The sequence below is a fragment of the Kutzneria sp. CA-103260 genome (genome assembly GCF_018263855.1).
Lineage (GTDB): Bacteria > Actinomycetota > Actinomycetes > Mycobacteriales > Pseudonocardiaceae > Kutzneria.
In genome coordinates this window covers 11,325,887-11,441,229 of sequence record NZ_CP073318.1, presented here as the reverse complement: position 1 = coordinate 11,441,229, position 115,343 = coordinate 11,325,887, and the positions used below count along the sequence as shown (strand labels likewise).

The following is a 115,343-nucleotide window of genomic DNA, read 5'->3' as shown; positions in this document are numbered from 1 at the left end:
TCGACCTGGTCGGAGTGCTCGACGCCGTCGACGACCCCAGCCGGCCGGTCACCGTCCGGGTCCGGCCGACGGGGCTGGAGTTCGAGGTCCGGGCCCGCCTGGACACGCCGTTGGAGGCGACTCACTATCGGCACGGCGGCGTCCTGCCGTACATACTGAGCCGGTTCGGAAAGGATGTCTCGCTATGAGCACCTTCACCGAACCGGCGCCGGACTTCGGCCCGGACGCCCTGCGCGCCGCCCTCCGCCACTGGCGGCTGATCGACCCCGAGCTCCGCCGCCTCGACAGCGAGCGCGACCTGAACGTGCTGGTCGACGGCCGGTACGTGCTCAAGATCGCCAACCCGGCCGAGGACGCCGCCGTGCTCGACATGGAGGTCAGGGCGCTGGCGCACGTCCGCGCGGCGGATCCCACGCTGCCGGTGCCGGACGCTGTGGGGGACGTCGTCAAGATCAAGGACGACGCCGGCCGGGAGTGCCTGGCCCGGTTGATCACGGTGCTGCCCGGCACGCAGCTGGAGGGTCGGCCGGTCGACGCCGGTCTCGCGGCTCAGGTCGGGGCGATTGCCGCCCGGGTTTCCGTTGCCCTGCAGGGGTTCTTCCATCCAGCGGCCGGCCGTAGGCTGATCTGGGACGTCCGCCGGATGCCGGAGGTGCTGGCGGCCTCCGGCATCGGTCGGGCCGACCTGGCCGAGCGGGTGCGCCCGGCCGTCGCGGCGATCGACACGCTGCCGGCCGGTATCCAGCACGCCGACGTCACCCTGACCAACGTGCTGGCCGACGCCGGCCGGGTCACCGGGTTGATCGACTTCGGCGACATGCACCACACCAGCGCGGTGGCCGACCTGGCCGCCACGCTGACGTCCGTGCTGCGCCGCACCGAGCCGGAAATGCTGTGGCAGAACACGGAAGCGGTGCTCAGCGGCTACCAGCGGCACCGGCCGCTGACCGGGCCCGAGGTCGCCGTGCTCGGCGAGCTGGTGATCGCCCGGCTGCTGACGACGCTGGCCGTGTCCGCGACGCGCCGCGGCCCGCACGCCGACAACGCCCAGTACATCACACAATACGACGGCACCAGCGAACGGCTGGTCAACGTCCTCAGCGGGATCGAACCTGACGAGCTGAGGGACCGGTTCGACCGCCTCGCCGGCACGCGGGACCTGTCTTCCGCCGTGCCGGCGTCGCAGCTGCCGGGGCGGCGGGCCGCAGCGATGGGTGGGCCGCTGTCGCCGCTGTTCTACCTGCGGCCGCTGGAACTCGTCCGCGGCGAAGGCCCCTGGCTGTACGCACGCGACGGCGGCCGCTACCTCGACGCGTACAACAACGTTGCCGTGGTTGGACATGCGCATCCGGCCGTGGCCCGGGCCGTCTCGCAACAGCTGGCGGAGCTGAACACGCATTCCCGCTACCTGCACGCCGGCATCGTGACCCTCGCGGAGCGGATTCTCGCCACCATGCCGCCGGGGTTGGACACCTGCCTGTTCACCACCTCCGGCACCGAGGCCAACGAGCTGGCCTGGCGCCTGGCGACCGAGTTCACCGGCGGTGACGGCGCCATCATCGCCGAGCACGCGTACCACGGGGCGTCGAAGTGGATGGCCGACCTGAGCTCGAACGAATGGCCGCCGGGGTATCGGCCCGACCGCGTCGGCACGTTCGCCGCGCCGCGTGGCCAATCTGTTGCCGCGCATGAGATCCAGGCGGCGGTGGCGAATCCGGCGCTGTTGCTCGTCGACTCGCAGTTCACGTCCGGGGGCATCCTCGACACGCCGGACGGCTTCCTTGCCGATCTGGTTGATGGCGCCCACAAGGCCGGCGCGCTCTTTCTGGCCGACGAGGTGCAGTCCGGCTACGGCCGCAGCGGGCCGCAGCTGTGGCGGTTCGCACGGGCGGGGATCACGCCGGATCTAGTGACGTTGGGCAAGCCGATGGGCGCGGGCTATCCGATCGGCGCGGTGGTGACGCGGCGCGAGATCGCGGATGTGCTGGCCGGCCGGTACGAGTACTTCTCCACGTTCGCGGCGACGCCGGCCGCGGCGGCCGCCGGGCATGCGGTGCTGGACATCCTGGAATTGACCGAGCTGCCGGCGCGGGCGGTCGAGACCGGCTCCCGCCTGCGCCGGCTCCTGACGTCGCTGGCTTCGGAAACGCCGCTGTTGGGCGAGGTTCGCGGCACCGGGTTGCTGGCGGGCGTCGACGTCCTGCCCGGCCGCGAGGCGGCCCGGGACCTGTTGCAGCGCCTGGTCGACAACGGCGTGCTGGCCGGCCTCACCGGCCCGCGTGGGGACGTGCTGAAGGTCCGGCCGCCGCTGGTGTGGGAAGACCGGCATGTCGACGAGTTCGTGGAAAGGCTGCACGCCGCATGCCAGTGACCGAGTACCGGCATCTGCTCCGGGGCCACGCCGAGCTGGTCGACGGCGTCCCCCGGCGCCTGCCGTCGACGCCGTTGCACCCGTTGTTGGAAGACGTGGCGTTGATGCCGGCCGGGGTACGGTTGGAGTACTCGACGTCGGCGACCGCTTTCGCCTGGGAGGTCGAGACTTCCGGCGATGTGGACGTTGTCGTCGATGGCGAGCTCGTCAGCCGGTCGCCGACGGTTCGGCTTGGCGGCCTGTCGGGCACGCGCAAAGACGTCCGGATTTGGTTGCCACAGTCGCACCATGTTCGCCTTGGTGATTTTTCCGCCGATTCAGAGCTCGTGCCGTCGGTTGAAGGTCCTAAGTGGATCGTGTACGGCAGCTCCATCACCCAGTGCCGGCTGGCCGTCGGGCCGTCGGAGACGTGGCCGGCTCTAGTCGCAACGGAGCTGGGATGGTCGTTGCGGTGCCTGGGATTCGCTGGTGAATGCCACCTGGACCAGGCCGTCGCCCGGTACATTCGGGACACTGAGGCCGACGTGATCAGCCTGTGTGTCGGGGTGAACATCCACGGCCGGGCGTCGTTCTCCTCGCGCACCCTCGGGCCGGCCCTGGACGGCTTCGTGCGGACGATTCGCGACGGCCACCCCGACACGCCGATCCTGCTCACCACTCCCCTGCACGCCCCCGAACGCGAACATCAGCGCAACGCGGTCGGGCTCACGCTGGCGGACATCCGGGCCGAAGTCGCGAACGCCCCGCACGGGCTACCAGTGCTGGACGGTCCGTCGGTGTTCGGGCCGGACGACGCTCCTTTGCTGGCCGACGGCCTGCATCCCAACGCCGACGGCTACCGCCTGATCGCCGAGCGGATGCGGCCGCACCTGGCTGCGCTGCTCCCGACGGAAGGACCCCGCCCGTGAAGATCCTCGTCCTGCCGGGCGACGGCATCGGCCCCGAGATCACCGCCGCCACCCTCGACGTGCTCACCGCCACCGACCAGATGCTGGGTCTCGGACTGGACTTCGAGGTCCGGGCCATCGGCCTGGCGTCGCTGGCCGAGACCGGCACCACCCTTCCCGACGACGTGCTCAAGCGCGTGCCGGAGGTGGACGGCGTGCTGCTCGGGCCGGTGTCGCACTACGACTACCCGTCACGAGCCGAAGGCGGCATCAATCCGTCGGCCGAACTGCGGACGGTCTTCGAACTGTTCGCCAACATTCGGCCCTGCCGCTCACGCGCCGGCCTCAGCCCGCTGCGGCGGCCAATGGACCTCGTGATCGTCCGCGAGAACACCGAAGGCTTCTACGCCGACCGCTCGATGCACGCCGGTACCGGCGAGTTCATGCCCGACCGGGATTTGGCGCTGTCGGTGCGGAAGGTCAGCGCCAAGGCGTGTGAGCGCGTGGCGGTCGCGGCGTTCGAACTGGCCCTCGGTCGTCGGCGCAAGGTGACCGCCGTACACAAGGCCAACGTCCTCAAGCTGACCGACGGTTTGTTCCTCCGCGAGGTCCGAGCCGTCGCCTCGCGCTACCCGGACGTGGAGTTGGAGGAAGTCATCGTCGACGCCGCCGCCGCTCTACTCGTGCGCACCCCCGACCGCTTCGACGTTCTCGTCACCACCAACATGTTCGGCGACATCCTCTCCGACGAGGCATCCGAACTGTCCGGCGGCCTCGGCCTCGGCGGCTCCATCAACACCGGCCACCACCTCTGCGTCGCCCAAGCCCAGCACGGCTCCGCCCCCGACATCGCCAGCCGCGGCGTCGCCAATCCGACCTCGCTGATCCTCTCCGCCGCCATGCTCCTCGACTGGCGCGGCCAACGTGACGGCGACCCCGCCCTGGTGACGGCTGGCGCGGCAATCGGTCGGGCCGTCGATGCCGTGCTGGCCAGCCCAGCGACCCGGACCCGTGACGTGGGCGGTGAACTCGGCACCGCTGCGTTCGCTGCTGCTGTCTCGGACGCGTTGGCCGTTGGCGCGACTGCTTAGATCAACTTGGTCGCGGGCTTCTTCACATCTGTGTCAAGTTTCAGGCCGCTGGGCTCAGCCGGGCGCGGTCGGTGATGTCTCGGATGAAGTTGTCCGTGCCGAGAAATACGTCCGTGCAGGTCAGTAGGGGTGTCGGAGTACGACCGGTCACCATCCGGCATGATCGCGGCTCGTGCTCGTCCGCTTCACCTACCTCGCCGTCACCCACGCCTTCGCCGCGCTACGGCTGTTGCGCATGACCGACCGTGAGTAGGACGTCGAGATCCTTGCGTTACGCCATCAACTCACGGTCCTGCGGAGACAACTCGGCGATCAGCGCCCACGACTGCGGCCCGAGGACAGGGCCTTGCTCGCGGCCCTGCTCGCGCCCCTGGCCCGCGCGACGCTGCGCCGGATCCGACTGCTGGTCAGCCCAGACACGGGGATCTGGGCCAAGTTGCGTGATCAAGTTGTTGCTCGCGACGGGCGATCCAGTCCGGTGTGTGATCATCTTCCGGGTGCGATGATCATGGTCTTGACGTGGTGCTTCCGCATCTGGCCGGTGTTGTGATCGAGCGGATCGAGCAGGCGGCCGCTGGCCTGCTGATCTGGGTGAGCTCGACGGCATCAGTGGTGGCCTGCCACACCTGTGGCCACCCCGCGGGCCGGGTGCACAGCCACTACAACCGACAACTTGCCGACGCCGCGATCGCCGGCCAGACCGTGGCTCTGCGCTTGCGGGTACGACGATTCTTCTGCGACACCACGGAATGCGCCGTGCGTACCTTCACCGAGCAACCCGCCGGGGTGGCCACCCGGCACGCGCGCAGAACCCCATTGTCGCGGGCGATGCTGACCGCGATCAGCGCAGCGCTGGCCGGCCGTGCCGGCGCGCGGTTGGCCGCCGTGCTGGGATTGCCGGCCAGCCGGAACACACTGTTACGGCTGCTGCGGGCTCTGCCAGAAGCGCCGATCGGTGAGGTGACGGCTCTGGGCGTCGACGACTTCGCGATCCGGAAAGGACAAACTTACGCCACCATCCTGATCAATCTCGCGACACACCAGCCCATCGACGTGCTCCCGGACCGCGAGGCCGACACACTCGCCGAGTGGCTGACGGCCCACCCCGAGATCCAGGTCATCGCGAGGGATCGAGCCAGCGCCTACGCCGAGGCCAGCACACGAGGCGCGCCCCAGGCAACGCAGTGCGCGGACCGTTGGCATGTCTGGAAGAACCTGGGCGAGGCCGTCGAGAAAACCGTCATCGCGCACCGCAAATGCCTGTCCGAGCCCCTCGCGCCGGACCATCCTGGCGAAGATATCGCTGACAACACGACCGCGACAGTCCAGACGGAGGCGCCGCCGGCCCTCGACATCGAGCCGGCCGACCCTGTTTTCCTGTCGGAGTCGTCGTTCGTGACACGGATCCGCGAGCGGTACGACGCCGTGCGGGCTTTACATGCCGAGGGCATGGGGACCTGGCTTCACGTCATGGCGAGCTGTGCCCACGTCTGACTCGGCGAGTACTCCGTACAGGTGAGGCGTGGCCGTGAGCCACGGGCTCTTATCCTGTTAGGACGATCCTCGGTGACCGTACCGCAGGGGACCAGCGGGTGTCGACCGTGGGGTCGGTGGCACCATGTTCAGGGTCCAAACCTAGACAATAGGATCATAACCATGTCGAAATCGGTTGACCTGCCGGCACTTCCGGAGACCGAGCGCCCGCTGCTGCTCCGCACCGGCTTCGGCGCGGAGGACGCGTGGGCCGCGTTGGTGGCCGACTTCCACCGGGCCACCATGGATTTCGGGGACGAGGAACCGAGCGACTTCGTGGCGATCGTCGACGACCCGGTGTATCGGGATCTGTCCGCGGCGGAGATTATCGCCCTGATGCCGGCGGACGGACCGCACGGATACCTCGTGGTCGCCGACGAGACCGCGATCAAAGACGCGGAACACCCGCTGCTCCTGATCGACCTGCTCGACGACCCCGGTCGTGAGTTCCGCAGCGTCCCGGACGGGCTCTGCCTGATCGTCGCGAACCTCGACGTGGGCAACCGGGACCTGGTGGAGTACGCGGACTCGGTGGATGACGATGGGGTCTACCGCAACGGTGGCTAGCGCGCTCGTCGTGGTCCAGCCGCAAGGCCCGGGCCCAGCGCCGCCACCACCTGATCCAACGGATTGCGGCCGCGACCCTGCTCCAGCTCGATGTAGTCGACGGAGATCTGCGCCATTTCTTCGACCTCATTGCGACACAGCCACAAGGTCTACTGCGCGGTGGTGCTCGATGTCCACTCTCGCTGTGTGGTGGGGTGGTCCATCGACTCCTCTCCCACGGCGGCGTTGGTGACCAACGCGCTCGGCATGGCCATCGACAGTCGCCGTCCCGGCCGGGGAGCGATCATTCACTCCGATCACGGCGTGCAGTTCGGATCATGGGCTTTTACCAAGCGTGCCACGGACTCTGGGTTTGTGCCGTCGATGGGGTCGGGACTTGCTGCGGCCGCACTGGCGACAGTTATCAATCTGGCCATATCGGGGCCGACCCGGTGGAGTTGGGTACTCGCCGCTGCGCTACTGGCGGTTCTCACAATCGGGCTGAGCATGTGGGGCCTCGCGCCGTACTTCTCCTTCCGCCGCTCCTGCAGCTTCACGAAGAGAGCGGCCTGCGCCTGATGTCTTTCCGCTTCGCCGGGCGAAATATTTTCGACCCACTTGTCGCTCACCATTGACACTTTCCCCTTGATGCCACTCGGTCACACCCTGAAACGGGGGTTTGCCATGCCGAGACTAAAGGTTTCAATCCGATACGCAAGCCGAAAGTTCTTACAGAACGGTGAACGGACGCTTTGCCGAGGGCAGCCCACCATCCGAGAGTGCTCTCGCGGAAAGTTACATTTGTTTCATGTGACGACATACGTGCCTCATGTCAGCGCAGCGGCCAGCACAGATGTCGCGGGACGTCCCGCCCGTCGAATGATCGAACAATTTATTGCTTCTGTAAGAAACTCGTGGTCGCCGCCGAACGGCGCACAAGCATCGCGCTACACAGTCATGCCACCGTCGATGGTGAGAACCGAACCGGTCAGGTACGCCGGGCTGGGACCGGCCAGATACGCGACCAGGTTGGCGACCTCGTCGGGCTGTCCCATTCGGCCCAGCGCGGTCAGCGCGATCATCGCTCGCCCGCCGTCGCTGTCGACGTCTGGGCTCATGTCGGTGTCGACCACACCGGGCTGCACGACGTTGACCGCGATGCCCCGGCCGCCGAGGTCGCGCGCCCACGCCCGGGCGTAGGCCGCCACCGCGGCCTTCGAGGCGACATAGTCGCCGATGCCCGGGAACGGGGTCCGCGCCGCGCCGGAACTGCCGACCAGCACGATCCGGCCGCCGTCGGTCATCGTGGCGGTAGCCGCGGACACCAGCGCCACGACACCTTCGACGTTCACCGCGAACTGGTGCGCGAACGTCGTCTCGTGATCGCGGCCGGCGTCGTCGATCACGCCCGCATGCAACACTCCCGCGTTGCTGACCAGAACGTCGATCCCGCCGAACCGGGCCACCACATCGGCAACCAACGCGGACGCACTCCGCACGTCGGCCAGGTCGTAACCGAACTCGGCGGCGTCGACGCCGAACGCGCGCAGGTCCTCCACGACCAGCTTCGCCTTGTCGGCGCTGCTGGAATACGTGATCGCGACGTGCGCGCCGTCAGCGGCGAGCCGACGGGCGGTCGCCGCACCGATCCCCCGCGTGCCACCGGTGACCAGTGCGACCTTGCCACGCAACACATCAGACACGTCAAACCGCCTGCTCAGTCGTCGTCGCCCAAACCCACCGCGTACGAAGTTGCCGGATACTACTTGCGCCACGCCATACTGACCTACACCTGCCCGAACTCCCTCTCAACCAGCAGGGCCGCGCCCTGGTCGCCGTGCTGCACGACCGCAACCAGGCCACCCGCTACGCCACGCACCTCATCGCCATGAAGGCCGGCGAGGTGGTCCGCGCAGGCGAGCCCTCGATCGTCACTGCCGACCTCGTCGCCGAGGTCTACGGGCTCGCCTGCGAGAGGTCATCGCCGACCCGCAGACCGGCACGCCGCCGGTGGTGCCTATCCGTCGCGCCGGGAGAGCACGAACACCGGGATGACCCGATCGGTCAGGGTCTTGTACACGTCATAGTCGGGCCACGTCTCGACCGCCCGCTTCCACCACAGCTCGCGCTCGTCACCCTCGGTCTCCCGCGCGGTGTAGTCGTGCTGCTCGACGCCGTCCTGCAGCTCGACGTGCGGTTGCTTGCGCAGGTTGTGGACCCAGACGGGGTGCTTGGGCGCACCGCCCATCGATCCGAGGACCGCGTACTCCCCGTCGTGCTCGACCCGCATCAACGCGGACTTGCGCAGCTTGCCGGTCTTGGCTCCGACCGACGTGAGGACAATGATCGGCCGGCCGCGGAGCTCGGTCGCCTCGGTGCCGCCACTCGCCACGAACTCCCTTACCTGCTTATGTGCCCAGTGGTCGGACATGACGGGCTCGTAGTCGCCGGTCAGGGGCATGAGGGGCCTTCCTTTCGGGGTTGCCGGTTTCCGCTGGCGCTTCGACAGTTGCTAGCCAGCCGCCTGGTGCGGTCGCCGGAGATTGCGCCGAGCGTCACTTGACCGCGGCGAGGTGGCGGCCGAGGCCGCGGTTGGCGCCGGTGAATAGGGCAATGCTGGTTGTGATGTCCATGGGGACCTCCAGAGAGGGCTGAGTTTGGTACACAAATCTAGCTCAATCTGGATAGGGTTTGTCAACTCAGCTACCGTGTGGCGACATCACGCCCCGGCCAGGCCGGTCTGATCTGCTCGGTCGCGCGCAGCCTGGAAGTGGTCGGTGCGCGCTAGTGGCTCGACTCGGAACCTCGACCCAGTAATTGATCTTCGCCGCCGGTAGGCGAGGCTGGTCCCGCAGGCCGACTGTGGGAGGTGGTTGTGGCTCGTCGACCCGAGGTGTTCGTCCGGGCACTGTCGATGGAGGAAGGCCGCAAGCTGCAGCGGGTGACCCGGACCGCGAAGGACCCGGTGAAGATGCGGCGGGCGATCGTGGTGTTGATGTCCGGTCAGGGCCAGGCCGTCCGGGACATCACCTCGTTGCTGCAGGTCAGCCCTGACTACGTGCGCGATGTGATCCACGCGTTCAACGAGCGGGGGTTCGACGCGCTGGACCCAAAATGGACACCGTTGGCGAACTCGAGTCTGCCGACGTCAGCCGGTGGGGCGCAGGGCGGCGAAGTGTGATGTTCGGGTAGCAGCGAACGGGATGTCCTGCCACCACGCGTTGAGTCGGTGCAGGTTGATCCCGGCCGCGGTCAGCAGGTGCTGCAAACCAGTCTTGGCCAGGCCGTGATAGCGGGAGCGCCGCAGGCCGAAGCTGCGGACGGCTTGGGCGACCGTGCCTTCGACGCCAGCGCGGTGCTGGTAGCGCTGCTGCCACTGCTCGGTCTGCTGCATAGTGCGCGCCTGTTGCAGCACATCGTGTTGAGCGCGATGCCGCAAGGTCAGCCGACGGCCGGCACTGGAGCGGGTGCATCGGTCACGGACCGGACAGGGTCGGCAAGCCGAGACCGGAAACCGCACCCGGACAACGGGAACACCGTCCTGGGACTGGTCGGCGTTCCACGATGTCGCGGTCTTGCCAGTCGGGCAGGTCACCCGTTGGCTGTCCCAGTCGACGCTGAACTGGTCCAGGGTGAATCCATTCTCGACGCCGACCTGCCAGGCGCTGTCGGGCTTGGCCGGTCCCAGCAGTTCGATGTCGTACTTCTCCCGCGCGGTGACCAGGTGTTCGGCGTCGATGTAGCCGGCGTCGACCAGATGCACCTGCGGCAACAGCTCCCGTTCGGCCAGCCTGGTGTGGATCGCCTCGGTGACGGCCATGTCCGGGACCGGGGCGGGCGTGGTGGTCACGTGGGTGATCAGGTGTGGGGCGTCAGGCTCGCAGGTCTCGGTGAGATGGATCTTGTAGCCGTTCCACGAGGCGGCGCGTTTGGTGCCGGTTCGGGCCTGCGGGTCATACGGCGAGCAGTAGCGGATCCCCGCTGGTGGCAGGTCTTTCTTGTCCCGCCAACGAATCTGTCCGTCGACGACGTGATACTGCTGCACCCAGACTTGGCGCAGCAACTCCACCGCCGCAAGCTCCCGCAACCACACAGGAGCTGTGGGCGCGGCGACCGCCGATAGCACCACCATGCCGTCGGTGCCGACCTGGTCGGCGTGGGCCGTGCGGGCTGCCCATCGGCTGGGAAACCGGGTGTCTTCCGAGCGGGCGCTGTAGCGGTCGAACCACTCCGGTTCGGCCAAGCTAGCCAGCCAGTGCGGTGCGGCAGCGGCGAGCGCGTTCAACGCCGAGCGCAGCGTCTCGGTGACGAATTGCAGCCGGTTGAGGTCCCGCACCACCGCAAGCACGTGGGTCGAGTCGGTGCGCTGGCGGCCGCCGGCAGACAGCAGCCCTGCCCGGGCAGCGGCGTCGACCACGGCGTCCAGCACCCGCTGCTGCATCCCGCCGGCAATCAAGCGGGCGCGGAACTCGCTGAGCACCGAGTAGTCGAAGCCCTGGTCAGCTAACTCCAGGCCCAGGGCGTATTTCCAGTCGATCCGGGCCCGGACCGCATGGGCGGCCTGGCGATCGGACAGACCCTCGGCGAACTGCAGCACCGACACCAGCGCCAACAGCGCTGGCGAGAGGCCTGGCTGATCGCGGCGCGGGAACGCGTCGGTGAAGTCGGTATCGGCGAAGACCGATCCCAACACGTCCCGCGCTCGCATCGCCAGACACCCCTCGGGGAACACCATCCGGGCAACGCGAGCCGTTTCATCTGGAATCACGTCCCAGCTGCGCGGACGCAACGACACCCCGACCTCCACTGACCATCATGTCCTCCGTGATGAACGTGATCATCTAGGATGCGGTAGTGCCGTCCGCATTCGCCAACGGTGTCCAAAATGGAACGGGGGACGCCCGAAGACGATCGGTGAGCAGATCCGCCAGCGGATCTGTCTGATCGCCCGGACGTCCCCCCGCCGACTGGGGCATCACCGCGTTCGCGACCTGGTCGCTCGCGAAGCTGCGCGAGCACCTGCTCGACCGGGGCACGGTGGTGGCCATCTCGAAGGAGACCCTGCGGCGGATCCTGCGCGCCGGCGGTGTGTCGTGGCAGACCACGACCACGTGGATGGCATCGGCGGACCCGGACTTCATCGCCAAGATGCACCGGATCCTGGACCTCTACGACCATCCACCCGTCGACGGGCGGGTGGTGTGCGTCGACGAGTTCGGGCCACTGAACCTGCAGCCACGCAAGGGAAAGGCGTGGCGACCGCGCCGGAAGCCGCTGCGGCAGCGCGCGACCTACAACCGCTACGAGGGCGTGAAGCACATGCTGGCCGCGCTGGACCTGGCCACCGGCAAGATCTTCTATCGGATCCGGGACCATAAACGCCACCGCGAGTTCCTCGACCTGCTCACGGCCCTGCGCGCCCGCTGGCCTGGGGAGAAGCTGTACGTCATCGCGGACAACTTCTCCCCACACCGCCACCCGAAGGTCCGTGCGTGGTGCGCCGCCAACCAGGTCGAGCTGGTGTTCCTGCCGACCTACGGGTCGTGGTTGAACTGGATCGAGGCCGAGTTCGCCGCGCTGCGCTACTTCGCCCTCAACGGGACCGACCACCGCAGCCACGCCGACCAGAACGCGGCGATCGCCGCCTACGTCCGCTGGCGCAACGCACGCGCCCAGGCCAAGACCGGGTTCGCCGCTGACTCACCGATCCGGACCTGGACGCATTACCCGACCAAGGTTGCGTGACAAGCCACTAGACCTTGCTGATCATGCGCGATGCACTGTCCGGCGTGACGCGCTTCGCCGAGTCCCGGGATTCTCTCCGCATCGCGCCGGACATGCTGTCCGATCGGCTGAGCACGCTGGTCGAGCACGGTGTGATGACCAGGCAGCCCTACCAGGAGCTCGCAGCCGGACGCGGTTCAGCTACCACGTGACCCCGGCCGGACGTGAACTGTTGATCGTGATCAGCGCGCTGCAGCAGTGACGTGACATATATCTGCCACGTGAGGACGGCCTCGCCATGCAACGGCGTAGCCGTATCGACAACAGCCCGCTGCATGTCGGGTTCATCAACGCACACGGAAACGAGGTCAACCTCGATGATGTCGACCTCGTGAAGTCCGCGGCTTATTTGGTGGACTCGATTGTTCCACCACGTTTAGTTCGCTGAACGCGTACGCATGTCAGAAGGTGTTTGAGATCCTGGCCGCTCCCAAGTGCCACTGACCTTCGGCAAAGTTGATCAGATGGCACGCCGGCGGCGGTATCCATCAGACCTGACCGACGCCGAGTGGGCAGTGGTGGAGCCCCTGTTACCGCCACCGACGGCGCATCCCCGAGGCGGACGCCGGGAGAAGCACCTGCGCCGGGACATCGTGGACGCGATCTTGTACGTGGTCCGGTCGGGCTGCTCCTGGCGGCAACTGCCGGTCGACTTCCCGCCCTGGGAGACCGTGTACTGGTACTTCACCCGGTGGGAACAGCAACGCCTGACCTTCCGCCTGCTCGACGCCCTCCGGGCGCGGGTCCGCACCGACGCCGGCCGCGATCCCGACCCGAGTGCCGGGCTGATGGACTCCCAGACCGTCAAGGGCGCCGACACCGTCGGCGCGGACACCCGTGGCTATGACGCGGGCAAGAAACTCAACGGTCGCAAGCGGTTCATCGTCACCGACACCCTCGGGCTGTTGTTGGCCGTGGTGGTGCTGCCGGCGTGGGTGCAGGACCGGGACGGCGCCAAGCGTCTGCTGCTGGAGTTGCACCACCGCCAGCACCCGCTGCTGTCGATCACCCGCCGCCGGACCCGGTACCTGTTCGCCGACGCCGGCTTCGCCGGGGCCTTGGTGGACTGGGCCCGTACCACGCTGCGCACCACCATCGAGATCGTCCGCAAACCACCTGGTCAGAGGGGGTTCTCGGTCATCCCGCGCAGGTGGGTGGTGGAACGCACGCTGGCGTGGCTGACCAGCTACCGGCGGCTGGCACGAGACTACGAACGCCATCCCGCCACGTCCGAGGCCTTCATCCGGTGGGCCTCGATCTCGACCATGACCCGCCGCCTCGCCCGCCGCGCACCAGCCACCCGCCCAGGACGCCGTCACTTCGGCATTGCTACCTGAAGATCTCAAACCTCCTTCTGAGTGGACGCTCGGCCCGCCGGAGTGGACCACGCACACCGGTCCCGTGCCGGTGACCTCGAAAGCCTGCCGCACGCCACCGATGTCGATGACGTGCTCTCCCTGTTCCAAGCTCATGGCCAGCCTTCCTGTTTGTCGTTCCGTTCAGGATTTTATGAGATCCGTCCGATGTGGACATCGTAGTTCGGAAGCGCTGTCCAGGTCGCTACGTCAAACTGCCCACTAGTGGCCGCCGCCCTCGCGACGTCCATCGCCGTTCTGCCTTTGCTGCTCGGGTGGCTGGGCGTGGGGGATTCATGGTGATCGTCGGACTGAACGGGCTATGCCAGTTGTGCTCGGTGGCCTGGCGTGAAAACCCTCGGTGATCGGCCTCGTTGGGAAGGTGGTCGAACCGGCTACTAGGTAGCCGAGGGGCACTCGGCAACAACGTGCGAAAGAACATGGAAATCACTTCGGACTTGCCTAAATTGCACCTCGGCTAGTTGTCGTCGAAATGTGGGATTTACTTTCGCCGCGAACCTTCGGGGTCATCGCAGGTGCCATTGCAGCAGCGAGCACACCAACTGCCGCCAGTGTCCACCAGGCGGGCTGAAAAACGGAGAGCGCGGCACCATAAGTGGCCGGATTGCCGACGATCGCGACGAAGATACTGATGCCCAGCACGGTGCCGAGTTGGCGACTCATATTGACGACGGCGCTTCCAGTGGCCGATTCGGCCGGCGGCAGGTCGACGGTCGCCGACGATAGGATCGCGGGTAGCGCGAGCCCAACGCCGGCGCCACCGAACAGCAGGTTCGGCAGTAGTGACGTAGTGTAGTTCGGATCGGCGGTGATGGTCAGCGAGGTGTAGAAGCAACCGATGCTAAACATCAGACTTCCCGCCGCAACTAGGTAGCCGACCGGAACTCGGCGAGTGAACCGGTGGGCGATCACAGTGAACAGCGGCACCATCGCCGGTCCAGGCGCGACGGCGAAGCCGGTTTTGATCGCCGAGTAGTGCCAGACTTGCTGCAGCCACAGGATGTTGGATAACAGAGACGCGGCGAAGGGCACCGAGAACAGCAGGGCGGTCACGTTTGACCAGGTGAATGTGCGCACCTTCAGCAGGGCTAGGTTGATCACCGGTGCCGGATGGCGGGCCGAACTGATCAGGAATCCACTGAGCGCGACAAGCGTGATCACCCAAGCGGTGTAGATCCGTGGATCGGTCCAGCCCCAGTCGGCTCCCTGCACGAGCCCCAGCGTCAGCGCCCCGACGGCGACAATCAGCAGGATCGCCCCGAGCGCGTCGGGCAGCCGCTTCGCGGATTCGTTACGTGACAGCGGCACGATCAGCGCGGTTGCGATGATCGCCGCCACCCCGACCGGAACGTTGACCAGGAACACCCATCGCCAGGACGCCTCGACGAGCAGGCCGCCGACGACCGGACCCAGCGCGGCCGCGAAAGCCCCACTCGCCGCCCAGATGCGGACCGACCGGACGCGATGTTGCGCCGGGGCGGTTTCGATGACCAATCCGAGGCTTGACGGTGTTAGTAGGGCGGCGCCGATGGATTGGATAACCCTGAAAGCCACCAGCCACCAGACGCTGTACGTTGCCGCACAGGCGGCACTGGCCGCGGTGAACAGCCCCAGGCCCACTATGAATACGACCTTGCGGCCGAGCCGGTCGGCAATCCATCCAGCAGGGACCAACAGTGCCGCGTAAATGATTGTGTACGCGTTCAGAATCCACGACAGGTCGGACAGTCGCATGCCGCCGAAGTCACGACCAATGTCCTCGAATGCCACGTTGACGATGAACACATCCAGGCTCGCCATGAACGCTGCGAGAGAGAGGACAAGAAGGACCACATGCGGGTTGCGCTTGGGACGCGAAGTCACCCCTCGGTCCTGACTTTGGAAATCCATAGCCAGCACTATACGAGCTGGGTATGTCTAACACAAGTCAGGTCGGATGTGGACGTGCGGCCGACGAACCCGTGACGCTCAAGGATCTGACCAAGTGGCGCGCCCCGGAAGTGGCGGACACGCTTGCCGGGCCGACGAAACGGTAGCCGCCGCGGCACGCGTGCGGGTGGCCTGACAGCCGCCAGGCCACTCGCACGGCGCCGCTGCCAAGAACCGGCGGACGCGCCCTGCGCGAGTGCCGCCGCAGCCAGTCACCTTCGCGCCGCGCAGGCCGGGCGCGAGTGTGGCGGTCACCGCGCCCGAACATCCATCAGGAAGTGTCAGGCGAGCTTGATGGAAATGATGCGCCCCTCACGGGCAGCCTTGCGGGGCACCTCATGAAAATCCGGGGCAGCACAAGCAAACAAGGTTCCTTCGCCCAGCACGCAGGCGAACACCCCCGTCCCCGGGCTGATCTCGTCAATGACGACGCCGTCGGTCAGGTGGAGCAGGCGGTTGCCCCCGGCGTCGGCGACCCAGAGGCCGCCCTTGGAGTCGAGGCAGGACCCGTCAGCGGCGACGACAACCTGCGTGAGGAGCTCGCCGAAATCGCGGCCCGAGGGCAACGGCCCGAAAGACGCCCAGACGCGCCGGTTGACGAGGTCCCCGGACGGGGTGAGGTCGAAGGCGGTCACACGGTTGCCGAAGGTCTCGTTGACCAGCAGCACGCCGTCCGGGGTGATCACACTGCCGTTGGGGAACCGCAGGTCGGATGCGACCTCCACCACAGTTCCGTCCGGGTCGACTCGGTGGAGCGACGTTGGGGCGAAGTCCGCGCCGGCCGTCATGTCGAAGCCGAAGTTGCCGACATAGGCACGCCCGGACGGGTCGACCACCATGTCGTTGAGGTTGCCGGTCGCATGCCGACCCAGGTCCGCGTGGACAGCCAGTGTGCCGTCGGGCTCGCGGCGGAGGATCTTCCGGTCGCGCATGGAGACGACCAAGAGCCGCCCGTCCGGAAGCCATCCCAGCCCGGACGGCTGTTGAGGCACCAAGGCCTCGACGCGGAGGTCGGCGCCGGACGGCAGGACCGAAGCCACCTGACCGCTGAAGAAGTCGGAAAACCAGAGGCGTCCATCGCGCCAGCGGGGAGCCTCGGCGAAATGCAGGCCGTCGATAACGGTGGTGGTTGTCATGTTCAACGGGTACCACGGGCAGGCGGTGGATCTCGCCAGGAAGTGAGCTACCCCTCCCTGACTTGACCAAACAGAAGTTAGCACACTACGGTACTAGGAGTGAGCTGGACGGCCGCTGCCGACCGTCGAGCCGTCCCTCACGCCGACAGCTTGAGCTCGCCGCCTTACGACTGGCCCGACGCTGGCGGCGATCACCGCGGCCGCCGCACCGGTGCTCAGTCGCGCATCGATGCAAGCTGGTTGCCGCCGCACCTCTGGCTATATTGGGAGGAAGCCAGGCGACCGGAGGCACGATGAACGACTTCTTCAGGCTGGCACCACCGCTGTCCGATCGGGATAGCTGGACGGCGGCGGACTGGTGCCCCATGGAGCGGGCGCTCGACCTGATCGGCACTCGTTCGGCGATGACGTTGCTGCGTGAGGTCTTCTACGGCGCAGCGCGGTTTGACGATCTCGCCCGCCGAGCCGGAGTGACCCCGGCGGTCGCATCTCAGCGCCTGCGCCAGCTCGTCGATAGCGGCCTGCTGGAACGCCGGCCGTATCAGGTGCCGGGCCAACGGACCCGATACGAGTACGCCGTCACAGAACGCGGACTGGAGGTTTTCCCGATCATCGCGGCGCTCACGCGCCTTGGGGACCGACTGCCGCGTGAGTCCGAGAAGATGGTTGCGCTAAGCCATGCGGGCTGCGGCGAGCGGGTCGTGACCGAGGTACGCTGCGCTGCCGGCCATGCCGTGACGCCCGCGGACACGGTGGTGTCGATCCTGCAGCCCGCTCCGGACGCTCAAGAAGGCTGATTCGTCGACATGCCTAAACCGGCGGGTTCGGCACCCGATGTTGTTGGACCGTCGAGGCAAGAACCTGCCGGCGACTGGCCGGAACCTCGAGCCAAATAGTGACGCCGGCAACCGGACAACAGGTCAATCGGCCGGTGGGCGCGCAGGAGGTGATCCCAGCGGATGCGCAGCGGTCTTGACGAAGTCGACATTATCGATGCCAACTTCGTTCCCGTGCGCGTTGATGAATCCGACGTGCAGCGGGCTGTTGTCGAGGCGGCTGCGTCGTTGCATGGAGGGCCCCTCCTTGCGTGGTAGGTGTATGTCACCCCACTGCTGCAGCGCGCCGATCACGGTCACCAGCTCGCGTCCGGCCGGGGTCGGGTGATAGCCGAATCGTGCCCGGCTGCCGTGCTCCTGATAGGGCTGCTTGGTCAAGACGCCGTGCTTGACCAGCGTGTTCAGCCGCTCGGACAGCACATCCGGGGCGATGCCGAGCACGTCGCGAAACTCCGCGAAGCGGGTTTTGCCGGACAGCGCCTCGCGCATGATCAACAGGGTCCAGCGTGGACCGACCACTTCCAGGCTGCGCGCGATCGAACAGATCAAGTTGGCCAGGTCGGTGCGTGATGTCGCCATAAGGACAGGATATCTGAGTTGACATAACCTACTCAGGCACGGTTGGGTAGGTTTTACCAATCCAGTCTTCTTGGAGGTCCGACATGGACATCGCGACCAGCACCGCCCTGGTCACCGGTGCCAACCGCGGCCTCGGCCGTGCCCTCGCCGCCGAACTGCTCAGCCGCGGCGCCAAGGTCTACGCCGCGGCGCGCAACCCAGACAGCGTCGACCTGCCCGGCGCGGTCCCGCTCGCGCTGGACATCACCGACCCGGCCTCCGTCGCAGCCGCGGCCAAGGCGACCGGCGATGTCACTCTGCTGATCAACAACGCCGGCATCTCCACCAGCACGCCGCTGCTTACCGGCGAACTGGCCAAGATCCAGCTGGAGATGAACACCCACTATTTCGGCACCCTTGACGTGATCCGTGCGTTCGTGCCGCAGATCGAGGCGCGCGGCGGTGGGGCCGTCTTCAACGTGCTGTCTGTGCTGTCGTGGTGCGCCGCTGATTCCTCCACGGGCGCCTACTCTGCGGCCAAGGGCGCGGAGTGGCAGCTGACCAACGCACTGCGGCTGGAGCTCGCGCCCCGCGGAATTCGGGTCAGCGGTCTGCATGTCGGCTACATCGACACCGAAATGGCCGCGCATGTCACCGCCCCCAAGGCGAACCCGGCCGACATCGCCAAGCTGACGGTGGAGGGCATCGCGGCTGACGACTACGAGGTCATCGCGGACGACCTCACCCGGAAGATCAGGGCCGGGCTCTCGGTCGGTGTCGGCGCGATCTACCCGAACCTGGTGTGATCGACGGACCCGGGTCGGACGGCACGTACGCGCAGGTGAAAAAGTGGGAGATGCTCGCGTTCCGGAGAGGTCACGGCGAACGGCGCGGAGTTCCCCGGCCGGACCGAGCAGACGCCCACGGAATTCCGGGCCGGCGGCGTCTGAACGACAACGACGGCTCACGGCCGCCTGCCTGGTCTGTCCATTGTGGTCCGCCACCGGACCGGGCCGGCCGTCCGCAGGAAGGGGGCGGCCGGCGGCGGTTCACAGCTGGTAGATCGACTTCGTTCGTTGGAAGGCCGCGAGTCCGTCCGGGCCCAGCTCGCGGCCGATCCCGCTGTTCTTGACGCCGCCGAAGGGCGCCCCGAGATCGGGCAGGTAGCCGTTCACGCCGACGCTGCCGGTGCGGATTCGCCGGGCGACGGACAGACCCCGGTCGGGTGATGCTGTCCAGACGGTTCCGGCGAGGCCATAGTCGGAGTCGTTGGCCAACGCCACGGCGTGGTCCTCGTCCTCGTACTCGGTGATCGTGAGCACCGGCCCGAAAACATCGTCACGAGCGATGTCCCAGCGGTTGTCGACGTCGGCGAGCACGGTCGGCTGGAAGTACCACCCCTCATCCAGCTCCGGGGGACGCCCGGCCCCAGCGACCAGGCGGGCGCCGTCCGCGATTCCCTTCGCCACCGCGGCCTCTACCTCCGCGCGATGCCGTTCCGTCACGAGCGGGCCGATCTGGGTGGCGGGGTCCAGGGGGTCGCCGACGGTGAGCGAACCCGCGAACGCGGCAATGGTGTCGATGACCTCTCGATAGCGGCTGCGCGGGGCCAGGATGCGGGTCGAGAGGAAACAGGTCTGGCCGTTGTTGATCAGCATCGCCCCGAACAGCGCCTGGCCGGCGCGGCTCAGGTCGAGGTCGGCGTCGTCGAGGATGACGGCGGCGGAGCGGCCGCCGAGCTCCAGGGTCACGGGCCGTACCAGTGGACCGCAGATCTGGGCGATCCGCTTTCCGATCGCGGTGGAGCCGGTGAAGGCCACCATGTCCACGCCGGGATGGCCGACGAGGTAGGCGCTCGTGTCGGCCTCGGCTGAGACCACGTTCAGCACACCGCGCGGAAGACCGGCCTCCAGCGACGACTCGGCCACCGCCTTGGCGTCGAGCGCCGTTTCCGGAGCGGGTTTCAGCACGACGGTGCAGCCCGCTGCGAGCGCCGGAGCGTACTTCTGGGCGGCCAGGGTCTGGGGAAAGTTCCACGGTGAGATCGCCGCGACAACGCCCGCCGGCTCGCGGTGGACCCGGGTCGTGCCGGCGAACATCCCGGGCCGGCTGGTCTCGACCGGCTGCTCGCGGACCAGGCCGGCGTAGTACCGCAGCATGGCGCCGGGAAATCCTCCCTCGATCTGGCTGGACACCGAGATCGGCATGCCGTTCTGCTCGCTCACGAGCCGCACCGTCTGCTCGGCCCGCTTCTCCAGGGCGTCGGCCAGTCGGTCGAGACACTCCGCGCGCTCCTCGGGCGCCCACGCGGACCAGCCGGTCGGATTGTCGAAGGCCCGGCGGGCGGCCGCCACTGCCCGGTCGACGTCGTCGGGTGTCGCGGAGACCGCCGAGCCGAGCGGCCGACCGGTCCGTGCCGAACGCACGGTGATCGTCGCGTCGCCGGACGGAGCCGCCCAGCGGCCGTCGATGAACAGGGATGCACTGGTCGCCATTGCCCACTCTCCCTTGCGGAACGGTTCGGTTCGTGCGGGACTATCCGGCACCGCCGCGGCCTGATCCAGGCGTCGGTCCACTGGGCGGTGTGCAATCCGAGCGGTCCACTGCGCGGACCGTCGTGCTGACTGTGTTCAGTGGAGCACCGAGTCTGACCGCATGGCACTCAGTGACGAGGACATCCGCCGGCTCGCGGGCGAGCTGTGGGACGCGGAGCGGCGGTCCGCGCCGATCCAGCCGATCAGCGGCCGGCATCCGGACGCGGACATCGACGACGCCTACCGGATCCAGCTGGAGGGAGTCCGGCTGCGAACGGGCGCCGGCGATCGGGTGCGCGGACACAAGGTCGGGCTGACCGCACGCGTGATGCAGCGGCAGTTCGGCGTCGAGCGACCCGACTTCGGGCACCTGCTGGCGTCGATGTTCCATCCCGAAGGGGAACCCCTCGCGGTCGACGAGCTCATCGCGCCGCGGGTCGAGCCCGAGTTGGCGTTCGTGCTCGACGCGCCGCTGCGTGGCCCGGGCGTGACGGTGGCCGACGTGCTCGGGGCGACCGCGTTCGTGCTGCCGGCGTTGGAGATCATCGACTCGCGGATCGAGGACTGGCGGATCGGGATCGTCGACACCGTGGCGGACAACGCCTCCTCGGCAAAGGTGGTGCTCGGCGGCACGCGGACACCGGTGTCCGATCTGGATCCCCGGCTCATCGGTGTGGTGTTGCGGCGTAACGGAGAGATCGTGGAGACCGGGGCGAGCGGCGCCGTGCTCGGCAATCCGGCGCAGGCCGTCGCCTGGCTCGCCAACACGATCGCGAGCCACGGTGGTGTGCTCAACGCCGGCGACCTGATCATGCCGGGCACCTGCACGCGCGCGGTCGGCATGGAGCCCGGCGACACCGTGCGGGCCGACTTCGAGCACCTCGGGCACGTCGGGGTCTCCTTCCGCTCCGCGAAGGTCACCGAGGGGGCTGCGGCATGAGTGAGGTGACCGCGTGGGCGGACCGGCTGGACCAGGCCGCGACCGGCTGCGCGCCGGTGAGCCCGCTGACCGGCGACGGCCTGGACAGCGTCGAAACCGCCTATCAGGTGCAGAACGAGCTCGTTCGGCTGCGTCTGGCCCGAGGTGAGCGGCTGGTCGGTGGCAAGCTGGGCCTCACCAGCAAGGCCAAGCAGCGCGCGATGGGTGTGGACAAGCCCCTCTACGGGCTGGTCACCGGCGGCATGCTGAGGCCGTCAGGCAGCCGGCTGCGACTCAAGGAGCTGATCCATCCCCGGGTCGAGCCGGAGATCGCGTTCGTGTTGGGCGAGGCCCTGGAAGGACCTGGGGTGACGGTGGCGGACGTGCTCGCCGCGACCCGGTGCGTCTGTCCCGCGCTCGACGTCATCGACAGCCGCTACGAAGGCTTCTCGTTCAAGCACCTGGACGCGATCGCCGACAACGCGTCGTCCGCGGTCTTCGCGCTGGGGGACGATTTCACCCCGCCGGCGCGGGATCTCACGCTCACCGGGTGTGTGCTCGAAGTAGACGGACAAGTCGTCGAGTCGGCGGCCGGGGCGGCGGTGATGGGGCATCCGGCGGCGGCGGTCGCGTTCATGGCCAACCAGTTGGGCCTGCGCCGGCAGCGGCTGGAGGCGGGTTGGGTCGTGCTCTCCGGCGGGCTCACCGCCCCCGTGCCGCTCCGGCCGGGCGGCACGGTCACCGCGACGATCAACGGGCTGGGCAGCGTCACTCTCGGAGCGGAGTAGGAGGAGGAATCATGCCGTTCATTCAGGTGAACCTCGGAGCCGGGCGGACCGCGGCGCAGAAGGACGCCCTCATCAGGGCCATCTCCTCGGCGGCGGCGGAGGCGATCTCCGTGCCGGAGGCGTCCGTGCGGGTGTGGATCGTGGAGGTCCCGGCGACGGAGGTCCTCGTCGGCGGCCAGACGCTGGCCGAGCGACAGGCCGGATCCTCATGACGCACTTCGTCCTGGTCCACGGCGGCTGGCACGGCGCCTGGTGCTGGGCGGACGAGATCGCCGCTCTGGAGCGGCGAGGGCACAGCGCCTCCGCCGTCCACCTGCCGTCCGACGACACACAGGCCGGTGCGCAGCGCTACGCGGAAGTGATCGCGGCGGCGGTCCGGGAACCCGGCGCCGACGTCGTCGTCGGTCACTCCCTCGCCGGCCTGGCGATTCCGCTCGTGCCACAACTGGTTCCCGTGGGGGCACTGGTCTTCCTGGCGTCGCTGCTGCCGGAGCCGGACCGCTCCTGGCGGGACCAGCTCGCCACCTCTCGTCCCATGGCCGAGTGGTTCTACGACAAAGCCCTGCCGCACCAGGGACGCGACGAACTGGGTAGGTCGACCTGGCCGCCGACGGTCGCGGCCGAGTTGTTCTACCACGACTGTCCACACGAGACGGCGGTGGCGGCCGTGAGCAGCCTGCGCCCGCAGTCATCGGCCCCGATCGCCGAAACCACGCCGCTGAAAGCCTTTCCCGACGTGCCCCTGCACTACATCGGTTGCCGGGCCGACCGTGCGGTGTCCCGGGCCTGGGCCGAACGAACCGCACGGGAGCGTCTCGGCGCCGAGGTCACATGGATCGATGGCTCGCACAGCCCTTTCCTGGCCCGGCCGGACGAACTGGCCGATGTTCTCGTCTCTGTCGAAGCCTGATACCGGAGGACCGATGACCGGCACCGTCGCCGTGTTCAGCACGGCATCCGACCTACAGCAGCAAGTGGAACAGTTCCTGTACCACGAAGCCGCACTACTGGACGCATGGCGGCTCGACGACTGGCTGGCCCTGATGCATCCCGATGTGGAGTACCGGGTGCCCGCACCCGGTTCGGACCACCTCGACCCCCGAAGCACCCTCCAGGTGATCCACGACGACCACGTCCGGTTGAGAGGTCGGGTCACGCGTCTGAAGAGCAAGCACGCGCACGCCGAAAGCCCGCATTCGCGCACCCTCCGGTTGGTCACCAACGTCAGGGTGGAAAGCGGCGACGGCGAGCTCCTCGTGCACGCCAACTTCCATGTGGTGCGCACCAGGCTCGGCCAGCTCGACCACTTCCTCGGCACATACCGGCACGTGCTGGTCCCGGCCGGGGAGAGCTTCCTGGTCCGGCAGCGTGTGGCGACCCTGGTCCACGGCATCGTCGAGGCCGGCGGCACCGTGTCCATCATCCTGTGATTGGGAGGCGGCATTGTGCTCGATCTGCACACGCACGTGGTCCCCGCCTTGACACCGTTCTTGGCGGAGCTCTCCACGGCCGACTCCCGTTGGGCGCGGCTCCACCGGGGACCGGAGACCGGTGACGTGGTGGTCGCGGGCAACGTGTTTCGCAGCGTACGGCGAGCGGCGTGGGATCTCGACCACCGCCGAGAGACGGCACTCGCGGCCGGGTACGCCGGGCAGCTGCTGTCGGCCATGCCCGAGCTGCTGGCCCCGTGGGCGCCGCCCGGGCAGGGCCTCGCGTTCGCTCGGGCGTTCAACGACTGGCTCGCAGCCGAGCTGCCGCGCCACGGCGGCTTCTTCACGGGGCTCGGTGTCGTCCCGCTGGCCGATCCGGAGGCCGCCACCGCGCTGCTCGAGGAAGTCGCCGGCGCGGGACTGTCCGGTGTGGAGCTGCCGGCCACTCCGCCGATCGCGCCACTGCACGCACCCGCCTGGTCCGGTTTCCTGGACGAAGCCGAACGCCTCGGACTGCTGCTGTTCGTGCACGCCGTCGGCGGCCCGGCGGCGGCGCACTATCCGCATCCCATGGCCGCCAACGGCGTCCTGTTCCCCCTCAGCATCGGAGCAGCCGTCGGCGGACTGATCACGACCGGCGCGCTGGCCAGGCGCCCCGGGCTCCGGGTGCTCGCCAGCCACGGGGGCGGCTCGCTGATCACAGAGCTGCCCCGGATCGACTTCCTACGGGAGACCACGCCGGAGTTGCGCGAGCTGATGCCGGAACCGGCCACAGCCTCCGCACGCCGACTCTGGTACGACCCCCTGCTGTTCGACACCGGACTGCTCAGTCACCTGGTGACCACCGTCGGCGCCGACCGTGTCGTGCTCGGCACGGACTACCCCTTCATGCCGGTCGATCCCGTCGCGTTCCTCACCGACCCGACCCTGCCCGACGGACTGGCGGACGCGGTCCGCCGCACCAACCCCGCGGCGCTGCTCGCGGCGCTCGGCCGGACACTCAGCAAAGGAGCTGAACCACGATGACTGCCGAACTCGCCGCACCGGCGACGTACGAAACCCGCCAGGGCCGGTTGGTGGACGACCGGCCCGCCGACGGCTTCTTCCGGGTCAACCGGGCCGCACTGGTCTCCGACACCGTCCTCGCCGAGGAACAGAAGGCCATCTTCAACCGGTGCTGGCTCTACGTGGGGCATGTCTCCGAGGTGCCGGCCCCGGGGGACTTCCGGGCCCGGACGGTCGCCGGCCGGCCGCTGGTCATGTGGCGCGGCAGCGACGGCGAGGTGCGGGTCTTCCTCAATGCCTGTCGGCACCGTGGCGCGCAGTTGTGCCGGGTCCCCGAGGGCAACGCCCGGGGGATGTCGTGCTTCTACCACGCGTGGACGTATTCGAACGAGGGCACGCTGACCGGCCTGCCCGACGCCGAGGGCTACGGGGAGGGCTTCGACCGGTCCCGGTTCGGCCTGAACACGCCGCCCCGGGTCGGTGAGCACCGCGGCTTCGTGTTCTGCTGCTTCGACCCCGACGCGGTGTCCCTGACCGACTATCTCGGCCGGGCCGGTGAGTATCTCGACCTCGTCGCCGACCAGTCGCCGGAGATGGAGGTGGTCGACGGCGTCCACGAGTACTCGATGGAAGCGAACTGGAAGCTGTTCGTGGAGAACAGCCTCGACGGCTACCACCTCATCCCGTTGCACCGGACCTACTTCGACTACCTGAAGTCCACCGAGGACTCCTACCTCGACCCCCGCAAGGCGACCGAGGCGCTGGATCTGGGCAACGGGCACGCGGTGATCACCGTGGAAGGACCGTGGGCCCGCCCCGTCGCCCGGTGGACGCCGGCGCTGGGCGAGGAGAACCGCGACTACGTCGCCGCGCAGCGAGCCGATCTGGAGGAGCGGTTCGGCGCCGAGCGCGCCCGGCGCATCGCCACCACGGACCGCAACCTGCTCATCTTCCCCAACCTGATCATCAACGACATCATGGGAGTGGTGATCCGCACGATCACGCCGACCGCGGCCGGGCGCACCGTCATCGCGCAGTGGACACTGGCCACGAAGGGTGAGCCGGACTCGGTGCGCGGCCGGCGACTGGACTCGTACGTGACGTTCCAGGGCCCCGGCGGGCTCGCCACCCCGGACGACATGGAAGCGTGCGAGTCGTGCCAGCTAGGTCTGGCCGTCGCCGCGGAGTCACCCTGGTCGGACATCTCCCGCGGCATCCAGAAGGAGGCCGCGGGCGGTCCGTTCGTGGCGTCGGACGAGGTGCAGCAACGAGCCTTCTGGAGGCGCTGGCGGGACCTGCTCGGATAGCCTCCCACGATGCGCATCAGTGCTGAGGAGACGGCGGAGCACCGGTCGGTCGGCGACCGGATGCTCCTCATCCTCGACACCGTCGCGGCCGCACCCGGGGAACTGGGCCTCAGCGAACTCGCCCGCCAGACCGGGCTGAAAAAGGCCACCGTCCACCGGCTCGCCGCCGACCTGGTCGCCCACCGCATGCTGGAACGCGGCGGATACGGCTACCGGCTCGGACTGCACCTGTTCGAGCTCGGCCAGCAGGTCCCGGCCTCGCGGCGGCTGCGAGCGACCGCGCTGCCCTTCATGGCCGACCTGCTGGCCGCGACCGGTGAGGTGGTGCAGCTCGGCGTTCTGGACGGGACCGAGATCGTCTACGTGGAGAAGCTCACCGGACGGCACAGCGTCCCGGTGCCGTCCTCGGTGGGCTCGCGGCTGCCCGCCTACTGCACCGGGCTGGGCAAGGCCATCCTGGCCTTCGAGGACGAGTCGGCGATCGAACTGGTGCTCGCCGCGCCGATGCCGGCCCGAACCAGCACGACCATCACCGACGGCAAGCGGTTGCTGCGTGAGCTGGAGACCATCCGGGACAGCGGCGTGGCCTACGACCGCGAGGAAGGCACCAAGGGAATCGCCTGCGTCGCGGCGCCGATCATCGTCGAGAGCTACGTCGGCCGTGGCGGACATCGCGCCGTGGCGGGACTGTCGGTTACCGGCCCCGCCCAGCGCCTGCATCCCGAGCGTCTGGCGGCGGCGGTGCGGACCGCCGCGCTGAGCATCAGCCGCCTGCTCGGCCCGCCGTCGCTACGTTGATCTCCAGCGCAGCCCGCAGCCTGCTCAAGCCGCCGGAGCCGAGGCGTCGGTGGCATGAGCAGGCCTACGGACCGAGACCGTCACATCGCGCCCGAAGCGAGCCGAGATGGTCGCGCCGGGCCGCAGCGGTGTGGCGGCGGTCAGACCACCGGTGATCACGAGTTCGCCCTTGCGCAGGAACTGCCCGCGCGCGGCGAGGGCACCCACCAGCCAGGCCAGGCTATTGAGCGGATGCCCGCCGGCGGCGGCCGAGGTGGCGGTCGCCAGAGTGGTGTCATTCACGGACAGTTCGACCGTGACCCGGTGGCAGTCGAGGGGAGACACGTCGAGCGGTGGGCCGAGGACCACGCCCGCGGCGGACGAGCCGTCGGCGGTGTTCTGCTCGGCGGTGAACCGATAGCCGTGCCACACCGAGTCGACGACCTCCAAGGATGCGTGGACGGTCTCGACGGCGTCGGCGAGTTCGGGCAGCAGCCAACCGGTCCCGGTCACGTCGTGGGCGAGGACGACGCCGATCTCCGGCTCCACCCGCGGTTGCAGAAAGTTCTCCGCCAGGGCTCCGTCGCGTAGCACCATGTCGTCGAGCAGCGGTCCGTAGTTGGGGGAGCGGACGCCCATCTGTTGACGCATCACCGCCGAGGTGTAGCCGAGCTTGTAGCCGACGTGGCAGCGTTCCTCCGCCAGCCGCAGCTTTGTCAGTCGCTCCTGGACGGTGTACGCGTCTTCCACGGACAACGTCGTGCCTGTCCTGTCGGCGTCGAGCAGCCTGCGCTCGCCTCGGGCCCGGTGCAGCTCGTCGGCGAGCTGGTCCGCCGCATCCTCGTCTGGATTGTGCTTGCTGTGCCTCACGGTTTCATCCTGACGCGCCCTCAGCGCCCCGGCGGGTCACCGGTTCACTGGGCGGTCCACGTGATGGCCGCCCCGCCGCGTGCTTCCGAGACTCGAACTGTCACCACTCGACGACGAGGAGATCAGTGATGGGTGAGGTGCTGGGACTCGGAGTTACGCACTACCCGCCCCTGAGCGGCACCGACGACAACCTGACCAGGGTCTTCCGTGGCGCCCTGGCCGATCCCAAGCTGCCGGCCGAACTGCGCGACCCGGCTTCCTGGCCCAAGCGCGCACGCCGGGAATGGGGCGACGACGAGGGCATAGCGGCCGGCAAGGCGCACCGGGAGCAGTTGCGCGAGGGGTTCCGTCGCACCCGGGAGGCGCTCGACGAGTTCCAACCCGATGTCGTGCTGATCTGGGGCGACGACCAGTACGAGAACTTCCGCGAGGACATCGTCCCGCCCTACGCCGTGCTGGCCTACGAGGACACGGTCGTGCACCCGTGGCGGCATGCGGGCGCGTCGTCCAACATGAAGGGCAAGCCGAACATCTGGGGTGAAGACGAGGACACCGAGCGCACGATCCGCGGGCACCGGCCGTTCGCCCTGCACCTGACCGAGCGACTGCTCGGCCGCGGCATCGACATGCCCTACGCCTACCGGCCGCTGCACCACCCCGGCTTCGCGCACGCCTTCCTGAACACCGTGCTGTACCTGGATTACGACCGCCGCGGATTCGACTACCCGGTCGTCGCGTTCCCGATCAACTGCTACGGCCGCAAGGTGATCAGCTTCCAGGGCAACATCAGTCCGCTGGGCGTGGAACGCGAGCTGGACCCGCCGTCGCCGACACCCGCGCGGATCATGGACGTCGGTGCCGCCGTCGCCCGGGTCTGCGCGGAAAGCCCCTACCGCGTCGCGTTGGTCGCCAGCTCCAGTTGGTCGCACAGCTTCCTGGTCGACTCTACCTTCCGGCTCTTCCCCGACTCCGCGGCCGACGTGCGGATGTACGAAGCGCTGGTGGCCGGCGACCACTCCGTGTGGGAGAACACGACCCTCGAGGACGCGGAGAAGGCCGGCCAGCAGGAGCTGCTGAACTGGTGGGCGCTGGTCGGAGCCATGCGCGAGCTGGGCCGCACCCCGAGCTGGACCAGCTTCGCCGCGTCGAACATCTTCGTGTCCAACAAGATCTTCGCGATCTACGACGAGGAATCCCGATGAGGCGCTTCGACCTCGCGGTGATCGGCGCCGGACCGGCCGGGCTCTTCGCCGCGTTCTACGCCGGCATGCGGGGACTGTCGGTCGCGCTGGTGGACGCCCTGCCTGAGCCGGGCGGGCAGATCGCCGCGCTGTACCCGGAAAAGCTCATCCGCGACGTGGCCGGCTTCGGCGCGATCCGCGGCCGGGAGCTGGTGCGAGAGCTGCTCGCGCAGGCGCGCCCGTTCGCGCCCGGGATGTTCCTCGGCCGACAGGTCACACAGCTCGACGACCTGTTGGACGGCCGGTTCCGGCTGGGACTGGCGGATGGCACGGACCTCGACGCGGGCGCGGTGGTGGTGACCGGCGGCATCGGCACCTTCACGCCACGAAAGCTGCCCTGTGGCGACGCTTTCCAGGGCCGTGGGCTGAGCTACTTCGTCCGGGATCCCCTGGAGCTGGCCGGAAAGCGGATCCTGGTGGTGGGCGGGGGCGACTCCGCGTTCGACTGGGCCGACGCGTTGCAGGACAACGCGGAGGTGACGCTGGTCCACCGGCGCGAGAGCTTCCGAGCGCACCAGCACACGGTGGACCGAGTGCTGTCCGGCGCCGCCTCGGTGCGGATCAACACCGTGGTAGAGCATCTCGGTGGCGACACACGTGTCCGTCGCGCGGTGCTCCGGGACACCGTCTCGAACGTCCGCACCGAAGTCGACTGTGACCATGTCGTCGCCGCCCTCGGCTTCGTCGCCAGCCCGGGACCGCTGCTGCGGTGGGGACTGGAGGTGCGGGACCACAAGATCGTGGTCGACCAGGCGATGCGCACGACCCGCCCCGGCGTCTTCGCCGCCGGCGATGTGTGCACCCACGACGGCCGGGTCCCGCTGATCGCGGTGGGATTCGGCGAGGCGGCGACCGCGGTCAACCACGCGGCGACCTGGTTGGACCCCGGCGCTTCCCTCTTCCCCGGGCACTCGACCGACGGCGTGCCCGCCACCGCCGAGCCGGCCACCAGCTCGGCCTGACATCGGGAGGACGCTCATGGCCTACGTCATCACCGACGCGTGCGTCGACATCCTCGACCGCTCCTGTACCGAGGAATGCCCGGTCGACTGCATCTACGAGGGCGACCGCAAGATGTACATCAACCCCGTGGAGTGCATCGACTGCGGCGCCTGCGAGCAGGCCTGCCCCACGGCTGCCGCGATTGCCGACCGCACGCTGGCCGGCACCGACGCGGCCTGGAACATCCTGGACAACACCGCCTTCTTCAACGAGCCCTTGCCAGGGCGCGACACCGCGCTCGGCGCCCCTGGCGGCGCCTCACACCTCGGCCCGGTGGGTGTCGACACTCCTGTCGTCGCCGCGCTGCCCCGCCGCTGAATCGGAGGACAACCGTGACTGCCATCCACACCTGGACGGCGGCGTACGACCCGCGTACCGGACGCGAGCTGCCCGGCGGAGAAGCCGCGAGCGACAGCGACGACATCGAGCGGGTCGTCGCCGCTGCCGCAGCGGCGGCTCCGAAGCTGGAAGCACTCGGCCGCGCCGGCCGAGCCGACCTGCTCCGCGGCCTCGCCCGAGCGCTGGACGCGCGACGGGACGAGGTCGTGACCCGTGCCGACGGCGAGACCGCACTCGGCCAGAAACGGCTCGCAGGGGAGCTCGACCGCACCGTCTACCAACTCGCCTTCTTCGCCGACGTGATCGAGGAGGGCAGCTACGTCGAGGCGACCATCGACCACACGGGACAGACCCCGATGGGCCTGCGCCCGGATCTGCGGCGCATGCTGGTGCCGCTCGGTCCGGTCGCCGTGTTCGGCGCGAGCAACTTCCCACTCGCCTTTTCCGTGCCCGGCGGTGACACCGTGTCCGCGCTCGCCGCCGGGAACCCGGTCGTGGTCAAGGCTCACGGCTCCCATCCGGGAACCTCCAGGCTGGTCTTCGACATCCTGCGCGACGCCGTCTCCGACGCGGGGGCGCCGGACGGCACGATCGGAATCCTCTTCGGCCGAGAGGCGGGGGAGCGCCTCGTCCGGCACCCGGCCGTGCGGGCCGTCGGCTTCACCGGTTCGCTGAGCGGCGGTCGTGCCCTGCTCGACGCGATCAACAGCCGCGAGGACCCCATTCCGTTCTACGGTGAACTGTCCAGTGTGAACACGCTCGTCGTCACGGAGGACGCGGCGAGTGAACGGGCGGTCGAGATCGGCACGGGAGTCGTCAACTCCGTGACGGGATCGGCCGGCCAGCTGTGCACGAAACCCGGTCTCGTCCTGGTTCCCGCCGGCGAGGACGGCGATGCCCTGGTGGCGGCGGCCGCGGCGGCGCTCGACGGCGCCGAAGTGGTGCCACTGCTCAACCAACGGATCCAGAAATCCTATGTCGAGGACACCCGGCAGCTCCGCGCCAGGCCGGGAGTGTCCACGGTGGCGGAGGGTAGCCCAGTGCGGGACGGGTTCCGGGTGCCGCCGTTGCTGGTGACCACCGACGCCGACCACGCCCCGGATGCGGCGTTCGCCGAGTACTTCGGTCCAGCCGCCGTGATCGTGCGTTACGCCACGCCCACGGAGCTCACAGCCGTGATCCGTCGGTTGCCGGCCTCGCTCACGGCGTCGGTCCACCTGGGTAAGGCGGAGGTCGCGCCGCCGTGGCTCGACGGGCTCCGACGTACCGCCGGTCGGCTCGTGTTCAACGGCTATCCGACCGGTGTCGCGGTCAGCTGGGCGCAGCACCACGGCGGGCCCTGGCCGGCGACGAACAGTGTGTTCACCTCCGTGGGCGCCACAGCGATCCGCCGCTTCCTCCGCCCCGTCACCTGGCAGGATGCGCCCGCCGAGTTCCTACCGGATGAACTCAGCGACGCGCCGGCTCATCCCGTGCCCCGCAGGGTGGACGGCGTCCTCGAACTGGCCACCTAGGGTGTCGGGCCGGCACCGACCGGATCAGCGGTGGAACTCGAGCACCGCGCGGCCGGCGTTGTAGAGCGACCGGCCGACGGTCTGCGGGTCGCCGAGATAGCCGGCGACCATCGCGCCGTCCCGCAGCATCACCAACTGGTCGGCGGCGCTGGCGGCGTCGGTGACGCCGATCTCCTCGAGCATCTCCTCGATGGTTGCCTTGAACCACCGTCGATGGGCGTCCACGACCCGCCGGACCGGGTGCTCGGCATCGGCGTACTCGGCGGCGGCGTTGATGAACGGGCATCCGCGGAACCCGGGCGAGCAGCTCTCCGCGCCGATCCCCTCGGCGATGAGGCGGAACACCTCCGAGACCTGGCCCCCGGTGGCCTGCCGGGCGGCCTCGACCGCGGTGCGTTCCCAGTGCGCGCGACGTTCGAGATAGGCCACGATCAGCTCGTCCTTGGTCGGGAAGTGGCGGTAGAAGGTCACCTTGGTGATGCCGACCTTGGCGATGATCTTCTCGGCGCTGATCGCCCGGATGCCCTGTGTGTAGAACAGCTCCGCCGCGGCCTCGATGATCCGCTCCCGCATCGGCGGCGTGCCGGTCCCGGCCGGGGTGGGCGTCATCGCCTGATTCCCTTCGTGGTCGGGCCGGCCGGCTCGGAGCGCTGGTCTGTCATGTCGTCCACCTTTGCATCCTCTCTCGGCCACGGTCCGCGGTGGGGGATTCCCGTGTCCGCGGGAGCGTGATACGGTCCAGGTAGAGTTACTAGTCAGTCTACCTCAATGGGAGGGTTCGGACATGTCCGCATCGACGCCGGTCGTCTTCATCCACGGGCTGTGGATCCACTCGGACTCGTGGCAGAACTGGGTGGATCTCTACCGACAAGCCGGCTACGACCCGATCGCCCCGGGATGGCCCGGCGACTCCGACACCGTTGCCGAGACCCGTGCCAACGCCGCCGCCCTCGCCGGTAAGGGCATCGACGACATCACCGCGAGCTACCTAAAGGTGCTCAGCGGCCTGGGCGCCAGGCCGATCGTCATCGGCCACTCCTTCGGCGGCCTGATCGCCCAGAAGCTGCTGGCCGGCGGACACGCGTCAGCCGCGGTCGCCATCGACCCGGGCCAGATCAAGGGCGTCAAGCCCGTGCCGTTCGCACAGATCCGTTCAGGCCTACCAGTGCTGTCCAAGCCGAGCAACAAGAAGAAGGCGGTCTCGCTCACCAGCAAGCAGTTCCGCTACAGCTTCGGCAACGCCATCCCACAGTCCGAATCGGACGAGCTGTTCGAACGCTGGGCCATCCCCGGCCCTGGCAAGCCACTGTTCGAGGCGAGCACCGCCAACTTCAGCAAGTCCTCGCCGGCGGCGGTGGACACCAAGAACAACGACCGCGGACCACTGCTCGTCATCGGTGGCGGCAAGGACCACACCGTCCCCGAAGTCGTTGCCAAGGCCGCGTACAAGCTCTACGCCGGATCGAGCGCCACCACCGACTACCAGTCGTTCCCCGACCGGGGCCACTCCCTGGTCTTCGACCACGGCTGGCGTGGCGTCGCCGACTTCACCCTGTCCTGGCTCCGGCATCAAGGGCTCTGACCCCCATGCCGTCCGCCGCTCCCGCGGCGCATTCCATCACCCACGAAGGGAAAAACCCATGCGTACAGCAAGCCGACCGCGCTCGCGCGGAGTCCGATTCGCCCTGGTGGGCGCGGCCATCGCCGTCGCCGCCGGGCTCATCCCGGGCGCGGCCGTGTCCGCCGCCACCAGCGAGGCATACGGCCACGGGTCCAAGCCGACGGTCGTGCTCGTCCACGGCGCGTGGGCGGACGGTTCGAGCTGGAGCAGTGTCGTCAGCCGGCTCCAACGCGACGGCTACACCGTCGACGTGCCGCCGAACCCGCTGCGCGGTGTGGCCAGCGACTCCGCCTACCTTGCCAGCTACCTCAAGACCGTCCCCGGGCCGATCGTCCTGGTCGGACACTCCTACGGCGGTTTCGTCATCACCAACGCCGCCGCCGGCAACACCAACGTAAAGGCACTGGTCTACGTCGACGCCTACATCCCCGCCCAGGGCGACACCCTGAACGGGCTGACCACCCAGTTCCCGGGCAGCCAGGTCACCCCGGACGCGCTCACCTTCGTTCCGTCGGCCGACGGCGTCGTCGACGCCTACATCAAGCCGGCGCAGTTCCGGAGCATCCTGGCCAACGACCTGTCGGCCGCACAGGCCGCCGAGCTCGCCGCCATCCAGCGCCCGATCGCGGCCTCCGCGCTCGGCGAACCGTCCGGCGCGCCGGCCTGGAGCGGCATTCCCAGTTGGGACGTCATCGGAACCACCGACCACGCCCTGCCCGCGGCGGCGCAGGAGTTCATGGCCAAGCGAGCCGGCTCCACCGTGACCGAGATCAACGCCTCCCACCTGTCGATGATCTCCCACCCCGGCACCGTGCAGTACGTCATCGAGGAAGCGGCCCACCACACCTCGTGACCACGCCGCGCGTTGTGACCGTCGAAACTCACCGCGGTCAGCACGTTCCCCATCCTTCATGGAAGGTTTTGTCATGGCGGCGCGAATACTGTCGATAATCGGTGCTCTCTTTTATATTCTATGGCCCGGGTTCCACAGATGAGGATGCTGACTAGTACGGCAGCCTCACTTTGATCTTGTCAGGTTTGTTCGATTTGTCGGCGTAGTCGGGCGCGGTGGTGGAACCAGCGGGCGCGGGCCTGGTGGCGTCGTCGCCACCAGACCCAGTGCAGGTGATGGGTTTCGGGTTGGAGCCGGCGGGTGACCAGCGTGAATAGTCGTTTGATCTCGGCGACGGTGAGGGCGATCAGGCCAGGATCCTCGGGTGGTGACTGGTCGGGTGCGGTGGGCAAGATCGGTGCTGAAGCGTGGGTTTTGACTTGGGCGGCGGTGACGGCGCAGACGGCGAGCGCGGCCAGGGTGAGCACGATGTGCCGTAGCAGTGCGGTGTAGAGGCGGACTTGGGAGTGGTCGAGCCCGAAGTGGTCTTTGCCGAACTCGAATCCTTCCTCGACTGGCCAGCGCAAGCATGCGACACGCACGAGGGTCATCAGCCTCGATTCTTCCAAGGGCTGACGGCGACGTCGTGAGCGGCTGGCTGCCCGTTATGTCCCGTGCCGTGTCGGGATTGGCCGTCGCGTGACGCTGCGGAGCGTCGGGTTCCACGGGTCCGAGGGTGGAGCGTCCTGCCCTTTCGGTGTCGTCGGGGTGGTGGCCGACCCTCAGGTGAGGGCCGGAAGCTGGGTGGCGCGCTGCCAGGCGATGGTGAATGCGTGTGCCCAGGGCCAGGTGCGGTCCAGGCGCAGGGTGCGCCCGCGGGCGTGGGCGGTGAGCCGGGCAGGTGGTACAGCTTCATCCGGATCGTCTCCGGCTCCGCGGCAGCGAGTTCGGGCTCGTCGTGCAGGAGGAGGAGCCGGGTCCACGCGTCGAGGTCGGCCGCGATCGTGGCGGCCAGTGCCCAGGCCGTGTTGAACTGCCAGGACTTCGAGGGCAGCAGCCCGAGGCCGACCCGCTTGATCGCTTTGACGCGGTCCTCGACCTCGGCGTGATCACGGTAGAGGGCGTCGACGAACCACACCTGCCCGGAGCCGGGCACCCCGGAAAGCCCCTGGTGGGCGGGGATGTTCGTAGCCACGATCTGATAGCGCCAGCCGGTGCGTTTCTCGAAGGCGGTCAGCTTCTTCGCATCCCGCCGCGACGATTTGACCCGGCGCACGATCAGCCGCATCCCCGCCGGCCAGCCGTCAGGTCGCGCAGGCCGGTCAGCTCGGCGACCTGGTAGGAGATCCACTCGCCGTCAGGTCCCTTGACCTCGTGGACCTCACCATCCTGCCGCAGCGCGGCCGTCCACACACTCTCGGGCAGCCGCGCGATCGCGGCCTCGTCCGTGTCGTTGATCGCCCAGCCAGTCACCCAGCGCACCCGGCGCCGGCTCGTGGTCAGCGACTGAAGGTGCTCGAGAACCTCGTGGCTGAAGGCCGCGCCGTCGATCCGGATCAGCAGTTTCGACCACAGCGGCAGCGGGAGCTGCCGCAGTGCGGTAGTCAGGACCGTCTTGTGGTCGGCGACGTCGTTGGGCGGCGCGTTGCCGGGCCGCAGCAGCATGGCGACACACTCACGGGTGTTGGCCACCCACGCCCCCAGCGGCATGTGCCCGTAGGTGCCCTTGAACGTCCCCGCCGCGCCCTCTTTCTTGCTGGTACAGGTGATGATGGTGGCGTCCAGATCGAGGACGTGCCAGCCGATCAGCTCCCGCCCGCACACCGCGATCCAGGGAAAGCCCGTGGGGCGCAGGGCGAGCAGCGTCCAGACCACGCGTCGTATCGCGGCACGGACGCGATCGACCCGCGCCGCCACCGGGCCATCGATCGCCTCCAGCGTGCTGTCGGAGACGGGACGCGGGAACAACTGCCGCCAGTGATGCTGGAGTTGCTCGGCCTCCAGGATGTTCGTCGCGCCGAGCACGATCGCGCAGGCCAGCTGGACCAGCGCCATGCCCCGGTCCCGCCATCCCGGCCCGCTGCCCTGTGGCAGCGCGGCAGTCAGGGCCCGGGTCAGCCCGACCCGGTCGGCGACACGGCGCAGCAGCACGACCCCCGCGTGCCCGACCAGGTTCTTCTCATCGGCCCGCACCACGAGCCGACTGTCCCAGCGGGTAGCTTTCACCCTGAGGGCGCCTCTCCCGAACGATGCTCTTGATCTTGACAGTCCAGATCATCGCAGGTGAGAGGCGCCCTTCTGCCGTCGGATCGTCAGATCGCCTTCATAGCTGAATACATGAGGCTGACACCCCCGCTGGACAGCTACACGCTGCGCCTGCTCGCCAAGCAGGACAGCCGCTGCCCACTGTGTCGGGGACCAGTGCTGACCGCCGATCAGCCGCCGCAGTCCCCCCACGAGTGGGAACGATGGTGGCTGCGTGTCGTCCGCAGGACGATCAACGCGGACTACCTCGTCCACTATGGACGGCCCAGCTCACCAGACGGTGACCACACCCGCCTTGTCCACGCGTCCTTACCCGACAGGAAGAATCCGCGCTGGCCGAACTGAAAACCGACCTACGCGGCCGCGGTGAGGTGCTGCGCTCGAAGACCCCGGACCTGGTCGAACAACAGATGTGGGGCCTGCTGCTGGCCCACTACGCCATCCGCGCCCTGCTGCACGACGCGGCCGACCCGGCCGGCTGCGACCCCGACCGGATGTCGTTCATCAAAGGCCTCCGCGTCGTGCGCCGCCAGGTCACCGACCAGGCGGCCGTTACCCCCTGAACACCTATCCGACGCCTTGACCGACGCGCTGGCCGAGATCCGCGCCCAGCCCAACCCACCCCCGCCGCGACCGGACCTGCCCCCGGGTCATCAAACGCGCCCGCCACAACTCCTACCGCGTCAAACGCCCCACCGACTGAATCACCCGCCACCCCGGCCCACCCACACCACTACTGGCTTGCCCAGACGGCCTTAACTGAACGGCATTGCATCAGGACCCCTCATCGCAGTCGCGCCAAAACTTTTCGAGCAGATCTGCGCTGGCTGAAGGGTCCTGAAGCATCCACCAGTGACCAAGCCCTTCTAGCCGACCGGTCCGTGCCCCAGCACGCGCAGCTGATCGCTCCACCTGCTCCGAAGTGCCAACAAAGCCGTCGGCGGTTGCCCTGATGGCCAGCCCCGGCCGCTTAGAGGCGTCCGGGAGCTGATTGCCTACTTCGGCCAATCTCGGCTGAGCGGACGAACGATAGAGCTGCAGAATCGCTTCCGCCATTGCGGGGCCTTGTGCTGCAGCGACCTGCGCCGCCCCGCTCGCGGGCATACCCATCGCCTGCATATTTGTGGATCGCTGTGCGGCAGAGCCTCCGAAGAGGTCAGCGAGCATCTGTTCTCCCGCGTCAGGGGTCTGCCACACCTTCGCCGCTTCGTGCCATTCATACTCCGCATTCAGCATGCCAAGAATGTCGCTTGCCCATGAACGAATGAGATCGGGCCTTTCGATAGCGACTCCGACGACGTGACCGCCCCCAAAATCATGACCGACCAGGTCTACCGGCTGGCCGAACTTCTCAAGTTCTGTGATCAGCCATGCACGGTATTGCTCGATACTGGGGATGAATCCGCTGGGCACCGCAGACCCGAAAGCGGGTGGGGCAAGTAGCCATACGTCGTCGTAGCCGCGGGTCGCCAGCTCTGCGACGAGTGGCCCCCAGACCGCTGGCGTCACGGGCACACCATTCACCAAGACCTTCGGCGAATCAGTCACGAGTACGTCTCCCTTAAGCATTGCAGTAGAGGGTGACAGCCACAGCCGCAGTTGTGAGCGGCGGGCGCCATGGACTTCGAGAACCGCATCCAGAGATGACGGTACTTGGGCTCGACGGGCCGCGCTACGTAATAGATTTCACACATCATCTAAACGATGCAGGTGGACCTGGCTGGTTCTGGACACGCTCTGGGACGGCGCCTGCACGGCGACCGCCTCGACGCACTCGCCTCCAGCGACCCGAGTGGGCGGCGAACGCCCGCACCTGAATCCGACTGTACACAATCCGCACCACAATGTCCGGAATAGTAGAGAATAAACAAGATGGGGCGAGATACCTACCCGCCTACAACGCCGACCGGCCGCGAGTAATTTAACTAAATTCAGTGAGGCGAATAATTTACCCGCACCGCGCTTCACGATCGATTGGTGCCGGTCACAGGACCCGAGGCCGCCGAACGTACGTCGACGACAATCTCCCGACTGGGTATCTTCCAGTGAATTGCTTCGCTTTGTCGATGAAATTCAGCGCTCATGCGGCCGAGCTCGGTCGGCAGCGGCAACTTACACCCATGCATCGCGGGATAGTTCAACGTCAAGTTGCAGCCTTGCTAGGCGTCACCGCTCGACGTGCGCGGCAGCGACGCGGTTGAGAGATGAGCCGCACGCAAGCGATTGGCAAATTCGCGGATCGCCTCGGGTCCACGCCGTTCAAGCTCAAAGAGTTTGCCGCCTATCTCATTCACTTCCTCGAAGTGGCGGGCGCCCCACGCCCCGAGGTGCACGATCGTCTCGGTCAGGTCGATGGCCTTTTCGGTCAGATTGTATCTGACCCGTTGCTGATGCGACGGGTCTTCGGTCGTGGTCAACATCCCGGCCGCGACCAGGGCCTTCAGTCGCGCGGCCAGGATGTTGGACGAAATACCCTCCTCCGACTTTTGGAGGAGCACCCTGAAGGTTCGGCGGTCGGCGACCATGAGGTCCCGAAGGATCAGCAGGGTCCAGCGGTCGCCGATGAGCTCGACAGCCTGGTTGACTGGGCAACTGGACCGGTTCTTGATGCTCACTCCGCGACCCACCTCACGTTCGAGCCGCACTCGTGAACCGAATCCGGACTTCACGAGCGCGGCGCGCGACCTCACACGTTCCTCAACCCTAGCGTCTCCACGGCTTCTCGTGCGCCGGCGACCGGCAGGTCGAGAGATCTCACGGGCACAACGGCAGGCACTGGCTGTCCTCCAGGCCCGACCGATACCTGCGAGCTCGAGGCTCCGCCGACCGGTCACGACGGTCCGCCAAACCGCGTTCTCCGGCAGTCAATCGGCGAGGCTGAGCAGAGCGCCCGCCGGGGCCCTTATTTGCCAAGGAGGGCCGATGCCTTGTTTTCCAGCTGCCAGCGCTTCCAGTCCTCAGATTGGGGATCGCGGGGCGGGGTGATGCCGTCGATCTGCCAGAAGGCGATCGGAGTTTCGTCACCGTGGACTTCGAGCTCGAACCCGCGGTCGCGGATCCATTCGCCAAGCGCTTCCCACATGCCAGTGAGGAACCTCTCGTACTGCTCCGGGCTGCCGCGGCGAATGGCGTGGTCGATCCAGATGCGGACGAAATTGTCGGCCGGCTCCCCACCCTGAAACAGGCCGCCGAGCGGCTGCTCATGGAAGGCCACACTCACCCAGAAGCGAGGAAAGCCCATCACCTTCGCGTAGTGATCGGTAATTCGCGTGGCAATCGCCTGTCGATCATCGAACGAAAACTTGCCTTCCGGAATGTACACGGTCCACATAGGCATGAAATAATGTCCGTTTCTGCGTGATGTTACAGAGGGTATCAACGGCTACGGGCGCGTGTGCTCCAGGAACCAGTCACGAGCCGCGTAGCCGGCAATGTCGAAATAGGTCGTGTAAGTGGCCCAGTGGCCACCCGGGTGCGTGACAAGCTTCTTGGGTTCGCCCGCGGTCTCGAACACTGCTTTCTGGATGTCCGGGTAGGTGCACGTATCACCCTCGCCGACAATCATGAGCAGAGGCTTCGGTGAGATGAGAGGAACCCATCCCGCAGGCTCGAAGTCGAGATAGTTCTCAAGGGAGCGAAGCGTCACCGTGTTGACCCATGTCGTTTCCGAAGCCCTGTCGTTGCGCACCTCGTCCACCGAGTGTGGAGGGAACGCGCACAGCTCTCCATCCGAACTGAAGAGCGGGATCATGTCCGGCATCTCCCCGGCCAGCCGGCGGGTTCGATCGACGATCGAACGAGCCTTCACCTCGGCGACCCCCTCGGCGCCGAGGAGTCGCGTGCCGTTGTCGACGCCGCTCACGTTCGGAATCTGCGCCACGACAATGTCAACGCGAGGATCCGTCGCGGCGACAACCATGCCTAGGCCGCCGGCAAAGCTTGAGCCGAAGACGCCAACACCCAGCGAACTGTCGACCTCCGGCTGGGTAAGGAGGAACGTGATCGCGTCCCGCCAGTCGAGAACCTGTTGAAAGGGCTGGACCTCGTAGCGCGGCCCACCGCCTGACTCCCCGAAGGTTCGATGGTCGTAGAGGAGCACGGTGTAGCCCGCCTCGGAGAAGACCGTGGCGTACTGCTCCAACCCCTCCTTGACACCACTGAAGCCGTGCGCCATGACGATGCCACGAGACGGCCCGCCCCCGGCATCGTCGGTAAACAACAGGCCACTGAGGATCGTGCCGTCCTCGGTCGCGAAGTCCACCTTCCGCTTCATGTGAACCCTTTCCGATGGATGCGTGCAGGACCACGACGCAACCCTAGCCCGACCGTCATAATTTTGCAAGCGGTTGTGAATCAGGATCGGTTTCGTTAGGCTCGATCCGGCCGCGGCAGGCGCCGTGGACTGACACCGAAGTTGCGATCCGTGGAGGCAACATGGCCTACGTGCAGAACATCGAAGCGTCGAGTCCGGGCGGGGTCGGCGCCGTCGCCTTCACCGGTTCCTGGCCGACGATCTCCGATGGCGGGACCTTCTCGCCGACGACCTCGGCGTTGATCACCGGTCCTCGCGAGGCGGTGCTCGTCGACGCGCAGTACCTCAAGCGGGACGTGGCCGAACTGGGCGATGTCATCGAGGGATCGGGCAAGCGGCTTACGACCATCGTCATCACGCACGGGCACGCCGACCACTACCTCGGCTTTGCCGAACTGCTCAAGCGGTTTCCCGGTGCGCGTGCCGTCGCCACGCCGGCCGTCATCGAGGACCTGCTCGCCTCGATGCCGCGCCAGGAGCAGACATGGCGCAACTGGTTCGGTGACCGTCACGTCGCGTTCGCCGGAGCGCCGGATCCTCTCGAGGGCTCGACGATCGACGTTGACGGCTTCGCCGTCGAGATCGTCGATCTGAAGCAAGCCGATATCTCGCCGACAACCGCTGCACACGTTCCCGAGCTCGGACTCGTGGTCGCCGGCGACGCGGTGTACAACGAGATCCACGCGATGCTCGCACTGACGACACCAGAGCAGTGGGAGGGCTGGATCGCCTCGGTGGACGCGATCGAGAAACTCAATCCGACCTTCGTCGTCGGGGGCCACAAGAGGCCCGAGGCCACGCTCGACGCACAGCCGCAGCTCGACGCGACCCGCCGCTACATTCGCGACTACGCAGACACGGTCGCCACCAGCGAGTCCAGCGACGAGGCGGTCGCGCGAATGGTCACGCTGTACCCCGACTACGGGAACACCTGGACCTTGCGCATCTCAGCGAATGCGTACTTCGCCAACCGTGCGTGACCGACAAGGATGATCTCGATCGCACTTCGGGATCGGACGCACGAGTCGTTGTGCCGGTTTGTAGCTGCTCACCCTGCCGTTCGCGCCGTTCACCGCCACCATGGCCCGCGGTATGGTCCCCCGCGAGCACCGGAAGAACCCTGAATTCCTCGCCCTGAACCGGAAGATCAGCGCGGTGTGGGGATTTGCCGTGCTCGTCCTGGGCGTCGCCCACCTCGCCACCGACAGTCTGGGCTCGTTGCCGTCGAACGAGAAGCTGCTGTTCCAATGGGGCCCGACGATCATCGTCATGCTCTTCGCGGTGCGCTACACCAGGCAGGTGGTCAACCAGGCTCGCAACGTGGCGGCGGCCCGGCAATCCTGCGGGTGACGGACTTCACCGAGCCGATCAGAAGGCAACAGAAGACACGCGAATCTCACTCGACCAGCCAGAAGACCCGACGCAAGCCCCTTGACTGCAAGGATTCTGTCCTGTCGACGGAGCTTGCCGCCGGGTCCTTCTGCTGCGCGAATTCGCGCCGACGGACCGTTCTACGATTACTGGAGGCACGGCAGTTCCTTGGGGCGCAATAACGTTCACGTCTGGCCGTCCGGGGTACGCGTCGAGCCGCCGATTGTAGGATTATCGCGGGGTTGAGCAAAACCTCAGATCTTTTGTGATCAATCGTCATTTCTTGGATGGAGGTACCGTGAACTCCTTGCCAACCGAAGTCGACTACATCGTCGTGGGTGCCGGCAGCGCAGGCTGCGTGCTGGCCGCCCGGCTCAGCGCCGACCCGGCCACCACCGTGCTGCTGCTCGAAGGCGGCAGTCGCCTGGACGACGAAGCCATGCAGGTCCCCGGTCGCGCCCCGTACCTCTGGGCCGGTGACAGCGTCTACGAGAACCTCACTACCCCGCAGCGCGAACTCGGCGGCCGGCAGATTCCCCTGGCAACCGGCCGCGGGCTGGGCGGCGGCAGCAGCGTCAACGGACTCGGCTGGTTCCACGGCCACCCCGAGGACTACGACGGCTGGGCCGCCCGAGGAGCCACCGGCTGGGGTTGGTCCGACCTGTCGCCGTATCTGCGGCGGATCGAAGACCACGAGTTCGGCGCCGGCCCCTACCACGGCGCCGGCGGCCCGATCGCCGTCCACACCCCGTATCACCTGCATCAGATGTCGGCCCGGTTCATCGCCGCCGGAGCGCACCTAGGCTGGCCGGTCAGCGCCGACCTCAACGGCGCTGACCGCATCGGCTTCGGCCTGGTGCAGAGCAACATCCGCGACGGCGTCCGGCACAGCGTCGTCGACGGCTACCTCACTCCCGCGCTCGGCCGCGCGAATCTTGACGTCCGCGCCGACCAACCGGTTCACGGCCTGATCATCGACGGCAGTCGCGTCGTCGGCGTCGACTGTGGCACCGCCCAAGTCCGCGCCCGCCGCGCGGTGCTCCTCTGCGCCGGTGCGATCGGCACGCCTCGCCTGCTCCTGCTCTCGGGCATCGGTCCCCGCGATGAGCTGGCCGAGCTCGGCATCCCCGTCGTCGCCGACGTGCCCGGCGTCGGCCGCAACCTTCACGACCATCCGCTGGTTCGGCTGGCCTGGCCGGTGCGGGACGCGGCAGCGTTGCGCGGCAGCCTGTCGGACGACCCCGAGGACCTCTATCGCACGATCCGGCGCGGACCGCTGTCCGCGTTGGGCCAAGCCGTGGCCGCCCTGCGCACGAACCCGTTGCTCACCGCTCCCGACTTGCACCTGGCGCCCACCCTGGTCGGAGCCGACGGAGGCGCACCGGGCCCAGTCGAGCCGGCCTTGCTCTGCCTGGTCTCGCTGCTGACACCGGCCAGCCGAGGCAGCGTGACACTGAAGTCGTCCAAGTCCATCGACCCACCCGTTGTCGACGCTGGCTATCTCACCGCGCCCGAGGACCGGCAGCGGTTGCGCGTCGGGCTGCGGATGGCGCTCAAGGTGTTCAGCGTCGACTCGCTGGCCGAAGCGATCGGCGCGGCCGCCGTGTCCCCTGAATCCAGCGACGACGAACTGGACGCGTGCATCTCCGAAACGCTCAGCCCGTACTGGCATCCCGTCGGCACCGCCAAGATCGGCACCGATGCCGACGCCGTGGTGGATCCCACCCTGGCCGTTCACGGCCTCGATGGTCTCCGGATCGTCGACGCTTCGGTGATGCCCACGATTCCCCGGGCCAACACCCAGGCCAGCGTCATCGCCCTGGCCGAACGCGCCGCCGACCTCATCGCCGACCAGTGACGCGACAAGGCAACGCCGGAATGCCAACCCACAACGCCCGCGCACAGCGCGACTACCCGAAGCTGTTCGTCGGCGGCCGCTGGATGGCCCCGATCGACGGCGGCCGCCTGGAGGTGCGGTCCCCGCATGACCGATCACTGACCGGCGTGGCAGCGCTGGCGACCCCGAGGGACGTCGACGCGGCGGTGGCCACCGCCCGCAAGGCGTTCGACGACGGCCCATGGCCACGGATGACACCAGCCCGACGGCAGATCGTCATCAAACGGTTCGACGATCTGCTCTCCAGACACCAGAACGGGATCGCTGACCTGATCACGGCCGAGAACGGAACGCCACGTTGGTTCACCGGCTGGTGCCTCGCCGCGATGCCCCTGCAGACCGATGCCTTCCTCAGAGCGGCGGAAACACTGCCGTGGGAACAGGAACTACCCGACGGCCACACGGTGGTGCGTCGCGAACCGGTCGGTGTCGTGGCCGCGGTCATCCCGTGGAACATGCCGAACCAGTCCGCCCTGGTCAAGGTCATCCCCGCCCTACTGGCCGGCTGCACCGTCGTCCTCAAGGTCGCACCCGAGACGCCGCTCGACGGGCTCGCGCTCGGCGACCTGTTCACCGAGGCCGGGCTGCCCGAGGGAGTCCTGAGCATCCTGCCGGCCGCCCGAGCCACCAGCCAGTACCTGGTCGGCCATCCCGACGTGGACAAGATCGCATTCACCGGCTCCACCCAGACCGGGCGGACCATCGCCGCCATCGCCGGGCAGCAGCTCAAGCGGGTCAGCCTGGAACTGGGCGGCAAGTCGGCGTCGATCGTGCTGCCGGACGCCGATCTGGACGGCGTCACCGAGGGAATGAAGCTGCTGGCCTACGGCAACAACGGCGAGAGCTGCGTCGCCCACAGCCGGCTGCTCGTGCCCCGGTCCCGGCAGGCCGAGATGGAGGACCGACTGCGGGAGATGGTGGCCGCAATCGTGGTCGGAGATCCCTTCGACGACAACACCTTCATCGGGCCGTTAGTTCGCGCCGACCACGCCGACCGCGTCCGCAGCCACATCACCGCCGGCATCCTGGGCGGTGCCCGCCTGATTGCCGGCGGTCCGGATGCCCCCGCCGGTCTGGGACAAGGCTGCTACGTCAAGCCGACGCTGCTCACCGATGTCGACAACGCCATGCCGATCGCCCGGGAGGAAATCTTCGGCCCGGTCCTCGTCTTGATCCCGTACGACACCGAAGCCGACGCCGTGCGCATCGCCAACGACTCCCCCTATGGACTCGGCGGCGGCGTCTGGACCAGCGATGCCGCCCACGGCCTGGAGATCGCCCGCCAGATCCGCACCGGCACCTTCCAGATCAACGGCGCCGCCCACAGCCTGGAGGCCCCGGCCGGTGGCTACCGGAACTCCGGCATCGGACGCGAATTCGGCCTCGCCGGGCTGGAGGAATACCTGGAGTACAAGACCATCAACCGCTGAGCTGGTCCGGCGCGGCTCGGGGCGGCCGACAACAGTCGCCGCCCCGAGGGACATCCCGATGACCCAGGCCACGGCGGTCGCGGTGGCCCAGAGCGAGACCGGCGACGCCGTGTGGAAGCCCCGAGGGCCGGCGAGCCACCCCATGGTGTCGAACTCACCGTCCCGGTCATGGAAGAAGCTGACGCGGTAGACTGTGCGGCCGCCATGCGCGTCCGGATCATCGCCCAGCACGGCCATGTCGAGAAAGTTTCCGCCGGCCATGACCGAGGGCCGTCCCCAGAGCCGCGGCAGGGTGGCGGTCATGTCCGCGCTCGTCCGGGTATTGTCACCGACCGAGGTCCTCCTGATGATGTGCCGGTTGGTGTCGAGATACACCAGGTTCAACTGGCCGCCGAAGTTGGTGATCGCCGGCGAGAACTCTGAGTCGGCCCCATTGACCGCGAAGTTGTCGGTCCAGCCGGTGAATCGCCCGCTCAGCAGCCCGAGCACACCAGCGTTGATGGTGCGGATCTGGTTGCTGTGCTCGTTGCGGTAGGCCACCCAGAGGGAGTCGTTGTGTTGGGTCACTGCGGGTGAGTCCGAGGTGGTGACACCGGGGTCGCCGTCCAGCCGCTGAGCCGGAAGTTCGAACCGGCGGTCGGCGTCGCCAGCGGCGTGGTCGTGTAGTAGATGCGGTTGTCCAAGCCGCGCCGGAAGAACCAGATGTGGTTGTTACAGATCTTGAATGGCCGGGGTTGATCATGCTGTTCACGGCGTGTCCTCCACGACGGTGACCGTGGTCGGGTCTGTGCCGGGGTGATGAGGTACGCGGACGGAGGAGGCCTGTCCGAGCGGGGCAGGGCCACACGAGAGGCGGTCCGGTTACAGGCGGCCGAGTGGTTCGCCCTGGACGTGCCGGTCGCTGAGATCGCTCGGCGGCTGCGGGTGTCGACTAACGCGGTGTACGTGTGGCGCCGCCGTTGGCGTGCCGGTGGCCGGGCGGCGCTGGCCACGAAAGGGCCGGGCGGATCGGACTGTCGGCTGGACCGGCAACGCCTGGATCGGTTGGCTCAAGCGCTGGAGCAGGGCCCGGCCGCGCACGGCTTTGGCGAGGATCAGCGCTGGACGCTGGCGCGGGTGGCGGACCTGATCGCGCGGATGTTCCACACCCGCTACACCCTGCGCGGGGTGTCGTATCTGTTGCACCGCATGGGGTTCTCACCACAGGTCCCGGCGCATCGCGCCGTCGAGCGCGACGAGGACGCGATCGCCGCCTGGCGGAAGGAGACGTGGCCGGCGGGAAAACGGTAGCGGCGGAGCGCGACGCGTGGCTGTGTTTCGAGGATGAGGCCGGTCAGACCCTGCGTCCGCCGAAGGCCCGCACGTGGGGGGCGGCGGGGTCAGACCCCGACGGTGGCGGTGTCGGGCAAGGGGTCGGGCCGGGTCTCGGTCGCTGGACTGGTGTGCGTGCGGCCCGGCCAGCGCGGCCGGTTGATCTACCGCACCCGGACCCACCGCGGTCGCAAGGGTGAACGGCGCAGCTTCGCCGAGACCGACTACGCCGCCCTGCTGGACGCCGCCCACCAGCAACTGGGCGGCCCTGTCGTGGTGATCTGGGACAATCTGAACACGCACGTCAGCGCGGCGATGCGGGAGTTGGTCGCGGCGCGGGACTGGCTGCACGTGATCCGGCTTCCCGCCTACGCTCCGGACCTCAACCCGGCCGAGCATGTGTGGTCGCATGTCAAGCGTGGCTTGGGCAACCTCATCGTGCACGGTGTCGACGAGCTGGTCGCGGTGGTGAAGAACCGGCTCAGGCGGATCCAGTACCGGCCCGAGTTGATCGACGCCTTCCTCGCTCACACCGGGTTGGAGCTCGACCCAGCACCTCCGTAATGCTGACCATTCAACCTCTGTAGCTTCCCGTAACCAGCCTGCTGCCCGGACTCCCTTTACCGGGGGCCTGGGACAGCCTCCAAAGATTGAGCGGCCGCATCCATCTCCGTTGGGACACCCCATCACGCATCATGTCGCCGGAGCCAAGCTCCGAGCACCGAGATAAGGCCGGGCGCCCGACACCGGGACAGGGAGTACCCGTGTTGTTGCCACGAAGGCGGTGAACAGGATGCCGAACTAACCGGCTCGGTTTCCTCACCGGCCACAGTCTGTGGGGTTGGTCGGGCGGCCTCAAGGTCGTTCGTCCTCGCTGCGCTGCGGGCGCTCCACCTGGACCCCGCCCGACCAACCCCAACCCCAGCCGGCGCGAAGAAACCGAAAAACCAGTCCCCATAAGAAGAGGTCTTGGGCCTTGACCGGTCGCCAGCCTCACAGATAAGGCTGGGCTCGCAAGGACACAACCCTGCCCGACCCGCTCAGTATCGAGCAGGCGGGCGTTGACGTCACGGGCTTTGGCCTGTAGCTCGTCCAGATTGTGCAGACGGCGGTGGCAGCGCAGGTCGTCCGGGGAGTTGACGACGGTCTCGATCCGCAGCGCCCGGCCGTCCTTCAGATACTGCTTGACGCGGGAATGCTTGTAGAAGGCGTTGATCGTCACCTCGGTGTCACGGGTGACCACTGTCGTCTTGAACGTCAGCGGGTCCTTCCGCGGTCGTCCGCGCCGTTCGTTCTTGCCGGTGAAGATCAGCTCCACACTGTCGGGCCGGCCGAGGTCGAGGTTGTCGGCGACCAGCGCTTCGAAGAACCCTCGGGCGTGACGGGGCGCGTGGAACACCAGGGTGCGGGAGACCTCGATCTGGCGCATCGACAACTCCCACCAGTAACCGGCATCGTGGTCGGCAGCGGTGAGTGGCAGGGGCAGCACGCTCATCCATCGCTGGAAGAACACAGTGATCGTCCCCGGCCCGAGACGGTCACAGATCGCCTGCAACGCATCGGGATCGGCGCAGGAGGCGAACCCGTTGGACAGTTCGACGAACCCGATCCCGGCGGCGGTGGCTTGGCGTTTGGCCCACTCGTGACCGTTGACCCACACCTTGACCGGGTATGGGAAGTAGGCGCATACCTTGATGAACGCCGGGCCGAACTCGACATCCCAGAGATAGAAATAGAAACATGACACGCGCCGGTCGGCCTTGGTGAAGGAGAACCACGGCACCCCGTTGGCGCCCTGTCGCTGGGTCGCGGCGAAGACGTTCTGGTACTCCTGCGCGACGCCGATCGCCGCAACACCGGAGCGGCCGGTTGCCGCCTGCGCGGCCAGATGCCGGCGCATTACGTCGATCTTGCGGTCATTCTTGGCGAACTGGACCACGGGCACATGCTCGGACTCGGCGAACGCGCTCACCGCCCGCCGGAACGCGGTGTCGATCTTCTCCAGGATCGCCGGTGAGGGAATCGGGTAGCCCAGGTGCTGTGTCATGAACGACACCACCTGCCCGCCCACCTGCAGGTTCGGCACGTAACCGTTGAGATAGACCCGATCCAGACACTCGAGGTCCAACGACACATGCCCATCGAGAAGATCACTCACTGTCGCCGTGCCAGTCATAGCCACAGCCTGGCCGCACCCGACGGCTCAGACCAGCCCACCACCTCGGCGGTCAGAGGCGGAGCCTCACTGGGCGTCTGCTAGGAGACCGTCAACAGGGCAGTCCGTGAGACCGACCCGCTCCTGACCCTGGCCGGACACACGCCCACGCCCGCTGCGACACGGATCCGCACGCTGGCAGACCTGCTGGCCTACACGGCCGATGCCGGGATCACCCCGGCATCGGCACTCCAACCAGCGAGTTAATTATCTGCAAGCCCTAGCCACATGAGACACGCTCTTAGCGAGCGGCCAGTTCCTTGAGGATCGTCTCGGCGACGCCGGCGGACGAGACCGGGTTCTGGCCGGTGATCAGGTTGCCGTCGGTGACGACGAACGGCTGCCAGAGGCCGCCCGACTCATAGGTTGCGCCGGCCGCGCGCAGCCGCGACTCCAGCAGGAACGGCGCGTTGGCGGCGAGGCCCGCCTGCTGTTCCTCCGCGTCCGTGAAGGCAGTCATGCGACGGCCCTTGAACAGCCAATTCTTGCTGTCACCGGCGGCCAGGAACGCGGCCTGACCGTGGCACACCGACGCCACAATCTTTTCGTCGTCGGGCAGCATTCGGCCGAGGATCCGGTTGATGTCGTCGTTGACCGCGAGGTCCTGCATCGGGCCGTGACCTCCAGGGATCAGCACCACGTCGTACTCGTCGGGGTTGATGTCCTCGAGCCGGGTCGGGTGGTCAAGCACGTCCTTGACCTCGGTCAGGTACGCCCGGAAGTCCGCTGCGGCTGCTTCGTCGATCCCGACGGTCGGGTTCAGGCTGATCTGGTCGGCCGCAGGCACCCGGCCGCCCGGGGTGGCGATCCTGATGTCCAGGCCGGCAGCCGTAAAGATGCGGTGCGGGGTGATGAACTCCTCGGCCCAGAATCCGGTCGGATGCTGGGTGCCGTCCAGCTGGCTCCAGGAACGCGCCCCAGAGAGGATGAAAAGAACTTTGGTCATTTCAGACTCCTTGATCTCGGCAACCCTTCGGGGTGAACGTTACTAGCGAAGTGCTTTAACAGCAAACGGCTGAGGGCTTCGTCACGAGGGTGGGCAGCGACCCGGGTGGTGGGTACAGTTGTGGCGTGTCGCTCGAATGCACCACCTCCGACCTGATGTTGGCCCTGGTTAACACCCGGCCCAGCGACAACGGGCGGGTCGAGCGGTTCGACGACGAGGCGGGGCTCCTGCGCTGGCTGACTGAGGCGGGTATCTCCGTGGACGAGCCGGTCACCGGGGCCGACGTGGTCGCGGCCCGCGAGCTGCGCGACGCGTTCGCCACGATCTTCCGTGCCCACTGCGGCTGCGCGGACGCGCCGGTCGAGGCGGCCGAGGGCTACCTGCGGTCGATCGCCGGGCGCTACCCGCTGGTGCTGCGGATTACTGTCGACGGAGTGCGTGTCAAGACGTCACAGACAGGCTTGCCCGGCGCGTTCGGCACCGTGCTGGCCGCCGCCGCCGACCTGTCCGCGCGGGGCATCTGGTCACGACTCAAGCTCTGCAAGAACCCGTCCTGCTACGCCGGATTCTTCGACAAGACCAAGAACCAATCCGGTCAGTTCTGCAGCTCAGGGTGCGGGGCGCAGGTGTCGATGCGCGCCTACCGCAGCCGGATCAAGACCGCATGATTTCAGTACTGTGACGGCGTTCGCCCGCCGATGCTCAGACTGGACTTGCGAAGATCAAGTCCGAGGTAGGAGGATCCCTTGATTACCAATCGTGCCGCGCTCTGCGTGCCCCGAGAACTGGATCTGGGCCAAGTTGCGTGATCAACTAGGCTTGATCCGGTGGATACGTCCTACGTGGCGTGCAGGATCATCTTCCGCAGCAACGGAAATCCAGCACGACCAAACGCCATCCTTTTCAGCAGCTTGATTTTGTTGACTGTGCCCTCAGTCGGACCGTTGCTCCACGGCAGCGTGAGCCCGGCCGTCACCGCCGCCAGGTCGTGCCGCAGCCCGTTGACGAAGGAGTGCAGCGCGGGCAGGTTGTCCTCGCGGACGCGGTCCATCCAGTCAGGCAGGCGGTCGCCGGTGAGGTTGCGGATCATGCACGCGAACGAGCCGACATGCCGGCGGGTGGCCTCCAGTTCGGGGCAGCGGGTGAGGATCTCCTTGAGGCGTAGGCAGTCTTTATCGGACAGGTTCTCGGGGTCACGCATGATCCACCCGGTGACGTGCCGGATTTTCGGCGGAGCGGGCGATGTAGGGGTGACGGCCGCCGCGGGTCGGGGTGCGCGGCGGGTGCGGAAGGGGCGCAGGTAGCGGTAGACGGTTTGGGCGCTGCCCCGGTAGCCCTGCTCGCGGATCTCGGTAATCAGGCGGGTGATGTTGGTGTGGCCGCTGGTCCAGCGTTGGTGGAGGTAGGGCTTGTAGTTGTCCGGCAGCGAGTACCGGGAGGTGGTCTTGGCGAGGAGGTCCTCGACGTCGTCGGCCTGGACGATCCGACGGACGGTCTTGCGGTCCAGCCGCAGCGCGCGGGTGATCGCCCGGATCCCCATGCCCTCGGCATGTAAAGCCCGCACGGCGTCGTACCGCTCGCGGATCCGTGTCACGAACGACGACTCCGACAGGAAAACAGGGTCGGCCGGCTCGATGTCGAGGGCCGGCGGCGCCTCCGTCTGGACTGTCGCGGTCGTGTTGTCAGCGATATCTTCGCCAGGATGGTCCGGCGCGAGGGGCTCGGACAGGCATTTGCGGTGCGCGATGACGGTTTTCTCGACGGCCTCGCCCAGGTTCTTCCAGACATGCCAACGGTCCGCGCACTGCGTTGCCTGGGGCGCGCCTCGTGTGCTGGCCTCGGCGTAGGCGCTGGCTCGATCCCTCGCGATGACCTGGATCTCGGGGTGGGCCGTCAGCCACTCGGCGAGTGTGTCGGCCTCGCGGTCCGGGAGCACGTCGATGGGCTGGTGTGTCGCGAGATTGATCAGGATGGTGGCGTAAGTTTGTCCTTTCCGGATCGCGAAGTCGTCGACGCCCAGAGCCGTCACCTCACCGATCGGCGCTTCTGGCAGAGCCCGCAGCAGCCGTAACAGTGTGTTCCGGCTGGCCGGCAATCCCAGCACGGCGGCCAACCGCGCGCCGGCACGGCCGGCCAGCGCTGCGCTGATCGCGGTCAGCATCGCCCGCGACAATGGGGTTCTGCGCGCGTGCCGGGTGGCCACCCCGGCGGGTTGCTCGGTGAAGGTACGCACGGCGCATTCCGTGGTGTCGCAGAAGAATCGTCGTACCCGCAAGCGCAGAGCCACGGTCTGGCCGGCGATCGCGGCGTCGGCAAGTTGTCGGTTGTAGTGGCTGTGCACCCGGCCCGCGGGGTGGCCACAGGTGTGGCAGGCCACCACTGATGCCGTCGAGCTCACCCAGATCAGCAGGCCAGCGGCCGCCTGCTCGATCCGCTCGATCACAACACCGGCCAGATGCGGAAGCACCACGTCAAGACCATGATCATCGCACCCGGAAGATGATCACACACCGGACTGGATCGCCCGTCGCGAGCAACAACTTGATCACGCAACTTGGCCCAGATCCCGTTCATGGGACCAGCTGAGTCCCGTTTCTGCCACGAGCATGGCTCTGGGACAGAAGACGACAGCCCTGGTACGCGGAGGCCATGGCCGAACTTGACGCCTCGGTCGCTGGCCTGCAGCCGTTCGGGCCGCCCGGTCGGCGGTGCGCCAACGAGCTGTTCGCTGGAGGTCGAGGATCGGTGCTCGTCTACCGTGCGGTCGCCGCCCCACCGGCCCGAGGCCGGGTGCGCCCGTCGACCTGCCGTCGACCGAACTTGCCGTCACTGTCCATTTCGGACCCGACGACGACATCGACGTTACATACAGCCGCTCGGCTCCTGGGTTACCGCACACGTCCTCGCCGTGGACGGTCTCGACCACGAGCTCTGCCTCGTCGGACCACACGAAGCACCGGATTCGGGGGACCTGCCGAACCGAGATCCGCTGGCCGTATTCCGCGCCGAAGGACGCGACGGGTCCACCGGGACGTCGGTCGCCATCGCTCGCACCCGCTCGGCGGCTATGAGAGGACGACGCCGACCGTGAGTTCAGCACGGGTTGGTGACTCCAGAGGAAGTTCCAGGTGAACCCCCTCGCTCCGAGAAACGCCAGGTCAGAGGCAATACAAGAAGATTGACATCACAGGTTCGCTTCTCCCCCGGGAATCGAACGCACATCTGCATAAGACGAATCGTGCGGCCACATTCGTTCCGGTCGCGCCACGTACCCGCCGATTGCTACGTCGATCCGGCTATCGACCCCGCGGCTCGTCAGCCCTTGGCTGCTGCTTTCGCGGCCTTCTTGAACGCCCGAACCTCACCCAACGACTTCGCGTCCACCACGTCGGCAACACTGCGGCGGGAGCCCTCCTCGCCGTAGGCACCTGCGGCCTCGCGCCAGCCGGTGGGCTTGACCCCCAACTGCTTGCCCAGCAAGGCCAAGAAGATGCGCGCCTTCTGGTCACCGAAGCCAGGCAGGGCGGTGAGGCGCTTGAGGACCTCAGGGCCGTCGGGCTTGCCCTGCTTCCAGAGCGACTCGACCTTGCCGTCGTAGTGCTCGACGAGGAACTGGGCCAGGGTCTGCAGGCGCTTGGCCATCGAGCCGGGGAAGCGGTGGATGGCCGGCGGGGTGGAGACCAGAGCGGCGAACTCCTCCGGATCGGCCTCGGCGACGCGATGGACGTCGAACACACCCATCCGGTCGAGAATGACCTTCGGACCCTTGAACGCCTTCTCCATATTTATTTGTTGATCAAGAAGCATGCCGAAGAGGAGGGCCAGGTAGTCGCTGGCCAGCAGCGCGTCGGCGGCGGGTTCCTGGGCGAGGCAGAGCTTACGGGTCACGCGGCAGAGTGTGGCACACCCGCTGGTCAGGCGCCGCTGCCCTGGCCGGCCGCGGCGACGGTCGGCGAGCGCAGGACGGTGGCCAGCTCGGCGGGGAGGTAGCCCTGCTCGGCCAGCCGTGGCAGCACTCCCCCGCTGGCGACGATCTCCAGCACCAGTCCGGGCAGGACGGGGACCGAGCCGCCGACGCCGGTGGTTTCGTTGCGCCACAGCCCGGTGGACAGGTCGATGGCGGCGGTGTCGCCCTCGTGGAAGGCGGAGGTCGCATCGGGCACGGTCATGGCCGGCAGACCGGCGTTGACGGCGTTGCGGAAGAACAGGGAGTTGAACTCCTCGGCGATCAGCGCGGCCACGCCGAGTTGGGTGAACAGAGCGGCCACGGGGCGGGAGGAGCCGAGCCCGAAGTTGCGGCCGGCGACGACGATGTCGCCGGGCCGCACGAGGTCGGTCCAGCCGGGCCGCACGTGGTGGAAGACGTGCTTGGCGGCCTCGGGGAGGTCGAGTTTCATGGCGTCGGGCGGATACATGTCGTCGGTGGTCAGGCCGTCGCCGAAGACCCACACCCGGCCGGTGACCCGCAGTTTGGCGTTCACAGGACAGCCTCCACGATGTGCCCGGCGACGGCCGAGGCGGCGACGGTGGCCGGCGAGGCCATGTAGATCTCGGCCTCCGGGGAGCCCATCCGGCCGGTGAAGTTGCGGGTGCTGGAGGTCAGGCACACCTCGCCCGGCCCGACCACGCCCATGTGGTAGCCGAAGCAGGCGCCGCAGGTGGCGTTGGTGACCACGCCGCCGGCGTCGGCGATGTCCTGGAGGTAGCCCAGCCGCATGGCGTCGCGGTACACCCGCTGGCTGGCCGGTGTCACGATCAGGCGCACGCCGGGCGCGATCTGCTTGCCGCGCAACACATCGGCGGCGATCCGGAGGTCGTCGAGCTGGCCGTTGGCGCAGGAGCCGATGAACGCCTGGTCGATCTTGCGGGGCTCGACCTCGGTAACGGGGAGACCGTTACGGGAGACGGTGCCGGGGCGCGCGACGTAGGGCACCAGGGTGGCCAGGTCGATCTCGCGGACCTCGGCGTACGACGCGTCCGGGTCGGCGTGCGTCGGCTCGAAGCCGGTCACCCCCAGGGCCTCGAAGTGCTCGGCCAGCACGTCGTCGTGGGCGAAGGTGGAGAAGTCGGCGGAGATCTCCGCTCCCTGGGTGGCGATGGTGCGCCGGTCGTGCAGCGGGATCGAGGCCAGCCCGGGTCCCCCGTACTCCAGGTTCATGTTGGTGGCGTCGCCGTACTCATTGGCTATGTGCAGGAAGACGTCCTTGCCGCTGACCGCGACAGGCAGGGCTCCGACCAGTTCGTAGCGGATCGTCGGCGAGGCCTGGAACCAGGTCCGCCCGGTGCACAGGATGGAGTAGACCTCGGCCGGGCCGAGGCCGCGGGCGGCGGTGTTGTACGCGCCGCCGGCGCAGGTGTGGCTGTCGGTGCAGGCCAGGATCTCGCCCGGCCGGGCCAGGCCGTTCTCGGCGATCACCTGGTGGCAGATGCCGTGCCGGCCGACGTCGTAGAACCGCTCGATCCCGAACCGCGCGGCGAACTTCCGCGCGTGCGGCCCGCCGGCGGCGTCCTTGACCGTCGGCGCGGGCACAGCGTGGTCCATCACGATGGCGACCCGATCGGGGTCGGCGATCTTGAGCGGTTGGAGCCACGTGGTGGCGAACTGGAGGTCGATCAGCACGGTCATGTCCACATCGACGGTGACAGTGTCGCCGGCCCGCACCTGGGCGACCCCGGCCCGGCGGGCCAGGATCCGCTCGATCATCGTCATGCCCATCTCAGGCCCCTTTCCGTTGGTACGTCTGGCCGAGCTCGAACCACTCGCTCATGCCGACGAGGTTGAAGAACTCCGCCGGCTTGGTCGGCAGGAACTCCTCGGCCCCGATGCCCCGCAGCTGGCACAGCGCGGTCAACGCCGCGAAAGCGACCGGCCCGAGCACCGCCGAGGGATGGATGGCGACCGCGAAACCCAGTTCCCGCAAGCGTTCCCCGGACTGCTCCGGGGTGAGCCCGCCGATCACCAGGTTGAGCAGCAGCGGCGCCTTGACCTCCTGGGCGATCCGCTCGATCTCGGCTTCGCTCTGCGGCGCCTCCACGAACAGGATGTCGGCCCCTTCGGCGGCATACCGGTTGGCGCGGTCGATCGCCTCGTCGATGCCCAGCGGACCGCGGGCGTCGGTCCGGGCGATCACCACCATGCCGTCGTCCGTGCGTGCTTCCAGGGCCGCGCCGAGCGTGCGAGCGAAGTCGTCGGCACTGACCAGCTCCTTGTCCGGCAGGTGGCCGCAGCGCTTCGGGAAAGCCTGGTCCTCCAACTGAATCGCCGCGACACCGGCGTCCTCGTACTCGCGCACGGTGCGGATCACGTTGATCGGCGCGCCGTATCCGGTGTCGGCGTCGGCGAGCAGCGGCACGTCGCCCAGCGCTCGAACCACCACCCGGGCCCGCTCCACCATCTCGGTCTGAGTGACCAGGCCGATGTCGGGCAGGCCGAATCCGGCGGCGGCGACGCCGGCTCCGGTCAGGTAGGCGGCGGTCTGGCCGGTTCGCTTGGCCAGTTGCGCGCTCAGGCCGTCGAAGACACCGGGCGCGACGACGAGTTGTTTGCTGTCAAGGAGTTCGCGCAGTCGAGCGCGAGCGGCGGTGGTCATGACTGCTCCAGGGTTGGCTCGCTCATCAGTCGATCGCCCTTCCGACCGGGTCGGCGAGCAGCGCGACCAGCGGCGCGAGGGAGTCCGCGTCCGCAAGGCCGAGGACGGCATCGACGATCGCGGTGGCCCGGTCGGGAGACATCACCCGGTCGGCGAGGGCATGAAACTTGGCGACGACCTCGTCGTTGGTGACGGGGTCGAGTGGGTTGCCGTGCGGTGCCATAACCGACTCGGTGTCGGTCGACCCGTCGGCGAACGTCAGCGTGACATGGGTCTGGAACCGCTCGGTCGGCGGCAGTTCGTCGATGCCGCGGTCGAGCTCAACGTGGGTCCGGTCGAGCAGCCGCCAGACGTCGTCGGAGTCGAGCCGGGCGGCGGTGAACTGCTCGGGCAGCGCGGTGCCGTCCAGGAGCGTGACGGCGGTGGCGTAGCCGATGTTCATCTGGCCGCCGATCGCCTCCAGCGGCCGCTCCGGCGGCCACCAGCCGTGGTGGTAGACGACGTCGCCGACGCGGATGTCGATCCGCTCGACGGTGCGCCCGGCCAGCCGGCCGCGCAACGCCTGCGCCGCCTGGACCGCGCCGTGCAGCCCGCCCATGACGGCCCAGGACTTCACCATCACCGTGGTCGTCTCCCAGTTCTCGCCCAGGCCGCGGGCAATGGCGTCGAGATCGGTCGGGTGACCTTCCCCGTACACGGCGACGTAGCCGCCGTACTCACGCTCGAAGACCTGGTCGATCCCGGTGTAGCCGGCCGCCGCGAGGGCCGCCGAGTAGAAGCCGTTGCGGGCCGCGAATCCGTGCTGCATCCGCTTGCCCATCGCCTCGTACTGCGCGGACATCAGCCCAGCCGACTGGGTCGCGGCGAAGCCGAGGGCGTCCTCGGTCATGGCGGGGTCGAGGCCACGCAGCTTCGCGCACGCCGCAGCGGCCGCGGCGGTGCCGAAGACCGGCCCGGAGTGCCAGCCACGGGAGAGCATCCTGGTGCCACCGATCGAGTAGCCGACCCGTGGGCCCACCTCGAACCCGACGATCGCGGCAAGCATCAGGTCGCGGCCGCTCACCTCGTGTCCCAGGCTGCTGGCGGTCGACAGCAGCGAGGGCAGCAGCAGCGACGCACTGTGCAACGGCGCCAGCGGGTGGAAATCGTCCAGCTCGAAGCCCTGGATGTAGGCGCTGTTCAGCAGCGCCGCGCCGGCGGGGGTGGTGGTCCGGCCGGTGCCGATCACCACGGCGTCGCCGGCGCCTTCAACGCCGAACACTGCGTCGGTGGCCACTCTCGACCACGGCAGCTGGGCTCCCACCAGCGCGCAGCCGAGACCGTCGAGCAACAGGTGCGCCGCGCGGACGCGGACTTTGTCGGGCACGTCGTCCCAGGCGAGCTCGTGGATCCAGGTCACGAGACGCCCGGTGACGCCATCGGGTTTGGACGCTGCGGTCATGGCCCCATTGGCCCGCACCGGCGGTCGCCGTCACCAGCTAACTTGCACGATCTGCAAGCATGGCCGGGTGAGCACGGCGCTGCGGGGACTCGAGGTGCTGGAGGCGCTGGCCGGCATGCGCCAGCCGGCACCGCTACGGGCCGTGGCCGAACGCGTCGGATTGTCGGAGTCCCAGGCGTTCCGCATCCTCCAGGAGCTGGAACGGGCCGGCTATCTCGAACACCTCGGCCGCAGCGGCTACCGGCTGGCCAGCCGCTCGGTCGCGCTGGCCACCCTCATCGGTCCGCGTCCGGCCCTGCTCCGCGCCGTCTACCCGGTCATCACGCGGCTGGCCCACAACACCGGCGAGGCGGTCGTGCTGCACCTGCGCTCCGGCGCCGCCCGCGTCCTGGTGCTGGGCGTCCCGGCCCCGACCGGCCCCACCCTCGACCCCGCCGGTGTGCCCGGCGAGCGCTCGCCCCTGGTCGCTGGGGCCAGCGGCCGCATCATCCTCGCCTTCCTGCCGGCGGCGGAGCTGGCGGCAATGGACCTCGCCGGCATCACCCCGGACCAGCTCCAGGCGATCCGCGACCGCGGCCACGAGATATCCCACGGCGAGAACCATCCCGGCATCTCCGGTGTCTCCGTGCCGCTGCTGGCGTACTCGGGAAACGAGCAGCCGACCGTCCTCGGGTCCATCACCGTCGCCGGGCCGACGTCTCGTTTCGAGCTCTCCCGCGTGCTTACGCCGCTGCTGGGCGCGTGCCGCGATCTGGCCCCGAGGCTGGCTTCGATCCTCGGGCCTGATCCAGGCGCCGTGGTCCAGGCGCTCGACCTCTAGTGCCCGATGGTCCCGAGGTCGGTGTGCTCGGGGTTCATGTCGATGGTGGCGGGATCCTCGGGCAGCGCGGTGTAGAGGCGGATCACCACACCGTCCGGAGTGGACAGAGTGATCAGATGGCCGGCGAAACCCTTCAGCAGCGGGGAATGCTCAATGCCGACGGAGTCGAGGTGGGCGATCCAGTCCCGCAGGGCGGCCTCGTCGGCCACGCTGAAGGTGACGGGGTCGTAGCCGGCCATCGCCTGCGCCATCTCCGGATTGCGGCGCAGCTCGACGGGCATGTCCAGGCCGGGCACGGACAGGATGACACCGAACAGCCGGCCGTCGAGGTCGTGGTGATCCAGGCTCTCGACGCGGGTGGCCCGCAGCGCCGCGCCGAACCAGTCGATGGCGGCCGGCAAGTCGCTGACCGGGAACTTCAGGTGGTGCACGCCGCCGAGCGTCGGGACGGCCATCACCGCTCAGCTCCGGCGACAGCGACGCGGCGTTCACGGGAAGCGCGGAGATAGCCCATCACCAGGGCCTCCAGGTCAGGCTGTTCAGCGGCCCAGCCATCGGGGACGTCGGTGCCGCCGCGGACGAGCAGGGTGGCCTGGCGTTCGGTGCGGGAGGCGGAGACGACCGTGCCCGGCACCGAGGACTCGGTGGCTGGCGGACCGATCAGAACGCGGTGGTCGGCGAGCACGTCCTCGACGTCGCCGACCAGCTGGACCCGGCCCTCGGCGACCAGGAGCAGGTGGTCGCAGACCTCGCTGAGGTCGCTGAGCAGGTGCGAGGACATGAGCACGGTGGTGCCGCGCTCGGCGACCTCGGTCATGACGATACGCAGCGTCTCGTCCCGGGCCAGCGGGTCGAGGTCGGACAGCGGCTCGTCGAGCAGCAGCACCTTGGGCAGCCGGCCCAGCGCCAGGGCGATGGCCACCTGGGTGCGAGCGCCGGCGGACAGGGTGCGCACCTTGGCGTCGCGGTCGACACCGGCCAGCGCGTCCAGCACCTCGTCGACCCGCTGCTGCGACCACCGCTCGTTCATCGCCGCCCCGGCCCGCATCATCTCCCGAACGGTGAAGTCCCGGTAGAGCGGCCGGTTCTGGGCGAGGAACGACATGTCCGGGTGCATGCGGCCGCGCACCGGCGTGCCGTGCACGCTGATCGACCCGCCGCTGGGCTTGATCAGCCCCGCCGCCAGCGACAGCAGGGTGCTCTTGCCCGCGCCGTTCGGGCCGACCAGCGCGATCACCCGGCCCTCGGGCAGCTCGAACGAGCAGTCCCACAGCGCCCGGGTCCGCCCGTAGCTCTTGGACAGGCTCTCGGCCCGCAGCGCGGTCCCCTCGGGGGCGGTCATGGCTTTTCTTCTCCGATCGGGTACTGCTCGTCGCGCACGTCGTTGTAGAGGGCGTCCACGTCGTCGACCTGGAGCCCGCTGCTGGCGGCCTGGCCCATCCAGTCGACCAGTTGCACGCGCAGCGGGCCCTTGCGGTCGATGGCGTCGACGGCCAGGGACTTCTTCACGAACGTGCCCAGCCCGCGGCGGGCCTCGACCAGCCCTTCGTGTTCCAGTTCCCGGTACGCCTTGAGCACCGTGTTCGGGTTGACCGCGGTGGCCTCGACCACCTCGCGGGCGGTCGGCAGCCGGTCGCCCGGGCCGAGCAGACCCAGCCGCATGGCCTGCTTGGCCTGGTGCACGATCTGCAGGTAGGTGGCGACCCCGGAACGTCGGTCGATCCGGAACTCGATCACCCCGCCAGCATAATCGCTGGCCCGCGCCCCGGCGTCCACCTCGGGCTTCACGCCTGCCGGCGCACTGCCCAGCCGGTGGCCAGCAACAGCACCAGCGCGACGCCGACGTAGATCCCGGCTTCCACGAGGTGCATCGTGCCGGCCGCGTCGACGGGGATGACGTCGACGAACGACTTCGTCAGGCCGAAGTGGCGGTAGCAGGCGGTCTCGTCGGGGAACAGTCGCGTGCCGTCCGACGACGCGCAGCGCACCAAGTTCAGGACTTGGTTCTCCGACAGCACCGCGCCGTTGGCGTTGACATAGCCCTCGCCGGCGATGAGTCCGGGGTGGACGTCCGGCGACCGCCACGGGTCGTCGGAGAACACCCGCTGCGTGGGCAGCAGGTGCCGCTGCATGGAGTACAGGAAGTAGCGAAGAACGACGAACACCCCGAGCGTCACCGTCATCGCCACGAGCGTGCGCTTGGTGGCCGCGCCGACGAACATGCCCACCACAAAGGCGAACACCGTGTAGGCGGCCGGCGCGAGCCCGCTGGTGCTGAAGTTCGAGTAGTAGTACGGGCCGTCCAACATCGGGCCCATCGCACCCGCGGCGTCGACCCACCACTCGACGAGCAGTTGCAGCGCGACCACCACGATCAGCGCCGGCCCCAGGCCCACCACGAACTTGCTGGCCATCCACCGCAGGCGGCTCACCGACTGGGTGAAGGCCAGCACGTGCGTGCCGTGCTCCAGTTCCCGGGCGAACAGCGGCGACCCGCAGAACAGGCCGATCACCAGCGGCAGCGCGATGATCAGCAACTGCCCGACCTTCATCGAGTCGAACCAGGCGCTGGCGAACGCCTGCGCCCCGCCCCGGCACGTGGAGCCCGTCCCCAACCCGCTGGCCAGGCAGGAATTGAGGCCGTGGCCGTCCACATAGGACACCATCGCCGCACGGAGCACCACCGCCGCGCCGCCGGCCACCACGAGCAGGGCCAGCAGGGTGATCAGTTGGGCGCGCTGCTGGCGCCAGACGACCCAGATCACGCGGCCACCTCCTGCGCGCCGTTGCGCATGTAACCCAGGGTGAGGTGGCCCAGCGTCGGGCGGAACGGCTGCCAGCCCGGCGCGCCGTCGGCCAGCGACGAGGGCACCAGCACCTGCTGGGAACCGGGCGTGCGGTCGATGTCGATCACCGAGCTCGCCGGCACCGGCGGCCGGCTGTCGGGCGGCCCGACCAGCAGGACGTGCTTGTCCAGCAAGGTATCCACGTCGCCGGCGAGCCGCACCTGGCCGGCCGACAGCAGCACCAGGTGGTCACACACCCCTTCCAGCTCCGTGAGCACGTGCGAGGACAGCACCACGGTGATGCCCTGCTGGCGGCTCTCCTCGACCAGGCTGCGCAGCACGTTCTCGCGGGCCAGGGGGTCCAGGTCGGCCAGTGGCTCGTCGAGCAGCAGCAGACGCGGCCGCTTGCCCAACGCCAGCGCCAGGGCCACTCGGGTGCGCTGACCGCCGGACAGCGTGCCCACCTTGGCCGTCATCGGCACCTGCGCCCGCTGGATCAGCGCCTCGGCGTAGGCCTGGTCCCAGGTGGGGTTCGTGCGCTGCCCGAGCCGCAGCGTGTCGGCCACGGTGAACTGGGGATACAGCGGCTTCGACTGGGCCAGAAAGGCAACGCCCGGGTGCAGGCCGCCGCCGCCCGGCGTGTCACCGAAGACCGAGATCGCCCCGGCCGTCGGCCGCACCAGCCCGGTCACCAGCCCCATCAGGGTGCTCTTGCCCGCCCCGTTGGGTCCCACCAGGGCCACCAGCCGGTTCGGCGGGATGCTCAGCGTGCAGTCACGCAGCGCCCATCCCCTCCGGTACTTCTTGCCCAGGCCCTCGGTCCGCAACGGGGTCTGCCCGTCCACCATCCGCGTCTCCCTTCATCAGCCCCGCCAGGTTAACACGTTCCACTACTTAAATAGTGAAATGGGGTAACGCCGGGCAGGCGGGCGGGGCACGAGGGGGCATGGGATCGCTATTCGCCCTGGTCGAGCGAGGTGAGGGCGTCTCGGAGACCGGCGCGCGAGGTGACGCCCAGTTTCGGGAAGGCGTGGTACAGGTGCGTGCTGACGGTGCGCGGCGACAGCAGCAGCCGGGCCGCGATCTGCTTGTTGGTCAGGCCGGACGCGGCGAGTTGGGCGACTTCGTGTTCCTGCACGGTGAGTTCGCCGCGACCCTGTCCCCCGGTGTCCGACTGGCCGGCCGCGCGCAGTCCCTGGGCGGCCCGCGCGGTCCACGGCTCGGCCCCGAGTTCCCGGAAGACCACCATGGCCGCGTCGAGCTGGGCTCGGGCCTGGGTGGTCGCCCGGGCCAGCCGCAGCCGTTCGCCGTAGGCGAGCTGGATGCGTGCGAACTCGAACCGCCACCGGTCCGCGCCCGGCGCCGTCAGCGCCTCCTCGAACAGCTGGAGCGCCCGGTCGTCGTCGGTCGCCGCCAGCGCGGCCGCCCCGCCGACCAGCATCGCCAGCCGGGGCGACAGCTCGGCCACGCCGGCCTCGCGCAGCGCCTGGACGTGGGCGGTCGCCGCACTGTGGCGGTTCGTCCGGACAGCCGCCTCCACGAGATCGAACGCGCTCCACAAGGCATGGGGCACATGGGAACGGAGTTCACCGGGCGGAGTGACCGCGATCGCCGTCCGGTACGCGGCCTCATAGTCGCCAGCTCCCAGCAACGCGAGCGTGTACGCCTGCCGCGCGAGGACCACGGTGGCCTCGACGCCGCGGGGCGTCGCCCAGCGGATCATCTTCTCGTGCAACGAAGTAGCGGCGTCCAGGTCGCCACGGCCGGCCGCCAGCAGCAGTTGGCTGTACTGGACCTGCCAGGCGAAGAAGCGGTAGCCGCTCTGCTCGCAGATGTCGGCGCACTCGCCGGCCAGTTCGGCGGCCTCGTCCCAGCGGCCGGTGAGGAAGTCGTCGACGCTCAGGTGCACGAGAGCGCTGAGATGGCGGCGCGCCGGGCCGCCGTCGCGCCCGTGCCGCACCACCCGCCACAGCGGGTCGCGCAGGTCGCCGACCCGGTCCAGGTAACGCACGGCGGTGGCGATTCGCACGATGCGGCCCAGGTCCTGCTCCTCGTACGCGGAATCCACGATCGCGTCGACATCAGCAAGCGCTTTCCACCCGGTGCGGACGGGATCGGAGAAGGTCCTCGCGGCCAGGGCCAGCACCTGCGGGGCGTCCGCGCCGAGGCGGTCCATCGCCCGGTGGAACGCGTCCCAGGTCTCCAGCCGTCCGCCGTACCAGCACACGAGATTAAGGGCTTGCAGCGCGTCGACGAGTGCGTCGTCATCCGGGTCGTCAGTGTTCTCGACGGCGTGCACCAGGAGACGGCCGGCCGTGTCGATGGTGCTGCCCCCGCCCAGCAGGATGTGGACGGCGGCGACCGACGCGCGCAGCGAGCGGCCGACGTCCGGGTCGACGCGCCGAGCCTCCTCCAACAGATTCGCGGCCGTGTCGAGCGCGCCGGTGCCCTCGGCGCAGATGTGGGCGGCGTGCGCCAACCGCCGGCTCCGCTGTTCCGGCCGTGGGCTCAACTCGGCCGCCCGGGTCAGCATCGCGGTCGCACCGGCCGCGTCGCCGCGACGCACCATCGCGCCTGCGGTGTCGGCCAGCAGCGCGGCGACCTTCTCGTCCGCGCGGACGGTGGCCTCGGCGAGATGCCACGCCAGCCGCTCGGGCAACTGGTTGGGCAGATCGGCCAGCACCCGGTGCCCCTGGCGGCGTTCGGCGCTGGTCGATCGGGCAACAACGGCGGCACGGATCAGCGGGTGAACGAACTCCAGACGCTCGCCGATCGCGATGATGCCGCCGCGTTCGGCGGCGGCAAGATCGGCGAGGTCGCCCTTGGCCAGCGCGCGCGGCACGGCCAGGTCGCCGGTGCCGTCCAGCGCGGCGAGCAGCAGCAGCCGCCGGCACTCCGCGTCCAACTCCTCGATCCGAGCGCCGAACGCGTTCCGCAGCCGAGGGCTGAGCGGCAACAGCGGCGGGATGGTCTCCAGCGCCGCCAACTGCGACTCGGTCAGCGCCGCCGGCAGTTCGAGCAGGGCCAGCGGATTCCCGCGCGCCTCGGCCAGCAGCCGTCGCCGGACGACGCGCGCCATTCGCGGAAACCGCGCGTCGATCAGCAAGGTTGAGGATTGCTCGTCAAGCGCCGTCAATTCGAACTCAACGATTCCACCGAGCCGGTTCTGATCGCCGGAACGGGCGACGGCCAGCAGTCCGACACAGCTTCCCCGCAGCCGTCGTGCGACAAAATCCAGCACGGTCGCACTGGCGGGATCGATCAGCGGAAAATCGTCGACAATGAGCACGACCGACCGCTCGGCCGCGACCAGATTCAGCAGCGCCAGCACGGCATTGCCGAGCACCAGCGGCTCGGAGGTCGTTTCCGCACTGAATCCCAGGGCCGATTCCAGGGCGTCGCGATAGACGTCCGACAACTCGCACACGGAGTCGAGGATCGGGGTGAACGCCTGGCTGAGCGTGGCAAAGCTCACCTCGGCCTCGAACTCACTGCCCTCGGCCCGCAACACCAGAGCACCCGAGGCCGCCAGGACATTCGCCGCCGCGTCGGCCAGCGCCGATTTTCCCACCCCGGGTTCACCGGACAGCAGCAACACACGGTCATTGTCCGCGTCGGCAGCGAAGAAATCGCGGACGCGCGCCAGTTCCGCGGCACGGCCGACCAATCGTGCGGGCGGCCGAAAAAAGCCGAGTTCTCGCACTGGAAGCACACCCCCGAATCAGTGACACACCGCAGCGTAGCCACCCGTCCAACCTTTCGGCCACCGTCGAATGATCCACTCGGGCGGTCCGCGGGCGTCCGACTATAGAGGGCGTGACCGGCAGCCGGCGGCTGTGACGCGGGTCACGCAACATCGAGGTTTGCTCGGACATCTCTCATACGGGTGGCGACGACAGCGGAGGGGGAAGATGACGGAGCAGCAGGCGGCGGCCACGGGTCGCTCGGCGGGGCCGCTGGTTGGCCGGGCCCGGGAACTGGGCCATGTCTCCGAATTCTTCGCCGCCGACGCGGACAACAGCCGAGCCCTGGTCGTCTTCGGGGACGCCGGGATCGGCAAGTCGGCCCTGCTGGCCGCGGCCGCCGAGGATGCGGCCGCGGCCGGCGCGCTGGTGCTGTGGGCCTCGGGTGGCCAGTTCGAGGCGGGCTTGGGCTTCGCCGCCCTCAACCAGGCGCTCGTGCCGGTGCTGGACGCCGTCGACGGACTCAGCGACGTCCACCGCCAGGCCCTGGAGGTGGCTCTGGGCTGCCGGTCCGGTGCGACGCCCGCGCCGCTGGTCATCTCCACCGCCGCCCTGGCGCTGCTCCGTCTTTTGTCTGCGCGACAACCGGTTCTGCTCGTCGTGGACGACATGCAGTGGATCGACCGCGCCAGCGCCACGGTGCTGGGCTTTGTCGCCCGTCGCATCCGGGGCAGCCGGATCGGCCTGCTCGCGGCCGCCCGGGCCGATCACGACATCGCGCTGAAGCACTGTGGCCTGGCCGAGTTCGAACTGTCGCGATTGGACGAGGATTCGGCCAACCTGTTGCTGGCGAGCCGGTTTCCACAGCTCGCACCCCGGGTGAGACGACGTCTGCTGGCCGAGGCCCGGGGAAACCCGTTGGCGCTGCTGGAATTGCCGACCACGTTGAGCGCGCCGCAGGCCGCCGCGCAGGAGGCGCTGCCGGCGCTGCTGCCGCTCAGCCATCGGTTACAGGCCTTGTTCGGCGCGAGGATCGCCGCCCTACCGGCTCGCAGTCGGCAGATCCTGTTGCTGGCCGCGCTCGATGCGACCGGGCGGCTCGGGGTGCTGGAGACGGCCACGGGGTGGGACTTGGCGGACCTCCCGGCGGCCGAGGCCGAAGGTCTCGTGCGCATCGAGGAATTCCGCCGCCGCGTGGAGTTCCGGCACCCGCTGATCCGCGCGGCGGTGATCGACATGTCGACCACCGCGGAGCGCCGCCGGGCACACCGGGCGTTGGCCGACGCCGTGGACGCCGATCCGGAACGCCGGGCCTGGCATCTCGCCGAAGCCTCCGAGCAACCGGACGCGGACGTGGCGGCGGCGTTGGAACAAGCGGCCCACCAGGCCCTGGTCCGTGGCGACGGCACCGGGGCGATCGCGTTGCTGACGCGGGCCGCCGAACTGAGCCCGCCGGCCGTGGACAAGAGCCGGCGGCTGGCCGAGGCCGCGCACATCGGGGCCCAGGTGACCGGGGATCTGGCCACCGCGGCCAAGTTGCTGGCCGACGCGCGACGTCTCGACCCCGACGGCACACAATCCCTGCGCGCGGCGGTGACCACCGTCTACCTGATGATCAACACCGACTGCACGATGGAGACCGCCTGCCGGCTGCTGCTGGACGCCATCGCCGGCGGAGCCCACGGCTACGACGCCAATGACCCGGCGCTCCTCGCCGCCCTCGGGGCGTTGCAGGAATTCTGTTGGTACAGCGGGAAACCTGAGCTGTGGGACGCCTATCTCGCGGTGGCCGGCCGGGTCCGGCCCGGGCTGCCCGGGGTGCTGGGCCTCGCGCTCAAGACGTACCCCGATCCGGCCCGCACCGCCCACACCGCGCTCGACGACGTGGACCCGATCATCGAGGCCGCGCACCACGACGGCGACCTGTCCCGCGTCACCTCGATCGCGTACGCCGTGACGCCGCTGGACCGCGTCGGCGACCTGCGGGAGCCGCTGTGGCGGGTGGTGCGGCAGAGCCGCGAGCACGGCCCGATCCGCCGGCACATCGGCGCGCTGTCCTACCTGTGCCGCGAGAACTTCCTCACCGGGCTGTGGGACGAGGCCGCCCAACTGGCCGACGAAGGGCTCGACGCCTGCGAGGTGGCCGGTTTCCAGTTCTCCGCCTGGCTTTTCCACCACACCCACATGCTGCTGGCCGGCGCCCGCGGCGACGCCGAGACCGCCGCCGCACTGTTCGACGACATCGTCGGCTGGGCCACGCCCCGAGGCGTCGGGCTCGCGATCTCGTTCGCCCAGCACGCCCGGACGATTTCCCTGCTGGGCAGCGGCGACTACGAAGGCGCCTACCAGGCCGCCACCGCCATCACCCCCTCCGGTCAGCTCCCCCGGAACCATCCGTACGCCGTGCGCCACCCCTTCGACCTAGTCGAAGCGGCCGTGCGGGCCGGCCACCACGCCGAGGCCTCCGCGCACGTCGAAGCCTTGCACCGCAACGAGATCGCTCGCCTCTCCCCCCGGCTCGCCCTGCTCGTCGGCGGCGCGTCCGCGATGTGCGCCGAGGACGACAACCGGGCCTTCTCCCTGTTCGAGGCCGCCCTGGCCGTTCCCGGCACCGGCAAGTGGCGTTTCGAGTACGCGCGGATCCAGCTCGCCTACGGCGAACGCCTCCGGCGGGCCCGCGCCGTCGCCGCCTCCCGGGCCCCGCTCAGAGACGCCGAAGCCACCTTCGACCAACTCGGCGCCAAGCCCTGGGCCCTGCGCGCCACCCAGGAACTCCGTGCCGCCGGCCAGGCGACCGTCCTGCCCGCCAGCGCCCCGCTCACCGCGCAGGAACTGGAGATCGCGCAGCTTGCGGCGTCGGGGCTGAGCAACAAGCAGATAGCGGAGCGGGTCTTCGTCTCACACCGGACCGTCGGGGCGCATCTCTATCGCATCTTCCCCAAGCTCGGGATCACGGCGCGGGCCGGGTTGCGGGATGCGTTGAGCTTGCTGGAGGGGTCTCGGGCTCGAAAGCCGTGAGGCGTGAGGTCGATCTGCACGGGGTTGGCGAGGGTGCGGTTCGCGGGGAGATTTTGGGTGGCTCCGGGTGGAGGGTGAGGGTTCTTGGGGTGGGCCGGTGTGACTGGGCGAGCTAGTTGTCACTGGCTGCCTCGCGTCCGCTCGTCGAACTTCGGATGTTGAGCAAGGTGGTTGTCACCGCCTGGGCGCGTTAGTTGTCATCAGGACGCGGTGGGCGGACGGATGTCGCGAGCGGCAGGACGACCCCGAGCAACCGCCACCGCCTCGATCACCGCACGCCTGCCGGGAAGAACTGCCGACCGGCAGCAGCAAGCCGGCCAGCGACAGCACGCCACCGAGCAGTGTCAGGCGCTCATCGATGAGAAGAGGGGGGCGTCGGCAGGTCGACGGTGAACTGCACGGTCAAGTTGTAGCGATCCGGGACATAACGGCTCTCGGTCCACTCGATGGGCACCGTGGCCGCGTCCCGGATGAGGCGGCGTTCCACCAGCAGTGGGGAGCGGCGCTTGACGTGCAGATGCTCGGCATCCTCGGCGCTGGCCAGTTCGGCGGTGACGCTGCTCTCACCGCTGTTGGGGACCACTCCCTGCCCGACCAGGGCCGAGTGCAGGGATCCGCTCGACAGGTCGGCATCCAGGACGCCCGCGCAGCGGGCCGTGAGGGCCGCTCGTTCGTAGGCCATCGGGATGCCGTCGGCCATCCGCACCCGCTCGATGACGACGATCTGGCTGCCTTCGGCCAGCCGTAGGGCGGCGGTCTGGTCGCTGTTGCCCGGCTGGAACCGGGTGTACAGCACTGTAGAGGAGGGCGTCAAGCCACGGGCGCGCATTTCCGCGGAGAAGCCGCGCAGGTTGGACAGTTGCCGATCGACCACTCGAGGTGCGACGTACGTACCGCGTCCGGTCTGCCGGTACACCAGTCCGTCCTGCACGAGCCGTTGCACGGCGGCGCGAGCGGTCATCCGGCTCACCCCGAACTCCTCGCACAGCTCCGCGTCGCTGGGCAGCGGGTCGTCAGCGTGGAGCCCGGCGATGCGGGTCCGCAGCGCCTGCTCGATCGCGAAGTACCGTGGTGTGAACTTGTCCATGGATGTGGTGTCTGCCCGATCGTTGTGTCCGCGCGTTTCCTGCGCGTGTGCGGTGATGATTCCAGTCCTGCCCAGCATCGTCAGTGACTGGTGGCGACGTGTCCGACGTTGCCGTTGATGGTCAGGCCGCCGTCGACCACCAGTTCCTGGCCAGTCATGTAGCGGGAGGCGGGTGAGGCGACGAAGGTGACGGCGTCGGCCAGTTCCTCGGCTACGCCGATGCGCCCCATAGGGATGCGATCGTGGTAGGTGTGGCGGACCGCGTCGTCCCATGCCTCGACGTTCAGCGGCGTGTCGATCGCGCCCGGCGCCACGGCGTTGACTGTGATCCCGGTGGGTGCGAGTTCGACGGCGAGGGTCTTGGTGAGAGCGACGATCGCGCCTTTGGCGGCGATGTAGGCGGACAGGCCGGGGACGACGAGGACGTCGGCGGCGGAGGTGATGTTGATGATCCGGCCGGGTGTGCCGGCGGCGGTCATGATGCGCGCCGCGGCCGAGCAGCCGTAGAAGTAGCCGTGGAGGTTGGGCGCGAGCAGCCGGTGCCAGTCCTCGGCCGTGGTCTCCAGGAACGGCTTGACCATGATCCCGGCGGCGTTGTTGACCCAGATGTCGAGTCCGCCGAACTCCTCGACGGCAGCGGCGGCAAGGCGATCGACATCGTCCTGGCGGCCGGTGTCGCCCTGGAGGACAACGGCCCGGCGGCCGAGTTCGTGGACGGCATCCGCAGTGCGCTGTGCTCCGTCGGCGTCGTCGAGGTGAATGCCCGCGACGTCGGCGCCGCGCCGCGCGAGGGCGACCGCGATCGCCTGTCCGATCCCGCGCGAGATCCCGGTGACGACGGCGCGCGTGCCGCGCAGGTCGAACGGATCTTGCTGCTTGGTCATGGTGCCTCCCGGTGAGGGCGATGGAAACGAGACGTAGGTTTGCGGAGTCGCGGTCAACGCGCAGGGGTGAGCACGAACTTGACTCCGTCTCCGGCGGCGGTGCGGGTGAACGCGTCGTTCCAGTCGGCCAGCTGCACACGTTCGCTGATCAGCGGCGGTCGCCTCCGGCGCCGACCTCGTCGACGACGCCGGTGATCTCGTCTCCCATGACGACTGGCGGGGTGCTGGGGAACTCGTCGTGGAGTAGGTGCAGGTCGGTTCCGCAGATGCCGGTGGCGGTCACGCGTAGCCGTACCTGACCGGGTCCGGCGTGCGGGACGGGAACCTCAAGCAACCCTGTTGCCGCCGTTCCGGAACCGGTTTTGACCAGCGCGAGCATCGCTGTCGTCCCTTCGCTCACGAGCACCCGACAGTGGACTGGATGTATATACAGGTTAGGCTCGGCGTCACCGCCGAGCAAGCGCTCATCAATCTGTGTGCGCATTTCCGCAGCTCAGGATGCTCGCCGTTCGATCACGCCAAGTACGCGAGGCGGCTATAGCCGTCTAGACAGGGAGGCTGAAGCGGCTGGGAACAGATGCTCAGCCAAAGGACCTCGCGGTAGCGCCAGCCGCCGACGCGCAGCTCTGTCCGTTCTCATCCATCGTGTCCCTGAAGCACACCGCTGAGCTGCGCGATGACAACTTCGATGAGACGAAGGCAACGGTGACGGCTTGAGCCGACCGGGCAGCCCGCTCGCCAAGGCGATGGCGACTCGATGATCTTGTCACGGCGCGCCCCTGCTGACCGGCGGAGTGACAGGCCCGTTGAGACCGAAGTCGCCGGTTTCTCACTGAAGTTGACACTTTGGGCGGACGCGGGTCATGCCACTGAACTACCGGTCAGCGGCATGAGAGTGCCCGGTGCTGACCCCTCGACGGGGGCGATGCGAAGCACCGGATGCCGGGCGACGTCTCGCGAGAGAGTAACGACCTAGCGGGCTGGAACCGGCTCGGACGACGGCCACCACTCCCGCCTGATCAGCCCGTAGACCCACGAGTCAGAGACCTCGCCGTTCACGACGCAGTCTTCCCGCAACGTCCCTTCACGCACGAACCCGAGCTTCTCCAGCACGCGGGCAGATGCCGCGTTGCGTGTATCGGTCTCAGCCTGGACGCGATTCAGGTCCAGCGTGTCGAACGCCCACCGCAGCACAGCGCGCGCGGCCTCCGTCGCGTAGCCGTGGCCCCACGCCGCATCGCCGTAGCAGTAGCCCAGCGCCGCACCGCGGTAGTCCGGATTCCACCGGTTCAGGCTGCACCAGCCGATGAAGGCCCCGTCGGAGACACGGTCCACGGCCAGCCGCGCCCCGGTGCCTTCCTCTGCCATCTGCCGGCAAGCCGCGATGAACCGCGTGGAGCGCGCACGCTCGCTCCACGGCGGCGCGTCCCAGTAGCGCAACACGTAGGCGCTGCTGTGCAGCGCGAAGAGATCGTCCGCGTCCGCGTCGTCGAAGGGACGCAGTCGAAGGCGAGCGGTATGCAGTGTCGGGGTGGGCAACGACATACGCGTCATGCTCCCTCCCGCGATCGGTGGCCGATCAACTAGACATCTGATGCCGGCCACTCGCAACCGGTTTTCTCGGCGCGCGGACGAGCGACGTGCCCGCTCATCGGCTACTTATTGAATGGCGGTACCGTGATCGTGCACCGGTGACCGACGCGATGTAGCGCGATCGACCGTTGGGACCACCACTGGCGTCGTGGACATCGAGCTGGAGGACGCTGTCGCCGCGCTTCGCGACAACTGCTGGACGCGGTCGACCCCACCACGGCCGCGGAGATGGCCTCACAACCGAGCTGGCTCGCCGGCTCTGGGAACCCGTGTGTCGACCGCCGGTACGGCCGCGTGGATCGCCGTGAGCCGGTGATGTTCTGGATCAGTCACGCTGACGTGACCTGGTCAAGGCGCTCGCGGACTTGGGTGGCCCGCCCTGGACGACCACAGTCTTCGTAGATGGCCAGAGCTTCTCGCCACCGGCTGACGGCCTCGCTCGTTTCGCCGGTGTGGTGCAGGGACACCGCGAGTGTGTCGAAGAGATCAGCCAGGATGCTGCCGAGGCTCCTAATTCGTGGGCTGAGGGCTATTGCGTCCCGGCACAGCGCGATGGTCTTGGGATGATTTCGCTGTCCCTGCCAGGCCCGCGCAAGCTCACACAGCGTCGCGATCTCACCAACGGTGTCCCCGCTGCGGCGGCGCAGGGTCACGCTGCGCTCGGCGTGGTCAACTGCTTCGCGATGACGGCCAAGGGCAGTGCATGCGCGGCTGAGGTTGTACTCGAGCACTGCCTCCTGACGACCACTGTCGATGCCGTGGCTCAACGGTAGCGCCTGCAGGAAGTGCCGCATTGCTTCCTCAAACCGTTTCTGTTCGTGGAACACCAAGCCGAGAGCGTTGAGGGCTGCGGCGAGCAAGAAGTGGTCGCCGAGTTCTCGTGCGATGGCGCAGGCCTGAGTGAGCGCGGCGAGTGCGTCGTCGCACCTGCGGTATCGCAGCGCCTCGCCATGCAGCGTCTGTAACCATGCCTCGGCGACGCGGTCACCGCACCGGCGTGACGCGGAAACGCCCATCTCGAACGCTGCTAGCTGCCGATCCCAGGCGCCAAGCCAAGTGAGGAAGCGAGCGCTCTCGGCGAGGTGAATGACGTGCTGATGCAGGCGTTTCTGGTCGGAGAGGTTTACGGCGGCGATCAGGCTGGCCTCTTCGTTCTCAAGCCAGTCCAACGCCTGGGGCCTGCTGGTGATCGACTGCGGCCTGGCCGGGGACTCGATCCGCAGGGCTAGGCGGTAAAATCCAGGGAATGCCCGCGCATGGCAGATGTGCGCGGTATGGGCGTACCAGGTGAGCAGTGAGAGCACAGCGACGTCGCGGATGGCTGGGCTGTCCTGGCGCCTGGCTTGGTCGGCGGCGTAGGCGCGCAGCAGGTCATGCAGTCTGTATCGGCCCGCGCCAACGGGTTCGACCAGATGCGCGTCGGCCAGCCTGTCCAGCAACTGCCGGGCCTTGGACGGGTCCACGTCGGCAAGCACCGCGGCCGCATGCTCGCTGAGATCCGGGCCAGGATGTAGACCGACACGCCGGAACATGCGTGCCTGGTCCGCAGGCAGGCGCTGATACGACCAGTCGAACACCGCTCGCACTGCCGCACGCTCGTCACCATCACGGCTCAACGTGTCCAGCCGGCTGTCTTCATCAGCAAGATCAGCCACGACCTCGGCCACAGTATGGCGCGGGTGGGCAGCGACGCGACTTGCCGCAATGCGCAGCGCGAGCGGCAGTCGCGCGCACAACCGGATCAGTTCGTCGATGACATCCCGTTCTGCCGCGATTCGTGCCGAGCCGATGATTCGCGTGACGAGCTCGAGTGCTTCTGGCTCGGTGAGGAGATCGAGTGTCAGTCGGTGTGCGGACTCGATGACCACGAGCCCGGTAAGGCTGTGGCGGCTGGTGACCACCACCATGCATCCAGGTGCTGCCGGCAGCAAGGGACGGACCTGGTCTGCGCTGTTGACATTGTCCAGCACGATCAACACCTGTCGTCCGGTCAGCACCGATCGGTACAACGCCGCACGCGCTTCTGCCTCGACTGGTATCGACTCGGCCGGTACGCCCAGTGCCCGCAGGAATCCATCCAGCGCGTCCAGTGGCGGCATGGGCATGCCAGGCCCATAGCCGCGCATGTTGGTGTACAAGGTGCCGCCGGGAAACCGATGCTGTACCCGGTGTGCCCAGTGCACCGTCAGTGCTGTTTTGCCGATCCCGGCAGCGCCATCGACGGCGGAGATCACTACCGCCTCAGCGTGCTTGTCGTCCCCGGCTGGAAGCAGGGCGTCCAGCGCCTGTAGATGGTCGAGTCGACCGGTGAAATCTCGCACCGCCAGCGGTAGCTGCCGCGGCGGGTCAACGAGCTGAGACCCGGCGGCTGGCGTTGTGCTCAGTGCGACATGCTGGATCGAGCCGGCCTGCACGACGGTGCCCCCGACGGCGCCGACGAGGTCGTTCTGAACGCCAGGTTGGTCAACCACACCGCAAGTGTGCCCACACCGTCACCAACCCCACGGCACGCCTGAACAACACCACTCTCCCGGAGTATCGCGCGCGCTTTCATAGCGACGGCAGTCAACACGTGCCCGGTGGCAGGACGCCCTGAGGACCGGGCGCCCCGGCACCAGCTTGGTGCGTCCGCGAACGAGCACTGTGTGGCATGACAGGACGATCCGAGGTGAGCCTCGTGGTGGTACCGACGACAGGTGGAAACCCTCATGGGCCTGACCGAGGATCCAGGTCTCCTCGAAGGCTACGGCCCTATCGCCGCTGGCTCCGCCCGTGAACTGGCTATGCACGGCCCGTGGCGCGGTCTACTGCTCGACCAGCGCCGCCACTACTGACCACCCGTTCTTTGAGAACTCCACAGCGAAACGGCACAAGGGAAAGAAAGGTGTTCGGGAGGGGAAACACCATCAACAGCTTCGCCACCAAGAACTCAGTCCACCCGGCTGTCGCTGCGGACCTTCGGCCGTAGGGTCCGGCAGGCGAGCTCCACTGCCAACCGGTCGTCGGGGTCGCGGAGGTTGACGCCGAGCAACCGCTGGGTGCGGGTGATCCGGTCGGAGACGGTGTTGCGGTGCAGGCCCAGGGCAGCCGCGGTGGCCACGACCGACGACTCGTGTTCGAGGTAGACGTCGAGGGTGGTGAGCAGGAGTTCCTGGTCGGCCAACGGCGCGAGGAGGGTGCTGGCGAGCGCGCGGGCGGAGCGGGATCGGGTCCAGGCGCGGACGAGGCGGCCGACACCGAGGGCGTCGATGTGGGCGACGAGGGCGTCCTGGCCGGGATCGGACACGGTGGGGTCAACGGACAGGGCGGCCTCGCGGGCTTCCTCGACGGTGCGGCCCAGCCCACCGGTGCCGGCGCTGGCCCGGCCGACGCCGGCGGCGATCTCGATGCGGGAACCCAAGCGGCCCAGGGCATCGCGGACGGCGGCGAGCAGCGTGTTGACGTCGGCCGGAGCAGGCTCGGACTTGCCGGTGTGCCACGCGACCCAGCCGTCGGACTGTTCGACCAGCGGGCCGCCGATGCCACTCTCCTCCAGGGCCCGCAGCACTTCGTCGCGGTCGGCGAGATTGTCGGAGGGGGATTCGTTGAGGCGTCGGAGATAGATCCCGATGTGCCAGCCGTCGAGACGCCAGCCGAGGATGGCGGCCCGGTGCCGGACAACGGCGCCGGTGTCCTCGCGCAGCCGCAGCAGATCGGCCAGCAGAGTGGTGCGGGCGCGGGCGTCGCGTTCGGCGTCGAGTCGTTGGGTGGCAAGCCAGGCCAGCACCCAGGGCTCGGCGGCGGACAGCACGGCCTGGGCGATCTCGATCATGGTGACGGCGGGCTGGCGGAGCGCGGCGACGATCCACAGCGGGGCGTTGCCGGCGATGACCGGATGGATGACGTAGGTGGTCTCGTCCTCGGCGACGACCTGGGGCAGCGTGAGATCACGCCGGAAGGCCGACGGCGAGTGGCCGCCGGTGACGAGTTCACCGTCGGCGCTGAGCGCGGACACCGGGGCGGACAGGACCTCGGAGGCGGTCTTGGTGACGGAGCTGAGACTGTCGACCTGGCCCCGAATCCGGCGGACGAACCGCAGCACGTGTTCGGACCGAACGACTTCGGGCGTGCTGACCAGCTGCGCCAGCCGCAGGGCGATGTCGTGCGGGCTGGCCGACTCGGCCAGCAGCACCAGCGGCAGGCCGAGCCGTTCGGCCAGCAAGATGCTGGTGGCCAAGGGATCCCGCCGCCCGGCCGGCAGCACGAGACCGGCGACGTCGGCCAGGGCGCAGCGCCGGATGCCGGCTTCCACCTGCCAGCCGGTGGCGTCGTCGAGCCCGGCCACCACGATCAGGTCCCCGCAGCCCAGACCGGTGGCGTCGACGCTGGGCCGCACGGTCACTCTGCGCACGACCCCGTCCAGGGCCGCGCCCCCGACGACTCGCGCGCCGTCCAGTGCCGGATGCGCCACCAGCTGGCGCAGCGACACCGGTTCGTGACTGCCCTTCACCGAGCCACCCTCCTCTGGGCAAAACTCCTCTGGGCCGCCCTCGTGGGATCGGCGTCCAGGCCGTGCGCCCGCGGCCCGAACCGGTGCAGCACATCGGGCTCCCACAAGCGATCCGGCACCGGCAGGGCCAGCGCGACCACCTCGTGCCCGCGCCGCACCTGGCTGGTCTGGATGGCCTGCAGGGTGTGCGCGTCCAGCAGGCACACCACGTCCGGCGCGGTGGCCACCACCTCGCCGTCGTGCAGCACCATCGTGTACTCGTTCTGCATCTCGACCCGCAGCACGTGCTGCCCGTCGGCGGTCCGCACCGCGACGCTGCCGCTGGCGAACGCCTTGCCGGTGTACCGGTAGACCTCGAGAACCGTGCCCTGGCCCAGGAAAACGCCGCCGAGCCGGTCGGCCAGGGCCGCGCCGTCGTCGCCGGTCTCGGAGCCGATCCGGTGCTGGCGGCCGAGTTCCAGGGCGGCGGTCACGGTGCCGGGCAACACGATCTCCCGATACCGAGGTGCCCTGATGGCCGGATAGGCCAGGGCGGCCCAGCCGCCCAGGCCGGTGAGCGCGCCGCGCAGCACCCGTTCCGCGGCGTGGGCGTCGACGCCGTCGACCACCATGGCCGCACCGTGGGCCTCGGCGCACACCCACGCGCCGATCAGATCCTCCCGCGCGGCAACGGTTTGGTCCAGGCGGGAGAAAGCCCGGCCCATGAGATCCCCGTCCACCACCGGCTTTCCCATCTGGGCGGCGGCGATGAACGGGAACAGCGCGTTGCTGCCGCCGATCTCCAGTAGGCCGATCGCGTCCATGGTGACGCCGAGGTACTTCTCGGCCATGGCCACGCAGCGGCTGAGCTCGTCGCCGGCCGGCAGCTTCTCCACGGCCACCGAAGCGGTCGAGCCGGCGGCGCACAGGACAAGCACCCAGCCGTCGGCCAGTTCGTCGGTGTCGACCATGCGCAGCCGCCGGCCGTCGGTGAGTTCCTTGGCCAGCCACAAACCGCTGAGCTGGGCGTCGCCGCCGCCACCGGACCCGAGCAGGCTCGCGCCGCGTCGCAGCGCGTCCACGTCGTCCAGTCCCAGGAAGGTTGCCGTCACTCGAGTTCCTCGACCGGCGTGAAGTCGACGTCCAGGCCGAACTGCCGCGGCCCGAACACGGCCAGCGCCTCGGGGGTGCGCATGATCGGCGGCGCGGAGATGGCGAACACGGTGACCCGCTGGCCGTAGCGCAGCGCCTCGGTGGTGATCGGCTCGGCGGTCTCGGTGTCCAGCACGGTGATCAGGTCGGGCACCATCACCCGGACCCGACCGTCCACACTGGCCACCAGGTGCTCGTTCTGGAACACCAGCGACAGCACGGAATCCCCGCCGAAGGCCTGGATCAGCGCCTGGCCCCGGGCGAAGCCGCCGGTGGTCCGGCGCTCGACGTCGACCACCCGGCCGCGGAACACCGGCCGGGCGTGCTCGTACATGGTCTCCTTGAACAGCGCGACCAGCGCCTCGAACGGATCGACGTGCCGGTCGCGGGACTCACGCAGGCAGCGGCCGACGCGCAGCGCCAGGGTGATCGTGCCGGGCACGGCGGTGCGCCGGACATCCTTGCCGGACATGGGAAACAGCGCGATGCTGGCGGTGCCGCCCATCTGCACGGTCACGCCGCGGGCCAGCCGCTCCAGGCGCTTGTTGTCCAGCCCGGTGTCGATGACGCCGCGCTCGTCCTGGGAGCCGCTGAACGCCAGCGGCGAGCCGGAAACGCCGTACACGCCGAAGGTCTGCATCTGGAGCTCGGGAAACGCCCGCCCCATGCCGTCGGCGTCGATCACCGGCAGCCCGAGCTGGGCCCCGACCAGCAGCGGCACCATCGAGTTGGAACCACCGCACTCGATCGGCATCGTGGCGTCGGCGGACCGCCCGAGGTGTTCCTCCAGGGTCCGCAGGGCGAGGGCGGGTTCGGTGCCACGCGGCAGTTTCTCCACCCGCACGGTCGGCGCGCCCATGCCAGCGCTGGGAATCACCAGGGCGTCGTCGGCGATCTCGCTCGGGTCGAGCAGCCGGACCCGGCGGCCCCGCCGGTACTCCTGCTCCACCAACAGCCGACCCAGGTACGGATCGCCGCCACCGCCGGTGCCCAGCAGCGCCGCGCCGCGGGCGATGTCCGGCAGGTCCTCGGCGGTCAGCTCGCGGCTCACGCCGGCCCCGCCATCATCAGGTCGCCGACGGCCTTGACCCGGATCCGGGTGGCATTGCCGGGCAGGTATGCGATCGGCACCTCGTCCACGTCGACGATCTCCACCCGGTTCGGGTCGGCGCCGCCGGCGACGGCGCGGTCCACCGCCTCCTGCTTGGCCTCGTCGAGCACGGCGTCCCGACGTCCGGGCTGCAACGGATAGATCCGGTCGACCTCGCCGCCGACTTGCGCGATGGCCGCGCCGATGGCGTTGGCCACCGCGAAGTGCTCGGTGCGGTGCACGGCCCCGACGCCGGCCAGATCGTCCGGCACGAGGAAACCGCCGCCGCCGACCACCACAATCGGCGGCAGCTCGTGCGAGGTGCGCATCCGGTCGACAACCTCGCTGATCTTGGCCTCGATGGCGGCCAGCGCGTCCCGCACGAACTCGTCGGACAGGTGGCGCACGTGTTCGCGGTCCCCGATGTCCAACGTGCCGGCCGCGACGCCGATGTCCGTGGCGGTCAGGACGTCGCCGCCGAACACCAGGGCCCGTTCGGTGAGGCGGTAGCCGACGCTGTCCGGCCCGACCTGCTCGCCGCGCACCAGCGAGCCGCCGCCGAGACCGATGGAGACGACGTCGGGCATCCGGAAGTTGGTGCGCACGCCGGCCACCACCACCTCGGTGGCCGCCTCCCGTGGGAAACCCCGTTGCAGCACACCGACATCGGTGGTGGTGCCGCCGACGTCGACCACCACACAGTCGGACAAGCCGGACAGAAAGGCCGCGCCCCGCATGGAGTTGGTGGGCCCGGAGGCGAAGGTGGCGACCGGGTAGCGGCGGGCGTACTCGATCTCCATCAGGGTGCCGTCGTTCTGGCTCAGGTACAGCGGCGCGCGGATGCCGGCCCCGCGCACCGCGGCGGCCAGGCCGTCGACGATCTGCACGGCCATCTCGCCGAGGGCGGCGTTGATGATGGTGGCGTTCTCCCGCTGCAACATGCCCAGCCGGCCGATCTCGTGCGACAGGCTGACCACCAGCTCCGGCGCCTCGGCGGCGATGATCTCCGCCGCCCGCAGCTCGTGCTCGGCGCTGACCGGCGAGAACACCGAGGAGACGGCGACACCGCGCACGCCGTGCTCGCGCATGTCGGCGACGGCGGCCCGGATCTCGGCCTCGTCGAGGTCGGAGATGGTCTGCCCGTCGTACTCGAAACCGCCGTGGCACAGGTAGGAGCGCCCGCGCACGGCCCGCACCAGCGACTCCGGCCAGTCCACCATCGGCGGCAGCGCGGCAGTCGCCGGCAGGCCGAAGCGCAGTGCGGCGGTGGGGGCCAGCCGGTTGGCCTCGACGAGGGCGTTGATGAAGTGGGTGGTGCCGATCATCACCGCGCGCACGTCGGCCAGCCGGGCGTGGGCCTCAAGCTCTCCCAGAGCGGCCACGATGCCGGAGGTGACGTCCTCCGTCGTCAGGGTCTTGACCGCCGCGATGACCTTGGTCCCGTCCATCAGGACGGCGTCGGTGTTGGTGCCCCCGACGTCGATGCCGACACGCATCGGGCCAGCCTACTGAACGACACTTTGTTGTGTTGGCAACGGTTCCGTGAGGTGCGTGCGGTAGCCGCGCAACAGCCCCAGTCGGCCGGCCAGCACGTACAGCAGGAAGCCGGCGACCAGCGCGTTGACGCTGGGCAGGCCGATCGTGACGAACCGGCCGGTCAACGAGGCCAGCAGCCAGATCACCAGCGTGGCCGGCACCCACGTCGGCGAGGTCGCCGGCAGCGTGCCGGCGGCGAGCTGGCCCCGCCACCGCCGGACCACGAAGTACTCGGCCACCATGATCGCCGGGATCGGCGGGAACGCCACCGCCAGCAGGGTCAGGAAACCGGTGTAGCCGGACAGGATGCCGACCGCCCCGAGCACGCTGCCCAGCACGCCGAGCACCACCGACAGCCGGGCCCGGTGGAAGGTGCGGCCGGTCACCGTGGCCAGGAAGTTGGCCAGCCCCAACGAGGACACGTACAGGTTCCAGTCGTTGACCTTGAGCGCGGCCGCGACGATCACCACCATGCCGACCAGGCCGGTCGAGGACGTGACGATCGCCGACACGTCGCTGCTGCGCACCGCGTGGGCCAGCAGCACGCCGACCGAGCCGATCACCCACTCGCCCAGCGTGATGCCCAGGACGGTCTGCTTGACCACGTCGCCGGGCGTGCGGTTGAAGCGGGTCATGTCCGGGGTGATCACCGCGCCGACCATGAACTGCCCGGCCACCAGCGTGACCGCCTGCACCAGCGTGAGCTGCGGCCCCGGCGGCGCGTCGGTGAGCAGCGAACCCAGGTCGTGCCGAGTGAGCTCGGTGACCACGGAGACGCCGGCCAGGATGAGGAACGCCGGCACGGTCAGGTACGCGGTCCAGGCCATCCAGCGGAAGCCGTAGCTGACGATCACCGTGACCAGCAGCCCGAACAGCAGCGACCAGGCCCAGACCGGCAGCAGCCCGAGCAGCCGGGCCAGGCTGCTGCCGGCCAGCTGCGACTGCACGCCGAACCAGCCGGTCGCCGACAGCCCGATGACCAGGCCGACCACCGCCGCGCCGCCCCGGCCGAAGCCGGTCCAGCGGGCCAGCACCGAAGTCGACAGTCCCTCGCGTTGTCCGATGATCCCCACCGCGATGGCCACCAGCTCCAGCAGCACCGCGCCAAGGGTGAAGGCCAGGAAGGCCTGCCAGAACGGCAGCCCGAAGCCGAGGGTGGCGCCGAGCAGGAACTGGCTGAGCCCGGAGATCTGGCCGAACCGCTGGGTGGCCACCGACAGCCAGGGATAGCGCGCCGACGCCGGCACGCGCGACAGGGCGAAGTCGTCGGAAGCCATCCGAGGGTCCTTCCACAGGGAAGCCCGGATGCTACTCAGCGTGGCTGCGGCGGCCCATGTGCGCTTTGCCCGATCGGGCCGGGCCGGCTGTGCAATCCGCACGTGGACGGTCCGCGTTCGGCTATCTACCGTCTGTCAGCAAGCTCGCCCTTCGTTGCAGATCACCGTTCGCTGGGGAAGTGAAGGACCGTGTTGTTCGGCCTGGACCGCTGGCTGCGTGCCCGCCGCGCCGCCCGCGAGTGCACGCAGGCGGTGTGTCCGACCTGCGGTCGGCCGCTCAGCCACGACGGTCTGGACTGGCTGACCGGGCTGCTCAACCGGGGCGCGTGGGACCACCACGCCGGCCGGCTGCTGGCCGAGGGGGCCGGGCCGGTCGCACTGCTGATGGCCGACCTGGACAAGCTGAAGTGGATCAACGACGTGCACGGGCACCTGGCCGGCGACGAGGCGCTGCGCCGGTTCGCGACCGTGCTGCGCTCGGTGACCCGCAGCCATGATCTGCTGGCCCGCTACGGCGGCGACGAGTTCCTGGCCCTGCTGCCCGGCACGGACGCCGACGCCGCCCTGGACGTCGCCCAGCGGCTCAACACCGAGCTGAGCGGCACTCGGCTGGACACGGTCAGCGCCCGCGACGGGCAGGTCGCCCTGACCGGGCTCAGCGCCTCGGTCGGGGTCGCCGCCCAGGACACCGACGGCGGCCTGGAGCCGCTGCTGCTGGCCGCCGACGCCGCCCTGCTGGCCGCCAAACGCGACGGCCGGGGCCGCAGCTGCCTGAGCGGCACATTCCAGCTGCGCCGCTGATCAACGGACGCGGCGGACGCCATGAAGGGATCCTTCCTGACGTTGCACGAGAGGTTCGGTCCCTTGATCTTGCCGGCGCAGCGCTGACCGGTGACCGCAGCTCGGCGTGCCGGTGACTGGAGCTCGGCGTGGTGACTAGAGCTCGGCGTGGTGGTGGCCGTGGCGGCGGTGGCCGCCCACGCCCTCCTCGTCGGCGCCGTGCCAGATGACCGGGTCGTAGGGCTCGTCGTTGATGTAGACGACGTTGTGCGCCCTGGACCGGGCCCGGTCCAGTGTGGACAGTTCGGCGGCGTCGAGCTCCAGTCGCTCGAAGGAATTGACCAGCCGGCCGACGGCCGCGCCGCCGCCGTGCGTCCGGTGCAGCGCGTCGATGCAGCGGCGCAGCTGGCCCATTGCCCGGTTCAGGTCGTGAAAGTTCCTGGCGGACAAGGCAAACCTCCCGGTGTCGGTGCCATCCAGCGGCGCGGGCAGAATGCCACGGACTTCTGGTCAGGCCGGCCGCCAGATGGCGGAATCTAGTGCTACACCCAGGTTCACGCGCTGGTGGCGATGTCGACCTGGAGGCTGACCGACAGCTCGCTGCGCCGGTTGACGTTGAGCTTGCGGTACACCCTGGTCAGGTGCTGTTCGACGGTGCTCACCGTGATGTAGAGCCGGGCGGCGATCTCCCGGTTGGTGTAGCCGATCGCGGCCAGCTTGGCCACCCGGCGCTCGGCCCGGCTCAGCGTCTGCGCGGACTCGGCGCGCGGCGTGGCGCCGGCGATCGGGCCGACCACGTTGGACTGCTTCATCAGGTGCTGGCACAGGGCCTCGGCCTGGCAGCTCTTGGCGATCAGCCAGGCCCGGCGGACCGTGGTCCACGCCTTGTCGTGCTCACCGAGCGCGCCCTGGGCGGTGCTCAGCTCGGCCAGCGCGTAGGCCATGGACAGCCGGTCCCCGGCGGCCTCCAGGTCGTCGACGGCCAGTTGCAGCAGCGCCGGCTTGAGCTCCAACTCGCTGACCGCCGCCTTGACCCGCAACGCCTTGCCCCGGGCCCGCGAGCTCACCTCGCCGGCGATGGCCAGTTCCTTGTCCACCAACGCCCGGGCCTGCGTGGTGTGGCCCAACTCGAGCAACGCCAGGGCCGCGCTGCTGCGCCACGGGACGACAGTCGGCCGGTCCATGTTCCACTGCCGGATCAGGTCGCCGCAGGCGAGGAAGTCGGCCAGGGCCGCCCGGGCGTGCCCCGACTCCAGGTGGAAACGTCCGCGCGCGTGCAGGTAGTGCAGCCCGTGCCGGGTCTTGAGCACCGACTGGGCCAGCGGCCGGGCCACGTACTCGGCGGCCTCGCTCATGTGGCCCATCGAGGTCGCGGCCGAGATCAGCACGGCCAGCATGGAGCCGATGCCCACGCCGCCGCCGTAGGGCGCGGAGTACGCCGCGAAGGCGGCCTTGGCGCAGCGCACGGCCAGCGGCAGGTCGCCCTGCCGGACGGCGATTATCGCCCGCACCTCGCTCATCCGGGTGTGCCAGCCGGGGGCCCGGCGGTCCTGCGCCTCCTTGAGCAGGGTGTCGCACCACGGAACGGCCTTGTCCAGACGGTCGGCGTAGACCAGGGCCAGCACCGCCGACTTGAGCGGGACCACCGTGGTGGCGTTCAGGCGGGTGCTCTGCAGCACCTGCTCGGCGTCGGCCAGCGTCTCGTCGTCCACACCGCGGGTGAGCACCGTGGCCAGCGCCGACGCGGCCTGCAGCCGCGGCTCGGCGACGGCCCCGGACACCGCCGGCGCGGCCAGCAGCGAGGTCCGGACCTGCTGGTTGAGCGAGGGGAACGAGGCGGCGACGGTCAGCGCGATGATCCGCCGTTCGATGGCCGTGCGCAGGCTGGTCGCGCCGGCCTCGGCCGCCATCACCTCGATCATGTGCAGCGCGTCGTCGGTTCGCCCGTGCCACAACAGGTTGTGCACCAGCTCGGTGGCGTCCCGCTCGGCGAGCTCGCCGGCCCGCATGGCCGCGACCAGCTTGTCCAGGTGGCGGACGCCGGCGGTCGGGTTGACCTGCCACTCCATGCCGGCCAGCATCGTGACGATCTTGCCGCGCCGGCGCTCGTCCGGGCAGCAGTTCACGGCCAGCTGCAGGCACTGGGTGGCGAAGCCGACGCGGTCCCCGGCCGAGGCGAGCTCGGCGGCCTCGATGAGCACGCCGACGCTCCACGGGTAGTCGCCGCGGCGGGCGGCCACCAGGTGCTCGGCCACCGGGATCGCCTGCGCGCCGGCGTCCAGCAGCAGCTGGGCGGCGCGGTAGTGCAGGTCCTCGAACTCGGTGTTGTCCATGGTGTTGAGCAGGGTCGCGGCCACCGTCTCGTGGCGGAACGCCAGCCCGTCCAGCACGCCGGCGTCACCCAGCAGCTCGACGATCGCCGCGACCCGCTCGGCGTCCTCGTCGACCAGATCGGCCAGCAGCGCGATCGAGGTCTCCTCGCCGAGCACCGCGATGCCCCGGCCGACCGGCCCGGCCAACTCGTCCGACCGGCGCAGGCAGTTGGCCACCGCGTCGCAGTACGACCGGCCGACCATCAGCCGCCCGCCGGAGTTCGCGGCGACGCCGTAGTCGACCAGCAGCGCCCGCAGCAGCAAGGGGTTGCCGCCGGAGATGGCGGTGGCCGGCCCGGCCAGCCGCCGCGCGACGGAGCCGGACAGGTTCGCGGTGAGCACCTCCTGCACGCCGCCCAGCGACAGGGCCCGCAGCCACAGCCGCTGGTAGCGCGGATGACGCAGCAGTTCGCCGAACAGCGCCGAGTTCGGGCTCAGCTGGTGCTGGGCGGCGAACACGAACACCACTCGCTCCTGGTACGTCGCGCGCACCAGGTCGGTCAGGCACAGCAGCGAAGCCGCGTCGGCGTCCTGCACGTCGTCGACCACGACGACCACGGGCCCGCCGCGGGTCAGCTTGGCCACCGCGGTCCGCACCGCGGCCATCACGCGGGTGCTCAGCCGGCGCATCTCGTCGGCGTCGCCGTCCAGGGTCATCGCCCACTCGACGGCGTCGTTGACGAGTTCGACGATTTCGACGGCCCGGTCGCGAACCGCGGCGTTGTCCAACAGCTGACGCAGAACCGCGAACGGCAGCGCGTGCGGCGCCGCCGCCGCGGTCAGCGTGACGACGTCGTCGGCGACCATGTGCTCGACGAAGTGGTTCATCAGCTCGGTCTTGCCGGTGGCGACCGAACCCGTGATGAGGACAGCGCTTCCCCGGCCCTGGGCGCACGTCGTGAGCACGCTCTCCAGCGCGGCCAGTTCGGTCGCCCGCTCGGCCAGGCTCGATGTGTGCGGCTCGTGCGGTTTGACCAGCTTGAGCTCAGGCTCCATCGTCACTGCCCTTCACAGCTATGACGCCAGGCACTCCGGTTCCGGGCGGCGAAGGCGGTCGCACCCCAACGACCCGACCGTCCCGGAACCGTGTGCCACTTCCCCAGTAGGTCCACAGCGTGATCCACGTCGAATGTAGTCACTGAATGGCGGCTCTCGTCAATATCAGGGACCATGAGGGCCCCTCTACTACCCGTTCGACCACATATGGTCACGCGTTGGCCCACCAGGACTCCTTGCGGGCCAGGGGATTATCGGGCAACGTCTGAGGGCCGGGGGAACTGGGACGACCGGGTGAACTTGACGCCGGCCGCGATCCGGCGCAGACCCGGTGCGGCCAACCGGATCCGGAACGAGTCGCAGTCATGTTCGGCCGCCGGCGACCACCCGAGTTCGGCCACCGTGAGCAGTCACGGGAAGGCCAGCTCCTGGATGTCGGTAGGGCTGTGGACCAACTCGGTGAACAGCGGCGCGTCCACGCCGTGGACCGCGTCGGCCGGCACGCCGTCCTGGGCCGTCAGCGGATCCCAGTCGTGCATGTCCTTTACGTCAAGGTGGCCGGTCCAGTCGTTGCCCACGCCGGCCGAGGGGACGTTCTCGGCGTATTTCATGTCCAGATGGACAGTGAACGCCGGGGCCATCACCGTCTTCGCGCCGTGTGTGGTGGCGGCTTTGGTGTCGTCGACGTTCACACCCGGCGCCCACAGCTGGCCCAGCGGGTCGGCCATCATCTCCGGCCAACACATGAGTTTCTTGCCATATTTGGCAAACATCGCCCGAACCCGACGAATGCAGGTTGCGTGGTCGGCCGCCGGAATGCTTCCGGCCTCGTCGCCGCCACCTGGCGCACCACGTCGTCCATGTGCGCGGGACCCTCGATCTCCGGCACGATGGTCACGAAGTTCCTTGCCGCGTAACGGTCTATCTCCCTGTAGTCCGCATGGCTGCAATACCCGACCCGCACGCCGCCGATGTCGCCGCCGCTGCCACCGCCGAGCGGGAGATCGGGGTTCTGCCATCTCGGGATCTCCTTCGACGGGTGGCGACGCCCAGGTACCATGATGGTACATCCGTGTCCCATCGCAGAACACTGTGGCTTCTACTACAGTGATCGCATGTCCAGCAACGCGACGCACGAGTCGGCCAGCCGGGTGCGCACCCGCAAGGCGATCATGGACGCCGCGTTCACCGTGCTCGGACAGCGGCCCACCGCGTCGCTCGGCGACATAGCCGAGGCCGCGGGCATCGGCCGCAGCACCCTGCACCGCTACTTCCCGGAGCGCTCCGAGCTGATCGCGGCCCTGGCCGAGCAGGCGGTGGAGACGATGACCCGGGCCGTCGAGGAGGCCGCGCTCGACACCGGCACCCCGGACCAGGCCCTGCGCCGGGTGATCCGCGCCTACTTCGACTTCAGCCCGGTGCTGATGTTCCTGACCGGCGAGGCCCAGGTGCGCAACCAGGTCATCGCCGGGGTGGAGTCGGCCGACCGGCCGGTGCTGCGGCTGATCGAGCGCGGCCAGCGCGAGGGCTACTTCGCCACCGACGTCCCGGCGACCTGGATCAACCGGGTGCTCGGCTGGATCGTCTACGCCGGCATCGAGTCCGTGCGCGAGGACGAGGCCCACCGGTACACCGCGGTGGAGCTGGTGATCCGCACGTTCGAGCGCGGCGTGCTCGCCGGTCCGGCGTAGCGACCACCGGTCCGCGCCCGCGGGCCACTCATCGCCCGGCTCGGGAGCCACCGGCGGCCGCGGCCGACCGGATCCCGCGGCCCGCGAAAAACTGGTGATTCACCCCGTCAGCCGGACTCGACCCGGTAGCGGGCCGCACGGACGCGCTTACGCTCGGGCGGCCGACAGCCGCGACATCCCAGCCCGCTCAAGCGGGTGATCGACAGTCATGCGGCCGAGCCGGTGGTCTTCCCGCTCGACGAGATCGTCGAGGCCGGCCGACTCGTGCCGACGGTCACCTCGTCGCGCTGTCCACGGCGCCGCGGACCGAACCCGGCGTCACCGACCCCGAACCGCGGGCGCAGCTGGGGACCGAACAGCCCACTGAAGCTGATGAATCTCGCTGGAGGACAACACAATGAGCACGCGCGCCATCGGGCTGCTGGGCACCGGCTCGTACCTGCCGGAGCGGGTGGTGACCAATGACGACATCGCCGCCATGACGCCGGACGCCACCGTCGAGTGGATCCTGCGCAAGACCGCGATCAGGTCCCGCCGCTTCGTCGCCGAGCACGAGGCCACCTCCGATCTCGCGGCCGCCGCGGCTCGGGCGGCACTCGACCACGCCGGGCTGTCGGTCGACCGGGTGGACTACCTGATCGTGTCGACCTCCACCGGCGACTTCCCGCAGCCGCCCACCGCCAGCGTCGTCCAGCAGCTGATCGGCGCGCAGAACGCCGCCTGCCTGGACGTCAACGTCGTGTGCGCCGGCTTCGTCTACGGCCTGGAACTGGCCCGCGGCCTGGTGGCCACCCACCCCGGCACCCGGGCGCTGGTCGTGGCCGCGGACGTGTACTCGCGCATCCTGGACTTCACCGACCGGCGCACCTGCGCGCTGTTCGGTGACGGCGCCGGGGCGGCCGTGGTCGGCGAGGTGGCCGAGGGCTACGGCATCCTGAACATCGAACTGGGCACCAGCGGCGAGCACGAGGACCTGATCAAGGTGCACGCGGGCGGCAGCAGGATCCCGACCACGGCCAAGACCCTCGCCGAGGGCGGCCACTTCTTCACCATGCAGGGCCGCGGTGTCCGGGACTTCGTCTTCGACGGCGTGCCGCCGGCCATCGGCAAGCTGCTCGCCACCGTCGGGCTGGACACCGACCAGGTGGACTTCTTCGTGCCGCACCAGGCCAACAGCGTGCTGCTGGACGAACTGGTGGTCCGCTGCGGCCTGACCGGCGCTCACACCGCCAAGACCGTCGAGAAGTACGGCAACGTCGGCAGCGCCTCGGTCCCGGTGGCCCTCGACGACGTCGTCAAATCCGGCCACGTCGAGGACGGCGACATCGTCCTCCTGTCCGCCTTCGGCGGCGGCATGTCCGTGGGCAACGGCGTGATCAGGTGGTCCGCGGTGAACGGCTGACTCGCTGCGGCGCCGATCCGAAACCGGCGGCGCGTCCCTGTTCACGCAGGGACGCGCCGCCGGTTCTGTCGCACCGGATTACCGAGTCGGCCAGGGGATCTGCGGGGAGCGGTAGAAGTGCACGCCGGTCTGGTCCCAGTACGGGGCCTGGGCGGCCAAGCGGGTCCGGAACGAGTTCCAGTCGTGGGTCGACGGCGGGGACCAGCCGAGTTCGGCGATGGCGGGCAGGCGGGGGAAGACCAGGGAGTCGATCTCGGCGGGACTGTGGACGTATTCGGTGAACAGGGGGATGTTGACGCCGGCGACGCCGGAGCCGGAGACGCCGTCCTGGACGGTGTTGGGGTCCCAGTTGTAGGCGTCCTGCACCTCGATGTAGCCGGCCCAGTTGTTGCCGACGCCGGCGGCCGGCTTGTCCGCGGCGTACTGCATGTCCATGTACGCGGTGAAAGCCGGTGACATCACGAGTTTCCCGCCGGCGGCCGGGGCGGCCTTGAGACGGGTGTCGTCGGGGTCGGGGATCCACAGGCCGATGAGGGCGCCGGCCGGGTCGATGGCGGCGGCGCTCTCCTGCCAGCCCACGAGTTTCTTGCCGTACTTGGCGACGATCGCCTGGACCCGGTGGATGTAGGTGGCGTAGTCGGCGGCGGACACGCCGGCGGCCTCGTCACCGCCGATGCTCAGGTACGGCCCCGGGGTCAGCGCGGCCACCTGGCGGATGACGTCGTCGAGGAACGTGTAGGTGATGTCCTTGCCCAGGCAGAGATACTCGTGCGGGCTGGGACCGACGCCCTGGAAGAGCGGGGCGGCCACGCCGTCGCAGTTGAGTTCGGCGTAGGAAGCCAGCGCCGCGTTGGAGTGGGCCGGGCCCTCGATCTCCGGGATGACGGTGATGAAACGGGCGGCGGCGTAGCGGACGATCTGCTCGTAGTCGGCCTGCGTGTAGTAGCCGGCACGGACGCCGCCGGCCGAGACGCCGCTGCTGCCGCCGACCGAGGTGAGCCGGGGCCAGCCGTCGATCTGGATGCGCCATCCCTGGCTGTCGGTCAGGTGCAGCTGCAGATAGTTGATCTTGTAGCGGGAGACCTCGTCGAGGTAGCGTTCGACCTCGGCCACGGTGAAGAAGTGCCGTGCCACGTCGAGCACCGCGCCGCGGTAGGCGTAGCGCGGATAGTCGACGATCTCACCGCCGGCCACCGGCCACGGCCCGCGTTGCGCGGTCTTCGCGGCGAACTTGGCCGGCAGCAACTGGAGCAGGGTCTGCACACCGTCGTAGACACCGTTGGCGCTGTTGGCTTTGATGTGGACGCCGCCGTTGTCGACGGCGAGCCGGTAGCCCTCGCTCCCCCACGACGGGTCGGCGCCGCCGACCGCCAGGCTGATCCCGGGCAGCGACACGAACGGGACAGCCGGCACGACGGGCAGCGGGTAGCCGGTCGACGGCCGTAACTGGCCGGCCAGCCACTGCGCGACCTGCCGGGTCGCGGAATTGCCCAGGTCGTAGGAGATCACCGAGGTGGGCGAGAGGGTGTAGCCGACCGCCGTGTTCGCGTGCACGCTGACCGGCGCGGGAACCACCTGTCCCAGCGGGATCGGCGGGGCCGGCGGTGTCGGGGCGGCGGCGGCCGGCACTGCCAGGCCGGCCGCCAGCGTCACCGCCAGCACGACGGGTGCTGTTCTGCGCACGTTCCTACCTCGCAATCTCGGGCTGCTGCTCGTCGGCCAGGTCGACGGTGTCGTCGGTGACCGTAGACGGGGTGATGGTCTGGATGCGCAGCGCCAGCACCAGCTCGCGATAGAGCTCGTCGGCGTCGAACAACTCCGCGTGGGTGCCCCGCGCCCGGCACCTTCCCTTGTCCATCAACACGATCTGGTCCGCGTCGATGACGGTCGACAGCCGGTGCGCGATGGTGACCACGGCGCCCTTGGCCGCGATACGGGAGATGGCCTCCTGGACCGCCGACTCGGTCAGGCCGTCCAGCTGCGCGGTGGCCTCGTCCAGCAGCAGGATCTCCGGGTCGGTGACCAGAGCCCGGGCCAGCGCGATGCGCTGGCGCTCGCCGCCGGAGACGGCGGTGCCGGACACCTTGGAGTCCAGCCCGTCCGGCATGGCGCGGACCCGCTCGTCCATCCGCACCGTGCGCAGCGCCGCCCACAGCGCGTCCTCGTCGGCGTCGGGGTGGGTGTAGCGCAGGTTCTCCCGCATCGTGCCGGGCAGCAGCGGCGCGTCCTGTTCCACGTAGACGATCCGCTTGCGGACGTCCTCAATGGACAGTTGGCTGAACGGGACGCCGTCGAGCAGCAGGTCGCCGCCATCGGGGTGCAGGAACTTGAGCATCAACGAGAACATCGTGGTCTTGCCGGCGCCCGACGGTCCCACGATCGCGGTGTGTCCGGTCCGGGCGATGTCCAGGCTCACGTCGGTCAGCACCGGATCGGCGCCGGGCGCGTAGCGGGCGGTGACGTTCCGGAAGGCCAACACGTGGCCGCCCCCGACGCCGGTGGACACCGGGTCGGCGACGGTGGGGGCGTCGTCCGGCATCTCGGCCGGCAGCGAGGTCACCTGACGGATCCGGGCCGCGGCCGCGAACCCGGACTGGAGCTGGCTGACCGTGGTGGTCACCGCGGTGACCGGTTCGGAGATCTGGAAGGCGTAGAGCAGGAAGGCGACCAGGGCGCTCACCGTGAGCTCGCCCGAGCCGACCCGCAGCGCGCCGAGCGCGAGGACCACCATGATCGCGAACCGCATGCCGGCGTTGGCCACGGTGATCGTCGTGGCCTCGATCCGGACCGCGCGCACCGCCTCGTCCCGGGACTCGCCGGCTTCGGCCAGAATCCGCCCGCTCTCCCGGTTCTCGGCCCGGCTGGACTTGACGGTGCGGATCGCCCGCAACGCGCCGTCCAGCGAGCCGCCGAGCCGGCCGATGGCGTCCTGGGCCCGTTGCTGCGCGTGGGACATCCTCGGCGACAGCACCGCGATGGCGACCGCGACGACGGCGATCACGCCGGCCGTGATCAGCAGCAGCACCCAGTCCAGGGTGGCCATCAGCACCAGCCCGCCGATCAGGGCGATCACGCCGTTGATCAGGTCGACCACACTGGTCGAGGCGGCCTGCCGCAGCAGGGTGGTGTCCGAGGTGACGCTGGCCACCAGCTCACCGCTGGGCCGCCGGGTCAGCTCGCCCACCTTGGCCCGGAACAGCTGGCGGACCATCTTGGTCCGGGCCTCGTAGACGACCTGCTCGGCCATCGTGCCGAGCAGGATCCACTGGAACACCGCGAACACCGCGCCCAGCACCAGCAGCACCGCGAGCACGGCCACCGCCATGCCCAGCGCGCTGTTGTTGCCGAGCCCGTCGATCACCCACTTGGTGGCCATCGGGGTGACCAGCGAGGTGACCGTCGTGCCGAAGCCGAACAGGAAACCCAGCAGCAGCTTGCGACGGTGCGGACGGATGAACGCCAACAGGTCTCGCAGGTTCTGCCACCGCGGGGCGGGAGGGCTGGGTGGTGCCATCTCGGGGTTCTCCTTCAACGAGTGGCGAAGATGCCAGAATGATACATCACTGTCCCACTTTCGGAAGGATGTGTCCCCGTCACCGTGCTCAGCCAGCGCACACTCTGGCCGACGCGATCGCGCGGGCCGCGGTGGTGCAGGGCACCCCGGTCCAGGCCCTGCGTCGGGTGGGGCACGCCTACTTCGAGTTCAGTCCGATGCTGATGTTCCTGGTCGGCGAGGCGCAGGTGCGCCAGCAGGCAATCGCCGCGGTCGAGGCGGCCGACCGGCCCGTGCTGGAACTGATCGAGCGCGGCCAGCGGGCGGGCCGGTTCGCCGAGGACATCCCGCCGGCGTGGGTGAAACCGGGTGCTGGGCTGGATCGTCCACGCCGGCGCCGAGTCGGTGCGGGAAGGCGAGTTGACTCGGTTCAGCGCGGTGGAGACAGCGATCCGCACGCTGGAGAGCGGCGTGCTGGCCGGTCCGGTGCAGCACCGCCACCGGCCACGGCCGGCCCGCCGCCCTCATCACGACCGAGTCCGTGCGACCTCCGGGGTCGGGCCGTCAGTGCGCTTGTCCGCCGCCGACCCGACGTAGCGGTCGAGCAGCTCGTCGAGATAGCGCGGCCCGAAGCCGAAGTTGTTCGCCGCGGGCACCAGCTGCCGCATCTTCTCCGTGGAGACCACCGTGGTGTCCGACGGCCGGTCCACCACCTTCCAGGTCGTCTCCACGCCCAGCCGCGCCTCGATGCCGCGCACGATCCGCTCGATCGGCTCCGGGACGCCGGAGGCCATGTTGACGATCGTGCGGCGCACGTTGTTGGTCAGCAGCGTGTCGATCACCTCGACGGCGTGCCGGACGTCGACCAGGTCCCGGTGCGAGTTGCGGAACACCGTGACCTCACCCGACTTCACCATCGACACCAGGAACGGCAGCAGCTGGTGCGGCGGCTGCCAGTCCCCGACCAGGTGACTCAGCCGCAGCACCAGCCAGTCCACTCCGGACACCGCGATGGCCGCCTCGATGGCCAGCTTGTGCCGGCCGTAGATGGTCTGCGGGAAAACCGGGCCGTCCTCGGTGCCCGGGGAGTCCGGGGCACCGTACATGCCGGCCGACGCGGTGGAGAAGTACAGCGCGGTCCGACCGGTCTCCCGGCAGTCCCGCAGCACCTCGTACACCGCGGCGGCCTCGCGGTCGAACTCCTCGACCGTGCCGTTCACGGTGCTGGACACGCCGACCGCGATGGCGGTCACATCCGGGAACCTGTCGCCGAACGCCAACGAGAGATGGCGTGCAAGAAACCCGTTACCGACAATCTTCATGCGCGCTCCGCTCCATGGCATGTGGGTAAACGCGGACGACATGGTTGCCACGCGCGTTGCCGAACCCCACTGGGGTAACAGGACTGATGTAGGAACCTCCCTACAGTCACCGCCGTCCGCCGCCGACCCCCTCCAGGGGCACGTCTAGCGATTTCCTCAGTCACCGGCCGACGGATCTCGGCTCGCGGATCGCGCGCTGCCAGCATCGGGCCACCGAACGACGAGACCGCGACTCGCCAGTCCTGAGCTGGCAAGGATTGAAGCCCCGATGAACCGCAAACACCTGGCCCTGTTCGGGCTCACGCTGTACGGGCACGTCAAGCCCACGCTGGGGCTGGTCGCCGAACTCGTGCGGCGCGGTCACCGGGTCACCTACTTCGTCGGCGAGCAGTACGCCGACCTGGTGGCCGAGACGGGCGCCACGGTGGTGGCGCACAAGTCCGGCCTCGGCCAGTACCCGATGCCGTTGAGCGCACGCGACTCGGTGCTGGCCCTGACCGACGAGAGCTTCGCGCCGCTGCCGGACGCGCTGGCCCTGCTGGCCGACGATCCGCCGGACCTGATCGGCTACGACGTGCTGGTCTCCGACACCGCCCGGATCTGCGCCCGCCGGTTCGGCGTGCCGCTGGTGCGCCTCTACGCCGGTTTCGCCGGCAGCGCCACGGTTCCGATCGACCGGTTGACGGAATCCGCGCGGCCGGCCGAGCCGGCCGAGCCGGAAATGGCCGACTTCCTCTCGCTGGGCCGCCGGATCGACGAACTCATCGAGCGAGCCGGCGCCGCCGACCTGGTCGTCGAGCACGAGACGCCGGTGCCGGGCGACGGCGCGCTCAGCGTCGCCTTCGTGCCGCGGGCCTTCCAGATCCGGGCCGAGGAGTTCGACGACTCCGTCGTGTTCGCCGGCCCCTGCTTCAGGGCCGACGAGTTCACCGGGACCTGGACGCCGGCCGACGAGCGTCCGGTGGTGCTGATCTCGTTGGGCACCACGACGAACAAGCGGCCGGAGGTGTTGCGGCTGCTGATCCAGGCCGTGCGCGACCTGCCGTGGCGGGTGGTGATGACCATCGGCCGGGACGGTGACCCGACCGCGCTGGAACCCATTCCGTCCAATGTGGAGGTTCACCGTTGGCTCGACCAGCACGCGGTGCTGCGTCACGCCAGCCTGTTCATCAACCAGGGCGGTGTCGGCAGCGTGATGCAGAGTCTGCACTGGGGCGTGCCGCTGCTCGTGGTGACCGGAGAGGACGACACCGAGATCGCCGGCCACCAGGTCGTCGGACTCGGCGTGGGCCGTCAGATCCTGGACCGGGACCTGACGGCGGAAATGGTGCGGGACGAGGCACTTGCCGTGCTGGCGGACTCCTCGATCGCGGCGAACGCGCGTGCGATGAGCGAGCACGTGCGTCTGCCGGGAGCCGTCGAGGCCGCCGACCGCATGGAAGCACTGATCAACCAACAGGAGGTAGCACGGCGATGACCACCCTCGTCTGGGACTACAAGCAGGAGTACGAGAACGAGCGCGAGGACATCCTGGACGCGGTGGACACCGTCTTCCGGTCCGGCCAGCTCGTGTTCGGCCCCAGTGTGCAGGGCTTCGAGGAGGAGTACGCCGCCTACCACGGCATGCGGCACTGCGTCAGCAACGACAACGGCACCAACGCCATCGTGCTCGGCCTGCGGGCCATCGGCGTCAAGCCGGGCGACGAGGTGATCACGGTGTCCAACACCGCGGCCCCCACCGTCATCGCCATCGACCAGATCGGCGCGATCCCGGTGTTCGTCGACATCAACCCCGACGACTACCTGATGAACACCGACCTCGTCGAGGCGGCGATCACCGAGCGCACCACCTGCATCGTGCCGGTGCACCTGTACGGCCAGTGCGTCAACCTGGAGCCGCTGAAGGCGTTGGCGGCCAAGCACAACCTGACCATCTTCGAGGACTGCGCGCAGTCGCACGGCGCGAAGCAGAACGGCGTGCTGGCCGGCACCACCGGCAAGGCGGCGGCCTTCTCCTTCTACCCCACCAAGGTGCTGGGCGCCTACGGCGACGGCGGCGCGACCATCACCAACGACGACGAGGTCGCGGGCAACCTGCGCCGGCTGCGCTACTACGGCATGGAGAAGCAGTACTACGTCGTCGAGACCCCGGGCCACAACAGCCGCCTGGACGCGGTGCACGCGGAGATCCTGCGCCGCAAGCTGACCCGGTTCGACGGCTACCTGGCCGCCCGCCGCCAGGTCGCGGCCCGCTACTACGAGGCGCTGGCCGACACCGACCTGGTGCTGCCGAAGATCACCGAGGGCAACGACCACGTGTACTACCTCTACGTGGTCCGCCACCCCAAGCGGGAGCAGATCCTGGAGCGCCTGCTGGGCTACGACATCCAGCTCAACGTCAGCTACCGCTGGCCGTGCCACACCATGACCGGCTTCGCCAAGCTGGGCTACGAGAAGGGTTCGCTGCCGGTCACCGAGCAGCTGGCCGACGAGATCTTCTCGCTGCCGATGTACGCGTCGCTGGACGAGGGCACGCAGGACAAGGTCATCAGCGCGCTGCGCGAGGTCCTGCGCACCCTCTGACCGGTCGACCAGACGAGGTCGGCCCGACCGGTGTGTCGGGCCGACCTCTTTCGCGTAAGGAGGAACGGGCGTGCGGGTACTGTTCGTCGTCCTGTCGGAGAACTCCCACCTGTACGTGCAGGCGCCGCTGGCCTGGGCGATGACGACCGCGGGCCACGAGGTCCGGGTGGCCAGCAACCCCGGCATGGGGCAGGCGATCAGCCGGACCGGGTTGACCGCGGTCGGGGTCGGTGAGGACCACGATCTGCACGAGACCGTGCGCAGGCTCCAGAGCACGGGCGCGTTCGACACCGAGATGTCCAACTGGTCCAGGGCGCTGCCGCACCAGACCGACTGGGACGAGACACTGTCCAAATGGGACGCCATGCGGATGGCGCTGGAGATCTACTCCGGCGAGGGCTTCGTCGCCGACCTGATCGAGTTCTGCCGCGACTGGCGGCCGGACCTGATCGTCTGGGACCAGCTGACCCTCGGCGGCGCGATCGCCGGCCACGTGCTGGGCATCCCGCACACCCGGCTGGTGTGGGCGGTCGACGTCTACGACACGATGCGAACCACTTTCCTGACGCTGCAAGGGGAAAGCCCGGATCGGGCCGGCATCGACCCGCTGCGGGACTGGCTGGAGCGGGCCGTCGGCCGCTACGGGTGTGATTACCACGAGGACCTGGTCACCGGGCAGTGGAGCACCGACCTGGTGCCGGCCAGCCTGCAGCTGCCGCTGGCCTCGCACCGGGAACCGGTGCGGTTCACCCCCTTCCACGGCCCCTCGATCGTCCCGGCCTGGGCGGCGCGCCCGCCCGAGCGGCCCCGGGTGCTGCTCACGACCGGCCTGTCCTACCGGGGCGACTCGCTGTACCTGCCGGTCCAGGACATCATGGCCGCTCTCGGCGACCTCGACGCGGAGATCATCGCGACGCTGGACCCGAACGAGGTGGACGGGGCGACCGTGCCCCCGAACACGCGGCTGGTCGGCTTCGTGCCGCTCAACACCGTGCTGCCCGGCTGTTCGGCGGTGATCCACCACGTCGGCACCGGCAGCCGGATGACCGCGGCGCTGCATGGCGTGCCGCAGTACATGCTGCCCAACAAGGACAGCGACCTGTTCGCGTTCGCGGAGGCCGTGGAGAGCGTCAAGGCCGGGCTCTACACCCACTCCACCACCGCCACCGCCGAGCAGATCCGGGACGGCGTGCACCGGCTGCTCACCGAGCCGGTGTTCGCCGACGGCGCCTGCCGGCTCCGGCAGGAGATGCGGGAGACGCCCAGCCCCAACGACGCCGTGCCGACGCTGCTGCGGCTGGCCGAGCAGCACCGCTGAGGCAAGGCGTTGCCCCACAACGACAAAGGTGCCGTCCCATCATCGGGACGGCACCTTCTGTCGTGACGGGAGGTCAGGCGAAGGCTGCCTGCTTGCTCCACAGGCTGTGCAGGCAGGCGATCAGGCTGCGGGCCTGGATGTTGACGTAGTGGCTGTGCCGCAACAGCTCTCCCAGCTGCGACAGCGTCATCCACCGGTAGTCCGGGTACTGCTGGACCGGCACGTCCCGGTCGGTCTCGACGACCAGGTACCGGTTGCGGGCGTGGTAGAACCGGCCGCCCTCCTCCGACAGCACCGTGTCGTAGCGGAGCTGGTCCGGGCTCGCGGCCAGCACCTCGTCCAGGAACGGCGGCCGGGCGGCCGGCGTGAGGTGGTCGTAGTTCTCCGGGGTGCACTGCACCGTCGGACCCAGTTCGATCACGTCGAGGTAGCCGGCCTCGACCCGGGCGTGCATGAGCACGTGCAGCACGCCGTCGATCCGCTTGACCAGCACGGCCACCAGCCCGACGCCCAGCGGCTCGATCATCGGCTGCATCCACTGCCCGACCTCGCGGCCGCCGGCCCGCACGTTCACCCCGACGACCCGGAAGAACGCGCCGGTCTCGTGCCAGATGGCCTCCTGGTTGCGCCGCCAGCCCCGGACCTGGTCCAGCGGGATCATGGTCGCGTGCACGTCGTCGTACTGGGTGCGCGCGTCGGTGATCCAGGCCAGGATGTCGCCCATGCTGTGCCGGCTGCCCGGGCCGCCCTCGCAGGACCGCATCAGGGCGGTCCGGAACTCGTCGGCGCCCGAGGTGGCGTCGGTCGGCTGCGCGCCGGCGAAGGGCAGGCAGGCCAACACGGTCCGCGCGTCCATGTTGATCAGGTCCTCGACCTGGAGCAGCTCGTGCACCTGGCCGACGGTCAGCCAGCAGAACCCGTCGAGCACCTCGACCGGCTCGAACACCTCGATGATCATGTTGCGGTTGCGCTTGCGGTGGAACCACGCGCCCTGCTCGGACTGCCGCACGTCGGCGATCATCCGGTGCGGGCGGTCGCGGTCGCGGAAGTACTCCAGGTACGGCACGGCCTTGCCCTTGTGCACACCGGTGTAGTTGCTCCTGGTGGCCTGCACCGTCGGGGACAGCTGCACGCCGTTGGCGTTGCCGGGCTCGACCTTGGCCTGCATCAGGCAGTGCAGCACCCCGTCGAACTCCTTGACCAGGATGCCCAGGATGCCGACCTCGGGCTGGTTGATGATCGGCTGGGTCCAGGCCGACACGGGCGCGCCGGGCAGCCGCACGTCCAGGCCCTGCACGGTGAAGAACTTGCCGCTGTGGTGGCCGATGTTGCCGGTGGCCGGATCGGTCCGCCAGCCGGCCAGGTCCTCCAGCGGCACCCGTTCCACATCGGTGTAGTTCTGCTTGCCGCACTCGTCGTACCACTGGTCGAACTCGGCCAGTCCCCCGACGAGCTGCGCCGACTCGACCGTGCGGACGTGCATCTCGGGATCGCTCGCCGATCCGCTCAACCCTGGAGCCATGGCGCCATCCGTCATGGGAGACTCCTCTTGCGGTGGGATCTGATCGCGGCCACGGTAGGGCCACATCGGGGTGTCCACAGCGGATCGACGTGCTGGTTCTGGTGGTACCACTAGGACATCGGTCAGGGCATCGGGAAATTCCGTTGGCAGAACTCGTAATCCGGGAGCAGGCGCTGGGCGAGCGCCTCGGCCAGCGTCGGCGCCACGGTGTCCCGCTCGGAGCGGATCGGCTCGATGCCGTCGGGCACCGGCAGCCCGACCTCCGGGTCCAGCGGGTTGACCGACAGCTCCTCGCTGGGCACGTACACCGCCGAGCACAGGTAGGACATGATGGTGTCGTCGGCCATCGCGATGAACGCGTGGCCGAGACCCGGCGCCAGGTACACCGCCCGGACCGACACCTCGTCCAGCTCGACGACGTCCCACTGCCCGAAGGTCGGCGAGCCGACCCTGGTGTCCACCACGAAGTCCAGCGCCTTGCCGCGCGCGCAGTGGATGTACTTGGCGCACCCGGGCGGGGTCGTGGTGAAGTGGATGCCCCGCATGACACCGCGGTGCGAGGTGCTGTGGATCGTCCGGGCCAGCTGGAAGGGCGCCCCCACGGCCTCGGAGAAGGCCGGCTCCTGCAACGGCGAGGCGAACAGACCCCGTTTGTCGGGAAAGACCGTCGGCGTGAACTCGATGGCGCCGTCGATCGCGAGTTTGCGTGCCTTCATGGCGCGGACGGTAGCCAGGCGAGCGACCACGTCCCCGCGAGCACAACCGAGTGTGAGGGTTTTGCTAGGTCGGCCCTGGTAGCCGGCGTCGCCGGAACGAACGCCTCACCCACCATCGCGGGCGAGGCCACCGCACTGACCAACCGCACCCACCGCACCCGACGAGGACGACGCTACGGATGACTGGACACATCGCGTTCTTCAGCTTCCCGGCATACGCGCATCTCGCGCCGACCCTGCCCGTCGTCGAGGAGTTGGTGCGGCGGGGTCACCGCGTGACCTACGCGGCCGCCGACCGGTTCGCCGACCAGGTCGAGGCGGTCGGGGCCGAGCTGCTGCGCTACGACTCGACCTTCCCCTGGCAGGAGGGGATTCCCGAGAACGTCGCCGGACAGGCCATCGCCTTCATCGACGAGGCGCTCTCCCCGCTGCCGGCCGCGCTCGAGCGGTTCACCGGCGACGTGCCCGACCTGTTCGTGCACGACTCGGCCGCCACCGAGGCCGCCCGGCTCCTGGCCCGCCACTGGGGGCGCACCAGCGTGCAGAGCAGCGCGGTGTTCGTGTCCAACTCGGCGTTCTCGCTCAACCAGGCGCAGGACGCGGGGCGGGGCGACAACCAGCTCCCGATGGGCGACATGGCGGCGCTGGAGAAGTTCGCCCAGCGACAGGACGAGATCCTCGACGGTCTCGGACTGTCCCATGTGGACATCGAGGGCTTCGGCGGCGACAACGGGCCGAACGTGGTCTACCTGCCCCGCGAGTTCCAGGTGAAGGGCGAGACCTTCGGGCCCGAGTTCTGCTTCGTCGGACCGATGCTGGCCGACCAGGGCGAGGACGACGACTGGCGGCCGCCGGCCGCGGGCGTCCCGGTCGTGCTGATCTCGCTGGGCACCTCCCCCAGCCCCGGCCGGGCCGAGTTCTTCACCAACTGCGCCAAGGCTTTCGCCGACACACCGTGGCACGTGGTGATGACGCTGGGCAGCTCCCCGCACCCCGACGAGCTCGGCCCGCTGCCGGCCAATGTCGAGGCGCGGCAATGGGTCAAGCACCCGGCGGTGCTGCGGCACGCCGACGTCTTCGTCACGCACTCGGGCATGGGCAGCGTCATGGAGGCACTGAGCATCGGGGTGCCGCTGGTCTGCGTGCCGCACCACGCCGAACAGAACGTGAACGCGGCCCGAGCGGCCGAACTCGGGTTGGGCGTGGTGGTGGATCGCGAGACCGCCGCCGCCGACGAACTGGTCGATCAGGTCAACCGGGTCGCCGGGGACGCCGGATTCCGGCGAGCCGCGGAGGCGATGCGGGACAGCATCGCATCGGCCGGCGGCGTGACGCGGGCCACCGATTTCGTGGAGTCACTGATGGGCAATTCTGGGAACTGATCCCGACCACATCCGCATCAGCGTGGCCACAGGAGGCCAGAACATGACGTCAGAACGGCCGTTTCGATTCGGGGTAGTGCTGATCTCGGAGGGATGTTCACGGTCGGAATGGGTGGGCAAGTGCCGCCGGGCCGAGGACCTGGGCTACGACGTGATCCTGGCCCCTGACCACCTCAACCTGACCTCGCCGTTCCCCTCCGTGGTGCTGGCCGCCGAGGCCACCCAGCGGCCCCGGGTGGGCACCTACGTGCTCAACACCGCCTTCCACAACAGCACCCTGCTGGCCCGGGACATCGCCACCCTGGACCAGTTCGTGGACGGCCGGCTGGAGGTGGGCCTGGGCACGGGGTACGTGGAGTGGGAGCACACCCGCGCCGGCGTGCCGTTCGGCACCCCGGGCGACCGGGTGGACCGGCTGGCCGAGACCGTCACCCGGCTGGACCAGCTGCTCACCGACCCCGACCACGCCAAGCCGGCGCAGTCGCCGCGGCCGCCGCTGCTGGTGGGCGGGCACGGCGACCGGGTGCTGCGGCTGGCCGCCCGTCAGGCGGAGATCGTCAGCTTCGTCGGCGCCCAGTTCCAGGCCAGGCACGGGCGGATGGTGGTGGCCACCGCCGAGCAGATGGCCGAGCGGGTCGAGTTCGTCCGCCGGGCCGCCGGCCCGCGCGCGGACCAGCTGGAGTTCAACCTGCTGTCCAAGGCCACCATCATCACCGACCATCCGGCCTCGGCCGTGGACCAGCTGCGCCGCTTCGGCCCCGACCTCGACGACCAGCAGCTGCTGGACATCCCCGTGGTCGGCGTGGGCACCCCGCGCCAGATCGCCGAGAAGTTGCACCGCACCCGCGAGGTGTACGGCATCAGCTACACCACGGTGAACGAGTCGTGGATGGACGCGTTCGGGCAGGTCATCAACGTGCTGTGAGGGCCATGGGCGGCACGGGGAAACACCGTGCCGCCCTCTTCTCTCACCTGGCGCAAAGAAATAGCGTCACGCCTCTTCCGGCGTGACGCTATTTCGCGTGCGGGTTGTCGGTCAGACCACGTGCACCTCGGGGACATACAGGATCCACTTGCCACCGCCGTCGCGGAACTGCTTCTCCTTCGCCATGATCTCTTCGGCGTGGTTCCACGCGAACAGCAGGGCGTAGTCCGGCGTGTCCTCGTGGAACGCCTCGGCCGGGCGGACCGGGATGTGGGTGCCCGGGGAGACCCGGTTCTGCTTCTGCGGGGTGGTGTCGCACACGTAGGACACCAGGTCGGCGCTCAGCCCGCACAGGTTGGCCACGGTCGCGCTCTTGGCGGTCGCGCCGTAGGCGGCCACCGTCTTGCCCTCGGCCTTCAGCTTGGTCAGCAGCGCCACCAGGTCGTCCTTGATCTTGGTGACGTTCTCGCCGAAGCCCTCCAGCGTGGGCAGCGTGGCCAGGCCGCGCGCGTTCTCCTCGGCGATCATCTCGGCCACCGCGGGAGACGGCTGGCGCGCGCCCTGGCGGGCGATGGTGTAGCGGGTCTCGCCGCCGTGCACCGGCAGGCGCTCGACGTCGACCAGCTCGAAGCCGTAGCGGCGGGCCATGGACTGCACCGAGCGGGCGGTGAAGAAGTAGTAGTGCTCGTCGTAGATCTGGTCGAAGGAGGTGCGGCGGACGATCTCGCCCAGGTAGGGGTCCTCGAACACGAACACGCCGTTCGGCTTGAGCAGCGCGTCCACACCCTTGAAGATCGAGTCCAGGTAGGGGATGTGGCAGATCGTGTTGGCCGAGAAGATCACGTCGGCCTGGCCGTCGGTCGCGGCGATCTCGACCGCGGTGGACTCCTGGAAGAACTCGTTGAGCACCCGGACGCCCTTGCTCCGGGAGAGCTCGGCGACCCCGCCCGACGGCTCGACGCCCAGGTGCTTGATGCCGGCGTCGGCGATGGTCTTGAGCATGATGCCGTCGTTGCTGCCGATCTCCACCGCGAAGGGCGCGGGGCCGGTCAGCTCGGTCTCGATGAAACGGCGAGCGGTCAGCTCGAAGTGCTTGCGCATGACCGCGGAGCCCGAGGAGTAGTACGGGTAGTCCTCGTGGAACATCTTGTCCCGAGGCACTTCCTCCATGAGCTGCACCATCGTGCAGTCGGTGCACAAACCGACCGCGAGGCGGAAGAAGAACTCGTCCTGGAATTGGCCCGGCTTGTGGAATGCGTCAGAAAGCGGCTGGCGCCCGAAATCGTAGAACTCCACGAGGTCACCGCCGCAGATACGGCAAGCTGTCATAGTTGCGAGTCTATGCACGCCTTCCGCCATAACCAACCCCTATTGCCGGACCTCCAACGGTTTATTCGCGTCCGCAAATGCGAGAAAAAGGTCCACCGCCGATTTTCTATAAATCTCCCTAAAGTGTTTTCCGCCGCCGGTCGCGGCACCCGATTTCGGCCGCGATTTCAGGCGGCCCTGCGCGCCAGCCGCCGGGCCTTACGCTCCAGGATGCTGGACCACGTCAGGCCGACCACCAGGCACCCGACGCCGGCGATGTCCAGCGGGATCTGCGGCGGCTCCCCGTTGAACAGCAGCTGGGCGTAGACGACCGCGGCCAGTCCGACCAGGTTGAACACGTGCACGAAGCCCAGCAGCCGGTTGTACGGGCCGCCCTTGGTCGTCTTGGCCGTCGAGGAGACCACGTTGAGCATGGCCAGCAGCAGGCGCACCAGCACCAGCGCGAACCCGACAGCGAGAACGAGAGCGACAACCGAACGCCAGTCTTCCACGGTAGTACCCCTAGTCAGTGAGCGAAGGCCGGAACGAGAGCGACCTGGTGACAAGTCTGCGGACCCGGCCGGGAACGTCACAGCGGGCAATAGCACAGCGCTGCGCGCCGTTGGTAGCCCACAATCACCGACTTTGGTCGTAATCCCAGAACGTCACTCGGAGGGCCACGGGAGCCAGACCCGGACCCGGAACTCGTCGCTGACGGTTCGGCCGTGCTCAAGCCGCCCGCCGGCCAGCGCGACGCGCTCGGCCAGCCCGGCCAGCCCGTAGCCGGCGCCGGGCACCCCGGCCGCCGGCCGGCCCGGCGGCGGTCCGGCCAGCAGCGGATTGCGCAGCTCCAGGGTGAGACCGGCCTCGGGACCGCCCCACAGCTCGACGTGCACGGTCGCGGCCGGCGCGTGCTTGCGAGCGTTGGTCAGCCCCTCCTGCATGACGCGGTAGACGTTGCGGCACAACGGCGCCGACGCCTCCTCGGCCGCCTCGACCCGCTCCTGGAAGACGACCGTGGTGCCGGTCTGCCTGGTCTCCTCGACCAGGGTCGCCAGGTCGTCCAGCGTGACCTTCGGCAGCTGGAGGTCCCCGCCGCCGTCGGGCTCGCGCAGGACGTAGATCACCTCGCGCAGGTCGAGCAGCGACTGGTGGGCGGTGGCCCGGATGACGCCGGCCGCCTTGCTGAGCTGGTCCTCCGGCATGTCGGGCCGGAACTCCAGCGCGCCCGCGTGCATGCTCAGCAGCGACAGCCGGTGCGCGAGCGCGTCGTGCATCTCGCGGGCGATGCGCTCACGTTCCCGCAGGCGAGCCTGACCAACCCTCAGTTCCTGCTCGGTCTCGGCCCGGCGAGCCCGTTCGGCCAGCGACACGACCAGCTGCCGGCGGGCGCGCACGGCCATCCCCCACCCGACGGCCAGCACCAGCAACAGCGAGTCGATGACGACCGCGATCCAGTAGGACTGCGGCGTGTCCGGATCCACCGGCTGCGCCTGGTACTGGACGAGGGTGGACACGAGCGCCAGCAGCGTCAGCAGGACGACCGGCCTGGTCCTGCGGTGCACGGCGGTGGTGAACAGCGCGATCACGGTGCCCCCGCCCGCGGTCATGAACACCGTCGACAGCACCATCAGGATCAGGGTCAGGGTGACCGCGAACTCACGGCGCACCATCAGCGACAGCGACGCGAGGACACCGATCACGACGCTGATCCACCAGATGGGGGTGAACGGGTCGTCGATCGGGGAGATCAGCAGCGTGAGGGCGCCGATGGCCAGGGACACCAGCACGCAGAGCAGGTCGACGGCCCAGTCCCTGGCCGACCGCCGGCCGGGGTCGTCATCGGTCCAGTCGCCGCTCAGCCTGGCCGGCAGCATGCTCGGGTTGTCCGGACCCGGTCTGGGGCTGGGTGCAGCTGCCTTCACACGGGTCACGGTGAGTCATGCTAGTGGTCGACCGGACCCGGCAGGGGGCATGTCCCGCGGGTTCTGCCCCATCACTCACCGTCGTGAGTCGGGTCACCACCAAGATGATCTTGGACGTAAGGAGCTCCAGGTCTCGACCTTCGTCCGATTCGTAGCACAAGGGCAAGCGGCTACCGTCCGCAACATGTGCGCACCAGCCAGCCGGTCCCGGGTCTCCGTCCTCGTCGTCGACAGCGATCCACTGGTGCGCGCCCACCTGACCACGATCCTGGGCGCGGACGACCGGCTGGGCGTGATCACCGAGGTCGCCGACGGCACGCCGCTGGCCGACGCGGTCGCCGCGCACCGGCCGGACGTGGTGCTGCTGGACGCCCTGCTCCCCGGCCTGGACCGGATCACCGAGGGTGAATCGGCCCCGAAGGCGGTCATCCTGGCCACCGAGCTGGCCGAGCAGGACGTGGTGGAGGCGCTGCGGGTGGGCGTGAGCGGGTTCCTGCTCAAGGACGCCGCGGCGGCCGAGCTCGTGCCAGCGGTGCTCGCGGCGGCCACCGGCGAGGTCGTGCTGTGCCAGCCGGTGGTGCGCAGCCTGGTCACCATGGTGCTGGACGCGGTGGACGCCCGCCGGGACCGGTCCGTCGACCTGGCCCGCGGCCTGTGCGGGCGGGAGCTGGAGGTCGCCCGGCTCGTCGGCGAGGGCATGTCCAATCCGGAGATCGGCCGGGAGCTGTCCATCAGCGTGGCCATGGTCAAGGTGCACGTGTCCCGGCTGCTGGTGAAGTTGGGGCTGCAGAACAGGGTTCAGATCGCCGTGTTCGCCGACAGCGCCGGCCTGGCCGTACGCTCGGACTGCGGCTGAGTCAACCGAATCGGCCGGGTCACTAGTTGTGCTTATAGCTTCCGTTGACACGAAACGGAAACCGCCTCGACACTCGCGTTGCCACCATCTCCCGCCCCGCTCGCGCCGTCTCACTGGGCTTCCCATGCCCGTCACGTGGGCGGCAGACGAGAGGGAGTGGCGATGGAGATCATCGGCAAGGGGTTCCTGTCCAACCACCTGAGTGCCGCCTTCGGCGACCGGTACCGGGACACCACCGTGATCGCCGCCGGGGTGACCCGGACCAACAGCGCCTCGATCGCCGACTTCGACCGTGAGGCCGAACTCGTGCACAACACGGCGCGGATCTGCCGCAAGGCCGGGCGCACCCTGGTGTTCTTCTCCACCGCGTCCGACTCGATGTACGGTTCCGAGGGCTGCTCGGGCAGCGAGAGCGGGCCGGTGTACCCGATCTCCGCCTACGGCCGGCACAAGCTCTCGCTGGAGGCCACGCTGGCCAACTCCGGCGCGCGCTGGCTGGCGCTGCGGCTGAGCCACATCGTGGGCCGGGGACAGCAGCCGCACCAGCTGATCCCGTCGCTGATCACCCAGATCCGCGGCGGCTCGGTCAACCTGCACCGCAACGCCTATCGCGACCTGCTCGACGTGCGGCACATGATCGAGGCGCTGGACGGCGTGCTCCAGGCGGGCGTGCGCAACGAGGTGATCAACGTCGCGTCCGGCGTGCTGGAACCGATCGAGCGGATCGTGGACGGCATCGAGGACCGGCTCGGGGTGCGGGCCAGCCGGAACATGGTGGACGTGAAGGTGACGACCAACCCCACCTCGACCGCGAAGCTGCGGGCCATGGTGCCGGCCTGGAACGAGATCGACTTCGGCTCCGACTACCTGTCGCGGCTGCTCGACCACTACGTCGGCCCCGTGGTCAGCACCACCTATGCCATGGGCTGAGCGGCCGCTGCCTTTGTAGAAGTTCACCTAGACCAACGAGTCGCGACCGGCGGTCGAGTGGGACGTCGGTCCAATACTTTCGACATGAGTGCTATGCCAGCGGACGTGGTGGAGATCGCGGTCATCGGGTTGTCCTGCCGGCTGCCCGGGGCGTCCGGTCCCGAACGATTCTGGGAACTGCTGGCCGGCGGGCACAGCGCCATCGGCGACTCGCCGGCCGGCCGCTTCCCCACCGCCGAGCGCGGCGGTTTCCTCGACGGGGTGGACCAGTTCGACCCGGCCCTGTTCGGCATCTCCCCACGGGAAGCCGCCGTCATGGACCCCCAGCAGCGGCTGGCACTCGAACTGAGCTGGGAAGTCCTTGAGGACGCGGGGATCCCCGCGTCGCGGCTGCGGGACGCCACCGCCGGCATGTTCGTCGGCGCGACCTCGGGCGACTACGCCACCCTGACCTACGGTCGCGGTGAGTCGGCGATCACCCATCACACGCTCACCGGCCTGAACCGAGCGGTCATCGCCAACCGGGTCTCGCACGTGCTGGGCCTGCGCGGCCCCAGCATGACCGTGGACACGGCGCAGTCCTCGTCGCTGGTGGCGGTGCACCTGGCCGCCGAGAGCCTGCGCCGCGGCGAGACCGACGTGGCGCTGGCCGGTGGCGTCAACCTGAACCTGTCCCCGGTCAGCACGCTCACGCTGGACCGGTTCGGCGGCCTGTCCCCCGACGGCGAGTGCTTCACCTTCGACGAGCGCGCCAACGGTTTCGTCCGCGGCGAGGGCGGCGGCCTGGTGCTGCTCAAGCGCCTGGCCGACGCCCGGGCCGACGGCGACCGCGTCTACTGCGTCCTGACCGCCAGCGCGGTCAACAACGACGGCGGCGACACCGGCCTCACCGTGCCCAACGGGCTCGCGCAGCGGGACCTGATCCGCGACACCTGGCAGGCCGCCGAGCTCGGCCCCGAGGACGTCCAGTACGTCGAGCTGCACGGCACCGGCACCCCGGTCGGCGACCCCATCGAGGGCGTCGCGCTGGCCGAGGCCGCCGGCACGCCGATGGTGGTCGGCTCGGTCAAGACCAACATCGGTCACCTGGAGGCCGCGGCCGGCATCGCCGGCCTGCTCAAGACGATCCTGGCCATCCACCACCGGCAGCTGCCGGCGACGCTGAACCACGTCACCCCGAACCCGAAGATCCCCGCCACGATCACGGTGAACCGGGAGACCGGCCCCTGGCCGCGTCCCGACCGGCCGCTGACCGCCGGCGTGTCCTCCTTCGGTGTCGCCGGCACCAACTGCCACGTCGTCGTCAGCGAGCCGCCGGTCACCGACGAGCAGCACGAGGAGCGGGTCGTCCCGACCGCCACGGCCGTGCCGGTGGTGCTGTCCGGGCACACCCGGCCGGCGTTGCAGGCGCAGGCCCAGCGGCTGCGCGAGGCGATCACCGCCGACACCGACCTCGCCGACCTGGCGTATTCGCTGGCCACGACCCGTACCCACCTCGGCCACCGGGCCGTGGTCACCGCCGAGGACGTCGACGGCCTGACCGCCGGTCTGGACGCCATCGGCGCCGGGGCGCAGGTGGCCGGTGTGGTCCAGGGTGTCGCGGGTGACCCCGGCCGCACCGTGTTCGTCTTCCCCGGCCAGGGTTCCCAGTGGCCGGGCATGGCCGCCGACCTGATGGAGCGGTCCCCCGTCTTCGCCCGTCGCATCGAGGAGTGCGAGCGGGCGCTGGCCCCGTACGTGGACTGGTCGCTGACCGAGGTCCTGCGCGGCGCGCTGCCGCTCGACACCGACGACGTGGCGCAGTGCTCGCTGTTCGCCGTCATGGTGTCGCTGGCCGCGCTCTGGCAGTCGCTGGGCATCGAGCCGGACGCCGTGGTCGGCCACTCCCAGGGTGAGATCGCCGCCGCGTGCGTGGCCGGCGCCCTGTCCCTGGACGACGCCGCCCGCGTGGTCGCCCTGCGCAGCCAGGCGCTGACCGAGCTGGCCGGCACCGGCGGCATGGCGGCCGTCGCGCTGTCGGTGGCGGACATCCAGCCGCGGCTGTCGGGCGACCTGGTCGTCGCCGCGATCAACGGCCCCACCTCGGTCACGCTGTCGGGCACCCGGTCCCCGCTGGCCGAGCTGGTGGAACAGTTGCAGGCCGAGGGTGTTCGCGCCCGGATGGTCCCGGTCAACTACGCTTCGCACTGCGCCCACGTCGAGGTCCTGCGGGACCGCCTGCTCGCCCAGTTCGCCGGCATCACCCCGCGGTCCAGCCGGATCGCGTTCTGCTCGACCGTGACCGGCGAGCTGATCGACACCAGCACGCTGGACGCCGACTACTGGTACCGCAACCTGCGTGAGCCAGTGCGGTTCGCTGCCGCCCTGGAGGCGCTGGGCCAGTCCGGCCACGGCACGTTCGTGGAGTGCAGCCCGCATCGGATCGCCACCATGGACGTGAGCGGAGTCCTTCCGCCGCAAGCGATCGCGGTCGGCACCCTGCGTCGCAACGAGCCCGGTTGGGCCTGCGTGCTGACCACGCTGGCCCGCCTGCACACCCACGGCGTCGCCGTCGACTGGGACGCGCTGTTCCCAGCTTCCCGCCACCGGATCCCGCTGCCGACCTACGCGTACCAGCGTGAGCGCTACTGGTTCAGCACGCCGGCGGCCGAGCGCCCCGCGCCCGCAGCGACTCCTCAGCAGTCCACAGTGGACCTTGTTCGCGGTGGCATCGCCGCCGTGCTCGGGCATGGCGACGTGCGCACCGTCGAGACCGCCCGCACCTTCAAGGACCTCGGCTTCGACTCGGTCACCGGTGTCGAGCTGCAGGGGGTGCTCCAGGCCGAGCTCGGCCTGCCGCTGCCGGCCTCGCTGATCTACGACTACCCGTCCCCGGACGCGCTGGTCGCCCACATCGAGCAGACCATGGCCGGCCAGACGCCGGTCGACGACGACTTCGTCACGGTCAGCGCCCCCGGCGAGGCCATCGCGATCGTCGGCATGGCCTGCCGCTTCCCCGGCGACGTGCGCTCGCCGGAGCAGCTGTGGCAACTGGTCAGCGACGGCACGGACGCCATCTCCGGCTTCCCCACCGACCGCGGCTGGGATCTGGCCCGGCTGCGGCAGGGCGGCTCGGACACCGCGGAGGGCGGCTTCCTCCACGACGCGGCCGAGTTCGACGCCGGCTTCTTCGGCATCTCGCCGCGTGAGGCGCTGGCGATGGACCCGCAGCAGCGACTGCTGATGGAGACGTCGTGGGAGGCGCTGGAGCGCGCCGGGCTCGACCCGCAGTCGTTGCGGGGCAGCCGAAGCGGCGTGTTCGTCGGCGCGATGTCGCAGTCCTACGGCCCGCACCTGCACGACGGCGGCGAGGGCGTGGACGGGCATCTGCTCACCGGCACCTCGACCAGCATCGCGTCCGGCCGGATCGCCTACACCCTGGGCCTGGAGGGCCCCGCGATCACCGTGGACACCGCGTGTTCCGCGTCGCTGGTCGCGCTTCACCTTGCCGCCCAGTCACTTCGTGCCGGGGAGTGCTCGCTGGCGTTGGCCAGCGGCGTGTCGCTGATGTCCTCCCCCGGCATCTTCGTGGAGTTCAGCCGGCAGGGCGGGCTGTCGCTCGACGGGCGCTGCCGCGCGTTCTCCGACGACGCCAACGGCACCGGCTGGTCCGAGGGCGTCGGTGTGCTGGTGTTGGAGCGGCTGTCCGACGCCCAGCGCAACGGGCACCAGATCCTGGCCGTGGTCCGGGGTTCCGCGGTCAACCAGGACGGTGCGTCCAACGGCCTGACCGCGCCCAATGGTCCGTCGCAGCAAAGGGTTATCCGCCAGGCGCTGGCGTCCGCCGGGTTGACGGCGTCCGATGTGGACGCCGTCGAGGCGCACGGCACCGGCACCCGGCTGGGCGACCCGATCGAGGCCCAGGCGCTGCTCGCGACCTACGGCCAGGACCGGGAAACCCCACTGTGGCTGGGTTCGCTGAAGTCCAACATCGGTCACACCCAGGCAGCCGCCGGTGTCGCCGGCGTCATCAAGATGGTCATGGCCATGCGGCACGGCGTGTTGCCGCAGACCCTGCACATCGCCGACCCGTCGTCCCGTGTGGACTGGACCGCCGGCAAGATCGAGCTGCTGACCGAGTCCCACGACTGGCCGGAGATCGACCGCCCGCGCCGGGTCGGCGTCTCGTCGTTCGGCATGAGCGGGACCAACGCGCACGTGATCCTGGAGCAGGGGCCCGAACTGCCTGCCCGCAGCGAGAAGCACGAAGAGAACACCCCCATCCCGTGGGTGTTGTCATCGCGGACCGCGCAGGGCCTGGCCGACCAGGCCGCACGGCTGGCCGACTCGCTCGGTGACAGCCTCGACACCAACGACATCGCCTTCTCGCTGCTGAACACGCGGTCGGTGTTCGAGCACCGCGCGGTGGTCATCGGGGCGGACAGCGAGCAGCTGCTGGCCGGCGTTCGAGACGTCGCCGCGGGTTCCGGTTCCGTGACCGGCACGGTCGGCGCCACCGGCAAGATCGCGTTCGTGTTCCCCGGCCAGGGCTCGCAGTGGGCCGGCATGGCCGTCGAGCTGCTCGACTCCTCCCCCGTGTTCGCCGCCCGGATCGCCGAGTGCGAGGCGGCGCTGTCGCCGTTCGTGGACTGGTCGCTGATCGAGGTCCTCCGGGGCGACGCCAGCCTGCTGGAGCGGGTGGACATCGTCCAGCCGGCCTCCTGGGCCGTGATGGTCTCCCTCTCCGCGCTCTGGCGCTCGTACGGCGTCGTCCCGGCGGCCGTGGTGGGCCACTCGCAGGGTGAGATCGCGGCCGCCGCGGTGGCCGGCGCGTTGTCGCTGGCGGACGCGGCTCGGGTGGTCGCCTTGCGCAGCCAGGCGATTCGGGACGATCTGGCCGGCCGGGGCGGCATGGTCTCGGTCGGCCTGCCGGCCGATGAGATCGAGCTGGGCGAGCGGGTGTGGGTGGCGGCGGTCAACAGCGCGACCAGCACCGTGGTCGCCGGTGACCCCGACGCCCTTGACGAGTTGGTGGCCCGCTACGAGGCCGCCGGCGTGCGGGTCCGCCGAGTGCCGGTGGACTACGCCTCGCACACCGTGCACGTGGAGCGAATCCAGGCCCGGCTCCGGGTCGATCTGGCGCCGATCACCCCGCAGGCGTCCCAGATCCCGTTCTTCTCCACGGTGACGGCCGACTGGGCCGACACCACACAGCTGGACGCCGGCTACTGGTACACCAACCTGCGTCAGACGGTTCGCTTCGACGAGGCGGTGAACGCCTTGGTGGAGCAGGGCTTCGGCGTCTTCGTCGAGTCCAGCGCCCACCCGGTGCTGGCGCCGGTGATCGACCACGACGACGTGGTCACCGTCGGCTCGCTGCGCCGCAACGAAGGCACCCTCGCCCGCTTCCTGACCTCGGCCGGCGAGCTGTGGACGCGGGGCGTCGACGTCACCTGGCCGGTGGCCGGCCGCGTGGTGGACCTGCCGACCTATGCCTTCCAGCACAGCCGTTTCTGGCTCGACTCCGGCACGCCGGCCGTGGTGGAGTCCACCGACGACCGGTTCTGGCAGGCGGTGGAACGGGACGAGCTGGCCGATGTCGCCGGCGAGCTCGACGTCGATGCCGGCGCCCTGACCGCCGCGCTGACGACCTGGCGCGAGCGCTGGAACCAGAAGTCCATTGTGGACACCTGGCGGTACTCCGTCGACTGGAAGCCGTTGTCCCTGCCATCCGGACGCCTGGACGGCACCTGGCTGGTCGTCGTGCCGGCCGACGCGTCCGGCGAGATCTCCACCGCGTTCGACACCGCGTCGGTTGTCCGGGTGGTGGTGGACAGCGCCGATCGCGCCGCGCTGGCCGAGCGGCTGCGCGCGCTGGGCACCCACTTCTCCGGCGTGTTCTCGCTGCTGGCCCACGACCGGCGGCCCGACCGCGAGCACCCCACGCTGTGCTTCGGCGTGACGGCGACACTGGCGCTGGCCCAGGCCCTCGGCGACGCCGGGATCGAGGCCCCGCTGTGGGTCGCGACCAGCGGCGCCGTGACGACCGGAAAGTCCGACCCGATCACCGACCCGGCGCAGGCTCTGCTGTGGGGTCTGGGCCGGGTGATCGCGCTGGAGCACCCCACCCGCTGGGGCGGTCTGGTCGACCTGCCCGAGCAGCTGGACAAGCGTGCCGCCGACCGGCTGTGCTCGGTGCTCGCGTCCACCTCCGGCGAGGACCAGGTGGCCATCCGTGCCACCGGAATCCACGGCCGACGGCTGGTCCCCTCCCCCGCCGGCACGCTGGCCCCGGCCCGCACGTGGCGGCCGCGGGGCACCACGCTGATCACCGGTGGCACGGGCGCGCTGGGGGTGCGGATCGCCCGCTGGCTGGCCGGCAATGGCGCCGAGCACCTCGTGCTGCTGAGCAGGAAGGGCGGCACCGCTGAGGGAATGACCGAGCTGGCGGCCGAACTCGACGCGCTCGGCACCAGGGTCACGTTCGCGGCCTGCGACATCACCGACCGGGACTCCCTGTCCGGTGTGCTGGCCGACCTCGCCGACCACGGTGACGAGGTGCGGTCGGTGGTGCACGCGGCGGGCCTGGCCCCGCTCGGCACCGTCGAGGAGCTCACCGCCGCCACCGTCGCGGAGGTCGCGGCGACGAAGGTCGCCGGCACGCTGCTGCTCGACGAGCTGCTCGCCGGCTACGAGCTCGACGCGTTCGTGCTGTTCTCGTCGATCTCGGGCACCTGGGGCGTGGCCGACCACGCCGCCTACGCGATGTCCAACGCGTTCCTCGACGCGTTCGCCTGGCACGGCCGGCAGCGGGGTGTGCCGCTGACGTCGGTGGCCTGGGGTCCGTGGGCCGGCGGCGGCATGATCGCCGAGGAGCTCCAGGACGTGCTGCGTCGCCGCGGCATCCCGGTGATCGACCCCGAGCCCGCGATCGCCGGCCTCCAGCAGGCGCTCGACCACGACGACACCGTGATCGCGGTCGCCGACGTGGACTGGGACCGGTTCGTGCCGACCTTCACCTCCTCCCGCCCCTCGCCACTGCTGGCCGAGCTCGTGTCGGCGCCGGCCGAGGAGCAGCAGGCGGAGGCGGGCGACGAGCCGGCGCTGCGGCGCCGGATCACCGGCCTGTCCCCGGCCGAGATCGACCGCACGCTGGTCGAGTTCGTCCGCGAGCTCACCGCCAAGGTGCTCGGTCACGCCGACCCGGCCGCGATCGCGGTCGACCGGGCGTTCAAGGAACTCGGCTTCGACTCGCTGACCTCGGTCGACCTGCGCAACGCGATGACCGCGACCAGCGGGCTGCGGCTGCCGGCGACCCTGGTCTTCGACAACCCGACGCCCACCGCGCTGGCCGGATACCTGCGCACCCAACTGCTGGGCGCGCAGGTGGAGGGGCCGTCGGACGCGGTGGTCGGCACCGACGACGAGGACCCGATCGCCCTCGTGTCGATGAGCTGCCGGCTGCCCGGCGGCGTGCGCACCCCGGAGGACCTCTGGTCGCTGGTGGTCGCCGAGGCCGACGTCATCTCCGGGTTCCCCACCAACCGCGGCTGGAACCTGGCGGCCATCTACGACGCCGACCCCGACCGGCAGGGCACGACGTACGTGCGGGCCGGCGGATTCCTCTATGACAGCCCGGACTTCGACGCCGAGTTCTTCGGCATCTCCCCGCGCGAGGCCCTCGCGATGGATCCACAGCAGCGGCTACTGCTGGAGACCTCGTGGGAGGCGTTCGAGCGGGCCGGCATCGACCCGAAGTCGTTGCGCGGCAGCCGGACCGGCGTCTTCATCGGTCTGAACGAGCAGCACTACGGCGCCCCCAACCGGGCCGCGAACGCCGTCGACGACGGCTACCTGCTCACCGGTGACGCCTCCAGCGTGGGCTCGGGCCGGATCTCCTACGCGCTCGGCCTGGAGGGGCCGTCGATCTCGCTGGACACCGCGTGCTCGTCCTCGCTGGTCTCGCTCCACCTTGCCGCGCAGGCGATCCGGGGCGGCGAGTGCGAACTGGCCATCGCCGGTGGCGCCATGGTGATGGCGACGCCGTCGCAGTTCTTCGGGGTGAGCCGCCAGCGCGGCCTGGCCGCCGACGGCCGCTGCAAGGCGTTCTCCGCGGACGCCGACGGCACCGGCCTGGCCGAGGGCGCCGGCGTCATCGTGGTCGAGCGGCTGTCCCGGGCTCGGGAACTGGGCCACCCGGTGCTGGCGGTGCTGCGGGGTTCCGCGGTGAACTCCGACGGCGCGTCCAACGGCCTGACCGCGCCGAGCGGCAACGCCCAGCAGCGGGTGATCCGGCAGGCGCTGTCCGCCGCCGGCCTCGCACCGTCCGATGTGGACGCCGTCGAGGCGCACGGCACCGGCACCAAGCTGGGTGACCCGATCGAGGCTCAGGCCCTGATCGCGACCTACGGCCAGAACCGGACGGAGCCGCTGTGGATCGGCTCG

At 69.3% G+C, this 115,343-nt stretch carries 102 protein-coding genes and 1 pseudogene (2 of these 103 running past the window's edge); 50 read left to right on the top strand and 53 right to left on the bottom strand.

Annotated features, from left to right (window positions below):
* The 8 genes from acnA to JJ691_RS53545 all read left to right on the top strand — a co-directional run.
* Positions 1 to 188, top strand: the 3' end of a protein-coding gene (gene acnA, locus JJ691_RS51260) for an aconitate hydratase AcnA (protein WP_211766581.1). 2,308 nt of this gene lie to the left of the window's left edge; 188 of the gene's 2,496 nt are visible here — the last part of the coding sequence; its start codon lies off the left edge, out of view; its stop codon occupies positions 186 to 188.
* Entirely contained in the window at positions 185 to 2,371 is a 2,187-nt protein-coding gene (locus tag JJ691_RS51255) for an aminotransferase class III-fold pyridoxal phosphate-dependent enzyme (protein ID WP_211766580.1), read from the top strand. The genes acnA and JJ691_RS51255 overlap by 4 nt, the downstream gene beginning before the upstream one ends.
* Complete coding sequence (locus tag JJ691_RS51250; protein ID WP_211766579.1) at positions 2,362 to 3,279, top strand: GDSL-type esterase/lipase family protein; 918 nt, start codon at positions 2,362 to 2,364, stop codon at positions 3,277 to 3,279. Before JJ691_RS51255 ends, JJ691_RS51250 begins: the two co-directional genes overlap by 10 nt.
* The gene (locus JJ691_RS51245) at positions 3,276 to 4,349 is read left to right on the top strand and encodes an isocitrate/isopropylmalate dehydrogenase family protein (RefSeq protein WP_211766578.1); all 1,074 of its coding nucleotides are present in this window, start codon (positions 3,276 to 3,278) and stop codon (positions 4,347 to 4,349) included. Before JJ691_RS51250 ends, JJ691_RS51245 begins: the two co-directional genes overlap by 4 nt.
* A gap of 346 nt (positions 4,350 to 4,695) precedes the next feature.
* The gene (locus tag JJ691_RS51240) at positions 4,696 to 4,899 is read left to right on the top strand and encodes a hypothetical protein (protein ID WP_211766577.1); all 204 of its coding nucleotides are present in this window, start codon (positions 4,696 to 4,698) and stop codon (positions 4,897 to 4,899) included.
* Entirely contained in the window at positions 4,896 to 5,843 is a 948-nt protein-coding gene (locus JJ691_RS51235; protein WP_211766576.1) for an ISL3 family transposase, read from the top strand. The genes JJ691_RS51240 and JJ691_RS51235 overlap by 4 nt, the downstream gene beginning before the upstream one ends.
* A 162-nt stretch (positions 5,844 to 6,005) precedes the next feature.
* Complete coding sequence (locus tag JJ691_RS51230) at positions 6,006 to 6,449, top strand: DUF6924 domain-containing protein (protein WP_211766575.1); 444 nt, start codon at positions 6,006 to 6,008, stop codon at positions 6,447 to 6,449.
* Between the two features lie 159 nt (positions 6,450 to 6,608).
* Complete coding sequence (locus JJ691_RS53545) at positions 6,609 to 7,007, top strand: DDE-type integrase/transposase/recombinase (protein ID WP_211766574.1); 399 nt, start codon at positions 6,609 to 6,611, stop codon at positions 7,005 to 7,007.
* Positions 7,008 to 7,375: 368 nt separating this feature from the next.
* Here the strand turns inward: JJ691_RS53545 and JJ691_RS51220 are convergent, their stop codons facing one another.
* Together JJ691_RS51220 and JJ691_RS51215 are read right to left on the bottom strand one after the other, a co-directional pair.
* Positions 7,376 to 8,131, bottom strand: a complete 756-nt coding sequence (locus JJ691_RS51220; RefSeq protein WP_211766573.1) for an SDR family NAD(P)-dependent oxidoreductase — start codon at positions 8,129 to 8,131, stop codon at positions 7,376 to 7,378.
* 314 nt (positions 8,132 to 8,445) lie between these two features.
* Positions 8,446 to 8,889 carry a nitroreductase family deazaflavin-dependent oxidoreductase gene (locus JJ691_RS51215; RefSeq protein WP_211766572.1) on the bottom strand — a complete coding sequence of 148 codons (444 nt, stop codon included), beginning with the start codon at positions 8,887 to 8,889 and terminating at the stop codon, positions 8,446 to 8,448.
* Between the two features lie 414 nt (positions 8,890 to 9,303).
* Here JJ691_RS51215 and JJ691_RS51210 point away from each other — a divergent pair, with 414 nt between their 5' ends.
* Entirely contained in the window at positions 9,304 to 9,609 is a 306-nt protein-coding gene (locus tag JJ691_RS51210; RefSeq protein WP_249227578.1) for a helix-turn-helix domain-containing protein, read from the top strand.
* Here the strand turns inward: JJ691_RS51210 and JJ691_RS51205 are convergent.
* On the bottom strand, positions 9,577 to 11,223 hold the full coding sequence (locus JJ691_RS51205) for an IS1182 family transposase (RefSeq protein ID WP_211766571.1): 1,647 nt from the start codon (positions 11,221 to 11,223) through the stop codon (positions 9,577 to 9,579). The genes JJ691_RS51210 and JJ691_RS51205 overlap by 33 nt on opposite strands.
* 179 nt (positions 11,224 to 11,402) lie before the next feature.
* Between JJ691_RS51205 and JJ691_RS51200 the strand changes: the two genes are divergently transcribed.
* The 3 genes from JJ691_RS51200 to JJ691_RS51190 all read left to right on the top strand — a co-directional run bounded on the left by JJ691_RS51200 (position 11,403) and on the right by JJ691_RS51190 (position 13,549).
* On the top strand, positions 11,403 to 12,173 hold the full coding sequence (locus JJ691_RS51200) for an IS630 family transposase (RefSeq protein WP_306291388.1): 771 nt from the start codon (positions 11,403 to 11,405) through the stop codon (positions 12,171 to 12,173).
* 23 nt (positions 12,174 to 12,196) lie between these two features.
* Complete coding sequence (locus JJ691_RS51195; RefSeq protein WP_211766570.1) at positions 12,197 to 12,364, top strand: winged helix-turn-helix transcriptional regulator; 168 nt, start codon at positions 12,197 to 12,199, stop codon at positions 12,362 to 12,364.
* Between the two features lie 312 nt (positions 12,365 to 12,676).
* Entirely contained in the window at positions 12,677 to 13,549 is an 873-nt protein-coding gene (locus JJ691_RS51190; RefSeq protein ID WP_211766569.1) for an IS5 family transposase, read from the top strand.
* 480 nt (positions 13,550 to 14,029) lie between these two features.
* Here JJ691_RS51190 and JJ691_RS51185 read toward each other — a convergent pair whose 3' ends face one another.
* Positions 14,030 to 15,478 (bottom strand): DHA2 family efflux MFS transporter permease subunit, encoded by a 1,449-nt coding sequence (locus JJ691_RS51185; protein ID WP_211766568.1) that lies wholly within the window; start codon positions 15,476 to 15,478, stop codon positions 14,030 to 14,032.
* A 320-nt stretch (positions 15,479 to 15,798) separates the two neighbouring features.
* The gene (locus JJ691_RS51180; protein WP_211766567.1) at positions 15,799 to 16,653 is read right to left on the bottom strand and encodes an SMP-30/gluconolactonase/LRE family protein; all 855 of its coding nucleotides are present in this window, start codon (positions 16,651 to 16,653) and stop codon (positions 15,799 to 15,801) included.
* A 293-nt stretch (positions 16,654 to 16,946) separates the two neighbouring features.
* Between JJ691_RS51180 and JJ691_RS51175 the strand changes: the two genes are divergently transcribed.
* A complete protein-coding gene (locus tag JJ691_RS51175) occupies positions 16,947 to 17,450 on the top strand; it encodes a winged helix-turn-helix transcriptional regulator (RefSeq protein WP_211766566.1) in 504 nt (167 codons plus the stop codon).
* Between the two features lie 123 nt (positions 17,451 to 17,573).
* On the opposite strand, the gene JJ691_RS51170 is transcribed toward JJ691_RS51175, so the two are convergent.
* On the bottom strand, positions 17,574 to 18,068 hold the full coding sequence (locus tag JJ691_RS51170) for a winged helix-turn-helix transcriptional regulator (protein WP_211766565.1): 495 nt from the start codon (positions 18,066 to 18,068) through the stop codon (positions 17,574 to 17,576).
* Positions 18,069 to 18,151: 83 nt separating this feature from the next.
* Between JJ691_RS51170 and JJ691_RS51165 the strand changes: the two genes are divergently transcribed.
* On the top strand, positions 18,152 to 18,853 hold the full coding sequence (locus tag JJ691_RS51165) for an SDR family oxidoreductase (protein WP_211766564.1): 702 nt from the start codon (positions 18,152 to 18,154) through the stop codon (positions 18,851 to 18,853).
* Positions 18,854 to 19,096: 243 nt separating this feature from the next.
* Here the strand turns inward: JJ691_RS51165 and JJ691_RS51160 are convergent, their stop codons facing one another.
* Positions 19,097 to 20,542 carry an aldehyde dehydrogenase gene (locus JJ691_RS51160; RefSeq protein WP_211766563.1) on the bottom strand — a complete coding sequence of 482 codons (1,446 nt, stop codon included), beginning with the start codon at positions 20,540 to 20,542 and terminating at the stop codon, positions 19,097 to 19,099.
* 160 nt (positions 20,543 to 20,702) lie between these two features.
* Here JJ691_RS51160 and JJ691_RS51155 point away from each other — a divergent pair, with 160 nt between their 5' ends.
* The 8 genes from JJ691_RS51155 to JJ691_RS51120 are packed head-to-tail and all read left to right on the top strand — an operon-like array spanning position 20,703 to position 26,828.
* Complete coding sequence (locus JJ691_RS51155) at positions 20,703 to 21,521, top strand: 2-keto-4-pentenoate hydratase (RefSeq protein WP_211766562.1); 819 nt, start codon at positions 20,703 to 20,705, stop codon at positions 21,519 to 21,521.
* Positions 21,518 to 22,288: a 2-keto-4-pentenoate hydratase gene (locus tag JJ691_RS51150; protein WP_211766561.1), complete on the top strand. Its 771-nt coding sequence runs from the start codon at positions 21,518 to 21,520 to the stop codon at positions 22,286 to 22,288. Before JJ691_RS51155 ends, JJ691_RS51150 begins: the two co-directional genes overlap by 4 nt.
* Positions 22,289 to 22,299: 11 nt before the next feature.
* Positions 22,300 to 22,500 (top strand): tautomerase family protein, encoded by a 201-nt coding sequence (locus JJ691_RS51145; RefSeq protein ID WP_211766560.1) that lies wholly within the window; start codon positions 22,300 to 22,302, stop codon positions 22,498 to 22,500.
* Positions 22,497 to 23,198, top strand: a complete 702-nt coding sequence (locus tag JJ691_RS51140) for an alpha/beta hydrolase (RefSeq protein WP_211766559.1) — start codon at positions 22,497 to 22,499, stop codon at positions 23,196 to 23,198. The genes JJ691_RS51145 and JJ691_RS51140 overlap by 4 nt, the downstream gene beginning before the upstream one ends.
* A 13-nt stretch (positions 23,199 to 23,211) precedes the next feature.
* Positions 23,212 to 23,718: an aromatic-ring-hydroxylating dioxygenase subunit beta gene (locus JJ691_RS51135; RefSeq protein ID WP_211766558.1), complete on the top strand. Its 507-nt coding sequence runs from the start codon at positions 23,212 to 23,214 to the stop codon at positions 23,716 to 23,718.
* A gap of 48 nt (positions 23,719 to 23,766) precedes the next feature.
* Positions 23,767 to 24,744, top strand: coding sequence for an amidohydrolase family protein (locus JJ691_RS51130; protein ID WP_211766557.1), 978 nt, complete (start codon positions 23,767 to 23,769; stop codon positions 24,742 to 24,744).
* On the top strand, positions 24,741 to 26,030 hold the full coding sequence (locus JJ691_RS51125; RefSeq protein WP_211766556.1) for an aromatic ring-hydroxylating oxygenase subunit alpha: 1,290 nt from the start codon (positions 24,741 to 24,743) through the stop codon (positions 26,028 to 26,030). Before JJ691_RS51130 ends, JJ691_RS51125 begins: the two co-directional genes overlap by 4 nt.
* A 9-nt stretch (positions 26,031 to 26,039) precedes the next feature.
* Positions 26,040 to 26,828 (top strand): IclR family transcriptional regulator, encoded by a 789-nt coding sequence (locus tag JJ691_RS51120; RefSeq protein ID WP_249227577.1) that lies wholly within the window; start codon positions 26,040 to 26,042, stop codon positions 26,826 to 26,828.
* A gap of 24 nt (positions 26,829 to 26,852) precedes the next feature.
* Here JJ691_RS51120 and JJ691_RS51115 read toward each other — a convergent pair whose 3' ends face one another.
* Entirely contained in the window at positions 26,853 to 27,677 is an 825-nt protein-coding gene (locus tag JJ691_RS51115) for a 2-keto-4-pentenoate hydratase (protein WP_211766555.1), read from the bottom strand.
* A 128-nt stretch (positions 27,678 to 27,805) separates the two neighbouring features.
* Between JJ691_RS51115 and JJ691_RS51110 the strand changes: the two genes are divergently transcribed.
* The 4 genes from JJ691_RS51110 to JJ691_RS51095 are packed head-to-tail and all read left to right on the top strand — an operon-like array spanning position 27,806 to position 31,773.
* Entirely contained in the window at positions 27,806 to 28,879 is a 1,074-nt protein-coding gene (locus tag JJ691_RS51110; protein WP_211766554.1) for an extradiol ring-cleavage dioxygenase, read from the top strand.
* The gene (locus tag JJ691_RS51105; protein ID WP_211766553.1) at positions 28,876 to 29,880 is read left to right on the top strand and encodes an NAD(P)/FAD-dependent oxidoreductase; all 1,005 of its coding nucleotides are present in this window, start codon (positions 28,876 to 28,878) and stop codon (positions 29,878 to 29,880) included. The genes JJ691_RS51110 and JJ691_RS51105 overlap by 4 nt, the downstream gene beginning before the upstream one ends.
* Before the next feature lie 16 nt (positions 29,881 to 29,896).
* Positions 29,897 to 30,238, top strand: coding sequence for a ferredoxin (gene fdxA / locus JJ691_RS51100; protein WP_211766552.1), 342 nt, complete (start codon positions 29,897 to 29,899; stop codon positions 30,236 to 30,238).
* A gap of 14 nt (positions 30,239 to 30,252) precedes the next feature.
* The gene (locus tag JJ691_RS51095; protein ID WP_249227576.1) at positions 30,253 to 31,773 is read left to right on the top strand and encodes an aldehyde dehydrogenase (NADP(+)); all 1,521 of its coding nucleotides are present in this window, start codon (positions 30,253 to 30,255) and stop codon (positions 31,771 to 31,773) included.
* A 24-nt stretch (positions 31,774 to 31,797) separates the two neighbouring features.
* Here JJ691_RS51095 and JJ691_RS51090 read toward each other — a convergent pair whose 3' ends face one another.
* Positions 31,798 to 32,382: a TetR/AcrR family transcriptional regulator gene (locus JJ691_RS51090; RefSeq protein ID WP_211766551.1), complete on the bottom strand. Its 585-nt coding sequence runs from the start codon at positions 32,380 to 32,382 to the stop codon at positions 31,798 to 31,800.
* 175 nt (positions 32,383 to 32,557) lie between these two features.
* On the opposite strand from JJ691_RS51090, the gene JJ691_RS51085 reads away from it, so the two are divergent.
* Positions 32,558 to 33,355 carry an alpha/beta hydrolase gene (locus JJ691_RS51085; RefSeq protein ID WP_211766550.1) on the top strand — a complete coding sequence of 266 codons (798 nt, stop codon included), beginning with the start codon at positions 32,558 to 32,560 and terminating at the stop codon, positions 33,353 to 33,355.
* Positions 33,356 to 33,413: 58 nt separating this feature from the next.
* Positions 33,414 to 34,247, top strand: coding sequence for an alpha/beta fold hydrolase (locus tag JJ691_RS51080; protein WP_249227575.1), 834 nt, complete (start codon positions 33,414 to 33,416; stop codon positions 34,245 to 34,247).
* A 179-nt stretch (positions 34,248 to 34,426) separates the two neighbouring features.
* Here JJ691_RS51080 and JJ691_RS51075 read toward each other — a convergent pair.
* The 3 genes and pseudogenes from JJ691_RS51075 to JJ691_RS53015 all read right to left on the bottom strand — a co-directional run.
* Positions 34,427 to 34,840 (bottom strand): annotated as a pseudogene (locus JJ691_RS51075) (IS701 family transposase); the annotation flags it as partial.
* On the bottom strand, positions 34,837 to 35,514 hold the full coding sequence (locus tag JJ691_RS53020; protein ID WP_211766548.1) for a transposase: 678 nt from the start codon (positions 35,512 to 35,514) through the stop codon (positions 34,837 to 34,839). The pseudogene JJ691_RS51075 and the gene JJ691_RS53020, both read right to left, overlap by 4 nt.
* Positions 35,505 to 36,452: a transposase gene (locus tag JJ691_RS53015; RefSeq protein WP_211766547.1), complete on the bottom strand. Its 948-nt coding sequence runs from the start codon at positions 36,450 to 36,452 to the stop codon at positions 35,505 to 35,507. Before JJ691_RS53015 ends, JJ691_RS53020 begins: the two co-directional genes overlap by 10 nt.
* Before the next feature lie 410 nt (positions 36,453 to 36,862).
* Here JJ691_RS53015 and JJ691_RS51060 point away from each other — a divergent pair, with 410 nt between their 5' ends.
* Positions 36,863 to 37,054, top strand: coding sequence for a hypothetical protein (locus JJ691_RS51060; RefSeq protein WP_211766546.1), 192 nt, complete (start codon positions 36,863 to 36,865; stop codon positions 37,052 to 37,054).
* 211 nt (positions 37,055 to 37,265) lie between these two features.
* Here JJ691_RS51060 and JJ691_RS51055 read toward each other — a convergent pair whose 3' ends face one another.
* The 4 genes from JJ691_RS51055 to JJ691_RS51040 all read right to left on the bottom strand — a co-directional run bounded on the left by JJ691_RS51055 (position 37,266) and on the right by JJ691_RS51040 (position 40,833).
* A complete protein-coding gene (locus JJ691_RS51055) occupies positions 37,266 to 38,039 on the bottom strand; it encodes an alpha/beta fold hydrolase (RefSeq protein ID WP_249227574.1) in 774 nt (257 codons plus the stop codon).
* Between the two features lie 611 nt (positions 38,040 to 38,650).
* Positions 38,651 to 39,106 carry a winged helix-turn-helix transcriptional regulator gene (locus JJ691_RS51050; RefSeq protein WP_249227573.1) on the bottom strand — a complete coding sequence of 152 codons (456 nt, stop codon included), beginning with the start codon at positions 39,104 to 39,106 and terminating at the stop codon, positions 38,651 to 38,653.
* A gap of 287 nt (positions 39,107 to 39,393) precedes the next feature.
* A complete protein-coding gene (locus JJ691_RS51045) occupies positions 39,394 to 39,822 on the bottom strand; it encodes a tautomerase family protein (protein WP_256449342.1) in 429 nt (142 codons plus the stop codon).
* 51 nt (positions 39,823 to 39,873) lie between these two features.
* Positions 39,874 to 40,833 (bottom strand): alpha/beta hydrolase, encoded by a 960-nt coding sequence (locus JJ691_RS51040; protein WP_249227572.1) that lies wholly within the window; start codon positions 40,831 to 40,833, stop codon positions 39,874 to 39,876.
* A gap of 92 nt (positions 40,834 to 40,925) precedes the next feature.
* Between JJ691_RS51040 and JJ691_RS51035 the strand changes: the two genes are divergently transcribed.
* The 7 genes from JJ691_RS51035 to JJ691_RS51005 all read left to right on the top strand — a co-directional run bounded on the left by JJ691_RS51035 (position 40,926) and on the right by JJ691_RS51005 (position 47,376).
* Positions 40,926 to 41,783, top strand: a complete 858-nt coding sequence (locus JJ691_RS51035; RefSeq protein ID WP_211766542.1) for an MBL fold metallo-hydrolase — start codon at positions 40,926 to 40,928, stop codon at positions 41,781 to 41,783.
* Between the two features lie 112 nt (positions 41,784 to 41,895).
* A complete protein-coding gene (locus tag JJ691_RS51030; RefSeq protein ID WP_211766541.1) occupies positions 41,896 to 42,153 on the top strand; it encodes a hypothetical protein in 258 nt (85 codons plus the stop codon).
* 328 nt (positions 42,154 to 42,481) lie between these two features.
* Positions 42,482 to 44,032 carry a GMC family oxidoreductase gene (locus tag JJ691_RS51025; RefSeq protein ID WP_211766540.1) on the top strand — a complete coding sequence of 517 codons (1,551 nt, stop codon included), beginning with the start codon at positions 42,482 to 42,484 and terminating at the stop codon, positions 44,030 to 44,032.
* Positions 44,033 to 44,052: 20 nt separating this feature from the next.
* Positions 44,053 to 45,501 carry an aldehyde dehydrogenase gene (locus tag JJ691_RS51020; protein ID WP_211766539.1) on the top strand — a complete coding sequence of 483 codons (1,449 nt, stop codon included), beginning with the start codon at positions 44,053 to 44,055 and terminating at the stop codon, positions 45,499 to 45,501.
* Between the two features lie 168 nt (positions 45,502 to 45,669).
* Entirely contained in the window at positions 45,670 to 45,924 is a 255-nt protein-coding gene (locus JJ691_RS51015; RefSeq protein ID WP_211766538.1) for a hypothetical protein, read from the top strand.
* Between the two features lie 375 nt (positions 45,925 to 46,299).
* Positions 46,300 to 46,791: a winged helix-turn-helix domain-containing protein gene (locus tag JJ691_RS51010; protein WP_211766537.1), complete on the top strand. Its 492-nt coding sequence runs from the start codon at positions 46,300 to 46,302 to the stop codon at positions 46,789 to 46,791.
* 33 nt (positions 46,792 to 46,824) lie between these two features.
* A complete protein-coding gene (locus tag JJ691_RS51005) occupies positions 46,825 to 47,376 on the top strand; it encodes a transposase (RefSeq protein WP_211766536.1) in 552 nt (183 codons plus the stop codon).
* Between the two features lie 10 nt (positions 47,377 to 47,386).
* Here JJ691_RS51005 and JJ691_RS51000 read toward each other — a convergent pair whose 3' ends face one another.
* Both JJ691_RS51000 and JJ691_RS50995 read right to left on the bottom strand, forming a co-directional pair.
* The gene (locus tag JJ691_RS51000) at positions 47,387 to 48,988 is read right to left on the bottom strand and encodes a hypothetical protein (RefSeq protein ID WP_211766535.1); all 1,602 of its coding nucleotides are present in this window, start codon (positions 48,986 to 48,988) and stop codon (positions 47,387 to 47,389) included.
* A gap of 280 nt (positions 48,989 to 49,268) precedes the next feature.
* A complete protein-coding gene (locus JJ691_RS50995) occupies positions 49,269 to 49,973 on the bottom strand; it encodes a type 1 glutamine amidotransferase domain-containing protein (RefSeq protein ID WP_211766534.1) in 705 nt (234 codons plus the stop codon).
* Between the two features lie 125 nt (positions 49,974 to 50,098).
* On the opposite strand from JJ691_RS50995, the gene JJ691_RS50990 reads away from it, so the two are divergent.
* A complete protein-coding gene (locus JJ691_RS50990) occupies positions 50,099 to 50,641 on the top strand; it encodes a CGNR zinc finger domain-containing protein (RefSeq protein ID WP_211766533.1) in 543 nt (180 codons plus the stop codon).
* Positions 50,642 to 50,811: 170 nt separating this feature from the next.
* Here the strand turns inward: JJ691_RS50990 and JJ691_RS50985 are convergent, their stop codons facing one another.
* From JJ691_RS50985 to JJ691_RS50960, 6 genes are all read right to left on the bottom strand, one after another.
* Complete coding sequence (locus JJ691_RS50985) at positions 50,812 to 52,443, bottom strand: ISL3 family transposase (protein ID WP_211766532.1); 1,632 nt, start codon at positions 52,441 to 52,443, stop codon at positions 50,812 to 50,814.
* An 845-nt stretch (positions 52,444 to 53,288) separates the two neighbouring features.
* Positions 53,289 to 53,861, bottom strand: a complete 573-nt coding sequence (locus tag JJ691_RS50980) for an HhH-GPD-type base excision DNA repair protein (RefSeq protein WP_211766531.1) — start codon at positions 53,859 to 53,861, stop codon at positions 53,289 to 53,291.
* A gap of 26 nt (positions 53,862 to 53,887) precedes the next feature.
* A complete protein-coding gene (locus tag JJ691_RS50975) occupies positions 53,888 to 54,454 on the bottom strand; it encodes a LeuD/DmdB family oxidoreductase small subunit (RefSeq protein WP_249227570.1) in 567 nt (188 codons plus the stop codon).
* Complete coding sequence (locus JJ691_RS50970) at positions 54,451 to 55,689, bottom strand: 3-isopropylmalate dehydratase large subunit (protein WP_211766530.1); 1,239 nt, start codon at positions 55,687 to 55,689, stop codon at positions 54,451 to 54,453. The genes JJ691_RS50975 and JJ691_RS50970 overlap by 4 nt, the downstream gene beginning before the upstream one ends.
* Before the next feature lies 1 nt (position 55,690).
* Positions 55,691 to 56,563, bottom strand: coding sequence for an isocitrate lyase/PEP mutase family protein (locus JJ691_RS50965; protein WP_211766529.1), 873 nt, complete (start codon positions 56,561 to 56,563; stop codon positions 55,691 to 55,693).
* Positions 56,564 to 56,588: 25 nt separating this feature from the next.
* Positions 56,589 to 58,004: an MmgE/PrpD family protein gene (locus JJ691_RS50960; protein WP_211766528.1), complete on the bottom strand. Its 1,416-nt coding sequence runs from the start codon at positions 58,002 to 58,004 to the stop codon at positions 56,589 to 56,591.
* Between the two features lie 67 nt (positions 58,005 to 58,071).
* Here JJ691_RS50960 and JJ691_RS50955 point away from each other — a divergent pair, with 67 nt between their 5' ends.
* The gene (locus JJ691_RS50955) at positions 58,072 to 58,824 is read left to right on the top strand and encodes an IclR family transcriptional regulator (RefSeq protein ID WP_211766527.1); all 753 of its coding nucleotides are present in this window, start codon (positions 58,072 to 58,074) and stop codon (positions 58,822 to 58,824) included.
* Here JJ691_RS50955 and JJ691_RS50950 read toward each other — a convergent pair.
* The 6 genes from JJ691_RS50950 to JJ691_RS50925 form a co-directional block, all read right to left on the bottom strand.
* Positions 58,821 to 59,279 (bottom strand): VOC family protein, encoded by a 459-nt coding sequence (locus JJ691_RS50950; RefSeq protein ID WP_211766526.1) that lies wholly within the window; start codon positions 59,277 to 59,279, stop codon positions 58,821 to 58,823. The genes JJ691_RS50955 and JJ691_RS50950 overlap by 4 nt on opposite strands.
* On the bottom strand, positions 59,279 to 60,166 hold the full coding sequence (locus tag JJ691_RS50945; protein ID WP_211766525.1) for an ABC transporter ATP-binding protein: 888 nt from the start codon (positions 60,164 to 60,166) through the stop codon (positions 59,279 to 59,281). Before JJ691_RS50945 ends, JJ691_RS50950 begins: the two co-directional genes overlap by 1 nt.
* Entirely contained in the window at positions 60,163 to 60,561 is a 399-nt protein-coding gene (locus JJ691_RS50940) for a GntR family transcriptional regulator (RefSeq protein ID WP_211766524.1), read from the bottom strand. Before JJ691_RS50940 ends, JJ691_RS50945 begins: the two co-directional genes overlap by 4 nt.
* Positions 60,562 to 60,608: 47 nt before the next feature.
* Positions 60,609 to 61,589, bottom strand: coding sequence for an ABC transporter permease (locus JJ691_RS50935; RefSeq protein WP_211766523.1), 981 nt, complete (start codon positions 61,587 to 61,589; stop codon positions 60,609 to 60,611).
* Positions 61,586 to 62,458: an ABC transporter ATP-binding protein gene (locus JJ691_RS50930; protein WP_211766522.1), complete on the bottom strand. Its 873-nt coding sequence runs from the start codon at positions 62,456 to 62,458 to the stop codon at positions 61,586 to 61,588. The genes JJ691_RS50935 and JJ691_RS50930 overlap by 4 nt, the downstream gene beginning before the upstream one ends.
* A 107-nt stretch (positions 62,459 to 62,565) precedes the next feature.
* Positions 62,566 to 65,313, bottom strand: a complete 2,748-nt coding sequence (locus tag JJ691_RS50925; RefSeq protein WP_211766521.1) for an AAA family ATPase — start codon at positions 65,311 to 65,313, stop codon at positions 62,566 to 62,568.
* Positions 65,314 to 65,521: 208 nt separating this feature from the next.
* On the opposite strand from JJ691_RS50925, the gene JJ691_RS50920 reads away from it, so the two are divergent.
* Positions 65,522 to 68,311, top strand: a complete 2,790-nt coding sequence (locus tag JJ691_RS50920; RefSeq protein ID WP_211766520.1) for an ATP-binding protein — start codon at positions 65,522 to 65,524, stop codon at positions 68,309 to 68,311.
* Positions 68,312 to 68,663: 352 nt separating this feature from the next.
* Here the strand turns inward: JJ691_RS50920 and JJ691_RS50915 are convergent, their stop codons facing one another.
* The 10 genes from JJ691_RS50915 to JJ691_RS50870 form a co-directional block, all read right to left on the bottom strand.
* Positions 68,664 to 69,398, bottom strand: a complete 735-nt coding sequence (locus tag JJ691_RS50915; protein ID WP_211766519.1) for a GntR family transcriptional regulator — start codon at positions 69,396 to 69,398, stop codon at positions 68,664 to 68,666.
* A gap of 80 nt (positions 69,399 to 69,478) precedes the next feature.
* The gene (locus JJ691_RS50910) at positions 69,479 to 70,339 is read right to left on the bottom strand and encodes an SDR family NAD(P)-dependent oxidoreductase (RefSeq protein WP_211766518.1); all 861 of its coding nucleotides are present in this window, start codon (positions 70,337 to 70,339) and stop codon (positions 69,479 to 69,481) included.
* A 91-nt stretch (positions 70,340 to 70,430) separates the two neighbouring features.
* Complete coding sequence (locus tag JJ691_RS50905) at positions 70,431 to 70,766, bottom strand: alcohol dehydrogenase catalytic domain-containing protein (protein ID WP_211766517.1); 336 nt, start codon at positions 70,764 to 70,766, stop codon at positions 70,431 to 70,433.
* Between the two features lie 488 nt (positions 70,767 to 71,254).
* Positions 71,255 to 71,827, bottom strand: a complete 573-nt coding sequence (locus tag JJ691_RS50900; RefSeq protein WP_211766516.1) for a GNAT family N-acetyltransferase — start codon at positions 71,825 to 71,827, stop codon at positions 71,255 to 71,257.
* Between the two features lie 377 nt (positions 71,828 to 72,204).
* Positions 72,205 to 74,346 carry an ATP-binding protein gene (locus tag JJ691_RS50895; RefSeq protein ID WP_211766515.1) on the bottom strand — a complete coding sequence of 714 codons (2,142 nt, stop codon included), beginning with the start codon at positions 74,344 to 74,346 and terminating at the stop codon, positions 72,205 to 72,207.
* Positions 74,347 to 74,804: 458 nt separating this feature from the next.
* The gene (locus JJ691_RS53155) at positions 74,805 to 76,364 is read right to left on the bottom strand and encodes a helix-turn-helix domain-containing protein (RefSeq protein ID WP_211766514.1); all 1,560 of its coding nucleotides are present in this window, start codon (positions 76,362 to 76,364) and stop codon (positions 74,805 to 74,807) included.
* Positions 76,361 to 77,455, bottom strand: coding sequence for a DUF917 domain-containing protein (locus JJ691_RS50885; RefSeq protein ID WP_211766513.1), 1,095 nt, complete (start codon positions 77,453 to 77,455; stop codon positions 76,361 to 76,363). Before JJ691_RS50885 ends, JJ691_RS53155 begins: the two co-directional genes overlap by 4 nt.
* Positions 77,452 to 78,546: a DUF917 domain-containing protein gene (locus tag JJ691_RS50880; protein ID WP_211766512.1), complete on the bottom strand. Its 1,095-nt coding sequence runs from the start codon at positions 78,544 to 78,546 to the stop codon at positions 77,452 to 77,454. The genes JJ691_RS50885 and JJ691_RS50880 overlap by 4 nt, the downstream gene beginning before the upstream one ends.
* Positions 78,543 to 80,081, bottom strand: coding sequence for a hydantoinase/oxoprolinase N-terminal domain-containing protein (locus tag JJ691_RS50875; protein ID WP_211766511.1), 1,539 nt, complete (start codon positions 80,079 to 80,081; stop codon positions 78,543 to 78,545). The genes JJ691_RS50880 and JJ691_RS50875 overlap by 4 nt, the downstream gene beginning before the upstream one ends.
* A gap of 9 nt (positions 80,082 to 80,090) precedes the next feature.
* On the bottom strand, positions 80,091 to 81,398 hold the full coding sequence (locus JJ691_RS50870; protein ID WP_211766510.1) for a purine-cytosine permease family protein: 1,308 nt from the start codon (positions 81,396 to 81,398) through the stop codon (positions 80,091 to 80,093).
* A gap of 189 nt (positions 81,399 to 81,587) precedes the next feature.
* Between JJ691_RS50870 and JJ691_RS50865 the strand changes: the two genes are divergently transcribed.
* Positions 81,588 to 82,199, top strand: coding sequence for a GGDEF domain-containing protein (locus JJ691_RS50865; protein ID WP_211766509.1), 612 nt, complete (start codon positions 81,588 to 81,590; stop codon positions 82,197 to 82,199).
* 135 nt (positions 82,200 to 82,334) lie between these two features.
* Here the strand turns inward: JJ691_RS50865 and JJ691_RS50860 are convergent, their stop codons facing one another.
* The 4 genes from JJ691_RS50860 to JJ691_RS53535 all read right to left on the bottom strand — a co-directional run bounded on the left by JJ691_RS50860 (position 82,335) and on the right by JJ691_RS53535 (position 86,606).
* The gene (locus JJ691_RS50860) at positions 82,335 to 82,628 is read right to left on the bottom strand and encodes a hypothetical protein (RefSeq protein WP_249227569.1); all 294 of its coding nucleotides are present in this window, start codon (positions 82,626 to 82,628) and stop codon (positions 82,335 to 82,337) included.
* A 104-nt stretch (positions 82,629 to 82,732) separates the two neighbouring features.
* Positions 82,733 to 85,546, bottom strand: a complete 2,814-nt coding sequence (locus tag JJ691_RS50855; protein WP_211766508.1) for a helix-turn-helix transcriptional regulator — start codon at positions 85,544 to 85,546, stop codon at positions 82,733 to 82,735.
* Positions 85,547 to 85,956: 410 nt separating this feature from the next.
* Complete coding sequence (locus tag JJ691_RS53540; RefSeq protein ID WP_442912815.1) at positions 85,957 to 86,337, bottom strand: family 20 glycosylhydrolase; 381 nt, start codon at positions 86,335 to 86,337, stop codon at positions 85,957 to 85,959.
* Complete coding sequence (locus JJ691_RS53535; RefSeq protein ID WP_211766506.1) at positions 86,274 to 86,606, bottom strand: family 20 glycosylhydrolase; 333 nt, start codon at positions 86,604 to 86,606, stop codon at positions 86,274 to 86,276. The genes JJ691_RS53540 and JJ691_RS53535 overlap by 64 nt, the downstream gene beginning before the upstream one ends.
* A gap of 55 nt (positions 86,607 to 86,661) precedes the next feature.
* Here JJ691_RS53535 and JJ691_RS50840 point away from each other — a divergent pair, with 55 nt between their 5' ends.
* Together JJ691_RS50840 and JJ691_RS50835 are read left to right on the top strand one after the other, a co-directional pair.
* A complete protein-coding gene (locus JJ691_RS50840) occupies positions 86,662 to 87,237 on the top strand; it encodes a TetR/AcrR family transcriptional regulator (protein WP_211766505.1) in 576 nt (191 codons plus the stop codon).
* Positions 87,238 to 87,634: 397 nt separating this feature from the next.
* Complete coding sequence (locus JJ691_RS50835; protein ID WP_211766504.1) at positions 87,635 to 88,639, top strand: 3-oxoacyl-ACP synthase III family protein; 1,005 nt, start codon at positions 87,635 to 87,637, stop codon at positions 88,637 to 88,639.
* Between the two features lie 78 nt (positions 88,640 to 88,717).
* On the opposite strand, the gene JJ691_RS50830 is transcribed toward JJ691_RS50835, so the two are convergent.
* The 4 genes from JJ691_RS50830 to JJ691_RS50815 form a co-directional block, all read right to left on the bottom strand.
* Positions 88,718 to 90,322 (bottom strand): beta-N-acetylhexosaminidase, encoded by a 1,605-nt coding sequence (locus tag JJ691_RS50830; RefSeq protein WP_211766503.1) that lies wholly within the window; start codon positions 90,320 to 90,322, stop codon positions 88,718 to 88,720.
* 4 nt (positions 90,323 to 90,326) lie between these two features.
* Entirely contained in the window at positions 90,327 to 92,153 is a 1,827-nt protein-coding gene (locus JJ691_RS50825; RefSeq protein ID WP_249227568.1) for an ABC transporter ATP-binding protein, read from the bottom strand.
* A 14-nt stretch (positions 92,154 to 92,167) separates the two neighbouring features.
* On the bottom strand, positions 92,168 to 92,590 hold the full coding sequence (locus JJ691_RS50820; RefSeq protein ID WP_211766502.1) for a hypothetical protein: 423 nt from the start codon (positions 92,588 to 92,590) through the stop codon (positions 92,168 to 92,170).
* 69 nt (positions 92,591 to 92,659) lie between these two features.
* Positions 92,660 to 93,385, bottom strand: a complete 726-nt coding sequence (locus JJ691_RS50815; protein WP_211766501.1) for an NAD-dependent epimerase/dehydratase family protein — start codon at positions 93,383 to 93,385, stop codon at positions 92,660 to 92,662.
* 337 nt (positions 93,386 to 93,722) lie between these two features.
* Between JJ691_RS50815 and JJ691_RS50810 the strand changes: the two genes are divergently transcribed.
* From JJ691_RS50810 to JJ691_RS50800, 3 genes are all read left to right on the top strand, one after another.
* On the top strand, positions 93,723 to 94,931 hold the full coding sequence (locus tag JJ691_RS50810; protein ID WP_211766500.1) for a macrolide family glycosyltransferase: 1,209 nt from the start codon (positions 93,723 to 93,725) through the stop codon (positions 94,929 to 94,931).
* Positions 94,928 to 96,037 carry a DegT/DnrJ/EryC1/StrS family aminotransferase gene (locus tag JJ691_RS50805; RefSeq protein WP_211766499.1) on the top strand — a complete coding sequence of 370 codons (1,110 nt, stop codon included), beginning with the start codon at positions 94,928 to 94,930 and terminating at the stop codon, positions 96,035 to 96,037. Before JJ691_RS50810 ends, JJ691_RS50805 begins: the two co-directional genes overlap by 4 nt.
* Before the next feature lie 70 nt (positions 96,038 to 96,107).
* Complete coding sequence (locus tag JJ691_RS50800) at positions 96,108 to 97,355, top strand: activator-dependent family glycosyltransferase (protein ID WP_211766498.1); 1,248 nt, start codon at positions 96,108 to 96,110, stop codon at positions 97,353 to 97,355.
* Between the two features lie 73 nt (positions 97,356 to 97,428).
* Here JJ691_RS50800 and JJ691_RS50795 read toward each other — a convergent pair whose 3' ends face one another.
* Together JJ691_RS50795 and JJ691_RS50790 are read right to left on the bottom strand one after the other, a co-directional pair.
* Entirely contained in the window at positions 97,429 to 98,892 is a 1,464-nt protein-coding gene (locus tag JJ691_RS50795; RefSeq protein WP_249227567.1) for an NDP-hexose 2,3-dehydratase family protein, read from the bottom strand.
* Positions 98,893 to 98,999: 107 nt separating this feature from the next.
* Positions 99,000 to 99,593 (bottom strand): dTDP-4-dehydrorhamnose 3,5-epimerase family protein, encoded by a 594-nt coding sequence (locus JJ691_RS50790; protein WP_211766497.1) that lies wholly within the window; start codon positions 99,591 to 99,593, stop codon positions 99,000 to 99,002.
* Between the two features lie 179 nt (positions 99,594 to 99,772).
* Between JJ691_RS50790 and JJ691_RS50785 the strand changes: the two genes are divergently transcribed.
* On the top strand, positions 99,773 to 100,975 hold the full coding sequence (locus tag JJ691_RS50785) for a macrolide family glycosyltransferase (protein WP_211766496.1): 1,203 nt from the start codon (positions 99,773 to 99,775) through the stop codon (positions 100,973 to 100,975).
* Positions 100,976 to 101,018: 43 nt separating this feature from the next.
* Complete coding sequence (locus JJ691_RS50780; protein WP_211766495.1) at positions 101,019 to 101,900, top strand: TIGR03621 family F420-dependent LLM class oxidoreductase; 882 nt, start codon at positions 101,019 to 101,021, stop codon at positions 101,898 to 101,900.
* Positions 101,901 to 102,011: 111 nt separating this feature from the next.
* On the opposite strand, the gene JJ691_RS50775 is transcribed toward JJ691_RS50780, so the two are convergent.
* The 3 genes from JJ691_RS50775 to JJ691_RS50765 all read right to left on the bottom strand — a co-directional run bounded on the left by JJ691_RS50775 (position 102,012) and on the right by JJ691_RS50765 (position 105,142).
* Complete coding sequence (locus JJ691_RS50775; RefSeq protein ID WP_211766494.1) at positions 102,012 to 103,229, bottom strand: class I SAM-dependent methyltransferase; 1,218 nt, start codon at positions 103,227 to 103,229, stop codon at positions 102,012 to 102,014.
* A 167-nt stretch (positions 103,230 to 103,396) separates the two neighbouring features.
* A complete protein-coding gene (locus tag JJ691_RS50770; RefSeq protein ID WP_211766493.1) occupies positions 103,397 to 103,720 on the bottom strand; it encodes a hypothetical protein in 324 nt (107 codons plus the stop codon).
* A 153-nt stretch (positions 103,721 to 103,873) separates the two neighbouring features.
* A complete protein-coding gene (locus JJ691_RS50765; protein WP_211766492.1) occupies positions 103,874 to 105,142 on the bottom strand; it encodes a sensor histidine kinase in 1,269 nt (422 codons plus the stop codon).
* 175 nt (positions 105,143 to 105,317) lie between these two features.
* Here JJ691_RS50765 and JJ691_RS50760 point away from each other — a divergent pair, with 175 nt between their 5' ends.
* The 3 genes from JJ691_RS50760 to JJ691_RS50750 all read left to right on the top strand — a co-directional run.
* Positions 105,318 to 105,989, top strand: a complete 672-nt coding sequence (locus tag JJ691_RS50760) for a response regulator (RefSeq protein ID WP_211766491.1) — start codon at positions 105,318 to 105,320, stop codon at positions 105,987 to 105,989.
* A 162-nt stretch (positions 105,990 to 106,151) separates the two neighbouring features.
* Positions 106,152 to 106,919 (top strand): NAD-dependent epimerase/dehydratase family protein, encoded by a 768-nt coding sequence (locus tag JJ691_RS50755; protein WP_211766490.1) that lies wholly within the window; start codon positions 106,152 to 106,154, stop codon positions 106,917 to 106,919.
* Between the two features lie 93 nt (positions 106,920 to 107,012).
* Positions 107,013 to 115,343, top strand: the 5' portion of a protein-coding gene (locus JJ691_RS50750; protein WP_442912814.1) for a type I polyketide synthase. 3,627 nt of this gene lie beyond the right edge of the window; the window shows 8,331 of its 11,958 coding nt (coding positions 1-8,331); it begins with the start codon at positions 107,013 to 107,015; its stop codon lies off the right edge, out of view.

Excerpts from the sequence above, each read along its gene's own strand:
- JJ691_RS50855 (WP_211766508.1), bottom strand. The coding sequence starts at position 85,546 with ATGGAGCCTGAGCTCAAGCTGGTCAAACCGCACGAGCCGCACACATCG.
- JJ691_RS50810 (WP_211766500.1), top strand. The coding sequence starts at position 93,723 with ATGAACCGCAAACACCTGGCCCTGTTCGGGCTCACGCTGTACGGGCAC.
- JJ691_RS50970 (WP_211766530.1), bottom strand. The coding sequence starts at position 55,689 with ATGGGCATGACGATGATCGAGCGGATCCTGGCCCGCCGGGCCGGGGTC.
- JJ691_RS50960 (WP_211766528.1), bottom strand. The coding sequence starts at position 58,004 with ATGACCGCAGCGTCCAAACCCGATGGCGTCACCGGGCGTCTCGTGACC.
- JJ691_RS50835 (WP_211766504.1), top strand. The coding sequence starts at position 87,635 with ATGAGCACGCGCGCCATCGGGCTGCTGGGCACCGGCTCGTACCTGCCG.
- JJ691_RS51250 (WP_211766579.1), top strand. The coding sequence starts at position 2,362 with ATGCCAGTGACCGAGTACCGGCATCTGCTCCGGGGCCACGCCGAGCTG.
- JJ691_RS51030 (WP_211766541.1), top strand. The coding sequence starts at position 41,896 with ATGGTCCCCCGCGAGCACCGGAAGAACCCTGAATTCCTCGCCCTGAAC.
- JJ691_RS50840 (WP_211766505.1), top strand. The coding sequence starts at position 86,662 with ATGTCCAGCAACGCGACGCACGAGTCGGCCAGCCGGGTGCGCACCCGC.
- JJ691_RS51170 (WP_211766565.1), bottom strand. The coding sequence starts at position 18,068 with ATGGCGACATCACGCACCGACCTGGCCAACTTGATCTGTTCGATCGCG.
- JJ691_RS50755 (WP_211766490.1), top strand. The coding sequence starts at position 106,152 with ATGGAGATCATCGGCAAGGGGTTCCTGTCCAACCACCTGAGTGCCGCC.
- JJ691_RS51080 (WP_249227575.1), top strand. The coding sequence starts at position 33,414 with ATGCGTACAGCAAGCCGACCGCGCTCGCGCGGAGTCCGATTCGCCCTG.
- JJ691_RS51045 (WP_256449342.1), bottom strand. The coding sequence starts at position 39,822 with ATGTGGACCGTGTACATTCCGGAAGGCAAGTTTTCGTTCGATGATCGA.
- JJ691_RS51120 (WP_249227577.1), top strand. The coding sequence starts at position 26,040 with ATGCGCATCAGTGCTGAGGAGACGGCGGAGCACCGGTCGGTCGGCGAC.
- JJ691_RS51005 (WP_211766536.1), top strand. The coding sequence starts at position 46,825 with ATGAGGCCGGTCAGACCCTGCGTCCGCCGAAGGCCCGCACGTGGGGGG.
- JJ691_RS50945 (WP_211766525.1), bottom strand. The coding sequence starts at position 60,166 with ATGACCGCCCCCGAGGGGACCGCGCTGCGGGCCGAGAGCCTGTCCAAG.
- JJ691_RS51140 (WP_211766559.1), top strand. The coding sequence starts at position 22,497 with ATGACGCACTTCGTCCTGGTCCACGGCGGCTGGCACGGCGCCTGGTGC.
- JJ691_RS50995 (WP_211766534.1), bottom strand. The coding sequence starts at position 49,973 with ATGACCAAAGTTCTTTTCATCCTCTCTGGGGCGCGTTCCTGGAGCCAG.
- JJ691_RS51215 (WP_211766572.1), bottom strand. The coding sequence starts at position 8,889 with ATGCCCCTGACCGGCGACTACGAGCCCGTCATGTCCGACCACTGGGCA.
- JJ691_RS51110 (WP_211766554.1), top strand. The coding sequence starts at position 27,806 with ATGGGTGAGGTGCTGGGACTCGGAGTTACGCACTACCCGCCCCTGAGC.
- JJ691_RS50760 (WP_211766491.1), top strand. The coding sequence starts at position 105,318 with ATGTGCGCACCAGCCAGCCGGTCCCGGGTCTCCGTCCTCGTCGTCGAC.
- JJ691_RS50870 (WP_211766510.1), bottom strand. The coding sequence starts at position 81,398 with ATGGCTTCCGACGACTTCGCCCTGTCGCGCGTGCCGGCGTCGGCGCGC.
- JJ691_RS50780 (WP_211766495.1), top strand. The coding sequence starts at position 101,019 with ATGACGTCAGAACGGCCGTTTCGATTCGGGGTAGTGCTGATCTCGGAG.
- JJ691_RS51145 (WP_211766560.1), top strand. The coding sequence starts at position 22,300 with ATGCCGTTCATTCAGGTGAACCTCGGAGCCGGGCGGACCGCGGCGCAG.
- fdxA (WP_211766552.1), top strand. The coding sequence starts at position 29,897 with ATGGCCTACGTCATCACCGACGCGTGCGTCGACATCCTCGACCGCTCC.
- JJ691_RS50775 (WP_211766494.1), bottom strand. The coding sequence starts at position 103,229 with ATGACAGCTTGCCGTATCTGCGGCGGTGACCTCGTGGAGTTCTACGAT.
- JJ691_RS50805 (WP_211766499.1), top strand. The coding sequence starts at position 94,928 with ATGACCACCCTCGTCTGGGACTACAAGCAGGAGTACGAGAACGAGCGC.
- JJ691_RS51105 (WP_211766553.1), top strand. The coding sequence starts at position 28,876 with ATGAGGCGCTTCGACCTCGCGGTGATCGGCGCCGGACCGGCCGGGCTC.
- JJ691_RS51090 (WP_211766551.1), bottom strand. The coding sequence starts at position 32,382 with ATGACGCCCACCCCGGCCGGGACCGGCACGCCGCCGATGCGGGAGCGG.
- JJ691_RS51185 (WP_211766568.1), bottom strand. The coding sequence starts at position 15,478 with ATGGATTTCCAAAGTCAGGACCGAGGGGTGACTTCGCGTCCCAAGCGC.
- JJ691_RS50915 (WP_211766519.1), bottom strand. The coding sequence starts at position 69,398 with ATGGACAAGTTCACACCACGGTACTTCGCGATCGAGCAGGCGCTGCGG.
- JJ691_RS51195 (WP_211766570.1), top strand. The coding sequence starts at position 12,197 with ATGCGCGATGCACTGTCCGGCGTGACGCGCTTCGCCGAGTCCCGGGAT.
- JJ691_RS51230 (WP_211766575.1), top strand. The coding sequence starts at position 6,006 with ATGTCGAAATCGGTTGACCTGCCGGCACTTCCGGAGACCGAGCGCCCG.
- JJ691_RS50875 (WP_211766511.1), bottom strand. The coding sequence starts at position 80,081 with ATGCGTGTCGGCATCGACGTCGGGGGCACCAACACCGACGCCGTCCTG.
- JJ691_RS51135 (WP_211766558.1), top strand. The coding sequence starts at position 23,212 with ATGACCGGCACCGTCGCCGTGTTCAGCACGGCATCCGACCTACAGCAG.
- JJ691_RS50790 (WP_211766497.1), bottom strand. The coding sequence starts at position 99,593 with ATGAAGGCACGCAAACTCGCGATCGACGGCGCCATCGAGTTCACGCCG.
- JJ691_RS51175 (WP_211766566.1), top strand. The coding sequence starts at position 16,947 with ATGAACGACTTCTTCAGGCTGGCACCACCGCTGTCCGATCGGGATAGC.
- JJ691_RS51035 (WP_211766542.1), top strand. The coding sequence starts at position 40,926 with ATGGCCTACGTGCAGAACATCGAAGCGTCGAGTCCGGGCGGGGTCGGC.
- JJ691_RS50950 (WP_211766526.1), bottom strand. The coding sequence starts at position 59,279 with ATGGCCGTCCCGACGCTCGGCGGCGTGCACCACCTGAAGTTCCCGGTC.
- JJ691_RS51255 (WP_211766580.1), top strand. The coding sequence starts at position 185 with ATGAGCACCTTCACCGAACCGGCGCCGGACTTCGGCCCGGACGCCCTG.
- JJ691_RS51015 (WP_211766538.1), top strand. The coding sequence starts at position 45,670 with ATGGAAGAAGCTGACGCGGTAGACTGTGCGGCCGCCATGCGCGTCCGG.
- JJ691_RS51165 (WP_211766564.1), top strand. The coding sequence starts at position 18,152 with ATGGACATCGCGACCAGCACCGCCCTGGTCACCGGTGCCAACCGCGGC.
- JJ691_RS50965 (WP_211766529.1), bottom strand. The coding sequence starts at position 56,563 with ATGACCACCGCCGCTCGCGCTCGACTGCGCGAACTCCTTGACAGCAAA.
- JJ691_RS50900 (WP_211766516.1), bottom strand. The coding sequence starts at position 71,827 with ATGTCGTTGCCCACCCCGACACTGCATACCGCTCGCCTTCGACTGCGT.
- JJ691_RS51155 (WP_211766562.1), top strand. The coding sequence starts at position 20,703 with ATGGCACTCAGTGACGAGGACATCCGCCGGCTCGCGGGCGAGCTGTGG.
- JJ691_RS50795 (WP_249227567.1), bottom strand. The coding sequence starts at position 98,892 with ATGACGGATGGCGCCATGGCTCCAGGGTTGAGCGGATCGGCGAGCGAT.
- JJ691_RS51010 (WP_211766537.1), top strand. The coding sequence starts at position 46,300 with ATGAGGTACGCGGACGGAGGAGGCCTGTCCGAGCGGGGCAGGGCCACA.
- JJ691_RS51180 (WP_211766567.1), bottom strand. The coding sequence starts at position 16,653 with ATGACAACCACCACCGTTATCGACGGCCTGCATTTCGCCGAGGCTCCC.
- JJ691_RS51125 (WP_211766556.1), top strand. The coding sequence starts at position 24,741 with ATGACTGCCGAACTCGCCGCACCGGCGACGTACGAAACCCGCCAGGGC.
- JJ691_RS51000 (WP_211766535.1), bottom strand. The coding sequence starts at position 48,988 with ATGACTGGCACGGCGACAGTGAGTGATCTTCTCGATGGGCATGTGTCG.
- JJ691_RS50905 (WP_211766517.1), bottom strand. The coding sequence starts at position 70,766 with ATGCGCACACAGATTGATGAGCGCTTGCTCGGCGGTGACGCCGAGCCT.
- JJ691_RS51020 (WP_211766539.1), top strand. The coding sequence starts at position 44,053 with ATGCCAACCCACAACGCCCGCGCACAGCGCGACTACCCGAAGCTGTTC.
- JJ691_RS50785 (WP_211766496.1), top strand. The coding sequence starts at position 99,773 with ATGACTGGACACATCGCGTTCTTCAGCTTCCCGGCATACGCGCATCTC.
- JJ691_RS51150 (WP_211766561.1), top strand. The coding sequence starts at position 21,518 with ATGAGTGAGGTGACCGCGTGGGCGGACCGGCTGGACCAGGCCGCGACC.
- JJ691_RS51160 (WP_211766563.1), bottom strand. The coding sequence starts at position 20,542 with ATGGCGACCAGTGCATCCCTGTTCATCGACGGCCGCTGGGCGGCTCCG.
- JJ691_RS51190 (WP_211766569.1), top strand. The coding sequence starts at position 12,677 with ATGGCACGCCGGCGGCGGTATCCATCAGACCTGACCGACGCCGAGTGG.
- JJ691_RS50920 (WP_211766520.1), top strand. The coding sequence starts at position 65,522 with ATGACGGAGCAGCAGGCGGCGGCCACGGGTCGCTCGGCGGGGCCGCTG.
- JJ691_RS50930 (WP_211766522.1), bottom strand. The coding sequence starts at position 62,458 with ATGGTGGACGGGCAGACCCCGTTGCGGACCGAGGGCCTGGGCAAGAAG.
- JJ691_RS53535 (WP_211766506.1), bottom strand. The coding sequence starts at position 86,606 with ATGGTACCTGGGCGTCGCCACCCGTCGAAGGAGATCCCGAGATGGCAG.
- JJ691_RS50825 (WP_249227568.1), bottom strand. The coding sequence starts at position 92,153 with ATGGCACCACCCAGCCCTCCCGCCCCGCGGTGGCAGAACCTGCGAGAC.
- JJ691_RS51085 (WP_211766550.1), top strand. The coding sequence starts at position 32,558 with ATGTCCGCATCGACGCCGGTCGTCTTCATCCACGGGCTGTGGATCCAC.
- JJ691_RS53020 (WP_211766548.1), bottom strand. The coding sequence starts at position 35,514 with ATGCGGCTGATCGTGCGCCGGGTCAAATCGTCGCGGCGGGATGCGAAG.